Raw genomic sequence first — 100,881 nt, 5'->3', positions numbered from 1 at the left:
GTGGTGCGCACCGAGGGCATCGACGGCATCCTCTCCGGCACCCTCACCTACGACGACACCACCCGCACCACGACCTACACCGACTCCCAGGGCCACGTCTCGATCCACCGCTACAACGCCGAGGGCCAGGTGGTGGAGGAGACGAACCCGCTCGGCCACGTCACACGCACGGAATGGGACGAGTACGGCGACAAGCCCCTGACCGTCACCGACCCACTGGGCCACACCACCCGCTACACCTACGACGACACCGGCAACCTGGTCGAACTGACCCTTCCCGACGAGACAGTGACCCGGGCGGAGTACAACGCGCTCGGCCTGCCGACCGAGGTGACCGAGCCGGGCGGTGCCCTCTGGCGCTACTCCTACGACGCGCGGGGCAATCTGCTGAGCACTGTTGACCCGCTTGGCGCCGAGACCCGCTACGTCATTGATGACAAGGGCCGTCCGGTCGCGATGACCAACGGCCTGGGGCACACCCGCACCGTGGAATATGACGCTGCGGGCCTGCCCGTAGCTGTGACAGACGAACTGCGCCACACGACGACAATCAGTCGCGATCCCTTCGGCCGGGTCATCGAGGTGACCGACCCCCTCGGCAACGCCACCCGCCTGGGCTGGACCGCTGAGGGTAAGCCGTCCTGGCGCGAGCAGGCCGACGGCACCCGCGAGTCGTGGACGTGGGACGCCGAGGGTAACCTCGTCACTCATACCGATCCAGCGGGCAACATCACCTATCAGACTGCCGCGCCCTTCGACCTCCCGGCTACCCGCACCGACCCGGACGGCACCCGGTACGCGTTCACGTACGACACCGAACGGCGCCTGACCGGGGTCACCAACTCCGATGGGCGGACCTGGTCCTACCTCTACGACGAGGCCGGCCGGCTGATCGCGGAGACGGACTTCAACGGGCGTACGTTGACGTACGCACACAACGCTGCGGGAGAACTGATCGCCCGGACCAACGGCACCGGCGAGGTGATGCGCTTCTCGCTGGACGCTTGTGGTCGGGTCATGACTCGGCAAGACGACTCCGGTGAGATCACGACGTTCGAATACGGGCTGGACGGTGGGCTCCGACGTGCGGCCAACGCGGACGCCGAAGTGGTGTTCGAGCGGGACGCGCTGGGGCGAATCCTTTCGGAGACAGTCAACGGCCGACGATCGCTTTTCGAATACGACGCCATCGGTCGCCGTACTCGCCGCGTGACACCTTCCGGCCTGGTATCGGAATGGACGTACAACGCCTCCGGACACCCGATCCTGCTGCGCTCGGCAACGGGCTCGATCGCCTTCACCTACGACGAGGCGGGGCGCGAGACCGAGCGACGGTTGGGTGAGGCGGTGAGGCTGACCCAGAGCTGGAGTTCGACCGGGCGGCTGAGCGATCAGTCATTGGTGTCGGCTCCGGCCGGTGCGAGGTCGGACCGCCTCCTCCAGCACCGCACGTATGCCTACCGGGCCGACGGACACCTCACGGAGATCCGCGAACTGACCTCCGGCACGCGTCGGTACGATCTGGACTCCATGGGCCGGGTCACCGACGTGCGGGCGCACGGATGGACCGAAACCTATGCTTACGACGCGGCCGGCAATCTGCTCCGAGCATCGGCCCCCGGCCGCGACTCAGAAGGCGGTCGCAAGTTCCAGGGCACGCTCGTCCGTCAGATGGGACGCACGACGTTCCAGCACGACGCACAGGGTCGCCTGGTCCGCCGGACGCGCAGGCTCCTCAACGGGGAGAAGCGCTCCTGGACCTACGCATGGGATGCCGAGGACCAACTGAAAGAGGTGGTCACACCGGACGACGACCGCTGGCTCTACCACTACGATCCGATGGGTCGGCGTATCTCCAAACATCGTGTAGGCGAGGACGGTTCAGCAGTAGATCGCATCGACTTCTCGTGGGACGACACTCGCCTTGCGGAACAGACCGGTGCGGACGGCAGGATCACCACCTGGGACTATGAGCCAGGGACCCATCGCCCGGTCGCACAGAACGACCGGTGGGCGTCTTCGGCCGAAACTTCGTTCCTCGCCCGGCTGGCCGACGAGCCCAGCCTCGACAAGAGGCCACGGTTCCACGCCGTGATCACGGACGCCGTCGGCACGCCCATGGAACTGGTCTCCCCCTCCGCCGAACTTGCATGGCAGTTCCGCAGCACAGTCTGGGGCACCAAGTTCCCCTCTGCTGTGGACTCTGAGGCGGCTGTGGACTGCCGGCTGCGGTTCCCTGGACAGTACGCCGATGACGAGACGGGCCTCGACTACAACCTATTGCGTTACTACGATCCCGAAACGGGCGGATACCTCACGTCGGACCCGATGGGTCTCCTGCCTGGCCCCAACCCGCATGCTTATGTCGGCAATCCGGGGAGCGAGTCTGATCCGCTGGGCCTGTTCACCTGCAAGGTCGAGAATGCGCTCAAGAGCTGGCAGAGCCGGAAATATCAGTTCGCCAGCAATGAGTTCGTGCTTGACAAGAAGGGTATGGCGCATGTCCTGGAAAGGCATCACCCAGAATACTGGGACGGGTCTGTCAAGGCGAAACAGTCGTTCCTCGACGGAAAAATGTCCGTCCAGGATGTGCAAGATGCCATCACGGAGACGCTGAAGCAGAACCGGGACAAACTCGTCTCGCGGGGTCCGATCGGCATGTACCAGATCGAGGGTCGAGTGCACGGTGTGCACTACGTCCTCGGCATCAAAAACGGCCGTGTCGGCCAATTCTATCCCGGAACGCTCGACAAGTAGGCTGGCTGTATGATTGAGATCACGTCCTACCTGCGCACCAAGTCGGGATCTTTCATCGACGTGACGGAGGCAGGTTTCCCTCCTGCGGATCCTTCGTATGTCGAGGGAGCTATCGATATGACCATCAACGGAGTACGGGTCCTGGACCAGGAACTCTGGGACTATGTCGACGAACTGTGGTCCTACATCAGTGACATGGTCCTGAAACTCGCGAACGAGGACGAGGCATCGACCTACTTCCCGGATCAGCCGATCCGCTTGTTGTTCAAACGTCTGGGGGGCGGACTCGTCCTCGTGTCACTCACCTACGACGACGTCAAGCGGACAGTATCCGTTGAGGAACGGGAACTCGTGGACGCCCTCCAGCGGTCCGGCACAGAATTTTTCACCAAGATGAAAGAACTGCTTCCTCAGAACTCCTTGGGGTACGACGACGCCTTGACACGGCTCACGCGCTGAAACAGACGGGCCGAGGCAGCAGGCGGGGCATCGGTCCCTCCTCGATTCGGCCTCGGTCAGCGTCGGCTGACCGTGCCCGCCCGCCTTGGAGGGGACGGCCTGGGCGGAGAAGTACCTGATGGAACGTCCGACGACGTAACCCGCTCTCCGGTGCCGTCGCTCCACGTCGCGTCCAGTTCACCGTGCACCGCGCCCTCGCCGCGTATCAACTCCGGGCAGCGGCAGCAGTGCGGGTACGGCGGGCCGGTTCTGGTCGGTGCCCTGCTCGACGACGGTGACGTCGAGCCTGCCCGGCGGGCCGGAAGCGGAAGCGGTACCTGATGCGGCTCCTCGGCCGGCACCGCCGGTGACGCTCCCCAAAATCGTTGGCGCCGGAATGCGGGCGCCTCTAGGGTGGGTTTCGCTTCACGCAGTGGCTGTCGGCCGCTGTTGTCGGTCGAGTGAGAAACGCGAGGTGTGACCGATGGCTGTCTCTTTGGTGGGCGCTGCCCGCAACCCGAAGTTCACCCACTCCACCTCCGTGGCCTCCGGCTGATCCTGCCTGTCTTCTTCGCGCCTGCGAGTGCGCGCAGCGGGGCCGCCTTGTGAAGGGTTTCCCTTGAACCTCTCCTCTCCTTCTACTTCTTCCGCTTCGTCGCACCCTCTCGCCCTGTACGGCTGGGACGAGAGGTGGGAAACGGAGTTCGCTCCGTACACCGAAGAGGGCCTCCTGCCCGGCCGCGTCGTCCGGGTCGACCGCGGCCAGTGCGACGTCGTCACCGCCGACGGAGTCGTCCGCGCCGACACCGCCTTCGTCACCCCGGACGATCCGCTGCGGGTCGTGTGCACCGGCGACTGGGCCGCCGTCGACCCCGGCGGCAACCCCCGCTACGTCCGCGCGTATCTGCCGCGCCGCACCGCCTTCGTCCGCTCCACCTCCTCCAAGCGGTCCGAGGGGCAGATCCTCGCCGCCAACGTCGACCACGCCGTCGTCGCCGTGTCCCTCGCCGTGGAACTCGACCTCGGCCGCGTCGAACGCTTCCTCGCCCTGGCCTGGGAGTCCGGCGCGCAGCCCGTCGTCGTCCTCACCAAGGCCGACCTCGTGCCGGACCCGGTCACCCTGGCCCACCTCGTGCAGGACGTGGAGACCAGCGCGCCCGGCGTGCCCGTGATCCCCGTCAGCGCCCTGCACGGCGACGGCCTCGACGCCCTCGTCGCGCTGGTCGGCTCCGGTACGAGCGTGCTGCTCGGCCAGTCCGGCGCGGGCAAGTCCACGCTCGCCAACGGGCTCGCCGGCGCGGACATCATGCAGGTGCAGGCCGCCCGTGACGTCGACGGCAAGGGCCGGCACACCACGACCACCCGCAACCTGCTCACCCTGCCCTCCGGCGGCGCCCTCATCGACACCCCCGGGCTGCGGGGCGTCGGCATGTACGACGCCGGGACCGGGGTCGGGCAGGTGTTCGCCGAGATCGAGGAACTGGCCGCGGGGTGCCGGTTCCACGACTGCGCCCACGAGGCCGAGCCGGGCTGCGCGGTGCGGTCCGCCGTGGAGAACGGCGACCTTCCGGACCGGCGGCTGGAGAGCTACCGCAAGCTCGTGCGGGAGAACCAGTGGACGGTGGCCAAGTCCGACGCGCGGCTCCGGTCCGAGCTGAAGAAGGAGTGGCAGCGGAAGGGCCTCGCCGGCAAGGCCGCGGGAGAGGCCAAGCGCAGGTCCTGGCACTGACCGGCTCACGCCGGGGACGGGACCCGGAAGCCACCGCTCCCGGGTCCCTCGCTCGGCGTGCTGCCGGTCCTCGTCCGATTTCCGCCAGCCGGGTCCGTCGGCGCGGCGCACACTGGGACACGTGATGGACGCGGACACCAGGTACGAGGCGGTACGCAGCCGGGACGGACGGTTCGACGGGGCGTTCTTCTTCGCCGTCGAGACCACCGGGATCTACTGCCGGCCCAGCTGCCCGGCGGTGACGCCGAAGCGGCACAACGTGCGGTTCTTCGCGACCGTCGCCGCCGCCCAGGGCTCCGGGTTCCGCGCCTGCCGGCGGTGCCGGCCGGACGCCGTGCCCGGCTCGGCGGAGTGGAACGTCCGCGCGGACGTCGTCGGCCGGGCCATGCGCCTGATCGCCGACGGCGTCGTGGACCGCGAGGGCGTCGCCGGGCTCGCCGCGCGGCTCGGCTACAGCGCCCGGCAGGTCCAGCGGCAGCTCACCGCGGAACTGGGCGCCGGGCCCGTCGCGCTCGCCCGGGCCCAGCGGGCGCACACCGCGCGAGTGCTGCTGCGGACCACCGACCTGCCCGTCACCCAGATCGCGTTCGCGTCCGGGTTCGCCAGCGTGCGGCAGTTCAACGACACCATCCGCGAGGTGTACGACGCGACACCCACCGAGGTGCGTGCCGCCGCTCCCCGCGGCCGGGGCGTCCGCCGCGCCGCGCCCGGCGCGGGCATCCCGCTCCGGCTCGCCCACCGGGGCCCCTACCAGGCCGCCGCCGTCTTCGACCAGCTCGCACGGGAGGCCGTACCCGGCGTCGAGGAGGTGACCGGCGGTCCGGGCGGCCGTACCTACCGGCGCAGTCTGCGGCTGCCGTACGGCACCGCGCTCGTCGCCGTCCACGAACGCACCCGGGCCTCCCGGGCCGGCGCCGGCACCCACCCGGGCGGCTGGCTGGAGGCCCGGCTGAACCTCACCGACCCCCGGGACCTCACCACCGCCGTGCAACGGCTGCGCAGGCTGTTCGACCTGGACGCCGACCCGTACGCCGTCGACGAGCGCCTCGGCGTCGCCCCACGGCTCGCCCCGCTCGTCGCCGCCCGGCCCGGACTGCGCTCACCCGGTGCGGTGGACCCGCTGGAGCCCGCCGTGCGCGCCCTGGCCGGCACCCGGGGCGCCCAGGAGCTGGTCCGCAGGTACGGCAAGGCCCTGGACGCGCCCTGCGGCAGCCTCACGCATCTGTTCCCCGAGCCCGCCGTCCTCGCCGAGGCCGAGCCCGCGGGCCCGCTGGGCGCGCTGGCCGCCGCCCTCGCCGACGGCACCGTACGGCTGGACGCGGGCGCCGACCGGGACGACGCCGAGGAAGCCCTGCTCGCCCTGCCCGGCATGGACCCGGCGGTCGCCGCCGCCCTGCGCGTACGCGCCCTCGGCGACCCGGACGTGTCCCCGCCCGGCGCCGACATCCCCGACACCTGGCGCCCCTGGCGGTCGTACGCCGTGCAACACCTGCGCGTGGCCGGGCAGTTGCCCTGGTGACCCACAGGCACCCCTGAACCGGCGCACGGGTGAACCGGCGCACCGGCGCCCCGTGGTCCGGTGGCCCGGTCGACCGGCGGGCAGGTGAACGGGCCCCCCGGCGGACCGGCCAGGTGGCGGACCGGTGAGCCGTCCGGCCGACCGGCGAACTGGCTGACCGGCCGCCGATCGGCGCCCCCGCCCGGCCGTTCGCGTCGGCCGGGCCCGCCCGGCCGCTCGGCGGCCGTTGCCCCGCCTGGGGCGCCGCCTCCGCCCCCGCTCACGCGGTCCGCGGCCCACGGCGCGGCAAGCGCGGACCTCGTTACGCCGAGCGGGTGGACCGGTGTCGGCGTTCCCGTGGCGTGGGCCGGTCGTGTGGCACGGTCGCCTGCGGCGGGTCACGGGGAAGGGCGGACACAGATGCGCACGGTCGTACGGGTTCTCGCGGTCGTCCTGGCGGCGCTGGTGCCCGGCCTGACGGCACCGGCCGTCGCCGAGCCCGCCGCGCTGCCCTGGACCGGTGCCTGGGAGACCGCGCCCTCCGGCACGACCGCCCCGCTGCCCGGCGCCGCCGTCCGCAACGTCGTCCACCTCGGCATCGGGGGCACGGCCGTCCGCGTCCGGCTCAGCAACCGGCTCGGCACCGAGCCGCTGCGGCTGGGCGCGGTCACCGTCGCGCTGCGCCGTGCGGCCGGCCCGGCCGCGGTTCCCGGCACCCTGCGCGCCGCCACCTTCCACGGCGCGCCGCGGACCACCGTCCCGCCGGGCGCGGACACGGTCAGCGACCCGGTGCCGCTGCCGGTGCGGGCCGGCGCCGACCTGCTCGTCACCGTGTACACGCCGGACGACTCCGGGCCCGCCACCTATCACCGCACCGCCCTACAGACCAGCTACCTGGCCCGGGACGGCGCCGGCCGAGCGGCCGACGAGGGCGGGACCGCGTACGCCGCGACCACCAGCCACTGGTACTACGTCACCGGCGTCGACGTCCGCGGCACCGCCCTGGGCAGCGTCGTCGCGTTCGGTGACTCGCTCACCGACGGCACCGGCTCCACCCCCGGCACCAACCGCCGCTGGCCCGACCGGCTCGCCCGGCGGCTGGGCGGGCACCGGTTCGGCGTGCTCAACGCCGGCGTCGCCGGCAACCGGCTGCTGCGCGACGGCACCGGCCCCAGCGCCCTCGCCCGCCTGGACGCCGACGCGCTGAACCTGCCCCGGGTACGGGTCCTGGTCGTCCTGGAAGGCGTCAACGACATCAACGGCGCTCCGCAGGCGGACGATCCGGCCGCCTATGCCGCCGCCTACCGCACCCTCGTCGCCCGGGCTCACGCCCGGGGTGTCCGGGTCGTCGGCGTCACCCTCACCCCGTACCGCGGCCACCCCGCCTGGTCCGCCGCCCGCGAGACCGTACGACGGCGGGTGAACGCCTTCATCCGGGGCGGCGGCGTCTTCGACGCGGTCGCCGACGCCGACGCCGCCGTACGCGATCCGGCCGCCCCCGCCCGCCTGCTGCCCGCCTACGACTCCGGTGACCACCTGCACTTCGACGACGCCGGCATGAGCGTCGTCGCCGGCACGGTGCACCGCACCCTGACCCACTGACCGCCGGGCAGGCCCCGTGGGAGGAGGGGGCGGTGGCCATCGACCGCTCCTCGTACGGCTGTTCCCCCACTCACTCGCCAGGCCGTCGGTGCGACCGGGTACGCCGAATTTTCCCGTTGCCCCGTTTCCCCACCCCCCGCCCGGTGGACAATCAGGGGCATGAGCCAGCAGGGGGGAAGTCCCGCCCGTTCCGAGGACGACTGGTGGGGTCAGCTGTACGACGACTCCACCCAGGACACGGGCCCCACGGCCGCGCCCGATTCCCTGGACGACCGCTTCACCTCGGCGAGGAACACGGTGGCCCGGCGAGACCCGCCGTCCCGCCAGGCGGCGCCCCCGGCCGCGCCCTCGGTCCCACCCCAACGCACAGCCCCCGCCGACCCGTTGCCGCCCACCGGACCACCACAGCCCGCGCCGGCCGCGGCCCCCGAGGCCACCACCCCGCCGCCGCCCCCGGCCGCCGCCGTGTCCCGCGAGGCCGCCGCGTCCTCCGCACCGCAGCCCGCGCCCGCCCCCCTCGCACCCGCTGCCGGCCCACCGCCGGCCCCCTCCGGTTCTTCCGTCGGTGACGTCGGTGACGTCGGTGACGTCGATTACGTCGGCGCCGGGCCTCCCACCTACGACCCCGAACCCACCGCGCTCCCGCTCGCCGCCCCGGACGGGCTGGACGAGCTGGTCGCGGACACCGTGCTGGACGGTGCCCGGTACGGGGCGTGCACGCTGCGGGCCGTGTCGGCGCGCGGGGACTCGGCGCGCTACCGCGGCGAGCCGCGCCGGGACGCGCTGCTCACCGCGCGCTTCGGGGCCGGCGAGCAGGCGCTGGTCCTCGTCGCGATGGCCACCGGCGCCCGGTCCACGCCCGGCGCGCACCTGGCGGCGGCCGAGGCGTGCCGGTGGATCGGCCGGGCCGTGGGCCGCAGTCACCAGCGGCTCGTGGAGGACATCCGCACGGCGCGGCGCGGCGATCTGAAGGCCGGCCTGCACCGGCTGACCGACCGCGGTATGGGCAGGCTGCGCGAGAGCGCCGCCGAGCGGGGTGTCGGCCCCGAGGAGTACACGGCGAACTTACGCTGTCTGCTGCTGCCCGCCGACCCGGACTGCCGTACGCGCGTCTTCTTCGGTGTCGGTGACGGCGGCCTGTTCCGGCTGCGCGACGGCATGTGGCAGGACATCGAGCCGGTCATTCCGACCGACGACGTCACGGGGACCACGGGAAGCCCGGCCGCCGGCAGCGGTTCGCGGCCGGAGCGGACCCCGGAGGGTGACCGGCTGACGATGGACCTCGGCATCCCGGCCCCGCCGAGCCCGTTCGAGCCCGTCCCGGAATCCGTGCCCGAGCCGCCCCGCGAGCCGTTCCGTTTCCGTGCCTCGGTAGCCCGCCCGGGTGACGCGCTGGTGATGTGCACCGCGGGTCTGGCCGAGCCGCTGCGCGGCGAACCCGCCCTGTGCGCCTACCTGGCCCGCCGCTGGTCCGGACGCACCCCGCCCGGCCTCGCCGCGTTCCTCGCCGACACACAGGTGCGGGTGAAGGGCTACGCCGACGACCGTACGGCGGCGGTCGTGTGGGAGGCGTAACCGCGGCCCCTGTGGATTGATGGACCGGGAAGGCTATCCCGGGACAGCGAAGGGGCAGAGGCGCGCCATGGCCAAACAGAACGTCGCCGAGCAGTTCGTCGACATCCTCGTCCGCGCCGGCGTGCGCCGGCTCTACGGCGTCGTCGGGGACAGCCTCAACCCGGTGGTGGACGCCGTCCGCCGCAACGCGGCCATCGACTGGGTCCACGTACGGCACGAGGAGACCGCCGCCTTCGCGGCCGGCGCCGAGGCCCAGCTCACCGGCCGCCTGGCCGCCTGCGCCGGCTCCTGCGGGCCGGGCCATCTGCACCTCATCAACGGGCTGTACGACGCCCACCGCTCCATGGCCCCCGTCCTGGCCCTCGCCTCGCACATCCCGTCCAGCGAGATCGGCCTCGGCTACTTCCAGGAGACCCACCCGGACCGGCTGTTCCAGGAGTGCAGCCACTACTGCGAGCTGATCTCCAGCCCGAAGCAGATGCCCCGGCTGCTCCAGAGCGCCATCCAGCACGCGGTGGGACGCAGCGGCGTGAGCGTGGTGTCCCTGCCGGGCGACATCGCCGGTGAGCCGGCTCCGGACAAGGCACCGCAGAGCGCCCTCGTCACGTCCCGGCCGACCGTCCGGCCCGGTGACGCCGAGATCGACCGGCTCGTGGAGATGATCGACGCGGCCGGCAAGGTCACCCTGTTCTGCGGCAGCGGCACGGCCGGCGCCCACGCCGAGGTCATGCGGTTCGCGGAGAAGATCAAGTCGCCGGTCGGCCACGCCCTGCGCGGCAAGGAGTTCATCCAGTACGACAACAAGTTCGACGTGGGGATGAGCGGGCTCCTCGGTTACGGCGCCGCCTACGAGGCCACCCACGAGTGCGACCTGCTGATCCTGCTCGGCACCGACTTCCCGTACAACGCCTTCCTGCCCGACGACGTGCGGATCGCCCAGGTCGACGTGCGGCCCGAGGTGCTCGGCCGCCGCTCCCGGCTCGACCTCGCCGTGTGGGGCGACGTCCGCGAGACGCTGCGCTGCCTGATCCCGCGGGTGCGCGAGAAGACCGGCCGGCGCTTCCTCGACAAGATGCTGAAGAAGCACGCCGACGCGCTGGAGGGCGTGGTCAAGGCGTACACCCGGAAGGTCGACAAGCACGTCCCGATCCATCCCGAGTACGTGGCCGCCGTACTGGACGAGGTCGCCGCCGACGACGCGGTGTTCACCGTCGACACCGGCATGTGCAACGTCTGGGCGGCCCGCTACCTCACGCCCAACGGCCGCCGCCGGATCATCGGTTCGTTCTCGCACGGGTCGATGGCGAACGCGCTGCCCATGGCGATCGGCGCCCAGTTCACCGACCGCCGCCGGCAGGTGGTGGCCATGTCCGGTGACGGCGGATTCTCCATGCTGATGGGCGACTTCCTGACGCTCGTGCAGTACGACCTGCCGGTCAAGGTGGTGTTGTTCAACAACTCCTCGCTCAGCATGGTCGAGTTGGAGATGCTGGTCGCGGGTCTGCCCTCGTACGGCACCGCCAACACCAACCCCGACTTCGCCGCCGTCGCCCGGGCGTGCGGTGCCCACGGGATGCGGGTGGAGAAGCCCAAGCAGCTCGCCGGCGCCCTCAAGGAGGCCTTCCGGCACAAGGGGCCGGCGCTGGTGGACGTCGTCACCGACCCCAACGCCCTGTCCATCCCGCCGCGGATCAGCTCGGAGATGGTCACCGGGTTCGCCCTGTCCGCCTCGAAGATCGTGCTCGACGGGGGAGTGGGCCGGATGCTCCAGATGGCCCGTTCCAACCTGCGCAACGTGCCGCGTCCTTGACGGGGCCGGGGGCGGCTTTCGGCCAGTTTCACGCGGCGTGACGGCGCGCCGACAGCTGGTGCCGGGCGGAGCCGGACCGGTGTCGCGGGGCGTCCGTGGCGCCCAGCGACGTGCGAGAAGCCCGGGGCGTGGCCGCGACCGCGTCCGGCGGCCGGGCGCGCCCCGGTGCGGATGTGGCCGAACCACCGGTCATCGGGCACACCCCAGGACTGCCCGGGAGCCCGCTGGGCAAGCATCCCCCCGTGAACGTGTTCGACCAGGAAGGGCAGGGACCGGCGGCGTGCGGGCGGGGGTCATGAAGAGGCAGGCACGAGGAGGCGGTCCCGTGACCATCGGGGCCTCCTCGATGAAGACGGGGGAGACCGCGGGGGAAAGGGCCGCCACCATCACGGAACACGCGCAGCGACTGAGGCGCAGGCTGGACCGGGCGGACCTCAGGGCGGTGCCGGAGGCCCGCCGGGAGCTGCGCGAACTGCTGCGACACTGGGGCAAACCGGGCCGCTCGGAGATCGCCGAGCTGCTCACCAGCGAACTCGTCACCAACGCGCTCGTCCACACCGACGACGACGCCGTCCTCACGGCCGTCGTGGAACCGGGCGGACTACGGGTGGAGGTGCGGGACTTCGTGGCCCGCAGACCCGCGCCGCACGCCCCGCGACCGGACGACGACACGCACGGCCGGGGCCTGGTGCTGCTGGAGTGCCTCGCCGACGCCTGGGGGGTACGGCCGCACGGGGTGGGTAAGTCGGTGTGGTTCGAACTCGGCGCCGAGGCGGCGTGACGGCATGGGCGGCACGGACGGCGGGACGGCGCGGACGGCAACGGGGCGGGGGCGTGACCCGCGTGGTCACGCCCCCGCCCCGTAGCGCGGTCACCCGCGGACCGGCTGTCAGCCGAACTGCTGCTCCAGGTCCTTCAGCTTGCGCTCCAGGGAGTCCAGGCGCGGCAGGGCCATCGTGTCGTCCTCCGCGGTGAGGTCGACGGCCACCGGCTCAGCTCCGCTGCGGACCGGCTGAAGGGAGGGCCGGGCGCGGACGGGCAGCTGCTCCGCGGTCGATATGGCAGGCTCCGCGGTCGTCGGGGCCGGGCCGCGCTCCACCGCCTGCACCTCGACCTGACGGCCGCTCCGGCCGACGAACCCGCGGTGACCCCGGCTGATCGCCTTCAGCTGGGCACGCTCCACGCGCTGCTGGTCGCGCCGGCGCTGGCGGTTCGCCTCCTTCTGCCGCTTGTCCTCGCGGGCCTCCTCGACCGCCTCGTCGAGGCTGCGTACACCCTCGAGGAGCATCAGCGACCAGGCGCGGTAGGTCTCGCGGGGCGCGCGCATCCAGCGGACCATGCGGATCTGCGGCAGCGGACGCGGCACCAGGCCCTGCTCGCGCAGCGCGGCCCGGCGGGTCTGCTTCAGCGCCCGGTCGAACAGCACCGCCGCCGACAGCGACATGCCGGAGAAGAACTGCGGCGCGCCGTCGTGACCGGCACCCCGGGGCGCGTGCACCCAGTTGAACCAGGCCGCCGCCGCCGCGAACATCCATACGAGCAGCCGCGAACCGAGGGCCGCGTCACCGTGGCTGGCCTCGCGCACCGCGAGCACGGAGCAGAACATGGCCGCACCGTCCAGACCGAACGGCACCAGGTACTGCCAGCCGTCGGTCAGCCCCAGGTTCTGCTCGCCGAAGCCGACGAGCCCGTGGAAGGACAGGGCGGCCGCGACCGCCGCACAGCAGAAGAGGAGCACGTAGGAGGCCGTGCCGTAGACGGCCTCCTTGCGCCGCCGGCGCTCCTCGGTGCGCTCCCACGAGTCGTCCGCGCTCGCGTTCTCCCCGGAGGTGCGCTTGCCGCGCGCGAGCACCGCCACCGCCGCCAGCATGCCCAGGAGCAGCACGGCGCCCGGAAGCAGCCAGTTCAGCGATATGTCGGTCAATCTCATCAGGGGTCCCTTGCATTGGGATAGGGCGTAATGCCCGCCATAGTGGCCCACTCCCGACGGCCCTCAAGGGGTTTCGGGGCAAGAGGCCGCCAAGGAGGTGCAAGGGGATGCCCGCAGACGGCTTTCTGCTCGAACTGCCGCGTGAGGGGCGGGAGTTGAGTTCGAATAAGACTACCCGTACGGGTGGTCCCGCGGAAAGTTCCCGTGGAAGGTGGGGAAACGATGAAGCACCTGTGCGAGGGCCGCGCCGTGAGCCGCGTGTTCCCGTCGCGGTGATCCTAGTGGACGCCGGCCGCGGCGCGGACCTGACGGCCTCTCAAGCGGAAGCGGTACAGGCCGCCTTGCCGGTCCGCCCGCTGTCGCGGGTGCGCGGACAGGTGGCGCACATGTCCTCGGGGCGGACGGTGTAGAACATGCAGCAGCTCGCCCGGACCCGGGTCGCCAGGGGCGCCCCGTCCGGATCCGGCGTCCGGAAAGCCGCCGCACCCGCGTAGGGCCCGGTCGCGCCGGGCAGCAGCAGCCCCAGCTCCCGTACGGCCCGCCGCTCCTCGTCCTCACCGAGCAGCCGGGCGACGTACCACAGCCCCTCCACGACCTCGTCGGTCGCCATCCCCCACAGTGCCCGCCCGCGCCGCCGGGCGCGGGGCCCGAAGGCGTCCAGCACCGGCTCCAGGTGCTCGGCCACGGCCGCCCGCACCCGGGCCCGCAGGGCCTCCTCGTCCGGTACGACGACCGTGCCGGGCAGCACGGCGGCCGGATCGCCGGGCAGACAGGCGAGGGAGACGGGCGGGCGTACGGCCATCCGGCCGGCCGTACGGTGGTACGAGACGTGCGTCACGGGCAGCCGCGGCACCCGGCGGTGCAGGAACCACGGCACGGTGATCAGCAGACAGGCGGCCCAGGCGTAGCGGTGCAGGCCGAAGCTCGCGACGACGTCGGGGCGGGCCGGCCGGCCGTGGTCGCGCAGCACCTGGGCCGCGTCCCAGGCCAGGAACGCGTCCAGCTCCGGCCCGCCGGCGGCGAGCCCGGCGGCACTGGTCCAGCCCTCGCCGGCGGGCGCCGGGCCGTCCGGGCCCAGCTCGGTCACGGTCAGCGCCGGCAGGGCCGCGCCCAGGCGGTCGTACGCGGCGGTGAGCGGCGAGGCCGCAGCGGGCATGGCGGGACCACCGACCCTTCGACACGTCCTTGGCCAGGACCGGAGTGCACAGGTAAGCCTTACCTTACTCATTCTGGCGGAGTTTGCGCTGCCGCCCGGTGCGCCTAAGGTGCTTGACGGACCAGTGACAACCCGTCGTTAATGACCCAAGTACCGACAAGCCGCCAGGAGGACCCGTGAAGCAGGGCGTGCAGGGCTCCGCGGGCACGCGTGCCGCCCGGGTGCCGGCGCAGCAGCGTCCGGCCGCCGCGGAGGCCCCCGTCCGGGAACGGGACGCCGCGGTACCGGGCACGGTGCGGGGCGAGCACACCCACGGTGAGCACGCCCACGGCGAGCGGATCCACGATGAGCGGATCCACGATGAGCACACCCATGGCGAGCGGCCGGTCCCGGGACCGCGGGTCGCGGTGCGGCGCTCCTCCGTGCGCGGACAGATCCTGGACGCCCTGCGCACCGCCCTGGTCACCGGCGAGCTGCGGCCGGGCGAGGTCTACTCGGCGCCGGCCCTCGGCGAACGCTTCGGCGTCTCCGCCACACCCGTGCGGGAAGCCATGCAGCAGCTCACCCTGGAGGGCGCCGTCGAGGTCGTCCCCAACCGCGGCTTCCGGGTCGTCCGGCGGGGGGCGCGGGAACTGGCCGAACTGGCCGAGGTCCGCGCGCTGATCGAGGTGCCGGTGATACTGCGGCTCGCCCGCACAGTGCCGGCCGAACGGTGGGCCGCGCTGCGGCCCCTCGCCGAGGAGACGGTCCGGGCGGCCGCGTGCGGCTGTCCGGCGACGTACGGGGAGGCCGACCGGGCGTTCCACCGGGCCCTGCTCGCCCTGGCGGGCAACGAACAGCTCGTCCGGATCGCCGAGGATCTGCACCGGCGGTCGCAGTGGCCGCCGGTGCGGCCCGGGCGGCCCGGGCTGGTGGCGGACGCGGCGGAGCACCTGGCGCTGCTGGACGCGTTGGGTGCCGGGGACTGCGAGGTCGTGCGGGGGCTGGTGGGAGAGCATTTCGCCGGCGCGAGCTGAGCGGTTGGCGGGTCGTGGGACGGGCTGAGACCGTCTCCCGGGTGCGGGTCCGTCGTGGCCGGTCGCGCAGTTCCCCGCGCCCCTTGGGGGGTTGTGGTGGCCGGCGGGTGTCCCGCATCCGGGGACGGTGGGTCGGTCCTACGCCGTTGCCGCTCCCGGGGCCGGGGGGGTGAGGTGGTGAGCCAGCCAGGTGGGGACTCCGCCGAGGAGGCGGAACAGGCGGCGGGCCTCCTCGCGCAGGCGGGACGCCTCCGGTTCCTCCTCCGTGTCCGCCAGGGAGGCCAGTGCGGGGGCCGTGCCCACCAGGTAGCCCAACTCCTCGCGGATGCGCAGGGATTCGGCGAAGCCGTGCCGGGCCTCCGCCACCTCGCCCTCGCGCAGGGCGAGTCCGGCGAGGTGCCGCCAGGTGAAGGACAGCAGGAGCGGGTCCCCGTGGGCCGTGGCGCCCGTGTGCGCGCGCCGGTACGCGGCCCGGGCCGCCTGCGGGGAGCGGGTCAGGTTCTCGGCGAGCAGCCCCCGGCGGAAGTCCAGCAGGGGCCGCCCGGCCGCCCCCGGAGGGATCAGCGCCGCCGCCCGGCCGAGCGCGGCCCGCGCCTCGTCGGCCCGGTCGCGGACCCCGTGCAGCGTGGCGGCGTAGGCGAGCTGGCCCCGCTCGCAGGCGGCGGCCCCGCGCTCCTCGTCGTCGTGGGCCAGGGCCTCCGCCGTCCGCAGCGCGTCCTCCGCGTCCTGCCAGCCCCGCTCGGTGTACAGGCACCGTTCGACCAGGAGTCCGGCCCGCTGCAACGCCGTACCGGGACGGTCGGCCGGCAGCAGGGCCGCGGCGTCGGCCCAGCAGGCACGGCTGCGCAACCGCCATACCGCGGTCTGGAGCGGATCGTCACCGGTGGTTCCGTTACCAGACATGGCGGTATGCGCCACGTTGCCCTCCCCGAGCACGCCATCGAGCTGTTGAGTGGTGGCGGCATTCCAGCACCGATCGCGGGGCCGGGCCAAGAGGGTGGGTGAAAGATTTCACAAAGTCGTGGGGCGCGGACGCGGCCGTTCCCGGCCGTCGTGCGCCCCCGCCGGCCTCAGCTCATGCGCAGGGCCAGGAAGAAGTCGAGCTTGTCCTCGAGGCGGGAGAGGTCCCGTCCCGTCAACTGCTCGATCCGGCCCACCCGGTAGCGCAGCGTGTTGACGTGCAGGTGGAGGCGGCCGGCGCAGCGCGTCCAGGAGCCGTCGCAGTCGAGGAACGCCTCCAGCGTCGGGATCAGCTCGGCGCGGTGCCGACGGTCGTAGTCCGTCAGCGGGTCCAGCAGACGGGCCGTGAACGCGCGGCGGACGTCGTCCGGGACGAAGGGCAGCAGCAGGACGTGACTGGCCAGTTCCTGGTGGCCGGCGGCGCAGACCCGGCCGGGGCGGGCCGCCGCCACCCGGCGGGCGTGCCGGGCCTCCTCCAGGGCGCCGCGCAGGCCCTCCGCCGAGTGCACGGCCGCGCTGACGCCGAGGGTGAGCCGCCCGTCGCCGTCCAGACCGGCCGACAGCGGCTCCTGTACCGACCGGAGCAGGGCGTCGGCGAGCAGCCCGGTCTCGGAGCCGTCGTGCTCGGTGGAGACGGCGGGGAGGGGGACCAGGGCGATCGCCTCGTCGCCGGTGTGCGCGACGGCGATGCGGTCGGACGGCTCCGGGCCGGACGCCAGGGGGTCGACGAGCACCTCCTCCAGCAGGGACTGGGCGACCGCGCCGCCTCCGGCCTCCTCGCCCTCCCACTCCACGCGGGCCACGACGATCTGCCAGTGCGGTGCCGCCCCGAGCCCGGGCAGCAGCACCGGCGCGGCCACCCGCAGCCGGGCGGCGATCTCGGCGGGCGCGGCGCCCGTCTGGACCAGCTCCAGCACCTCCTGGGCGAGCCGGCGCCGCACCGTGCGGGCCGCGTCGCGGCGGTCCCGTTCGACGGCGATCAGCTGGGTGACGCCCTGGAGCAGGTCCAGCCGCTCCGCGGGCCAGTCGCCCGCGTCCGCCTCCACGGCCAGCAGCCAGTCCGCCAGTACCGTCTCGCGGACGTCGCGGGGGGCCTGCGGGGAGCGGGCGGCGGAGCGCACCGGGAACAGGGAGTAGGTGGAGCCGTTGAGCAGGACCCGGTGCGGGCCGCGGCGGCCGGTGCGGGTGGCGGCCAGGTGCTCCGCGGCGAGCCGGGCGCAGGTCTCGGCGGGCAGCGCCGGGCCGCCGACCTCGGAGCCGGCGATCAGCCGGCCGGTGGGGGAGAGCACCCAGGCGCGCAGGTCCAGGTCGGAGCCGAGCAGGTCCAGGACCACGTCCGGGCCACCGCCGGCCGGGCCCGACGTCATCATCCGCCGGTGCCGGTCCACCACCGCGGCCAGGTCACCGGCGCGCTCGCCGGAGACCTGCCGGACGACGTGCTCGGTGATCGTGGCGAACGCCACCGACTCGTGCACCGCGAACAGCGGCAGCCGGTGCCGGGCGCAGGCCGCCACCAGGTCCTGGGGCACATCGCCCAGCTCGGCCTCGCCGGCCGCGAGCGCCGCCACCCCGGCCTGGACCAGGATCCGTACGAAGGGCTCCGAGTCGTCGGCGTCCCGGCGCCAGGCCAGGCCGGTCAGCACCAGCTCACCGCCGGTGAGGTAGCGGCTGGGGTCGCGCAGGTCGGTGGTCATGACCCCGCGTACCGCGCGGTCCAGCTCGTCCTCGCCGCCGAGCAGCCGCAGGCCCAGCGCGTCGGTGTCCAGCAGTGCGCGCAGCCGCATCTCGTCGCCGCCGTTCTTTGTCTCGAAACCTACGATGGATCTTGAAGGGGGGCGCGGGGCGCGCCCAGGGCGGGCGCGCACGGCGCGTACGCCGTGGTCTCTCGCGCTGATTCCTGCGTTTCCCCAGGAAAACGGAGAGGTTACCGATGACCTCCGTTCATACGAATCTACAAGATGCCTGGCCTGGCCAGCCAACTCCTTCATGGTTTCGGTGACTGACCCCGCCGGAGTACGGAGCGGTGTACTGAGTCCACTCCGCGTAAACAGCACATGAACGAGCCGGGACCGCCGCACACGGATTGGCTCAATCTGTACGACTCACGTACGACTCACGAGACGAAGAAGAGAGCCGGTCATGGACTTCCTTCGCCCCGCCAGCTGGGAGGAGGCGCTCGCCGCGAAGGCCGAGCACCCCACCGCTGTGCCGATTGCGGGTGGCACCGATGTGATGGTCGAGATCAACTTCGACCACCGCCGGCCCGAGTACCTCCTCGACCTCAACCGCGTCGGCGACCTCTTCGAGTGGGAGGTGGGGGAGGACACCGTACGGCTGGGCGCCTCCGTCCCGTACACCAGGATCATGGAGGACCTCCGTGCCGAGCTGCCGGGCCTGGCGCTCGCCTCGCACACGGTCGCCTCCCCCCAGATCCGCAACCGCGGCGGTGTCGGCGGCAACCTCGGCACGGCCTCGCCCGCCGGTGACGCCCACCCCGCCCTCCTCGCGGCCGGCGCCGAGGTCGAGGTCGAGTCGGCGGCCCGCGGCACCCGCCTCATCCCGATCGACGCGTTCTACACGGGCGTCAAGCGCAACGCGCTCCAGCCCGACGAGCTGATCCGCGCCGTGCACGTCCGGAAGGCGGACGGACCGCAGCAGTACTCGAAGGTGGGTACCCGCAATGCCATGGTCATCGCCGTGTGCGCCTTCGGTGTCGCCCTGCACCCCCGGACCCGGACGGTGCGCACCGGCATCGGTTCCGCCGCCCCGACCCCCGTGCGGGCCAAGACCGCCGAGGAGTTCCTGAACGCGGCCCTGGAGGAGGGCGGCTTCTGGGACAACGGAAAGATCATCACTCCGTCGGTCGCCAAGCGGTTCGCGGAGCTGTGCTCCGGTGCCTGCAACCCGATCGACGACGTCCGGGGCACCGCGAGCTACCGCCGGCACGCGGTCGGCGTCATGGCCCGCCGGACGCTCACCTGGACCTGGGAGTCCTACCGCGGCGCCCGCCGCGCATCCGAGGGAGCTGCGTAATGCGCGTCAACTTCACCGTCAACGGACGCCCGCAGGAGGCCGACGACGTCTGGGAGGGCGAGTCCCTGCTGTACGTGCTGCGGGAACGCCTCGGCCTGCCGGGCTCGAAGAACGCCTGCGAGCAGGGCGAGTGCGGGTCGTGCACCGTCCGGCTGGACGGCGTGCCGGTCTGCTCCTGCCTGGTCGCCGCCGGCCAGGCCGAGGGCCGCGAGGTCGTGACCGTCGAGGGCCTGGCGGACTACGCCAGGCAGCGCACCGAGGGCGGCTGCGCCACCGGCGCCTGCGGCACGCCGACGACCTCGCTCGACGAGGCCCGGCAGTGGCAGGCCAAGGGCACCGGCCCACGCACCGGCGAGGGCGGCGGGCTGTCCCCGGTCCAGCAGGCGTTCATCGACGCCGGCGCCGTCCAGTGCGGCTTCTGCACCCCCGGTCTGCTCGTCGCCTCCGACGAACTCCTGGAGCGCAACCCGAACCCGTCCGACGCCGACATCCGTGAGGCGCTGTCGGGCAACCTGTGCCGCTGCACGGGCTACGAGAAGATCATGGACGCGGTCCGCCTCGCGGCCGCCCGCCAGTCCGAGGGGGTCTGAGCATGCCCGCCAACGGCGCACCCACGAAGATCACGCAGGGCACCCCGACCCGGGGCGGCATCGGCGAGTCCACGCTCCGCCCGGACGGCACCCTGAAGGTCACCGGCGAGTTCGCGTACTCGTCCGACATGTGGCACGAGGACATGCTGTGGGGCCAGATCCTGCGCTCCACCGTCGCACACGCCGAGATCGTGTCGATCGACACCTCCGAGGCACTCGCGCTGCCCGGCGTGTACGCCGTCCTGACGTACGACGACCTGCCCACCGAGGTGCGGAACTACGGCCTGGAGATCCAGGACACCCCGGTCCTCGCGCACGGCAAGGTGCGCCACCACGGCGAGCCGGTCGCGATCGTCGCCGCCGACCACCCGGAGACGGCCCGCCGCGCCGCCGCCAAGATCAAGGTGGACTACAAGGAGCTTCCCGTCATCACCGACGAGGCCTCCGCCACCGCGCCGGACGCGATCCTCGTCCACGAGAACCGCGACGACCACCACATCGGCCACGTCCCCCACCCCAACATCGTCCACCGCCAGCCGATCGTCCGCGGCGACGCGGCCGAGGCCGCCGCCCGGGCCGACGTCATCGTCCGGGGCGAGTACACGTTCGGCATGCAGGACCAGGCCTTCCTCGGCCCCGAGTCCGGCCTCGCCGTCCCCGAGGAGGACGGCGGCGTCCACCTCTACATCGCAACCCAGTGGCTCCACTCCGACCTGCGCCAGATCGCCCCCGTCCTCGGCCTGCCCGAGGACAAGGTGCGGATGACGCTGGCCGGCGTCGGCGGCGCGTTCGGCGGCCGGGAGGATCTGTCGATGCAGATCCACGCCTGCCTGCTCGCGCTGCGCACCGGCAAGCCGGTGAAGATCGTCTACAACCGGTTCGAGTCCTTCTTCGGGCACGTCCACCGTCACCCGGCCAAGCTGTACTACGAGCACGGCGCCACCAGGGACGGCAAGCTCACGCACCTGAAGTGCCGGATCGTGCTGGACGGCGGCGCGTACGCCTCCGCCTCCCCGGCGGTCGTCGGCAACGCCTCCTCGCTGAGCGTCGGGCCGTACGTCGTCGAGGACGTCGACATCGAGGCCGTCGCCCTCTACACCAACAACCCGCCCTGCGGCGCCATGCGCGGCTTCGGCGCGGTCCAGGCGTGCTTCGCGTACGAGGCGCAGATGGACAAGCTGGCGAAGGAACTGGGCATGGACCCGGTGGAGTTCCGGCAGCTGAACGCCATGGAACAGGGCACGCTCATGCCGACGGGCCAGCCCGTCGACTCGCCCGCCCCCGTCGCCGAACTACTGCGCCGCGTCAAGGCGATGCCGCTGCCGCCGGAGCGCCAGTGGGAGTCCAGCGAGGGCGCCGACGTACGGCAGCTGCCCGGTGGCCTGTCCAACACCACGCACGGCGAGGGCGTCGTCCGCGGCATCGGCTACGCGGTCGGCATCAAGAACGTCGGTTTCTCCGAGGGCTTCGACGACTACTCCACCGCCAAGGTGCGCATGGAGGTCGTGGGCGGCGAGCCCGTCGCCACCGTGCACACCGCGATGGCGGAGGTCGGCCAGGGCGGTGTCACCGTCCACGCGCAGATCGCCCGCACCGAACTCGGCGTCACCCAGGTGACGATCCAGCCGGCCGACACCCAGGTCGGCTCCGCGGGTTCCACCTCGGCCTCCCGGCAGACGTACGTCACCGGCGGCGCCGTGAAGAACGCCTGCGAGCTCGTCCGCGAGAAGGTCCTGGAGATGGGGCGCCGCAAGTTCGGCTCCTACCACCCGGCCTGGGCCACGGCCGAACTCCTCCTGGAGGGCGGCAAGGTCGTCACCGACGGCGGCGAGGTCCTCGGCGACCTGGCCGACGTCCTGGAGAGCGAGGCCGTCGAGGTCGAGGCGGAATGGCGGCACCGGCCGACCGAGGCCTTCGACCTGCGCACCGGGCAGGGCAACGGGCACGTCCAGTACTCCTTCGCCGCGCACCGCGCGGTCGTGGAGGTCGACACCGAGCTGGGCCTGGTCAAGGTGATCGAACTGGCCTGCGCCCAGGACGTCGGCAAGGCGCTCAACCCGCTCTCCGTCATCGGCCAGATCCAGGGCGGCACCACCCAGGGCCTGGGCGTCGCGGTGATGGAGGAGATCATCGTCGACCCCAGGACGGCGAAGGTCAGGAACCCCTCCTTCACGGACTACCTCATCCCCACGATCCTCGACACGCCGACCATCCCGGTCGACGTGCTCGAACTCGCCGACGACCACGCCCCCTACGGGCTGCGCGGCATCGGCGAAGCCCCGACCCTGTCGTCCACGCCGGCCGTCCTCGCGGCGATCCGGAACGCGACCGGGCTGGAGCTGAACCGCACTCCGGTACGGCCCGAGCACCTGACGGGAACGTGACCCTCCGGGGTCCCAACCGGTGATCTCCTGGGGGGACTTCCGTTCCCCCAGGCCCCACTGTTCGTCTCGGGCCGTCCCCCGGGCCGTCCAATCCCAAATCCCGTGTCCCGACAGGCGTCCGCACGGGTGCCCCTGTGAACCTTGGGAGTTGGCCCATGACCCAGCAGTCAGTGGAGCCGAGAACCGCAGCCGACGACGCGGGCGATGGCAGCCGCGTCCCGGCAGGGCGGTCCTGGCTCGACCGTTACTTCCACATATCCAGAAGAGGGTCCACGGTCTCGCGAGAGGTCCGCGGCGGCATCACCACCTTCATGGCGATGGCGTACATCCTCCTGCTCAACCCCCTGATCCTGTCCGGCAAGGACGCGGCGGGGGACACGCTCGGCCAGAAGGCGCTGATCACCGCCACCGCGTTCGCGGCGGCCTTCACCACACTCCTGATGGGCTGGGCCGGCAAGGTGCCGCTCGCCCTCGCCGCCGGCCTCTCCGTCTCCGGCGTGCTGTCCTCGCAGGTCGCTCCCCAGATGACCTGGCCGCAGGCCATGGGCATGTGCGTGATGTACGGCGTCGTCATCATGCTGCTGGTCGTCACCGGCCTGCGCGAGATGATCATGAACGCGATCCCCCTCGCGCTCAAGCACGGCATCACGATGGGCATCGGCCTGTTCATCGCCCTCATCGGCTTCTACAAGTCCGGCTTCGTGCACCAGGGCAAGGCCACCCCGCTCGCCCTCGGCCCCGCCGGCGAACTCGCCGGCTGGCCGGTCCTGCTCTTCGCCGGCACCCTGCTGCTGATCTTCATGCTCCAGGCCAGGAACGTCCCCGGTGCCATCCTCATCGGGCTCGTCACCGGCACGGTCGTCTCCGCGGTCCTCAACGGCCTCGGCGTCATCGCTCCCGGCCAGTGGGCCAACGGCGCCCCCGAGCTGCCCGGCAGCGCGGTCTCGATGCCCGACTTCTCGCTCTTCGGGCACGTCGAGTTCGGCGGCTGGGGCAAGGTCGGGGCGATGACGATCGGCATGATCGTCTTCACCCTGGTGCTCGCCGGCTTCTTCGACGCGATGGCCACCATCATCGGCGTCGGCACCGAGGCCGGTCTGGCCGACGACAAGGGCCGCATGCCGGGCCTGTCCAAGGCGCTCTTCATCGACGGCGCCGGCGGCGCGATCGGCGGTGTCGCGGGCGGCTCCGGCCAGACCGTGTTCATCGAGTCCGCGACCGGCGTCGGAGAGGGCGCCCGCACCGGTCTCGCCTCCGTCGTCACCGGTCTGTTCTTCGCGGCCTGCCTGTTCTTCACGCCGGTCACCGCGATCGTGCCGCAGGAGGTTGCCTCCGCCGCCCTCGTCGTCATCGGCGCCATGATGCTGATGAACGCCCGGCACGTGGACTGGGCCGACCGCGCCACCGCCGTCCCGGTCTTCCTGACCGTCGTCCTGATGCCGTTCACCTACACCATCACCACCGGCGTGGCCGCGGGCGTGATCTCGTACGTGGCCATCAAGACCGCCCAGGGCAAGGCCCGGGAGATCGGCGCCTTCATGTGGGGTTTGACCGTCGTCTTCCTGGTCTACTTCGCCCTTCACCCCCTGGAGGGCTGGCTGGGCGTCCGCTAGCCGCCCGCCGCCCCGCACCCACCCGCGAACCCCTTCGAGGAGACCGAGACATGCTGGACATCGCCGAGGAGCTGAACCGGTGGGTCGAGCAGGGCCGTGACTTCGCCGTCGCCACCGTCGTGGCCGTGGGCGGCAGCGCCCCGCGCCGGCCCGGCGCCGCCCTCGCGGTGGACGCCGACGGCACGGCCGTCGGATCGGTCTCCGGGGGGTGCGTGGAGGGCGCCGTGTACGAGCTGTGCCGACAGGCGCTCCAGGACGGGCGGACCGTCCTGGAACGCTTCGGGTACAGCGACGAGGACGCCTTCGCCGTCGGCCTGACCTGCGGCGGCGTCATCGACATCCTCGTCACGCCGGTCCGGTCGGACTCTCCCGCCCGGCCGGTGGCCGCCGCCGCGCTGGCCGCCGCCGCGCGCGGGGAGGCGGCGGCGGTCGCGCGGATCGCCGAGGGCCCGGCCGAGCTGCGGGGCCGGGCCCTGCTGGTCCGGCCCGACGGGTCGTACGACGGAGGGTTCGGTGCCCACCCCGAACTGGACCGCACGGTCGCCGCCGAGGCCCGCGCCCACCTGGACGCGGGCCGCACCGGCACCGTGGAGATCGGCGAGCAGGGCTCGCGCTGCGGCTCCCCGCTCACGGTCCTGGTGGAGTCCTCGGTGCCCGCACCGCGAATGATCGTCTTCGGCGCGATCGACTTCGCGTCGGCGCTGGTCCGCGTCGGCAAGTTCCTGGGCTACCACGTCACGGTGTGCGACGCCCGCCCGGTGTTCGCCACCCGGTCCCGCTTCCCGGACGCCGACGACATCGTCGTGGAGTGGCCCCACCGGTACCTCGCGCGCACCGAGGTCGACGGGCGTACCGTCCTGTGCGTCCTCACCCACGACGCCAAGTTCGACGTGCCCCTGCTGCGGCTGGCGCTGCGGCTGCCGGTCGCCTACGTCGGCGCGATGGGCTCCCGCCGCACCCACCTGGACCGCAACGAGCGGCTCCGCGAGGTCGGCATCACCGAGCGGGAGCTGGCCCGGCTGCACTCCCCGATCGGCCTCGACCTCGGCGCGCGGACCCCCGAGGAGACGGCCCTGTCCATCGCGGCGGAGATCGTCGCCGACCGGCGGGGCGGCAGCGGGGCCTCACTGACCGGGGCACACACCCCGATCCACCACGACAGGGAAACGCGGCGGTCCGGACACATAGGGTCCGTCGCCTGAACCCCCGCGTGGGTCCCGGCGTGCGGGAGTCACCGGGCGGCAGTCCGGATGCGTGGGATCCGGCGTGCGGGAGTTACCGGGCGGCAGTCCGGCCGCGTCGGTCCCGGCGCGCGAGTTACCGGGCGGCAGTCCGGGTGCGTCGGTTGCGGCGTGCGAGTCACCGGGCGGCAGACCGGATGCCTCGGTCCCGGCGTGCGAGCCACCGCGACGGCCGCGCGCCGTCCCTGTACCGGCTGCCGACGGGCCCCCGGCCGGCTGGGAGCCTCCGGTGCCGTCGCCGTAGCCCGCGGCAGCGCGTAGGGCCGGGCGCCTCGGCCGCCCGGTACGGGTCCGCCCGCTCGCCCAGCCGCGTCACCGCGGCCAGCGGGACGCCCCCGTCCTCACCCCTGTCGCCTCGGGCCTGGCGGCCGGCGCCTGTCGCCTCGCGGCCGTCGCCCGTCGCCTCACGCCTGTCGGAGCAGTCGGTTCGCCGCCCGGCCGAACATCCGGCGGGACACCTGCCCGAGGACGCCGTCGAAGGCGCGGGGCAGGAAGCGCACCCACAGCTCCTCGCGCCACACCACCCGGCTGCGGCCCCCGGGCCCCGGCCGTACCTCGATCTCCGCCCAGCCGAGGATCACCCGGCCGCGTTTCTCCAGCCGGCACAGGCCGGCCTCGTCGTCGGCGGGCGGGTGCCAGACCGTCACCTCCATCACGTCGTCGAAGGCGAGCGGGCCGACGCCCGAGCGGGCCACGAAGCGCGTGCCCTCCCGGGTCGGCGCGGGCGTGAGCACCTTGATCCGGGTCAGCGGGACCGCGTCGGCGTGGCGGGGCCATTCCGTGAGCCGGCGCCACGTCTCCTCGAGCGGGAGCGGCACGGTGCGTTCGAAAGAGAAGAAGGGCACGGCACGATCGTAGGCAACCGGCGCCGTTCACCTGCGCGTTCGCCCCCGGGTCACCTGTCCGGAGCAACGGTCGCCCGGCGCGGCCGTACGCGTGGCCCGGCCCGCGGGGTCAGGGACGGTAGACCTTGCCCGGCTCGGCCTTGCCGGGCGCCAGCAACTGGGGGACCGTCACGAAGACGTAGCCGCGCGCCTTCAGCGCGTCGATGATGCCGGGTACGGCCGGCACGGTCCCCTGGTAGATGTCGTGCAGGAGGATGATCCCGTCCCGGGAGGCCTGGTCGAGGACCCGCTGGGTGATGAGCGCCGAGTCGGTGGTCGTGTAGTCCTTGGCGGTCACGCTCCACAGCACCTCCGCCAGGCCCAGTTCCTTGCTGATGGCGTGCACGTTCGCGTCGGTGCGGCCCTGGGGCGGGCGCATCAGCGTCGGCTTGTGCCCGGTGAGCCGCTCGATGGCGTCGTTCGGCCGCTTCAGCTCCTCGCGTATCCGCGCGTCGGATATCCGGGTCAGGATCTTGTGGTCCCAGGTGTGGCTCGCCACCTCGTGGCCCTCGTCCGCCATCCGCCGGACCAGCTCCGGGTACTTCTCGATGTGCCGCTTGCCGAGCAGGAAGAAGGTGGCCGGGACCTTCTTCTCCTTGAGGATGTCCAGCAGGCGGGCGGAGTTCTCGCTGGGGCCCGCGTCGAAGGTGAGCGCGATGCACTTGGCCTCGCGGCAGTCGACGGTGCCGAGCCGGGCCGGTGCCCCGTGCACCGCCGCGGCGCGGGCGGTGCTGGGCGCGGTCGTGTCGACCTGGGCGCAGCCGGACAGCGTGAGCGTCAGACAGGCCGCGGCGGACGCGAGGGCGGGGAGAGGGAACCTCCGGCCCGCCACGCGCGTCTTCCTGGTCGCGTGGTCCGGCGTGGAGGTCGTGTCGGTCGAAAGAGGCATGGGCGGACTATACACTGCGTGTATAGTACAGATGTGCGAATGTCTGACCTGCGGCAACGCGGATCCGGCCGTCGCTCGCCCACCCCGGCGCCCGCTCCCGCGCCCGTGCACCCACCCCCCGGCGTCCGCTCCCGCACCGGTGCAACGACCCCGTGCACACCAGTGGTACCGGCCGGGTACGCGGAGTAACCTCAAGGGCATGACGCGCACGGGGGAGCGAGTCGTCACATCGCGCTTACGGACACCGTCCTGGATCGCGCGCATCGAGGCGCCGGACGGCCGGGTCCTCGGTGCGGGCGTGCTCCTCGCCCCCGACCGGGTCCTCACCGCCGGTCACGTCGTCGATCCCGGCCCCCGCTACACCGTCCGCCTCGTCGGCGTACCCGGCCTCGCCGCCGTCGCCGCCACGGTCCGCGCCGACGAACACGTACCCCAGCGCCGGGACGCCTTCGGCGACCGCAGCGGCGACCTCGCCCTGCTGCGGCTGGCCGCACCGCTGCCCGCCGAGCACACCACCCGGCTCTACCGGCTCGCCGCACCCCACGGGCCCGTCAGCATGTACGGCTTCCCCGACGGTGACGACGGCGGACGCTGGCACGGCGCCACCCTGGTCGCCGCCCGCGGCCGGGACAGCCAGGTGCAGCTGCGCCCGCTGACCCCCGGCGAACTCGCCGCCCCCGGCTTCAGCGGCGGCGGAGTCGTCGACCACGCCACCGACCAGGTCATCGGCATCGTCCTCAGCGTGGACGAGGGACCGGGCTACGCCTTCAGCTACATGAGCCCCACCGAGACCATTCTCAGCCACCTCCCGCAGGCCGCCGCCTGGACCGACGGCGCCGAGGCCGTCGACCCGCGGCTGCGCAGCGACACCGGCGGCCCCACCGGCCGGCTCGACCTCCCGTTCGCCACCGAACTCACCGCCTGGTTCCGCGGCGCGGGCTGGCCGGTGCTCGTCACCGTCGTCCCCGCCGCCGGCGACCGCGCCTGGACCCTGCAACGAGCCGTCACCCTCGCCGACCGGGAACTGCGCACCCACCGCAACACCAGCGCCGTCAGCCACGACCCGCCCGAGACCGTGCCCCCCGCCGGCGCGCAGGATCTCGCCCTGGACGTCACGCAACTTACCGCCGCCGAGGTCATGGACCGCATCGCCGAACGCCTCGGCATCCGCGACGACCCCCGGCCCGAACGGCTCGGCACCCTGCGCCTCCCGCTCGCCGCCGTCCTCGTCGCCGTCGACGAGGCCGCCGAACCCGACGCCGTGCTCGGTCTGCTGGACCGGCTCGCCCGGCAGGGGGCCAGGCTGCTGCTGGTGTTCCGCCGCCCCGGTGAGCGCGCCGCACACGCCACCGACCTGCTCGTCCACCGCCCGCTGCGCGAGCGCTGGACGCGCCTGAACAACGAACTCCGCCGGATCACCGACGAACTCGGGCCCGCGCTCGACGTACGCCGGGACCGCGTGCTGCCCGCGCCCGGCACCCGGCACCTGCTGGACCGGGCCGAAGCCGGCGTACGGCGCACCCGCATGCTGTGCGCCTGGGTCGCCCACACCCCGGACCACGAACGCGAACCCGGGCGCGCCGACCTGCTGTTCACCTTCGAGGACGCCGTCGGCCGCCGCAGGCGGCGCCTGGAACAGGCCGTCGGCATGCTCGACGCCCGGCTGCGCCGCCGTGAGGAACTCCTCGGCCGGGTCGGCGCCGAATGGCCGCTGTGCCGGCAGCGGGCCACCGCCCACGGCGACCGGGTCGTGGAGGCCTACCGGCTCTACGAACACGCCCTGTCGCTGCTGCGGCACACCCCCTGCGACATCGAACGGGCCGAGACGGCCGTCGAGGCGTTCGTCGGCTTCTGCTCCGCCCCCGCACCCGAAGAGGAGGGCGCGTCGTGACCTCGTGCCTGCGGCCCGGCTGCGCGGGCCGCATCATGGTCACCGGCTACTGCGGCACCTGCGGCCACCGGCACGCCGAGCCGCGCACCGCACCGCCGCAGCCGCCACCGGTCACCACCATCGAGGACACGGCCGGCCCGGCGGCCGTCCACGCCGTCGCCGGCATCGGCGGACTCGACCAGCACGGACTCGTCGTCCTGCCCGAGGTGCCCGTCCCCGACGACGTGCTCGTCAAGGACCCCCGCCCGCCCACCGGAGGCCGCCGCTGCGGCGCCGACGGCTGCACGATGATCATCGGCGTGGGCTACGGCGGCCAGCCCGCCCGCGACACCGGCCGCTGCCCCCGCTGCGGCACGCCGTACTCCTTCCTGCCCCAGCTCGCCCCGGGCGACGTCGTCGCCGGCCACTACAAGGTCCTCGGCTGCCTCGCCCACGGCGGCCTCGGCTGGATATACCTCGCCGAGGACACCGACGCCGACGGACACCGCGTCGTCCTCAAGGGCCAGATCAACGTGCGCGACGACCTCGCCCGCCACGCCGCCGTCGAGGAACGCCGTTCCCTCACCGACCTCCACCACCCCGACATCGTCCGCCTCATCACCTACACCCAGCACCGGGCCGCCGGCCACCCGCCCACCGGCTACCTGGTCATGGACTACATCGGCGGACGCTCCCTCCAGCAGCTCTTCGACGCCGACGACGCCGAACGGATCTTCCACGGCCGCCCCCGTCTCGACCACGTCCTCACCTACGGCTGCAAGATCCTCGGCGCCCTCCAGTACATGCACGAACGCGGCCTGCTCCACTGCGACATGAAGCCCGCCAACGTCATCCACTTCGGCCGGGCGGTCAAGGTCGTCGACCTCGGCGCCGTCCGCGCCATCGGCGACCGCACCTCCGCCTACGTCCACACCGCCGGCTTCGCCCCGCCCCAGGAGGAGATCGACCGCCGAGGCTGGCACGTCGACAGCGACCTCTACACCGTCGGCATGACCCTCCAGGCCCTGGCCCGCGACACCCAGCCCGCCCGCGGCCTCGCCCCCGACTCCTTCCGCCGCCTCGTCGACCGCGCCACCCACGCCGAACCCCGCGCCCGGTTCCGCTCGGCGGCCGAGATGTCCCGCCAGCTCTGGGAGGTCCTGCGCGAATACCGTTCCTTGCAGTTCGGCGAGCAACTGCCGGAGAGCTCCACCCGGTTCCGCGCCACCGGCGCCAGCCTCGACGCCGGACTCGGCGCCATCCCGGCCCTCGACCACTGGACCGCCCGCCCCGGTGAGCGGCCCGCCGGCCTGGACGTCTCCCCACCCCCCGCCGCGGAGGCCGCCGGCGCCCTGCCCGAACCGGTCCCCGACCCGGACGACGGCGCCGCCCTGCTGCTGGACACCTTCCCGCCCGACGCCCCCGACCGCGTCGCCCGGCAGTGGCCCCGCGAATCCCGCCTCGGCACCCCCGAGACCGCGCTGTGGCTGTGCCGCGCCTACCTCAGGAAAGGCGAACAGCAGGCGGCGGAGAGCTGGCTCGCCGAGGCCGAGACACAGCTCGGCGAACGCGCCGCCGCCCACGACTGGCGCATCGCCTGGCACCGGGGCGTCCTCCATCTCAGCAAGGGCGAAGTGGCCCTGGCCGGCGGCCGCTTCGACGCCGTCTACCGCGCCCTGCCCGGCGAGTACGTGCCCAAGCTCGCCCTCGGCTACTGCGCCGAGCGCACCGGCGGCGGACGCCCGGCCCGGGCCATGCGGTTCTACGAGGCCGTATGGAAACGGGACTCCGCGCACACCCCCGCCGCCTTCGGCCTGGCCCGCGGCCACCTCGCCGGCGGCGACCGGGACGCCGCCGTCCACGTCCTCGACGAGGTCCCCGCCACCTCCCGCCACCACGACGCCGCCCGCATCGCGGCCGTACGCGTCCGCGCCGGCGTCCTGCACGGCACCCCGCCCACCCCGGCCGGCCTGCGGGACGCCGCCCAGCGGCTGCCCCGGCTCAGCCTCGACGGCGGGGCCGCGGCCGGCGAGTCCCGGGCCCGGCTGGTCGCCGAGGTCCGGGAGAACACCCTGCACAGCCGCCCGGCTCCCGGCTGGGGCCCCGAGTTCCCCGCCGGTGACCTCCTGGGCCCCGGCGACGAGAACAGCCTGCGCACCCTGCTGGAACAGTCCTTCCGGCAGCTCGCCGCGCAGGCCCGCACCGCCGGCGAACACGGCCGGCTGCTCGACCTGGCCCACGCCGTCCGGCCGATGACCACCTTCTGACCCACTCACACTCCCGGGAAGAGGCAGCGATGACCGTGGCCGAGGAGACCGAGGTGACGCTCGCGGTCGGCCAGCACAAGGAACTGCCCGCCGTGCCGGACGTGTCCGGACGCCGGCCCGAACAGGAGATGCACGCCATCCTGGAGATCGGGGTCAGGAGCCGGCCCGGCCCGCAGCACACCGGCGCGCCCGCGCCGGGCACCGGGCCCGCGCTCGCCGAGGTGCTGATCGTCGACACCTCCCGCTCGATGCTCCACCCCGCCGCCAAGCTGCACGCCGCGAAGGACGCCACCGCGGCGGCGGTCCGGATGCTGCCCGACGGAACCGCCTTCGCCGTCCTCTCCGGGCGGTTCGACGCCACCCTCGTCCACCCCGGGCCCGACCGGCCCGTGCTCGCCGTCGCCGGGCCCGCCGAACGCGAGGCCGCCGAACGAGCCGTACGCATCCTGGACGCCGACGGCGGCACCGCCCTGGGCACCTGGCTCGACCTCGCCCGGCGGCTGCTCAAGGACCACCCCGCGCCCGTCAAACACGTCCTGCTCCTCACCGACGGGCGCAACGAACACGACCACCGGGCCGCCATGCCCCTGGACACCGCGCTCGGCGCCTGCGAGGGCCGCTTCGTCTGCGACGCCTGGGGCATCGGCGACGACTGGGACGCCGAACTGCTGCTGCGCATCACCCGGCGGCTGCACGGCCGCGCCCACGCCGTCCGCGCCGAATCCGAACTGACCTCCGCCTACGAGGAGTTGATGGCCGGCTTGCTCGGGACGGCGGTGCCCGAACTGCGCATCCGGCTCACCCCCACCCCCGGCACGGTGATCCGCCAGGTCAAGCAGGTGGTGCCCGCCGAGCAGGACCTGCCGGCCGTCCCGGCCGGGTCCGGCGGGCGCGCCGTGGAGTACGTCACCCGTGCCTGGGGCGACGAGGTACGGCACTTCCAGGTCGTGCTGACCGCCGACCCGACCGGCCGCGAGACCGACGAGGACCTCCAGCTCGCCGCCGTGGAGATCGTCCTGCCCGGCTTCGGCCGACCGGTACGGCTGCCCGCACCGCAGCCCGTCCTGGTGCGCTGGACCGACAACCCGCGCGACGCCTCCCGGCAGTATCCCGGCGTGCGCCGCCACGAGCGGTACCAGCAGGCCGGCGCCGCCGTCGCCCGTGCCTATCGCGCCTGGCTGCGCGGCCCGGACGGCAGCGCCACGGCCGACCACGCCCTCGGTCAGGCGCTCGCCCTGGCCGACGAACTGGGCGACGCCCCACTCCGCGACGCGCTCCGGCGCATCGAGGCGACACCGGGCACCGGCCGCGTCCGCCCCGGCCTCAAGGACGTCGACTGGCAACACCTGATCCTCTCCAGCGCCCTGACCACCCCACCGGCCCGGACGGCCGGGGGTGGGGGGTCCGGGCCGGTGGGTGGTGTGTCGGTACCGCCCGGGGACGGTGCGGCCGCACCGCCTGGGGATGCTGTGCCCGCATCACCCGGGGCGGACGCCCGCCTGTCGCCCGGGTCCGGGGCCGGCGTGCCGGCACCGCCCGGTGGCGGTGTCCCCGTACGCTCCGGCGACGGCGCCCCCGCATCGCACACGCCCGATGGTTCCCTGCCTCCCGAGGCCGACGACCCACCGCTCCCCGAGGCCGACGCCCCTGTACCGGCGGGAGCCGGTGTCGCTCCTGCCGTCCTACCCGGCGGCCCCGGCACCCCGGATGCTCCCCATGCCCCCGTCCCCGCCGTCCCCGCCGTTCCCGTGCGTGCCGACGGGCTTGTGGAGTGTCCGGGGTGTCGGTGGCTCGGGCCGGCCGAGTCCGTGTACTGCGGGGGTGCCTGTGGGCGGCGGCTGAGGGAGGCGTCGGAGTGAAGGGCGGCGAGGCGACGTCGGCCGGTGCCGGCGGGGGCACCGGCGGGTCCGGGAGGCCGTGGCCGCCGCGCGGGCGGGCGCGGACGGCCGACCGCCGCGCAGCCGCCCGGGCGGACCGCAACCCGCTCACCCGGCTCCTCGGTGCCGGCCGGCGCCCGCCGGACGGCGGCAGCACGACCGCGTACGACCTCGCGGTACGCCACCGCCTGCTGCTGGCCCTGTCGGTCCTGCTCACCCTCTCCCTGTTCCTGTCGTACCAGGGCGTGCACGGCGACGCCGATCCGCTGCGCACCGCCAGCGCCCCGGCGGTGCTGTCCCTCGACACCGCGCAGTACGCCCTGGGCCAGGCCCAGCGGGACGCCGGAGCGGCGGCACCGACCAGCGACTTCCAGAAGCAGATCTCGGTCGCCGCGCACAGCCTCGCGGCGGCCGCCGGTGACGACGTCGGCGGCCCGGCGGGCCGGCAGGCCCTGCTGACGGTCGCCGGGCTGATCACCGTGTACGCCGTGAAGGTGCAGCAGTCCCAGCTCCAGCCGGAAGAGGACGTGCTGCGCGAGGCGTACCGCCGCTACGCCACCAGCATCCTGAGCGATGAAGGCTCGGGGATACAGGCCCGGCTGACGGCCCTCCAGCGCCAGCAGCGCGCCGCCGTGCACCGGCAGACCTCGTTCGGCCCGCTGCTGTGGCTCGCCTGGACCGTGACGCTGCTGCTGGCCCTCGCTCTGGCCGCCGCGCTGGTGGAGACACAGCTCTTCCTCCGCCGCCGCTTCCGGCGCCGCTACAACCGGCACCTCATCGCGGCAGGCGTCCTGCTGCTCGGCGGGGTGGCCGTCACCGTGCTGTTCACCGTGTGGACCCAGCAGGGCATGGCGGACACCCGCGCCCTGCTCGGACGCCGGCTGGACGGACCGGACATCACCGACGCGGGGCGGCACACCGCCTCGTACCTCGCGCACACCGGCTTCCGTGCGGCAGCCGCCGGGTGGATCCTGATAGGAGGCGTCCTGCTCATGGCACTGGCCGAGACGGGGCTGCGACGGCACATGGACGACTACCGGTTCAGGCCCCGGTGAGCGCGCGGCACAGCGGTCCCGCGCCGGCCGCCCCCGGGCGCCGCCCCCGCCCCTCCCGCCGCCTCGTCCGCATCGTGACGCTGGTGGCGGCCTGTCTGGCCGTCCTGGTGGCGGCCGTCGTGGTGGGCGTGCGCACCCTCGGGCGGGAGCCCACCGTCACCTTGCTGGCCAACTGGACCGACGACGACGAAACGAGGTTCCGCAAGGCGGTGATCGAGCCGTTCGAGCGGGAGTACCACATCCGGGTCGAGTACCAGGGCAGCTCCGCCGAGAGCCAGGTGCTGGGCGCCGACGTGGAGGCCGGGACGCCGCCCGACGTGGTGGTGCTCACCGGCCCCGGTGAACTCGCCGAGTACGCCCGGCAGAAGAACCTCGTCGCCCTGGAGGGCCTCGTCCCGCGCGGCGCCTTCGGGGCGTCCTGGGCCACGCCGCTCGCGGACGGCCACGTGTACTGGTTCCCGCTCAAGGCCGACCTGAAGAGCATCGTCTGGTATCCGGCGGGTGTAGGCGCACAGCAGCGCGCCGACGCGGCGAAGCAGCCGGCCCAGTGGTGTGTCGGCATGGGCTCCGGTGCCACCAGCGGCTGGCCCGGTACGGACTGGATCGAGGACATCCTGCTCCAGCAGTCCGGTCCGCGCGTCTACACGCAGTGGGCGCGCGGCGACCTGTCCTGGCGCTCGAAGGCGGTCCGACGGGCGTGGACGACCTGGGGCGAGCTGGTCGGCGCCGGCGGCGAACGGGATCTCGTCCGGCGGGCCCTGCTGACCCCGTACGGCGGGGCGTCCCAGCCGATCACCACGGTTCCGCGCGGCTGCACCCTGGAACACCAGGCGTCGTTCATCCGCAAGAAGACCCGCTGGGAACGCGCCGACGGCCGGTACGAACCCTCCGCCCGCCGCATCCCCGGGGCCACCGGCAACGGCGCGTGGGAGGTGTCCGGGGACCTGGTCGCCCTGCTGCACGCCACCCCGGAGGCGGAGCGGCTGATCCGCTACCTCGCCTCCGCCGACGCCCAACGCGCCTGGAGCGTCGCGGAGTCCGGCTTCTCCGTCAACGCCGGTGCGCAGCCCGCCCCCGGCAGCGCCGGTCCCGCCTGGCACCGCTCCCTCGCGGGCATCCTCATCGACGACCACGCGGTGCACTGCTTCGACGCCTCCGACGCGATGCCGCCCTCGGTGCGCGACGCGTTCGCCGAGGCGACCATCGAGTTCCTCGCCCACCCCCGCCACCTGGACGCCCTGCTGCGCTCCCTGGACACCCTCAGCGGCACCCCGGGCCTGACCTGGGTGCCCTCGGTGTGCGACCGCGTGCCGTGAACCGGCCGGCGTGTCCCCGCCGGCCGCTGCGCTCCCCTACAGCCAGTCCCGCCGCTTGAACACCAGGTACAGGGCGGTGCACACCACCGCCATCAGGCCGATCGCGAAGGGATAGCCGAACAGCCAGTGCAGTTCCGGCATGTGGTCGAAGTTCATGCCGTAGATCGTGCCGACGAGAGTCGGCGCGAACAGGATCGCCGCCCAGGACGAGATCTTCTTGACCTCCTCGTTCTGTTCGAAGCCCGCCTCCGCGAGGGCCCGCATCTCCGCGTTCTGCTGCTGGGTGACCAGGGTCGCGTTGACGGTGAGGATCTCGGTGAGGGCCTGGCGGAAGCCGTCGACGCGTTCGCTGGTGTGCGTGACGTGGTCGGCGACGTCCCTGAGGTAGCGCTGGAGTTCCTCGTCGGTCTCGTACTTGGCGAACCCGGCCATCAGGCCGTGCAGCATGCCGACGAGGGGGCGGGTGGCGCGCTGGAACTCGACCATCTCGCGGGAGAGTTCGTAGATGCGTCGGGAGACCTCGGGGTCGCCGCGGAACACCTCGGTCTCGATCTCGTCGATGTCGTTCTGGACGCCGGCCACGACGGGCGCGTAGCCGTCGACCACCGCGTCCAGGATCGCGTACAGCACCGCCTCCGGGCCGAGTGCCAGCAGCTCGGGTGCGTCCTCCATGCGGCGGCGGACCGCCGACAGGTCGGGGGCGTCGCCGTGCCGGACCGTGATCACGAAGTCGGGGCCGACGAAGACGTGCAGTTCGCCGAAGTCGACCTCCTCGGGGGCGTCGAGGTAGCGGGCGGCGCGCAGCACGACGAACAGGGTGTCGCCGTACCGTTCCAGCTTGGGCCGCTGGTGGGCCTCCATGGCGTCCTCGATGGCCAGCGGGTGAAGATCGAACTCGGCTGCCAGGGAATGGAGTTCGCTGCCGGTGGGCCGGGCGAGACCGATCCAGGCCATGCCCCTCGGCTGCTCGCGCAGCTCGTGGTAGGTCTCGGCCAGGGTGGCGGGTGAGGAGACGCGGACGCCGTCGCGGTAGAGCACGGCCCGTACGACGTCCGCCGGGTCGGCGGCCCCGGCCGCTGCGGGGGAGGACGTGGGCGGCCCGGCGGCGGAGGGCTGGGCCGGTGCCAGGGCGCGGCGCCAGCCGGACCTGCGGCCGCCGTTCCTGCCGTTGGGTCGCTCGGGCATCGGCCGCCTCCCGGTGGTGCCCGCGCCGGGCGTGCTCACCCGGCGCGGCTACCAGCAGGATATCCGCGGCCCGCCGCGACCGGCGGAAGCCACGGTGCGGATCCCGGCGGAAGTAGCGGACCGAAGGTGTCCGCGATCGGTGTCACCATGCGGTCATGACGACGGACAGTGCGACGAAGAGCGGCGCGGCGGCCGTTCCGGTCCTCGACGCCCGGGCCCTGAACCGCGCCACCCTCGCCCGGCAGCTCCTGTTGCACCGTTCCGGGCGGTCCGTCCTGGACGCGGTCGGCCACCTGCTGGGGCTCCAGGCCCAGAACACCCGGCCCCCGTACTACGCGCTGGCCGCGCGCCTCGACGGCTTCGCGCCGGAACGGCTGTCCACCCTCATGGCCGGCCGTCGGGTCGCCCGTACCGTCACCCTGCGCTCCACGATCCACACCCACACCGCCGAGGACTGCCTCGCCCTGCGGCTCTTCGTCCAGCCGGCCCGCCGGCGCGAGCTGGGCGGCTTCCGCACCGGACTGGCCGGCGTCGACCTGGACCGCCTCGCCGTCGTCGCCCGCGAGCTGGTCGAGGCCGGGCCGCGGACCATGGCCCAGCTGCGCCAGGACCTCGGCGCCGTGTGGCCGGACGCCGATCCGCAGGCCCTCGGCGTCGCCGCCCGCTGCACGCTTCCGCTGGTCCAGGTCACCCCGCGCGGCCTGTGGGACGAGAGCGGCCAGGTCGCCCTCACCACCGCGGAGCACTGGCTGGGCCGACCCGCCGGTCCGGCCCCGACCGCGGAGTCCGTGGTCCTGCGCTATCTCGCCGCCTTCGGGCCCGCCTCCGTGCGGGACATGCAGGCCTGGGCCGGACTGACCCGCCTGCGGTCCGTGTTCGAAAGCCTGCGCTCCCGGTTGCTGACCTTCCGTGACCCGGCCGGCGTGGAACTCTTCGACCTTCCCGACGCCCCGCGCCCCGACCCGGCCTGCCCGGCCCCGCCCCGCTTCCTGCCCGAGTTCGACAACCTCCTGCTCTCCCACGCCGACCGCACTCGCGTCGTACCGCCGGCCCACCGGGGCCGGAACCGGACGGGCAACCAGGCGCACCGCACCCTCCTGGTCGACGGCTTCCTGGCCGGCCTGTGGCGGCTCGACACCGATGCCCTGGTCATCGAGCCGTTCGGCACGCTGCCGAAGGCCGCGCGCGAGGAGGTGGCCGAGGAGGGGGAGCGGCTGCTGCGCGTGCTGCACCCGGGCCGGTCGTACGACATCCGGTTCTCCGCGGCCGTGCGGCGGTGAGCCGGACACAGCGGGGAGAGGGATGTTGGAGAGGGGGCGTTGCGGGCCGCTCGTGGTGGCCCGCAACGCCCCCCGGCGGTTACCCGAGGTGTGCTCGGGAAGTCTTCCGGGTCACGAGTTGACCTGCGCGGTCACCAGGTCCGAGAAGGTGGCCAGCCGGGTGTAGACACCCGGGTAGCCCGCCTCCGCGCACCCCTCGCCCCAGGAAGTGATCCCTGCCAGGACGCCCCCGATGAGCAGGGGACCGCCGCTGTCGCCCTGGCAGGTGTCGACGCCGCCGGAGGTGTATCCGGCGCAGACCATGTCGGACTGGACGAAGTCCGAACCGTAGGAGGAACGGCAGCTGGAGTCGGCCACGACCGGGACGGTCGCGGTCCGCAGCTGGTTGGAGGAGCCGCCGCTCTCCGAGGTGGTGCCCCAGCCGAGGATCCGGGCCGTGGTGCCGGCCGCGTAGACGCCCGTCTGGGTGGAGGAGACGTACGACGCCGTGGTGTACGGCATCGACGTCGACAGGGTCAGCACGGCCACGTCGTCGCCGTTGGTGGCGTCGGAGTAGTCCGGGTTGATCCAGATCTTGCTGACCTTGCCGACCGTGCCGTTGGTGCCGTTGAGGTAGGTCCGGCCGCCGACGACGCGGACGCCTGCGGTGGTCTCGCCGACCATGCAGTGGGCGGCCGTCACGACCTTCCTGGGCGCCACCAGGGTGCCGCCGCAGAACTGGTTCTGGGACGCGTCCGTGATCTGCATCATGAACGGGTACGCGGTCGTCGTGGTCGTCGTCCCGCCGACGACGGGCTGGGGGGCGGCGCTCGCCGTCGGCGCGGCGAGCAGCGCGGTCGTGGCGGCGGCGGCGGTGGCCACCAGGGTCGCGGCGGTCTTTCTCACACGTAGGGTCCCGAACATGAGTCTCCTCAGTGGGGGTTGCACCGGTGGGGGTCGCGCGGGTGTGGGGAGTGCATGGGGCGGGGGTCCCCTGCTCGAGCACGGTCGGGAGCTCGAAGAGGGGACCGACCCCCATGTGCCCGGGCGAGCGGCACGCCCTTTACGCTAGGACCCGGAACCCTCGGCTCCCAATGAGGGAACCCCCTAGGGGGTTGGGTGAGGGAAAACCCTCGGTCCGGCTCAGTTAACAAGGGCGCTGCTCAGTTCGCGCGGTGACCTGCCGCCAATCGGACGATGTCGACGCGCGACCGGATCCCCAGTTTCCGGTAGACCCGGGTCAGGGTCGCCTCCACCGTCTTCACGCTGATGAACAGCCGGGCGGCGATCTCCCGGTTGGTGGCGCCCTCCATGACCAGCGCGGCCACCTGACGCTCCATCGCGGCGAGCCCGTCCAGGGCGTGCAGCGCCTCCGGCACGGCCGGGGGCACTTCCCGCTCGGGGGTGGCGAGTGCTTCGTCCACCTGGCGCAACCAGGGCAGCGCCCGGCAGCGCCGGAACATCCGGGCGGCCTCGTCGAAGACGTCGGCCGCACCGGTCCGGGGCGCCCCCTCGGCCGGGCGCCTGCCCCGCAGCCCGGCCAGCGCGAACGCGGCCCGCGCCTCCTCCAGGCCGTAGCCGAGCTTGCCGAGCCGGTCCTGAGCGGACGTCAGCTGGGCGAGCGCGGCCTCCAGGTCGCCACGCGCGGCACGCACCAGGGCCTCGGACCGGTCGAGGACGGCGAGGACGCTCTCCCGGCCGAGCCGCAGCGCGTGCTCGCGGCTGACGTCGAGGACGTCCTGCGCCTCGCCGGGCTCACCCGTCCGGACGAGTGCCTCGGCGAGGTCACCCTGCCAGCGGCCCCGGGCCGGGTCGGTGATGCCGAGCGCCAGCTCCAGCCCGCGCACCCGGCGCAGCGAACGGACGGTGCCCGCCGGGTCCCCGGCCACCAGTTGGGCGTACCCGAGGGCACCCAGGGCCCGCGACAGATACATCTGGTCGCCGTCCTCCTCGGCGTGCTCCACCGCCTCCCGGGCGAGCGCCAGCGCCCGGTCCACGTCGCCGCCGGAGGCCTCCGCGAGCGAGGTCAGCATCGCGGAGGCGGTCTCGCCGATGCCGGAGTCCCGGGCGAGCCGCAGGCTCTCGCGGGCCAGGTCGAGCGCGCGCCCGCAGTGCCCGGCTCGCAGTTCCGTCTCGGCGAGGCCGCGCAGGAAGTGCACCTCGCTCTCGACCGAGCCGCGCCGGCGGACCTCGCGCAGCAGTGCGGTGACCGTGGCCCGGGCCTCGGCCAGCTGGTCGCCCATGACCAGCCAGCGGAAGCGGGCGCTGCCCGCGCCGTTGTGATGCCAGGCGACCCGCGGGTCCTGGGGTTCCCGCAGAGCCCGCTTGATGGTGCGGGGCGCCTCCGGATGGCCCATCAGGGTCTCGGTCTGCGCCTGGAAGGCGAGGGAGAGCAGTTCGGTGCGCCGGTCGCCGCCGGACGCGGCCAGCCCGGCGGCGTGCGCGGCGGCCTCCCGGGCCTCGGTGAAGTCGCCCTCCACGATCAGCGCCCGCCAGGCCAGCTGGTAATGGACTAGGGCGAGCAGCCGGGGGTCCTCGCCGGCGTCGGAGAGGGCCTGCGGGAAGACGGCGTCGACCTCGGCCATGGTGTGGCCGGCGCTGTCGATGACGATCATCCAGGCCCGCACCCGGTCGGCGGCCACGGTCGCCCGGCTCAGTACCTCGCGGGCGATGTCCCGGGCCAGGTCGACCTCGCCGGCGGTGATCGCGTCCTCGGCGGCCTGGAGCCGGCGCTCCTCCTGCCGCGGTGTCCCGTCGGCGGGGGTGTGCCGGGCGGCGAGCAGTCCGAGCTGGGCGGCGACCGAGGGTGCGCCGCGGTCCCGGGCGAGGGCCGCGGCCTCGGCGAGCCGGGCGGCGACCCGCGGGTCGGTGCCGGTGGTGGCGAGGGCCAGGTGCCGGGCCCGTTCGATGGGGTCGGAGGCCGCGGTGGACAGCGCCGCGTGCGCGGCCCGTCGCTCCTGGGCGGGGGTCTCCGCGTACAGCGCGGCGGATATCAGCGGGTGCGCGAACCGTACGGCCGGCGCGTCGGGCTCGGTGGCCAGCAGCCCGAGTTCGGCGGCCTGGGCACACTCGGCCTCGGCGTTCTCCCGGCCGGCCGCGTGCAGCAGCGCCGGAGTGGGCCGGGCTCCGGCGCTGGCCACCAGCAGGGTGCGGCGGGCCTCCACCGACAGCATGTCCAGGCGGCTGAGGACCAGGGCGCGCAGCGAGGTCGGCACCGGCAGCGGCTCGCCGGGGCGGGGCGGGGTGGGGCTCTCGGCGAGGGCGCGGCCCAGCTCCAGCGCGAACAGCGGGTTGCCGCCGCTGGTGCGGTGGATCTCGCGGACCGTGGACCGGGACAGGCCACCGTGGCCGCGGTGGCCGAGCAACTGGGCGGTCTGGGTGCGGGAGAGCGCGCCGAGCCGGACGGCGAGGGTGTCCGGCGGGCAGGAGTGCAGGTGGCGGTCGTACTCCTGGCTGCTCTGCCCTTCGGTGCGTACGGCGCAGAGCAGCTGCACCGGGGTGCCCTCCAGGCGCCGGGCGGCGAAGCCGAGCAGTTCGGCGCTGGCCGGGTCGAGCCACTGGAGGTCGTCGGCGACGATCAGCACCGGGCCGTCGGCGGCGAGGGCGCGCAGCGCGGAGAGCACGGCCAGGCGCAGGGCGAGGCCGTCGCGCTGGAGGCTGGACTCGCCGCGGCCGGTGAGCGCCGACTCCAGGGCGGTGCGCTGGGCGGCCGGCAGGCGCGGGGCGATGTCGTCGAGGACCAGGCCGAGGAGGTCGGCGAGGGCCAGGAACGGAAGGTGGGATTCGGACTCCGTCGCCGAGCAGCGCAAGACCCTGCGGGCGGTGGCGCCGTAATCCTCGGCCAATGCCCGCAGGACGGTGGATTTCCCTATTCCGGCGGGGCCGTGGAGCAGCACACTGCCCCCGGAGGCGAGTTGCCCGCGGGCGCCGGTGAACAGCTCCTCGCGGCCGATGACCAGGTCGGGGCGGCACCTGGCAGGCTCCTGGAAGTCCCGTCGCACGGTCACCGCTCCCCTCGTGTGTCGTGTCCGGGCCAAATTCTAGGCAACGATCCTGGAAATTCGGACGGAAGCCGTGGTGAGGGAAATAACAAACGGTCGAGCAGAGGGAAATTCAAAGCACCGCCGCATGAATGGCAGGTTTCCTTCCGGTCTCCGCGCTACGGCAGCAGTCCCGCCCTGCGGGCCGCGGTCACCGCCTCTCCTCGTGTGTGGGCGCCCAGCTTCCGCATCGCCGAGCGCAGGTAACCCTTGACCGTCTCCGGCCGCAGACCCAGCCGCTCGGCCACCGCCGTGTTGGTGGCGCCCGCCGCCACCCAGGACAGCACGTCCAGCTCGCGTGGCGCCAGGGTCACGCCGCCGGCTCGTGGCGGCGTGGTCAGCAGCCCGCAGGCGGCGAGGAGTTCGGCCCGCAGACCCGGGTCGGTGATCCTGGGGACCAGGGCCCGCAGCGCGGCATGTGCCTCGCGCACCTGTTCCCACTCCGCGCCCCGGTCGACGCGGTCCGGCTCCGGCCGGCCCGCGGCCAGCAGCCCCCGCGTCTCGTCCCGCACCACCAGCGCCTGCTCCACGTCCCGCGCCGCCGCCACCGCCGCGCCCAGCGTGCGGTCGCCGAGCGGTTCGGCCGAGCGCAGCGCCCCGTACAGCACCCCGCGCACCCGGCGCCGGACCACGACCGGCACCGCGAGCACCGAGCGGATGCCCTCGGCGGCCACCGGCACGTCGTACTCGTGGCTGATCTGCCGGGAGCTGGAGTAGTCCGTCACCGCGCACGGCCGGGCCAGCGCCACGGCCCTGCCGCCGAGCCCGCTGCCGGAGGTGACCACGAGCGCGTGCAGCGAGGCCGTGGTCGTGCCGCTCAGCTCGCTGATGCGGATCCGCGGCCGGCCGGGTTCCACCAGCCCGCCGAAGGCGACCGGAAGGCCCGTCGCACGCCGCAGCCGGGCCAGCGCGCCACCGATCACCACCTCGCTCACCGGGTCCGCCGTCACCTTGTCCGCCCCTTCGGCAGTCCTCACCCCCGTTCGGGGGTAGTGAGACCTGCATCACGGATTAGACGATGCCGGAGAGCCGCCCGGCAATGGTCCGGGAACATGGGAGGACAGATGACGACGGCGACCGACGCCTTCAGGGGCGCCCGGGACTTCCTGCTGGAGCACCGCGAGGACTACGCCACCGCCTACGACGGGTTCGCCTGGCCGCGGCCCGAGCACTTCAACTGGGCGCTGGACTGGTTCGACGTGATCGCCGACGGCAACGACCGGACCGCGCTGCACATCGTGGAGGAGGACGGCACCGAGACCCGGCTCTCCTTCGCCGAACTGGCCGACCGCTCCAACCGGGTGGCCCGGTGGCTGCGCGAGCGCGGGGTCGCCGCCGAGGACCGCGTCCTCGTCATGCTCGGCAACCAGGCGGAGCTGTGGGAGACCGCGCTGGCCGCGATGAAACTGCGCGCGGTCGTCATCCCGGCCACCCCGCTGCTCGGCCCGGCCGACCTGCGCGACCGGGTGGAGCGGGGCCGCGTGAAGCACGTGATCGTCCGGGCGGAGGACACGGCCAAGTTCGCCGACGTGCCCGGCGCCTACACCCGGATCGCGGTCGGCGGCCTGCCGGAGGAGGGCTGGGAGCCGTACGAGGACGCCTACCCGGGCTCCGCCGAGTTCCTCCCCGACGGCCCCACCCTCGCCGACGACCCGCTGATGCTCTACTTCACCTCGGGTACGACCGCCCGCCCCAAACTGGTCGAGCACACCCACACCTCGTACCCGATCGGGCACCTGGCCACCATGTACTGGATCGGTCTGAAACCCGGTGACGTGCATCTGAACATCTCCTCGCCGGGCTGGGCCAAGCACGCCTGGTCCAACCTGTTCGCTCCGTGGAACGCCGAGGCGACCGTCTTCGTCGTCAACTACACCCGCTTCGACGCGGCCCGGCTGATGGCCGGCATGGACCGGGCCGGCGTCACCACGTTCTGCGCGCCGCCCACCGTGTGGCGCATGCTCATCCAGGCCGACCTGGGCCTGCTGCGCACCCCGCCCCGTGAGGCGCTGGCGGCCGGCGAGCCGCTCAACCCCGAGGTCATCGAGCAGGTCCGCCGGGCCTGGGGCGTGACCGTCCGGGACGGTTTCGGGCAGACCGAGACCGCGGTGCAGGTCTCCAACAGCCCCGGCCAGCCGGTGAAGACGGGCTCGATGGGCCGTCCCAGCCCCGGATTCCGGGTGGAACTCCTCGATCCGGTCTCCGGCGCGCCCGGCGTCACCGAGGGGGAGATCGCCCTCGACCTCACCGAGCGCCCGGTCGGCCTGATGACCGGCTACCACGGTGACCCCGACCGCACGGCGGAGGTCATGGCGGGCGGCTACTACCGCACGGGTGACATCGCCTCCCGCGACGAAGAGGGGTATCTCACCTATGTCGGGCGCAGTGACGACGTGTTCAAGGCCTCCGACTACAAGGTGAGCCCGTTCGAGCTGGAGAGCGCGCTGCTGGAGCACGAGGCGGTGGCCGAGGCGGCCGTCGTGCCCGCCCCGGACGAGCTGCGCCTCGCCGTGCCGAAGGCGTACGTCGTCCTGGCCGCGGGCTGGCAACCGGGCCCCGGCACCGCGAAGATCCTCTTCGAGCACTCCCGCAGCGTGCTCGCCCCCTACAAGCGCATCCGGCGGCTGGAGTTCGGCGCGCTGCCCAAGACCGTCTCCGGCAAGATCCGCCGCATCGAGCTGCGCGAGGCGACGGCCGCGGGCTCACGGAACGAGTACCGCGAGGAGGACTTCAGATGACGGTGACCCCTCGACTGTCGTACGCCCACGGGACGGGCACCACAGCCCTGCTCGGCGACACGATCGGCGCCGGTCTCGGCCGGGCCGTGGCCGCGTGGCCGGACCGCGAGGCGCTGGTCGACGTGCCGTCCGGGCGGCGCTGGACGTACGCGCGGTTCGCCGCCGACGTCGAGGAACTGGCGTGCGCGCTGCTGGCGAGCGGGGTGGCCCGGGGCGACCGGGTGGGCATCTGGGCGGTCAACTGCGCCGAGTGGGTGCTGGTGCAGTACGCCACCGCCCGGGTCGGTGCCGTCATGGTCAACATCAACCCGGCCTACCGCACGCACGAGCTGCGGTTCGTCCTCGACCAGGCCGGGATCTCCCTGCTGTTCGCCTCCCTGCGGCACCGGACGAGCGACTACCGGGCGATGGTCGAGGAGGTGCGGCACGCGTGTCCGCGGCTGCGGGAGACCGTGTACATCGGCGACCCGGGCTGGGAGGCGTTCACCGCGCGCGGGGCGCGTCCGTCGGACGCACTGCGGGACGAACTGCGGGCCAGGGAAGCCTCGTTGTCCTGCGACGACCCGATCAACATCCAGTACACCTCGGGCACGACCGGCTTCCCGAAGGGCGCCACCCTCTCCCACCACAACATCCTCAACAACGGTTACTTCGTGGGGGAGTCGGTCGCCTACACCGAGCAGGACCGGATCTGCATCCCGGTGCCGTTCTACCACTGCTTCGGCATGGTCATGGGCAACCTCGCGGCCACCTCGCACGGCGCCTGCATGGTCGTCCCGGCCCCCTCCTTCGACCCCGCGGCCACCCTGGACGCCGTACAGCGTGAGCGCTGCACGTCCCTCTACGGCGTCCCGACCATGTTCATCGCCGAGCTGAACCTGCCGGACTTCGCCTCCTACGACCTGTCCTCCCTGCGCACCGGCATCATGGCGGGTTCCCCCTGCCCGGTGGAGGTGATGAAGCGGGTGGTCGGCGAGATGCACATGGAGCAGGTCTCCATCTGCTACGGCATGACGGAGACGTCCCCGGTGTCGTTGCAGACGCGGATCGAGGACGACCTGGAGCACCGCACCGCCACCGTCGGCCGGGTGCTGCCCCATCTGGAGGTCAAGGTGGTCGACCCGGCCACCGGGGTGACCCAGCCCCGGGGGACGGCGGGCGAGCTGTGCACGCGCGGCTACAGCGTGATGCTCGGCTACTGGGACGAGCCGGAGAAGACCGCCGAGGCGATCGACGCGGGCCGCTGGATGCACACCGGGGACCTCGCGGTGATGCGTGAGGACGGATACGTGGAGATCGTCGGCCGGATCAAGGACATGATCATCCGGGGTGGCGAGAACATCTACCCGCGCGAGATCGAGGAGTTCCTCCACGCCCACCCCGGCATCCGGGACGTCCAGGTCGTCGGGGTGCCGCACGAGCGGTACGGCGAGGAGGTCCTCGCCTGTGTCATCCCGGCCGACCCCGCGGACCCGCTCACCCTGGAGGACCTCCGCTCCTTCTGCGCGGACCGGCTCGCGCACTACAAGATCCCCAGCAGGCTGCGGATCCTCGACTCCTTCCCCATGACGGTGTCGGGCAAGGTGCGCAAGGTGGAGCTCCGGGAGACGTACGGGGCGTGAGACGGCGGGGACCGATCACCCACTGAGGGCTCCACGGCGGGCCCCGGACGAGCGCGCTGTCGGCGGCGTGCTCGGCCGGGGCCCGTTCGGCGTGCCGGTGACCGGGACGGTGTGACCGGCGCCCGGTGGCCTCCCGTCCCGCCGCTCCTCTCCCCGCACTCCCGTCCGGCGCTCGCCGCTTCGCGGACCACCCTTGACGCCCCTGTCCGGTCCACCTACATTACTTCCAGATAGTAGAAGTAGTATTCCACAATGCGAAATATTGTGGAAGGTCGACCACTGGAGACCGTGCTCGCCGCGGGGCGCGACGGGAGTACGCATCCGACAGCCGAAGCAGGAGTACTCGATGGCCCGTATGACCGCTGCCCGCGCGGCAGTTGAGATCCTCAAGCGCGAGGGCGTCACCGACGCCTTCGGAGTGCCGGGCGCGGCGATCAACCCGTTCTACAAGGCCCTCCAGGAAGGTGGCGGCATCAGCCACACCCTCGCCCGCCACGTCGAGGGCGCCTCGCACATGGCCGAGGGCTACACCCGCACCCGACCGGGCAACATCGGCGTCTGCATCGGCACGTCGGGTCCCGCCGGCACCGACATGATCACCGGTCTGTACTCGGCCATCGGCGACTCCGTCCCGATCCTGTGCATCACCGGCCAGGCGCCGACGCACGTCATCCACAAGGAGGACTTCCAGGCCGTCGACATCGCCTCGATCGCCAAGCCGGTCACGAAGATGGCGGTGACCGTCCTGGAGGCCGCGCAGGTCCCCGGTGTCTTCCAGCAGGCCTTCCACCTGATGCGCTCGGGCCGGCCCGGCCCCGTCCTGATCGACCTGCCGATCGACGTGCAGCTCACCGAGATCGAGTTCGACGTGGAGACGTACGAGCCGCTCCCCGTCTACAAGCCGGCCGCGACCCGCGCCCAGATCGAGAAGGCGATCTCCTACCTGCTCGACTCCGAGCGCCCGGTCATCGTCGCCGGCGGCGGCGTCATCGGCGCCGACGCCGCCGACCTGCTGGCCGAGTTCGCCGAACTGACCCGGACCCCGGTCATCCCCACCCTCATGGGCTGGGGCACGCTGCCCGACGACCACGAGCTGAACGCCGGCATGGTCGGCGTCCAGACCTCCCACCGGTACGGCAACGCCACCTTCCTGGAGTCCGACTTCGTCCTCGGCATCGGCAACCGCTGGGCCAACCGCCACACCGGCTACAAGCTGGACGTCTACCGGCGGGGCCGCACGTTCGTCCACGTCGACATCGAGCCCACCCAGATCGGCAAGATCTTCCCGCCGGACTACGGGGTCGTCTCCGACGCCAAGGCCGCGCTGGAGCTGTTCGTCGAGGTGGCGAAGGAACTGAAGGCGGCGGGCCGGCTCCCGGACCGCTCCGACTGGGTTGCCTCCACCCAGGAGCGCAGGGCGACGCTGCTGCGCCGTACGCACTTCGACAACGTGCCCATGAAGCCGCAGCGCGTGTACGAGGAGATGAACAGGGCCTTCGGCCCGGACACCCGGTACGTCACCACGATCGGCCTCTCCCAGATCGCCGGCGCGCAGATGCTGCACGTCTACAAGCCGCGCCACTGGATCAACTGCGGCCAGGCCGGCCCGCTCGGCTGGACCGTCCCGGCCGCGATCGGCGTCGCCAAGGCCGACCCGGACGCGCCGGTCGTCGCGCTCTCCGGCGACTACGACTTCCAGTTCATGATCGAGGAGCTGGCGGTCGCCGCCCAGCACAAGATCCCGTACGTGCACGTCCTGGTGAACAACGCCTACCTCGGCCTGATCCGGCAGGCCCAGATCGGCCTGGACATCAACTTCCAGGTCAACCTGGAGTTCGAGAACATCAACGCGCCGGAGCTGGGCGTCTACGGCGTCGACCACGTCAAGGTCGCCGAGGGCCTGGGCTGCAAGGCCATCCGGGTCACCGAGCCGGACCAGCTGGGCGCCGCCTTCGAACAGGCGAAGAAGCTGGCCGCCGAGTACCGGGTGCCGGTCGTCGTCGAGGCGATCCTGGAGCGGATCACCAACATCTCGATGAGCCGCACCATGGACATCAGCGACATCTCCGAGTTCGAGGACCTGGCCACCGAGCCCGGCCACGCGCCGACGTCGGTCAGGCCCCTGAAGGTCTGACCCGCCCGGCACGGACAAGGGGCGGCCCGTCCACCAGGACGGCCGCCCCTTTGCCGTGCCCGCCCGCCCGGCCCGGCCGACCCCGCCGCCCCGGTGGGGCGGGAAGCGGCCCCCCGTCGCCCGCGTCCCGCCCCACCGGGGGCCGGCGGCGTACGGCCCGTACGGCCCGCGTGACGCCCCCGTGCGGGGTCCGCCGCCCCCGTGTCGGCGGGCCCCGCGTGCCGATAATGTGCCCGACGGCAGGCGCAGTTGAAGCCCCCGCGGCAGTGTTCAGAGGTTGATTTGAGGTTCTCCGGGCCGCGTACGGCCGCTGCCGCACGCGGCGCCGCTCCGGCTCGTGGTCCTACAGCTCCTGCTCCGACAGCCCGGGCCAGTCGTCCGGCCCCCCGCCCTGCCACTCGATGAGATCGCTCTCCTCCACCTCGACGCGGTCCAGGTCGGTGAGCCGCAGGATCTCCACGACGTCGTCCAGATGGGACGCGATCCCGAGGATGACGTCCCCCTCGGTGACGCGCCGGGAGCCGTCCAGGGCGGGCGGGTGGACCACGATGTGCGGATGCTGCGTCGGATTGCCCATGGCTTCAGCGTGCTGCGGAAGCGGCGCCCGCGCACCCCGGGCCGGCCGGGCCGCCGGGAACACGCGAAAGCGCCCCCTGGGCCAGGGGGCGCTGCGGGCAGCGTGTGATGACCGTCCGACGGCGCGAGGCTGGGCGCGACAGGACGTTCGCGCCGCCGGACGGGGTGGGCGGGCCCCATGGCACGGGGCCGGGTGGGACCGCGGTGGGAGCGATGGAGCCGGGCGCCCTTCCCTCTGGTCGAGAAGGGGGACCGGGTCCTTCACCACCGCACTGGCTCGCACGCCACCGCGGTCCTCGCCCTGCCCGCGCTCTGTGCCGGCGGCCACCCCTCATCGGGACCGTCCGGCGTCCTGCGCGGGCCGCGTACGCAACCATGACCTCCAGTCGGACTGCGTACGCTGCTTTGGGGATTCCCGGGATCAGTCCTCGCGCAGGGCGCGGACCGCCTCCTCCACGCGCTTGCCGTACTCGGGGTCGGCGGCGTGGAAGTGGGCCAGGTTCTTCTCGATCACGTCGTCGCGGGAGACCTGCGAGAGGCCGCCGGCGATGTTCGCGATCAGGCGGGACTTCTCGTCCTGCGACATCAGGCGGTACAGCTCGCCCGCCTGGAAGAAGTCGTCGTCCTTGGTGTGCAGGGGCGCCTCGTGGGTGCCCGAGTGGCCGTGGACCGCGAGGGGGGCCGACAGCGGGCGGCCCGTCTCCACCGGGCCGTCGTAGGAGTTCGGCTCGTAGTTCTTGGCGTGCCGGCCCTGGGGGTTGAGCGCCATGAGGCCGTCACGGCCGTGGTTCAGGGCGCCGCCCGGGACCGCCTTCGGGGCGTTCACGGGGAGCAGGGTGTGGTTGACGCCGAGGCGGTAGCGGTGGGCGTCGGCGTAGGCGAACAGACGGCCCTGGAGCATCTTGTCCGGGGAGGGGCCGATGCCGGGCACGAAGTTGTTCGGGGAGAACGCGGCCTGCTCGACCTCGGCGAAGACGTTGTCCGGGTTGCGGTCGAGGACCAGGCGGCCCACGCGCCGGAGCGGGTAGTCCCGGTGCGGCCAGACCTTGGTCAGGTCGAACGGGTTGAAGCGGTAGTCGGCCGCATCGGCCGCCGGCATGAGCTGCACGTGCAGGGTCCAGGACGGGTGCACGCCCCGCTCGATGGCCTGGAGCAGGTCCGTCTGGTGGGAGTTGGGGTCCTGGCCCGCGGTCTCCCGGGCCTGCTCGGCGGACAGGCAGCGGATGCCCTGGTTCGTCTTGAAGTGGTACTTGACGAAGAAGGCCTCGCCCGCGGAGTTCGTCCACTGGTAGGTGTGCGAGCCGAAGCCGTCCATGTGGCGGTACGACGCCGGGATGCCGCGGTCGCCCATCAGCCAGGTCACCTGGTGCGTGGCCTCGGGGGAGTGGGCCCAGAAGTCCCAGACGTTGTCGGGTTCCTGCCGGCCGGTGAACGGGTCCCGCTTCTGCGAGTGGATGAAGTCCGGAAACTTGATCGGGTCCTTGATGAAGAACACCGGGGTGTTGTTGCCGACGAGGTCGTAATTGCCCTCCTCGGTGTAGAACTTCACGGCGAAACCGCGCGGGTCACGGACGGCGTCCGCACCGCCGAGGGAGTCGGCGACCGTGGAGAAGCGCACGAACACCTCGGTGCGCTTGCCGATCCGGTCGAGGAAGTCGGCGTGGGTGAAGCCGGTGACGTCGTCCGTCACCTCGAAGTGGCCGTAGGCGCCTGAGCCACGGGCGTGCACCACACGCTCCGGGATGCGCTCGCGGTTGAAGCGCGCGAGCTTTTCCAGCAGGTGCTGGTCCTGGATCAGGAGCGGGCCGCCTACGCCGGCGGAGGCGGAGTTCTGGTTGTCGGCGACCGGGGCGCCGGACTCTGTCGTCAGCACGCGCTTGGACATCGGGGACCTTCCGTGCGGTGGCACTTCCGTGCGGGTGGCAGCGGAAACCTTCTTCCGCTTGGTGGAGCCTAGAAGTGGGACATCTGAGCGTCAACAGTTTGTTGAAGTTGATTCCGGGTCGCGGCGCCGCCTGGGCGCGACAGGACAGGTGTCAGCGGCACCGCGGCCCGGAAGTCTTGTGCGGCCCGTCAGACCTGGGCGCCGGACAGGCGCTCCACGGCGCGCAGCAGGGCCGAGTGGTCCAGGCCGCCGTCGCCCTGGGCGCGCAGCGACGCGACCAGCTGGGCGACCACGGCGCCGACCGGCAGGGCCGCGCCGACGGTACGGGCGGCGTCGGTGACGATGCCCATGTCCTTGTGGTGCAGGTCGATACGGAAGCCGGGCTTGAAGTCACGCGCGAGGAAGTTGTCCTTCTTGCGCGTCAGCACGGTGGAGCCCGCCAGGCCGCCGTTGAGGACGTCCAGCGCGGCCTTCAGATCCACGCCCGACTTCTCCAGGAAGACCACGGCCTCGGCGCACGCCTGGATGTTCACGGCGACGATGAGCTGGTTGGCGGCCTTCACGGTCTGGCCGCAGCCGTGCGGGCCGCACAGCACGATGGTCTTGCCGAGCGCCTCGAAGACCGGCCTGGCCTCGTCGAAGTCGGCCTGCCGGCCGCCGACCATGATGGACAGCACGGCCTCCACGGCGCCGGCCTCGCCGCCGGACACGGGGGCGTCCAGTACCCGGATGCCCTTGTCCTCGGCGGCCTTCGCCAGGTCGACGGAGGTCTGCGGGGTGATGGACGACATGTCGATCAGCAGGGCGCCCCGGCGGGCGTTCTCCAGGATGCCGTCCGGGCCGTAGGCGATGGCCTCGACCTGCGGGGACGCGGGCACCATCGTGATCACCACGTCGGCCTCGCGCACGGCCCCGGCGATCGAGGGGGCGGCCGTGCCGCCGGCGGCGGCCAGGCGGTCCAGCTTGTCCTGCTCCAGGGTGTAGCCGGTGACCTGGTAACCCGCCTTGATCAGGTTCTCGGCCATGGGGGAGCCCATGATGCCGAGGCCGATCCACGCGATCTTGGGGAGGTTGCTCATCTTCGGGGTGCCTCTCTCACTGCTCTGCAAGGGCGGGGGTTCGGCGTGCCGCGCGCGGGAGCCACTCGAAGGCCTCGGCGCTCGGGCGGTCGCCGGGCTTGTACTCCAGGCCGACCCAGCCGTCGTAACCGGCCTTGCCCAGCCGGTCCAGCAGCTCCGCCAGCGGGAGCGAACCCGTGCCGGGGGCGCCGCGGCCGGGGTTGTCGGCTATCTGCACGTGCCCGGTCTTCGCCGCGTACCGGTCGATCACCGCCGGCAGGTCCTCGCCGTTCATGGACAGGTGGTACAGGTCCATCAGGAACTTGGCGTTGCCGAGGCCCGTCGCCGCGTTGACCCTGTCGACGACACCGACCGCGGCCGGCGCCGACACCAGGGGGTAGAGCGGCGACTCGGGCCTGTTGAGGGCCTCGATCAGCAGGATCGCGCCGACGCGGTGGGCGGCCCGGGCCGCGAGGACCAGGTTCTCCAGGGCGAGTGCGTCCTGCTCGGCCGGGTCGACGCCCTCGACGCGGTTGCCGTAGAGCGCGTTGAGCGCCTTGCAGCCCAGGGAGGCCGCGAAGTCCGCCGCCACGTCGATGTTGGCGCGGAACCTCTCCGACTCCTCGCCGGGCACCGACAGGGCGCCGCGGTCCGGGCCGGGCAGCTGTCCGGCGTAGAAGTTCAGCCCCGTGAGCCGGACGCCCGCGTCCTCGATCGCCTGCTTCAGGGCGTCGAGGTCGGACCGGACGGGGGTGGGGGAGTCGATCCAGGGCCACCACAGCTCGACCGCGGAGAAGCCCGCCGCGGCGGCTGCCGCGGGGCGCTCCAGGAGCGGGAGTTCGGTGAAGAGGATCGACAGGTTGACGTTGAAGCGCTGGTCTGTGGTCGTGCTCCACTCAGAACCTGGCATTCGGGCCGCGCTCCCTTCCGTGGTCGCTATTCCGTATTACGGAAGTTCATTTCTGCTTAATGGAAGATTGCCGTCGGGTGTCGCCGCTTGTCAAGGGGGGCCGGGTGCGGGGTCCGGCAGGACTGCCCAGGAACCGCCCCGCGCGTTAGGTTGAGCCCGTGCGATTGAGAGTGGAGTTCACGACCGAGCCCTTCGACCTGGACGAAGCGCCCGCGCACGCCCTGGTGGCGCGCGAGGTCATCGAGACGGCCGGGCTGGACGCCGTCGACGTCGGCCCGTTCGGCAACACCGCCGAGGGCGGAGCCGACCGGGTGCTCACCGCGGTGGACGCGCTGCTGCGCAAGTCCCTCCAGGCAGGCGCGACCCGGGTCTCGCTCCAGGTCAACGTGATCGACGACGGGATCGGGGAGGAGGGGAGGTGACCGGGGGCGAGCCCTTCATCGCGGCCGTGAAACCGCTGGTCGACGCCATGGGCGGGGAGATGCTCCCCCCCGACGAGGCCGGCCCCGAGGACGTCGTCCTCGCCTGGCAGGGCGCCGACGTCGTCGCCGTACGCCTGCCCCAGCTCGCCGACTCCCTCGACCACATCCTCGCCGCCATGGAGCGCAGACAGGGCCGGCCGCTGGCCGACCTGGACCGCAAGGCCAAGCAGGAGGTCGTACGGATCCTGGAGGCGCGCGGCGCGTTCGCCGTGCGGCACGGCGTGGAGACGGTGGCGGGCGCGCTCGGCGTCAGCCGCTTCACCGTCTACAACTACCTCAACCGGGAGAAGGGCGCCTGACGGGCCCGGGAGCGGGGTCGACGCGCCGTCCGAGCCCGGTCCTCCCTTGTTACGCGGAATTTTCAACAAAGTGTTGACGTGATGTTTCCGAGGGCGTTAGCTATCGGCAGCCCGTTCAGCACGACGGCCCATCGTGGCCACGGAGGCTCCCGTGACGTCGACTTCCACGCCCCCGGGTCTGGCCCGGTTCAACGCCCTGGAGGAGCCGGCGGCCCTCGCCGCCCTCCACGAGGCGTGCGCCTCCACCGAGTGGGCCCGGCGCCTGACCGCCGCCCGTCCCTACGCCACCGTCGAGGACCTCTGCACCGCCAGCGACGCCGCCATGGCCGAGCTGACCACCGCGGACCTGGAAGAGGCGATGGCCGGGCACCCGCCGATCGGACGCCCCCGGCCCGGCGACCCGACCTCCGCCCGCGAACAGCGCGGCATGGCCGGCGCCTCCGCCGGACTCAAGGCGGAGATGCTCGAACTCAACCTGGCCTACCAGGAGAAGTTCGGCCACGTCTTCCTCGTCTGCGCCACCGGCCGGACCGCCGAGCAGATGCGCGACGCGGTCAAGGAGCGCATCGGCAACGCGCCGGAGCAGGAACGGGAGATCGTCCGCACCGAGCTGAGGAAGATCAACCGCATCCGACTGGTCCGACTCGTCGAAGAGGACGCCTGACACCATGAGCACCAGCAGCACCGCCTCCGTGTCCACCCACATTCTGGACACCTCCGCCGGCCGCCCCGCCGAGGGCGTCGCCGTCCGGCTCGCCGCCCGCGGCGGCGCGGCAGCCGACTGGCAGACGCTCGGCGGCTCCGCGACCGACGCCGACGGCCGGTGCAAGGACCTGCCGGCCCTGCCGGAAGGGACGACCCACGTACGGCTCGACTTCGCCGTGGAGCCGTACTTCGAAGAGCAATCTGCGAAGAAGCAAGCCGATGCGCAGCAGGACGCCCCCGCGAACCGGGACAGCGGACCCGGCGTGTTCTTCCCGGAGGTGGCGATCACGTTCGCCGTCGTACCGGGCGAGCACTACCACGTACCGCTGCTGCTCAACCCGTTCGGCTACTCCGTTTACCGAGGGAGCTAGCTACATGACCGACAATTCCCGCCCTGCCCGCCCTGTCATCCTGGGACAGAACCAGTACGGCAAGGCCGAGAACCGGGTCGTCAAGATCACGCGGGACGGCGCCACCCATCACATCAAGGACCTGAACGTGTCCGTGGCGCTGAGCGGCGACATGGAGGAGGTCCACTACTCCGGCTCCAACGCCAACGTCCTGCCGACCGACACCACCAAGAACACGGTGTTCGCGTTCGCCAAGGAGTACGGCATCGAGTCCGCCGAGCAGTTCGGCATCCACCTCGCCCGCCACTTCGTCACCTCGCAGGAGCCGATCAAGACCGCGCGGATCCGGATCGAGGAGTACGCCTGGGAGCGGATCGAGACCTCCGACGCCAACTCGAAGTTCATCGGCGCCGACGAGGTCAAGCACTCCTTCGTCCGCAAGAACCAGGAGACCCGCGTCACCCAGATCACCTACGACGGTGAGCGGTGGGAGGTCATCTCCGGCCTCAAGGACCTCGTCGTGATGAACTCGACCAACTCCGAGTTCTGGGGCTACGTCAAGGACAAGTACACCACCCTCCAGGAGGCGTACGACCGCATCCTGGCCACCCAGGTCTCCAGCCGCTGGCGGTTCAACTGGACCGACGACGAGCAGAAGGCGCCCCACTGGGAGAAGTCCTACGAGCAGGTCAGGAAGCACATGCTCCAGGCCTTCGCCGAGACCTACTCCCTCTCGTTGCAGCAGACGCTGTACCAGATGGGCTCGCGCATCATCAACAACCGCAGCGAGATCGACGAAGTGCGCTTCTCCCTGCCGAACAAGCACCACTTCCTCGTCGATCTGGAGCCGTTCGGGCTGAAGAACGACAACGAGGTCTACTTCGCCGCCGACCGGCCCTACGGCCTGATCGAGGCGACCATCCTCCGGGACGGCTGCGAGGCGAAGATCCCGGTCGACATGACCAACCTCTGACGCGGGACGCGCGCCCCCGGCCCCGCCAGCAGGGCCGGAGGCGCGCCACACCGGAGGGAACGAAATGGCACAGCCTGCGAAGGGGCCCGCCACAGCCCCGTGTTCCACCCCGCCGGTGCACACCGAGGACGCCGTCACGTCCGTGCACCCGGTGGACGAGAAGCTCCGTCCGACGCGGCTCGTCCCCGCCGCACTGCAGCACATCGCCGCGATGTACGCGGGCGTCGTCACTCCTCCGCTCATCATCGGCCAGGCCTGCGGACTCGACATCGCGGCCCGCACCCGGCTCATCGCCGCCGGCCTGCTCATCGCCGGCGTCGCGACGATCCTCCAGACCATCGGCGTCAAGGGTCTCGTCGGCAACCGGCTGCCCTTCGTCAACGCCGCATCCTCCGCCGGCATCGCCCCCATCCTCGCCATCGCCGAGACCAACGGCCATGGACACCAACTCCCCGCCATCTACGGCGCGGTGATGGTCGCCGGCGCCTTCTGCCTGGCCCTCGGCCCGTTCTTCGGCCGGCTGCTGCGCTTCTTCCCGCCCCTGGTCACCGGCGTCGTCATCACCCTGATCGGCGTCACCCTGATGCCCGTCCCGGTGAGCTGGGCGCAGGGCGGTGACGCGACCGCGGCCGACTTCGGCGCCATGCGCCACCTCGCGCTCGCCGGATTCACCCTCGCCGTCATCCTGCTGATCCAGCGCTTCGGCAGGGGCTTCGTCCGACAGGTCGCCCTGCTGTTCGGGCTGCTCGCCGGCACCCTCGCCGCGATCCCCTTCGGCATGGCCGACTTCACCGGCCTTCGCTCCGCGCCCGTCGCCGCCCTCCCCACCCCGTTCGCCTTCGGCACCCCCGAGTTCCAGCCCGCGGCCATCCTCTCCCTGTGCATCGTGATGCTGGTGCTGATGACCGAGAGCTCCGCCGGCATGCTCGCCCTCGGCGAGATCTGCGACCGCCGCGCCGACGCCAGGACCATCACCCGCGGCCTGCGCACCGACGGCCTCGCCACCCTGCTCGGCCCCGTCTTCGGCGGCTTCCCCACCTCCGCCTTCGCCCAGAACGTCGGCGTCGTCTCCCTCACCCGGGTACGCAGCCGCTACGTCGTCGCCGTCGCCGGCGGCACCCTGCTCGTGCTCGGCGCCTTCCCGGTCCTCGGCGCCGTCGTCTCCCTGGTGCCCATGCCGGTCCTCGGCGGCGCGGGCATCGTGCTCTTCGGCTCCATCGCCGTCAGCGGCATCCGTACGCTGTCCGAGGCGGGCCTGGACGACAGCTCCAACATCATCCTCGTGGCCGTGGCACTCGGCGCCGGCATCATCCCGCTGGCCGCACCCACCTTCTACGCCGGCTTCCCGCCCTGGGCACAGACCGTGCTCGGCTCCGGCATCAGCGCCGGCGCCCTCGTCGCGGTCCTGCTCAACCTGTTCTTCCACCATCTCGGCACCCGGAGCCGCGGGCCGGCCCCGGTACTCAAATCCTCCTAGGGTCCTGCCGTGCCCTCCCCGTGGACCCCTCCCCGGCCACGGGCCGCCACCGAAAGACAAGGAAGCACCATGGCAGCACCGGCAGCCCAGCGCACCGTCATCGAGAACTGTGCCATCGCGACCGTGGACGCGGGCGACACCGAGTACGCCTCCGGGCACCTCGTCCTCGCCGGCAACCGGATCGAGTCGGTCGGCGCGGGCCGGGCCCCCGAAGCCTTGGACAACGTGGTGCGCCGCATCGACGGCACCGGCCACCTGGCCACCCCCGGCCTGGTCAACACCCACCACCACTTCTACCAGTGGATCACCCGGGGCCTCGCCACCGACCACAACCTGTTCGACTGGCTGGTCGCGCTCTACCCCACCTGGGCGCGCATCGACGAGCAGATGACGTACACCGCCGCCCAAGGGTCCCTCGCCATGATGGCCCGCGGCGGTGTCACCACCGCCATGGACCACCACTACGTCCACCCGCACGGCTCCGGCGACCTGTCCGGCTCGATCATCCGGGCCGCCGCCGAGCTGGGCGTCCGCTTCACGCTGGCCCGCGGCTCCATGGACCGCAGCGAGAAGGACGGCGGCCTGCCGCCGGACTTCGCCGTCGAGACCCTGGAGGGCGCCCTCGCCGCCACCGAGGAGACCGTCCGCACGCACCACGACGCCTCCTTCGACGCCATGACCCAGGTGGCCGTCGCCCCCTGCTCCCCGTTCTCCGTCTCCACCGAACTCATGCGCGAGGGCGCCGAACTGGCCCGCCGGCTCGGCGTACGGCTGCACACCCACGGCTCCGAGACCGTGGAGGAGGAGAAGTTCTGCCACGAGCTGTTCGGCATGGGCCCGACCGACTACTTCGAGTCCACCGGCTGGCTCGGCGAGGACGTGTGGATGGCGCACTGCGTCCACATGAGCGACTCCGACATCGCCGCCTTCGCCCGCACGAGAACCGGCGTCGCCCACTGCCCCTCCTCCAACGCCCGCCTCGCCGCCGGCATCGCCCGCGTCCCCGACATGCTCAGGGCGGGCGTCCCGGTCGGCCTCGGCGTCGACGGCACCGCCTCCAACGAGTCCGGCGAACTCCACACCGAACTGCGCAACGCCCTGCTGATCAACCGCCTCGGCGCCCACCGCGAGGCCGCGCTGAACGCCCGTCAGGCCCTGCGGCTCGGCACTCACGGCGGTGCCCAGGTCCTCGGCCGGGCCGCGCAGATCGGCTCGCTGGAGGCCGGCAAGCTGGCCGACCTCGTGCTGTGGAAGATGGACACGCTCGCCCACGCCTCCATCGCCGACCCGGTGACCGCGCTGGTCCTCGGCGCCGCCGCCCCGGTCACCGCCTCCTTCGTCAACGGCCGGCAGATCGTCGAGAACGGCCGCCTGCTCACCGCCGACGAGGACGCCATCGCCACCTCCACCCGCGACGAGGCCCGGCGCCTCGCCCGCATCGCCGCGCGGGACTGACCACCGCGGCACCCGGACCGGCCGTCGTACGGCCGGCCCGCCACACAACTCCGGCCGGAGGGGACGGCCTCCGGCCGGAGCCGTGGATCCGAGCGGGATCCACGGCCGGCCGTCTCCGGGGCACGTGCGGACGCGCGCGCCCCGGAGCGGTCACCACCGCACCGCTCACGCCCCACCCCCGTCACGGTCCCGCACGACCACTCGCACCACCTCCATGAAACCCGCGTCTGTGACGACGTGTTACCCGCCCGGAGGAGCAGCCGTGGCCGCCCATCCTGTTGACGAGAAACTCCCCGCCCTCAAAATGGCGACCAGCGGCCTACAGCACGTGGCCGCCATGTACGCCGGAGTCGTCGCCCCACCCCTGATCGTCGGCGCGGCCATCGGCCTCTCCGCCACCGACCTGACCTTCCTCACCGGCGCCTGCCTGTTCACCGCGGGCCTCGCCACCATCCTCCAGACGCTGGGCATCGGAAAGATCGGCGCCCGGCTGCCCTTCGTCAACGGCGTCACCTTCGCCGGTGTCGCCCCCATGACCGCGGTCGTCGCCTCCACCAAGGACAAGACCGACGCCCTGCCGGTCATCTTCGGCGCGGTCATCGTCGCCGGCCTCCTCGGCTTCCTCGCCGCCCCCGTCTTCTGCAAGGCCGTCCGCTTCTTCCCGCCCGTCGTCACCGGATCCGTGATCACCCTGATCGGCGTGTCCCTGCTGCCGGTCGCGTTCGGCTGGGCCCAGGGGCCCGACCCCAAGGCGCACGACTACGGTTCGACGACCTACCTCACCCTCGCCGGCATCACCCTGGCCATCGTCCTGCTGCTGCGCCGCTTCACCCGCGGCTTCGTCAAGCAGATCGCCGTCCTGCTCGGCCTGGTCACCGGCACGCTCATCGCCATCCCCTTCGGCGTCACCGACTTCGGCCCCGTCGCCCACGCCGACGTGGTCGGCTTCCCGACCCCGTTCCACTTCGGCGCCCCGCAGTTCCAGCTCGCCGCCATCCTCTCGCTGTGCGTGGTGATGGTGGTCTCGATGACCGAGTCGACGGCCGACATGCTGGCCCTCGGCGAGATCGTCGAACGCCCCGCCGACGAGAAGACGATCGCGGCCGGCCTGCGCGCCGACACTCTCGGCTCCGCCCTCAGCCCGTTCTTCAACGGCTTCATGTGCAGCGCGTTCGCCCAGAACATCGGCCTGGTCGCGATGACGCGCATCCGCAGCCGGTACGTCGTCGCCACCGGCGGCGGCTTCCTGGTCCTCATGGGCCTGTGTCCCATGGCCGCCTCGCTCATCGCGGTCGTACCCCGGCCGGTCCTCGGCGGCGCCGGCGTCGTCCTGTTCGGCTCGGTCGCCGCGAGCGGGATCCAGACCCTGGTCCGGGCCGGCCTGGACCGGGACAACAACGTCCTGATCGTCGCCGTGTCCCTCGCGGTCGGCATCATCCCGATCACCGCCCCGGCGTTCTACCACGCGTTCCCCGAGACGGCGAGGATCGTCCTGGACTCGGGCATCTCCACCGGCTGCGTCACCGCCGTCGTCCTCAACCTCCTCTTCAACCACCTCGGCAAGGGGCACGAGGCCCAGGACGTCACCCACCCGATGGAAGCGGGGGAGGAGATAGCCGCCGCCCACTGAACCGGGCGGCCACCCGTGTGCCGGGCCGGGGGAGACGGGGCGACCCGTGTCCCCCGGCCCGGCCGTCACCCTTCGACGGTCACCACCCGAACAGGGCCGGTTCGGCCGCGAGGTGCTTGAACACCCCGCCCGGATCGGCGACCAGCCTTCTCTCCGCCAGGTCGAGCAGACCGGCGACCGCGGTGATCTCGGCGGCCACCGTGCCGTCCGTCCTGCGGATCTCCTGGAGGATCCGGAACGTCTTGCCGCCGTCCCACTCGAACACGCAGGTGATGTCTATCTCGTCACCGGCGAGCAGCTCACGCCGGTAGCGGATGGTCGTCTCCAGCGCCACCGGGCCGACACCGTGACCGAGCAGCCGGGCCTGGGTGATCCCGGCCGCGGTCAGCAGGGACCAGCGGGCGTGCTCCGCGTAGTTGACGTACACCGCCTGGTTGACGTGGCCCTGGGTATCGGTCTCGTAGCCGCGGACGGTCACCCGCACGGAAAACGGTTCGGACACTGCTCGCCCCTCTCGCGTTCGCACTCCGGACACACCGATCCTGGCACGCCGTTCAGACCCGGCGGGGCGAGGCCAGCAGATAGCGCACGCCCGTCCGCGGCTCGCTGTACTCGCCGGCCTGCCACCCGGCCCGCTCCAGCGTGGCCGCGCAGGCCGTCAGGGTCGACGGGTCCGGTGCGTACACCGCGACCGCCTCCGGCTGCGGGGTCGCCCGCACCCGGTATCCGTCCTCGTCCCCGCCCGCCGGACGGTGCCCGGCCGCCTCCAGGGCGAGCGCCGCCGCCCGCACCAGATGCGCCCGCTCCCAGCCGCACGGCCGGTCCACCGCGCCGTCCGCACTGGTCATCCGGCGCAGCTCCAGCAGCCCCTGCCAGGCGCTGTGCACCTCACGCAGCCGGGCCGGCCCGGACCCGGGTGGCTCCTCCTCGCCGCCGACCCGGGCCGCGAACACCCCGGTGTGCGCCACGGGTTCGGCCGGTACCTCGGGCACCGCCTCCCGTATCCGGTGGCCGGCCGGGGTCAGGAAGTGGTCGTGCGGCGGCCGGGGATGCCGGAAGGCCAGCCCCTGCCTCACCAGCGCCGCGAGCTGGGACTCCGTACCACGCAGCCGGCCGGTGACCGGATCGGCGGCCTCGATCACGCGGCGCTGCGCGGCGGTGGGCGGTCGGGTCACGGGACGCTCCTTCCGGGGCCGGCGGGGCACGGGGGCCGTCAGGGTGGACCGGCCTGCTCGCAGAGTACGGGCCGGGTCTGACAACGGCCCGGGCGGAGGGCGCCCGGCGCGGGAGTGTGCCCGCGCGCGGTCTCCCGCGGCCCGTACGTGCGGTCCGCCCGCTTTACTCCGGGGGCCGGATGTTCCACCCCGCCACCACCGGCCGTCCGTGTTCCGTGCCGAGCCGGCACAGCGCCCCCGTCGCCAGCTGGAACAGCGCGCCCTGCCGGGGCGCGAGGCCCAGCCGGCGGGCGGTGAGAACGCGGAGGAAGTGGCCGTGGGCGATCAGGACGACGGCCCCCTCGGTCCCGGCGACGGCGGCGTCGGCCCTGGCCAGGATCCGGTCGGCGCGCGCCCCGACCTGCTCCGGGGTCTCGCCCGGGTGGTCCGGCGGGCCGGGCGCGACGCCGTCCGCGAAGAGGAACCAGCCGGGCCGCTGCTGCTGGATCTCCGCGGTGGTCACGCCCTCGTAGCCGCCGTAGTCCCATTCGCGCAGGTCGCCGTCGACCAGGGCGTCCGGCATGCCGATGAGCCGGGCGGTCTCCCGGGCCCGGCACAGGGGACTGACGAAGGCCGCCGCGACCTTGTGCGAGCGGATCAGCGGTACCAGCCGGCGTGCCTCGTCCCGCCCGTGGCCCGTGAGGGGCACGTCGGTCGAGCCGGTGTGCCGGCCGGACCGCGACCACTCGGTCTCACCGTGCCGGACGAGGAGGAGGTCAGCCATGACGGCACGGTGCCACAGGGCCGCCACCGCCCGCAGGCCGGACTGCGCCAGACGGCCGCCCTCCGGCTCCGGCGGGTGTACGGCGCGGGCGCCGCGGCCGTCAACGCGCGTGTTTTCCGCACGCACGCGCGAAACGGGCCGGACGGCTACTGCCGGTACCCGCTGAGGAACCGTCCGATCCGGCCGATCGCCGCCTCCAGGTCGTCGGCGTACGGCAGGGTGAGGATGCGGAAGTGGTCGGGGGAGGGCCAGTTGAAGCCGGTGCCCTGGACGACCTGGATCTTCTCGCGCAGCAACAGGTCCAGGACGAACTTCTCGTCGTCATGGATGCGGTGCACCTTGGGGTCCAGGCGCGGGAACGCGTACAGCGCGCCCTTGGGTTTGACGCAGGACACGCCGGGGATCTCGTTGAGCTTCTCCCAGGCCACGGTCCGCTGTTCGTGCAGCCGGCCGCCGGGCACGGTCAGGTCGCGGATGGACTGGCGTCCGCCGAGCGCGGCCTGGATGGCGTACTGGGCGGGCGCGTTGGGGCACAGCCGCATGGAGGCCAGCATGGTCAGGCCCTCCAGGTAGTTCTTCGCGTGCTGCTTCGGGCCGGTGACCACCAGCCAGCCGGAGCGGAAGCCCGCCACGCGGTAGGTCTTGGACAGACCGCAGAAGGTGAGCACCACCAGGTCGGGGGCGAGGGCGGCGGCCGAGTGGTGGACGGCGTCGTCGTACAGGATCTGGTCGTAGATCTCGTCGGCGAACACCATCAGGCCGTGCCGGCGCGCGAGGTCGAGGATGCCCTCGACGACCTCCTTCGGATAGACCGCGCCCGTCGGGTTGTTGGGGTTGATGATGACCACGGCCTTGGTCCGGTCCGTGATCTTGGCGGCCATGTCGGCCAGGTCCGGGTTCCAGTCGGCCTGTTCGTCGCACAGGTAGTGGACGGCCTTGCCGCCGGCCAGCGTGGTGACGGCCGTCCACAGCGGGAAGTCCGGTGCCGGGATGAGGACTTCGTCGCCGTCCTCGACCAGGGCCTGGACGGCCATGGTGACCAGCTCCGAGACGCCGTTGCCCAGGTACACGTCGTCCACGCCGACGTCGAGGCCGAGGGTCTGGTAGCGCTGGGCCACCGCGCGGCGGGCGGAGAGGACACCGCGGGAGTCGGTGTAGCCGTGGGCCTGGGGCAGCATCCGGATCATGTCCTGGATGATCTCCTCAGGCGCCTCGAAGCCGAAGGCCGCGGGGTTGCCGGTGTTCAGGCGCAGCACGCTGTGCCCCGCCTCCTCCAGCGCGTTGGCGTGCTCGATCACCGGGCCGCGGATCTCGTAGCAGACCTCGCTGAGCTTGTTCGACTGCCGGAACTCCATGCGCCCCTCCGGGAACTCGTGTTACTTGGTTTTACCAAGTGAGAGCTTGGAAAGTCCAACAACATGTCTAGACTGCGTCGCATGCCACCTCGCCGAAGCTACGACCAGTACTGCTCCGCGGCCCGTGCCCTCGACCTCGTCGGCGACCGCTGGACCCTGCTGATCGTCCGGGAACTGCTCGCCGGCCCCCGCCGCTACACGGACCTGCACGCGGACCTGCCCGGCGTGAGCACGGACGTCCTCGCCTCCCGGCTGAAGGACATGGAACGGGACGGGCTCACCACCAGGCGGCGGCTGCCCCCGCCGGGCGCGGCGTACGTGTACGAGATCACGGACCGCGGGCGACGGATGCTGCCGGTGCTCCAGGCGCTGGGCAGCTGGGGCGAGGCCGAACTGGGGGAGCGGCGCCCGACCGACGCGGTCCGCGCGCACTGGTTCGCGCTGCCGTTGCTGCGCGCGCTGGAGGGCGAGGGCGAGGAGACCGTCGAAGTACACCTGGAGGAGGGCGAGTTCCACCTGCGGGTCGGCGCCGGGACCGGGCCGGTGTACGGCGACGGGCCCGCGCCCGGCGAGCCCGCGGCGCGCCTGACGATGGACGCGGCGACCTGCGAGGCCCTGGCCCGCGGCGAGATGGGCCTGCCGGCCGCCGTACGGGACGGACGGGTGACGGTGACCGGCGACGGCGCCCTCGCCAAGGCACTCCGGGACGCGTGACGCACTCCGCGGTCCCGGAGGTCACCCGCGGCCCCCGCCGGGGCCACCCCCGGCACCCGCGGAAAAGTGAAAGGCCCGCCGGTGGGCGGGCCTTAACACGGGGCGGGCTACACGTTCGGCGGTACCCGGGAAGGCCGCCCCGGTCCGCGCGTCAGCACGTACCCGCCGATGCCGGCGAGCGCGGCCAGCATGCCGCCGATCGCGGTCCACACCCAGCGGTCGGACCACCAGCCAGACGACCAGCCGTCGTCCGAACCGAAGCTGGACAGCACCGCCGCCTTCGAACCGCCCTTGTCCTCATCGGCCTTGACGGCGATCCCGGGGACGAGCGGCTTGCCCAGCGAACCGTCCACGGCGGCCGCGCCGCCGATGTCCTTGCTGTCGACGCGCACCTCGGCGCTCACCGGCTGCCCGAGGTCGGAGGCGCCGAGGTCCACCACGGTCAGCCGCACGTAGTACGTGCCCGGCAGCGGGTCGTCGGCCCACGGCTCCGACCAGCCGCGCACCGTGCGCAGCACACAGGCCAGTTCGACCGATCCGGTGCCCTGCGCGGCGGTACGGGTCTGGGCGCCGTACTGGCAGGCCTGGCGGCGCCGCAGCCCGTCGTACACGTCGAGCTGCCATGCCTCGGAGCCGTGCGTGCCGGGCAGTTTCACGGTCGCCCGGACGGTGGGGCGCTGCCCCGTGTCCGCCGGGAACGACCAGTAGAGGTAGTCACCGGTGGAGCCGGACGCGGTCGCCCGCTGTCCCTGCTCGATCTCCGTCGCCGTACGGAAGGACGTGCCCGCCCGGGTGGGTGCCTTGCCGTCGTCGGAGGCGGCCGGGGACGGCGAGGAGTCGGCGGCGGCCGGCCCGGCGGCCAGCCCCAGCGCCAGCAGCGCGGCGCCCAGCACACGTGTGATACGCATCAGTTCGTCCTCCAGACGGCGACCCGCCAGCGTGACAGCCAGCCCCACAGCAGACCGGCGAGGAAGCCGACGAGCACCAGCGCGCCCAGCAGCCACCAGCCGCGGCCCAGCCCGAAGGAGGCCACGTCGTGGTGGCCGGACGGCCCGTCCACGACATCGACGGTCAGCTCCAGCGGCAGGCCCGGCGTGGTCTTGACACCCGCGGCGGCCGAGAAGGAGTTGGTGACCTGGAGGCACACGGTCTCCGCCGGCGCCGCGTCGTCGTCGCTGTCCGGCCTGGGATACCGCAGGCCCGTGGAGACGGTGTCCGTCCGGCCGGTGCCGGCGGCCTCGCCGCGCACGATCTCGCGCCCGTGCACGGTCACCGCCCGCAGCAGCACCCCGTAGTCGGGGTGGACGGCCCGGTCGTCGGCCACGCTCACCGAGGCGCGCAGTTCCTGGCCGGGCCGCACGTCCACCCGGTACCAGCGCTGCTGCCCGAACTCCTCACGGTCGGTGTACAGCCCGGACTTCAGTGCCGGCGCCGCCGCGCACCGCGCCGCGCCCTCGGTCGCCACCGGCGTGACCACCGGATCGGCCGCCCGGTCCACCAGATCCCCGACCCGGTCGGTCAGTTCCTCCTTGTGCCGCACGGAGGTGTAGGTGCCGCCGGTCGCGTCCGCGATGCAGCTGAGCTGGTCGCGGGTCTTCGCGTCGGGCACCAGGCCGAGGGTGTCGATGGTCAGCCCGATGCCCTTGGCGGCTATCTCCCGGGCCACCTCGCACGGGTCGAGCGGCTGGCAGGTGTCCTCACCGTCACTGATCAGGACGATACGGCGGGTGCCGTCACCGCCGTTCAGGTCGGCCGCCGCCTTCAGCAGCGCGGGCCCGATCGGCGTCCAGCCGGTCGGTGCCAGCGTGGCCACGGCCGTCTTCGCGTCGGTCCGGTCCAGCGGGCCGACCGGATACAGCTGCTCGGTGTCCTTGCACCCCTCCTGGCGGTCGTTTCCGCGGTAGTTGGCGCCGAGGGTGCGGATGCCGAGCCGGACCTCCTCCGGGGTCGCGTCCAGCACCTCGTTGAACGCCTGCTTCGCCGCGGCCATCCGGGTGCCGCCGTCGATGTCGCGGGTGCGCATGGAACCGCTGACGTCCAGCACCAGTTCGACTTTGGGAGCGGCCTGCTCCGTCTCGTCGGCGACCGCTCCGGCGGGGAACGCGATCCCGGCCGTCAGGGCGGCGAGCAGAGCGCAGACGCCCGCCGCCAGCCGTTGTCTTCTGATCATCGCCGGATCCTATTGATCAGACCGGCCGGACTCCAAAACGCCGCCACCCGGCGGCATTCACCGTGTCCGATCATCTTCCTGGTGAGCTGTGCGGCGACCCAGTGCGTGGTCCGCGATCAGCTGAGTCCCGGGAACGTCGTGCGGCAGGGCGGGGGCAGGGTCGTCCAGCTGTCTCCGGTGCGGCCGGGGGACAGGCGCATCAGTGTCAGCGCCTTCGCGGGCAGCGGGTCGTCGCGCAGGGCCGCGAGGTCCGGGGTGTCGGGGAGGCCGGGCAGGGCGGAACGCAGGGCCGCGCCCAGCGCCGGGCCCGAACCCGCCGTGCCCGCCAGCGCCCCCGCGACCAGGGAACCGAACAGCTTGCGGCGCAGGGCGGTCGGGTCGTCGGTGATCAGCCGGCCGGTCAGGTCCGGCACCGGGACGCCGTGGCGGGCCAGCCGGGCGGGGCTGATCCGGATGTCGGCGAGGTCCCGGTAGACCAGCCGCCGAGGGCTGCCGTCGGCGGCCAGGATCACCAGGAGGTTCTGCCCGTGGGCCTCCAGGGCGACCCCGAGGTCGAGCAGCTCCAGCCCCACCGTGAGCGCCAGCCGGGTGAACGCGGTCAGCCACGCGGGGTCACCGGGCAGGGACGTGCCGGCGAGCGCGGCCACCGGCAGCACGCGTTCGCCCGGGCCCGTGTACACCTCGGGTGACTCCCGCAGCAGCGCCGCCAGAGCGGGCGAGCCGGCGGTGACCGCCCCGAGGGTCCGGGTCACGTGCAGCAGACCGTCGGTACGCGCCGCCAGTTCCCCGCCGAGGGACGACAGCGCCGCGGCGGCCTCCACCGAGTACGCGGAGATGTCCCGCACCGACGACGTCAGCCGGGCACTGAGCGCGGTCTTCACATGCGGACCGCCGGGAAGCGCCAGCGTGCGCAGGGACATCAGCGGACGGGCCGGGCGCCAGGGGTCGTACGGCCGCCGGAGCACATGCGCGGCCTGCCACGGGTGCACCGGCACCAGGAGCCGTCCGCCGTCGCGCAGTTCGGCCGGCCAGTCGCCGGACACCAGGCACCGGTCCGCCGGCACCGGCACCGTCCCCAGCTCCACCACCGGCCCGTGCTCCGGGCCGTACGCCAGCTGGTCCGCCACCGAGAAACCGGGCCGGGCCCGGCAGTTGGGGTGGAACGGATGCCCGTCGACGACCCGCTGCTCCCACTCCCAGTCCTGCGCGGGCCACTCCTTCGGGTGATCCGCGCCGGCCCGGGACAGCGCCAGCGAGGCCACACTGTGCGCCAGTTCGGCCGCGAAGGAGGACGCGTGCGGCACCCCGAGCGCGGTCATCACGAGCGCCGGGTCCGTGTACCGGTCCCGGCCGAGGCGGACCGCCGTGACGTACGCGCTCGTGGCGTACGGGTCCGCGTGCGGCCCGTGCAGGACGCGGCCGTCGGCGAGCCGCAGGGCGAGGCCGTGCGGCCCGGGCGTCCGGCCGGTGAGCCACGGCAGCGGCTCATGGACCAGCGCCCGCCACAGGCGGGTCAGCACGGCGGCGCGGGCACCCGGCAGCTCCACCGCGTACCGGGGCAGCAGGGCGGGCCGGACGGCGGCCAGCTCGTCGGCGACCTCGGTCTCGGCGGTCGGGGGACGGTCCACGGGCGGCTCCTCGGGTACACGGGGCACGGCACGATTGTCGGGGACGACAGCCATACTGATCGCGACCGGCCCCCGCAGGACGCACCGGCGTGCGCGGGGACGCCCCCGGTCCCCCCTGACGACCGACGACGGACACCGGACCATGGACACGGACGACGACGGACGACGACGGACGAAGAGAACGCGTGGACCTCACACCCTCCGCCGGTGAGACCGGCCGCCGCGCCGACGCGTACGCGGCGGCGCCCCTGCTCAACTGCCTCCTGCGGGAGGTCGCCCAACCGCTCGCGGACTCCGGGGACCGGCGCGTCCACCGGCTGCCGGGCGGACGGCTGCTGCGGGTCCGCGCCGGGCGCCGCCCCGCCGACCCCGAGGTGTGCACGGCCGGTGTCTGGCGCCGGATCGGCCACTCCGAACTGGTCAAACTGGTCGCCGAGGAACTGCGCCGGCACACCGGACTGCCCGGCGGCGACCTGCCCGCCGAGATGATCGACAGCCGGGACACGGTCGCCGCCCTGCTCACCGCCCGCGCACGGGCCACGCCCCCCGCCGACCCGTACCTGCGCTCGGAGCAGTCCCTGCTCACCGGCCACCCCCACCACCCGGCCCCCAAGGCACGCGGCGGCGGCCCGGTCGCGTCCTGGCTGCCGTACGCGCCCGAGGCGCACGCCCGCTTCCCGCTGGTGCTGCTCGGCGTCCGCGAGGACCAGGTGGCGGAGGAGGGTGACCCGAGCGCCCTGGACGCCCTCGGCACGGCCCCGCCCGGCTACCGGCTGCTGCCCGCCCACCCCTGGCAGCTCGACCTGGCCGCCCGCGACCTCGCCCCCGCCTTCGCCGACGGCCGCCTGCTGCGGCTCGGTCCGAGCGCGTGCGACGTGTGGCCCACGGCGGCGGTCCGCACGCTCTACGAGCCGGGCCGCGACCTGTTCCTGAAGTTCAGCCTCGACGTGCGCATCACCAACGACATCCGCCGGCTGTGGCGTCACGACCTGCTCGGACTCCGCCGTACCGACAGCGCCGCCGGGCACGCCTTCGCGGCGATGGGCCCGCCCGCGGCCTGGCTCAGCGACCGCGGCTACCGCACCGCCGCCTTCGCCTTCGAGGAGCTGGCCGTGCTGGTCAGGGACGGGCTGCGCGACCACCTTGTGCCGGGCGCGACCCCGCTGCTCGCCGCGGGCCTCGCCGAGGGCTTCGACGGCAGCCCGCTGGCCGCCACCACCGACCCGGCCGGCTGGTGGGAGGCGTACCTGGCGCAGGTGGTCCCGCCCGCCCTGACCGCGTTCGGCGACCACGGGGTGGTCCTGGAGGCCCACCTCCAGAACACCCTCGTCGCCGTCGACGCCTCCGGTACGCCCGTGCAGGCGCTGTTCCGGGACGCCGAGGGCGCGAAGCTGCTGCCGGACGTCACCCGCGCCGCCGGCTGGGAACGGCTGGTGTACTGCCTGGTCGTCAACCACCTCACCGAGATCGCCGGCGCCCTCGCCGACCATCACCCCGGCCTCGACCCGTGGCCCGCCGCCCGCCGCGCGCTCGCCCGGCACCAGCTGCCCGAGATCCCCGCCCTGTTGACCGCGCCCACCCTGCCGGGCAAGACCAACCTGCTGCTGCGCTGGACCGGCGCGGGCGGCGCGGACGCCCGCTACCTGCCCCTGCCGAACCCCCTGCGCACCGGCTGACCGGAACACCCGCCGGGAGGCGGGCGGCGCGTCGACGTCCGAATACCGCTCGTACGGCGGCCCGGAATGATGCACAGTGCCTCCGTGGACACACGACGGCTCGACGACACGGCCCCCGCGGCGGCTGGCGGGTACACGCTGACCGGTGCCGACGGGCGGCCGTACCGCAGCGAGGTGCCCGGCCGCTTCGGCGGCTACCGGCGCGGCCGGATCTACGGACGACTGGACTGCCCGTCCGCTCTGCGGCACCTCGCCCGCGGGAACTACGTTCGCCACCGGGTGTTCTTCGCGGACGAGGCCACCGCCGTCGCCGCGGGATACCGGCCGTGCGCGGTCTGCCTGCCCCTGCGCCACCGGGCTTGGCGGGACGGGCAGTCGTCATGACCGGGCCCTCGCCCCGGCTGGATCCGGCCGCACTCACCGACTACGGCCCCTGGCCCGCTCCCCGGCCGCACACCGCCCCGGAACTCGCCCGCCTGCTGGCCCTGGTGGAGGACCGCGGCGTCCGTGGCGGCAGCGTCGCCCTGGGGCACGGCCGGGACGCCGCGTCGAGGGCGGCCGCCGCGGCGTTCGCCGACGCCTGGCAGGAACGCGGCGGACAGCTCGTCGCGGTGGTCGACTGGCCCGAGGACGCGGCATCCTGGCTGCGTCAGGCCCGCCGGCTGACCGATCCGCAGCCGGACGCCTGGGTGGTGGCCGCCGCGCCGGTCGGCTGGGTCCAGCTGAGCCGCCGGCTCCGGCACAGCACCGACTGGGATCCGCGCCGCACGTTCGGCTTCGCGGCCACGGGGGACACCCGTCTGGTGACCGCCGCGGGGCCCGGGGTGCTGGACGGGATGCGCGGCGCGACACCGGAGGGCAGGGTGTGGACGGTCGTGCGGGGCTGGGTCGTGGAGTCCGCCGAGGCGTGACCGCCACCCGCCGCTCCTCCTCTGCCTCCCGGTGACGCTGTGCACCCCACAGCGGAGCCCGGTGGATGTACGGCAGACGTGCAGCCGCCCGCAGGCGGTGCCCGCAGGGGCTCCGCCGAACCTGGTGCCGTCCTCGGCGGTCCACATCGTCGGATCGGTCACGGCGGCATGCCTGGCCGGCGGAGACGGGGCTGACGCCCCGGGCAGCGCTCCGGCCGCGGCGAGGGGCCGCAACACAGGTCAAAGAGGCCGGTGATCCAGGTGAAGGTCGAAGTCCGGCGGAGCCGGCGTACACCCCGCCTCTCCGCTCAGTCCGGCCCGCATGGCGAACAGCCCGGCCTGCACCCGATTCTCGCATTGCAGCTTCTTGATGATCCGTGAGACGTGGGCCTTCACCGTGGGCACCCGCAAGCCCAGACGCCGGCCGATCAGGGCGTTGCTCAGCCCGTCCCCTATGGCCGCCAGCACCTCCCGCTCGCGTGGTGTGAGCGAGGGCAGTCGGGGCGGTACGGCCTGCGGCGGCCCGGCGGCCGCGCGGGTCACCAGGTGGGCGACCGCTTCGGGGGAAAGGGCGTGCACGCCGGCCGCGGTGTTCCGTACCGCGTCGAGGACCTCGCCCGGCTGAGCGTCCTTGAGCAGGAAACCATGGGCGTCGGCCTGTAGCGCCGGCAGGAGATAGGTCTCCGCGTCGAACGTGGTCAGCATCAGTATCCGGGGCGGTGTGGACAGGGCGGACAGCCTCCGTGCGGTGTCCACTCCGTCCAGGCCCGGCATCCGCACGTCCAGCAGCACCACATCCGGGGTCAGACGAGCACAGGCTTCGACCGCGGCTCGTCCGTCGTCGGCCTCGGCGATCACCGTGACGTCGGGGGCTGTCTCCAGCAGTAGGCGCAACCCGGTGCGGAACAGGGCCTCGTCGTCGGCGAGCAGGACCCGGATCACTGCATGCCCACGGCAGGCTCTGCCCCCGTGATCTTCTGCTTCAGCTCCGGTGCGTCCGGCGCGGCGGGCAGACGGAGCCGGACTCGGAAGACCTCGTCCCGGATCTCGGTGTGCAGGGTTCCGCCGAGAAGCGCTGCCCGCTCCCGCAGACCCTGGAGCCCCAGACCCGCACCGTGGCCGGCTGCCTCGCCGGCCAGGCCCGTCACCGGGTTGCTCACCTCGCACTCCAGGTGCTTCCCGTCCCACCGCAGCCCCAGCGTGGCGTGAGCGCCGCGGGCGTGTTTGCGGACATTGGTCAGCGCCTCCTGGACGGTCCGGTAGACCGTGTGCTCCACCACCGGCGGCAACGATTGCACGCGGGCCGCGACTTCGGTCACCGTCGCCGACCAGGGCGCCCGGTGAACGGGGACTCCGCCCGCCGTCGAGTCGGCCAGCAACCGGGGCAACTGCCGGAAGAGGGAACCGGGTCGGAAGGATGTTTCGACGGTCTCCGGGTCGCGCAGCACATCGAGGATCTGGCGCAGCTGAGCCAGCGCGCGCCTGCTGGTGTCGACGATCAGCTCGCCGGTCGCGCGGGCTCGCTCCGATTCCTTCCCGTCGACACTCAACGCGCCGGCGTGCACCGTGATCAGACTCATTTCATGACCCACCACATCGTGCATCTCACGCGCCAGCGCGGCCCGCTCCTCCGCCCGGACCCTGCGGGCGATGAGCAGCGCCTCCTGCTCGGCCCGCTCGGCCCGTTCGGCCAACTGCTCCGACCGGGCGTGCCGGTACCGGATCACGGTGCCACGCCAGGCGGGCGCACCGACCAGCAGGACTGTCGCCATGACGCCGGCCGCCGGGGCGCTCACAATGAACTGGCTCGCCACCGCGGTGGCGTAGACGCCGAAGCGCAAGGGGTCCGCCGCTCGCCGTTTGGCCAGCGAGTACATCGCGAACGGCAGTGCCGGCTGCACGGTCAGCAGACTCGCTGCGGCGACCACGCCCGCCACCAGAGTGGGCCGGTCCCGCCGCCAGGCCAGCAGGAGGCCGGTGGCGCACGCCAGGACGACGGGGACGGCGAGCGGCAGAGGAAGCAGGGACCGGGGTGCGGCGGCCGGCAGAACCCCTCCAGAAGCGATCAGCACCGCCAGCACCCAGGCGATCGGCTCGGTGGGCCACGAGATCCAAGCAGGGCGCGTCGCCACCGAAGTCGATCTTGAGGGAACGGACACGCGTACCACGGTAGATGACGTGTCGGCGGCTCGTAGCGCGTACCGCCGCCGACCGGTGACAGTGACCCCGGCCCGCCGGGTCGAGCCTGTCCGGGTGGGCCGGCGTGAGACCGGGTGACTCAAGGCTTGGCGCCTCCACTGTTCCTGCCGTCGTCCGGGGTGCCCTCCTGCTCGGCCGGCGGCAGAATCTGGGTGACGACGACCTTCCCCTCCCGGTAGCAGATACGGAAGGTGCGCTTCTTCTCCAGGGGCACCTTCCTCTCCAGGTAGTGATCACAAGTCGTACCGGCGGGCGGCTCGAGCCCCTCCGGCGGCGCAAGACTCTTCGGCTTGCCGAGATGGTCACGCACGGCTTCCCGCTTCTCACCGACGTGGATCGTCTCGAACTGCGCCTTGGTGATCATGTGCGCGGCGACGTCACTGACGATGTGATGGACGGCGAACCAGAGACCGACTCCGGCAAGAACGACAACTCCTAGAAGACCGATCAGGATCTTGCCGACAATGCGCATGACACAACCTTCACTACGGGGGTGCCGACGTCCCCTTGACGCCGCTCCCATAGTCTGTTCCGGCGCTCCACGCCGATCGTCACCCTGGACGGGGAACTCGACCACCTACTTTCGTATCTCCCCCGGGTCATCCGTACGGGGAGATGTGTCCGGGCACGGCGAAGCCGCACGCCGGGCTCCCGGCCCCGGCCACGGCGGGGATCGGACACCTGGTGCACCGCCACCGCCACGAAAGGCGCCGACCGCTCGGGTCGTCATGACCGCCGTGCACTGCGTCCGCCGCGGCTGTTCTGGTTTCGGTTTCACTTTCGAGTTCAGCTGACCGCCGTCGCGCCGGTTCGGCCGTCGTCCGGACTGGGGAGCACTACGGATGTCCGACAAGCCGAATTCCGGGGGGTGTTCGCGACGGCGCGGCATGGCGCCCGTCGCTCTCTGTCGCCTCGACCTCGAAAAGCCGTCTGCGAACGCCTCGTGGACGGTGGGTGATTCATGAACCCGGGCAGGTGGGCGCAGCGCGACCGCCGGGAGCGGGTGACGATCGTCGCCCTCGGCGATGTCGACACCCGTAACGGCCCTTCCGGACCGGCGGCGGCCCTTCCGGACGGCAGGAGTGACAGGCCGCCATCGATGCCGGACGAGGGGCCCGGAGTCGACCTGCCGGGCTCCTCGTCGATTCCCCCTCGGGCGCACCCCTGCTCACGCCTGGTTACTATGCTCACTTCATGCCGAGGCCGGAACCGGGGCCGTTCCCGCCGTCGACGCGCTGAGCGCGGGCGTTCTTCCGGATCGCCGCACCTTGGAGGTGGCCGTGGAATGCAAGGGCGATGAGTGGGAGGACCTTCGACCATGTTGAGAGAGGTCACCGCCACCCGCTACGTCCAGCCCCTGCGCTCCGGCGGTTCCGTCCCCGGTGTCGTCGAGGCCGACGACCTCGGCACGTACGTCGTGAAGTTCACCGGCGCGGCGCAGGGACACAAGGCGCTGGTCGCCGAGATCATCGTCGGGGAGCTCGCCCGCGCGCTCGGCCTGCGCTTCCCGGAGCTGGTCCTCGTCCGTTTCGACCCCGCCGTCGCCGCCGCCGAGCCGCACCAGGAGGTGCGCGAACTGCACAGTGCCAGCGCGGGCGTCAACCTCGGCATGGACTACCTGCCGGGCGCGCGGGACCTCACGCCGGAGATCGCGCGGGTCTTCCCCGTCGATCCGCTGGAGGCCGGCCGGATCGTGTGGCTGGACGCGCTGACCGTCAACGTCGACCGCACGGTGCACAGCTCCAACCTGATGGTCTGGCCGACGTTCGGCACCGCGCCCCCGCGGCTGTGGCTCATCGACCACGGCGCCGCCCTCGTCTTCCACCACCGCTGGGACACCACGGCCCCGGGCCGTGCCTACGACTTCCGGCACCACGCCCTCGGCCAGTACGGCCCCGACGTGCGCGCCGCCGACGCGGAACTGGCGCCCCGCGTCACCGAGGAGCTGCTGCGCGGGATCGTCGCCGAGGTGCCGGACGCGTGGCTGGCCGAGGACGCCGGGTTCGCCACTCCCGACGACGTCCGGGACGCCTACGTCGGCTACCTCCTGGCCCGCGTCCGGCTCTCCGCCGAGTGGCTGCCCACCGACTTCCCGAGCCGTGACGAACTGGCCGCCGAGGAGACCGCCCGCGCCGCGAGGACGCAGGCGGGCCGCCCGGACTGGCTGAAGTGGGTCCCCGACCTGCACGGCGGGCCGGGGACGGACGCCCGGTGAGCGGTGTGGCCGGGGCCGGCTACCGCAGCCGCTCGTACGCCGGCAGGGTGAGGAAGTCGGCGTAGTCCTCGTCCAGGGCCACCTGGAGCAGCAGGTCGTGCGCCTCCTGCCAGTGCCCGGCCGCGAACGCCTCCGCGCCCAGCTCCGCGCGGATCGCGTCGAGTTCCTCGGCGGCCACCTTGCGGGCCAGTTCCGGCGTGGCCTTGTCGCCGGTCTCGAACTCGACGCCCGCGTTGATCCACTGCCAGATCTGGGAGCGGGAGATCTCGGCGGTGGCCGCGTCCTCCATCAGGTTGAAGATGGCGACCGCGCCGAGACCGCGCAGCCAGGCCTCGATGTACCGGATGCCGACCTGGACGGCGTTGACCAGGCCCGCGTACGTCGGCCTGGCGTCGAGCGAGTCGACGGCGATGAGGTCGGCGGCCTCGACGTGCACGTCCTCGCGCAGCCGGTCCTTCTGGTTCGGCCGGTCGCCGAGGACCTTGTCGAAGGACTCCATGGCGATCGGCACCAGGTCGGGGTGGGCGACCCAGGAACCGTCGAAGCCGTCGTTCGCCTCACGGTCCTTGTCGGCGCGGACCTTCTCGAAGGCGACCCTGTTGACCTCCGCGTCCCTGCGGGACGGGATGAAGGCGGCCATGCCGCCGATGGCGTGGGCGCCGCGCTTGTGGCAGGTGCGGACCAGGAGTTCGGTGTACGCCCGCATGAACGGGGCGGTCATCGTGACCGCGTTGCGGTCCGGGAGGACGAACTTCGCGCCGCCGTCACGGAAGTTCTTCACGATGGAGAACAGGTAGTCCCAGCGGCCGGCGTTCAGCCCCGAGGCGTGGTCGCGCAGTTCGTAGAGGATCTCCTCCATCTCGTACGCGGCCGTGATCGTCTCGATCAGCACGGTGGCGCGGACGGTGCCCTGCGGGATGCCGGCGTAGTCCTGCGCGAAGACGAACACGTCGTTCCAGAGCCGGGCCTCCAGGTGCGACTCCGTCTTCGGCAGGTAGAAGTACGGGCCCTTGCCGAGGTCGAGCAGGCGCTGCGCGTTGTGGAAGAAGTACAGCCCGAAGTCGACGAGGGCGCCCGGCACCTGGCGGCCGTCGGTGTCGACGAGGTGCCGTTCGTTCAGGTGCCAGCCGCGCGGGCGCATCACGACGGTCGCCAGTTCGCCGGCCGGGCGCAGGGCGTACGACTTGCCGGTGCGCTCGTCGGTGAAGTCGATGTTCCCGGTGTAGGCGTCGCTCAGGTTGAGCTGGCCGAGGACCACGTTCTCCCAGGTCGGCGCGGAGGCGTCCTCGAAGTCGGCGAGCCAGACCTTCGCGCCCGAGTTGAGCGCGTTGATGGTCATCTTGCGGTCGGTGGGCCCGGTGATCTCGACGCGCCGGTCGTTCAGCGCGGCGGGGGCCGGGGCGACCTTCCAGGAGTCGTCCGCGCGGATCGCGGCCGTCCCGGGCAGGAAGTCGAGCGTGCAGGTGCGGGCGATCTCGGCGCGGCGTTCGGCCCGGCGGGCCAGGAGTTCGTCACGGCGCGGGGTGAACCGCCGGTGCAGCTCCGCCACGAAGGCGAGCGCGGCGTCCGTGAGGACCTCTTCCTGCCGGGGCAGGGGCTCGGCGTCGACGATGGCCAGCGGGGACGGCGCTGGTGCGGACATGAGCTGTCACTTCCTTCAGCGGTGGCACCTCGTGCCAAGCGGCACGAACAGGACAGTGAGCGCCCACTGTGCGGTCGGACGCTTCTGATCAGTGGATACTAGTTTCCTCATTGTGGAACTTCAATGGTTTGTTGATGTCGAGATTCTCCGGGTCGAGGCAAGGTGGCGCTCGGTGCCACCCCGTTCACTCCAGGTGGCCCAGGTCGGCCTCGGTGTCGATGTCGTACGGCTCGGCCACGTCCGCACACTCCACGAGCCGTATCCGGTCCTCCTGCGCCTTCAGATAGGCCCGCGCCCCGCGGTCCCCGGTGGCCGTCCGCGCGATGCCCGCCCAGTGGTCCGCGCCGAACAGCACCGGATGCCCGCGCACCCCGTCGTAGGAGGCCGCGGCCAGCGAGGTCCCGTCCTCGTAGGCGCCGAGCACCCGGGTCACCGCGGCGGACCCGATACCGGGCTGGTCCACCAGGCTCACCAGCGCCGCGCGCGCCCCCGTCCCGGCGAGCGAGGCCAGGCCCGCGCGCAGGGACGACCCCATCCCCTCGGCCCAGTCCGGGTTGTCCACGAGCACGCAGCCGTCCAGCCCGGCGCGCCGTCTCACCTCGTCCGCGCGGGCGCCCAGCACGACGTGGATCCGCCCGCATCCGGCCGCCCGCAGCACCCCCACCGCGTGCTCGACCAGCGGCCGCCCCCGGTGCGCCAGCAGCGCCTTGGGCCGTCCGCCCAGCCGTCTGCCCCCGCCGGCGGCGAGCAGCAGCCCCGCGACGTCCGTCCGCGGTTCGTGGTTGTCCGTCATGAGTCCTGCATACCCGACGGCGACGGAACCGGCCGGGTTTTCCGGCACGGATTCCGTAGGGCTGAATTTCGGTCCGCCCTGTGGCGCTCGCCGTACGGGGTGGCGTTTACTGACCCGCGCACGACGCCGTGGCAGGGGGAGGGCTGTGTTGCGGAGCTTGGGGCAGAGGCCGGTGGCCGGCAGCGACGAGGATCCGAGAGTGGCGGGACTGTGCGGCGCGGTCTCCCGGCTGCGCCGCGAACTCGCCGCGCACCCGGCGGAGTTCCCCGACCGGGTGATAGCCGAGGACGAACTGGCGGCACTGGCGGCGATGGCCTGCGGCGGCTCGCCCGAGATCCCGCGCCTGCGCAGCTCCCTGTTACTGGTCGCCGCGGCGATCGGCTCGGTCAGCGCCCTCGCCCGGGGGCTGAGGGAGGTCCGGGACGCGGTGGACCTGTTCGGCGGACCACCGGGACCGTGACAGCCCCGAGGACGGGCCGGGGGTCCGTGCCCCGGCCCTTCCTCTAGGCGCCCGAGCTCGCCAGCACCTGGGACAGTTCGACGGCGACCTGCTGGAGCACCGGCACGATCTTGTCCGTCGCCGCCTCGGTGACCCGTCCCGCCGGCCCGGAGATCGAGATCGCCGCGGCCGTCGGGGACTCCGGCACGGACACCGCCAGGCACCGCACCCCGATCTCCTGCTCGCTGTCGTCGACGGCGTATCCCGCCCGCCGTACGTCCTCCAGCGCCGCGAGGAAGCCCTCCGGCGTGGTGATGGTCTTGTCGGTGGCCGCGGGCATGCCCGTACGGGCCAGCAGGGCCCGCACCTCGTCGTCCGGCACCCCGGCCAGCAGTGCCTTGCCCACCCCGGTCGAGTGGGGGAGCACCCGCCGGCCCACCTCGGTGAACATCCGCATCGAGTGCTTCGAGGGCACCTGTGCGACGTACACGATCTCGTCGCCGTCGAGCAGCGCCATGTTCGCGGTCTCGCCGGTCTCCTCGACCAGCCGGGCCAGGTACGGCCGCGCCCAGGTGCCGAGCAGGCGGGACGCGGACTCGCCGAGGCGGATCAGCCGCGGGCCCAGCGCGTAGCGCCGGTTGGCCTGCTGGCGCACGTAGCCGCAGGCGACCAGCGTGCGCATCAGGCGGTGGATGGTCGGCAGCGGCAGTCCGCTGGCCGCGGACAGCTCGCTCAGGCCGACCTCGCCGCCCGCGTCCGCCATCCGCTCGAGCAGGTCGAAGGCACGCTCCAGGGACTGCACCCCGCCGGCGGCGGAGGGCTTGGCGGAGTCGGTGGTGCTGGCGCTGGACGTCGGCACGGCGCGTTCCTTTCGGGACTGGCGGGAGGGCAGAAGCCTACCCGGCGGCCGGTTGACTGCCCGCTTGTGCGTAGCTACGTTCTGCTTGCTGGAATGTTAATTCCGCTTTGTGGAAACGTCCAGAGCGGGTGCCGGCCACTCGCTGTCGAGAAGTGTGCCTCTTGACGGCGGAGAAGTGGGAGTGAAGACTCCTTCAACAGAACGTTGAAGTCCGTTGTGTAGGTGTACATCCCGTTTTCTGGATGTAGAACGGCGGGTACAGAGAGGGGTTCGGGTGTCCGACGCTGAACTGGTGCTGCGCTCGACGCGCGTCGTCACCCCGGAGGGGACACGGGCCGCCACGGTCACCGTGTCCGCCGGGACGATCACGGCCGTCCTGCCGTACGACACCGCGGTCCCGGCCACGGCCCGGCTGGAGGACCTGGGCGACCACGTCCTGCTGCCCGGACTGGTCGACACCCACGTGCACGTCAACGACCCGGGCCGCACCGAGTGGGAGGGCTTCTGGACGGCCACCCGCGCGGCGGCGGCCGGCGGCATCACCACCCTGATCGACATGCCGCTCAACTCGCTGCCCCCCACCACCACCGTCGACCACCTGCGCGTCAAGCAGGCCGTGGCCCGGGACAAGGCCCACATCGACGTCGGCTTCTGGGGCGGCGCCCTGCCCGGCAACGTCAAGGACCTGCGCCCGCTGCACGACGCCGGCGTCTTCGGCTTCAAGGCGTTCCTGTCCCCGTCCGGCGTTGAGGAGTTCCCCCACCTCGACCAGGACCAGCTCGCCCGGTCCCTGGCGGAGATCGCCGGCTTCGACGGGCTGCTGATCGTGCACGCCGAGGACCCGCACCACCTGGCCGCCGCCCCGCAGCACGGCGGTCCCCGCTACGCCGACTTCCTCGCCTCCCGCCCGCGCGACGCCGAGGACACGGCCATCGCCGCCCTGATAGGCCAGGCCCGGCGGCTCGACGCGCGTGTGCACGTCCTGCACCTGTCCTCCGGTGACGCGCTGCCGCTGATCCGCGCCGCCCGGGCCGAGGGCGTCCGCGTCACCGTGGAGACCTGCCCGCACTACCTCACCCTGACCGCCGAGGAAGTCCCCGACGGCGCCAGCGAGTTCAAGTGCTGCCCGCCCATCCGCGAGGCCGCCAACCAGGACCTGCTGTGGGCGGCGCTCGCCGACGGCACCATCGACTGCGTGGTCACCGACCACTCGCCGTCCACCGCCGACCTGAAGACCGCCGATTTCGCCACCGCCTGGGGCGGCATATCCGGCCTCCAGCTCAGTCTCTCCGCCGTGTGGACGGAGGCCCGCGGGCGCGGCCACACCCTGGAGGACGTCGTCCGCTGGATGTCCACCCGGACCGCCGCCCTGGCCGGTCTGGACGCGCGCAAGGGTGCCATCGCACCCGGCCGTGACGCCGACTTCGCCGTCCTCGCCCCCGACGAGACCTTCACCGTCGATCCGGCCGGCCTCCAGCACCGCAACCGTGTCACCGCCTACGCCGGCAGGACCCTGTACGGCGTCGTCAAGTCCACCTGGCTGCGCGGCGAGCGCATCGTCGCCGACGGCGCGTTCACCGAGCCGAAGGGCACGCTGCTCGCCCGCCCCCAGTGAGCCACCCCCGCTCCCGCACCTCGCCCACCCCCGAAAGGAACCCCTGATCACCGTGACGGCGCTGCACCACTCTTCCCCGGCCCGCTTCACCGGCGACGCGAACCCCTACGGAGGCGGCGACCCGTACGTGGACTACCGCACCGCCGACTTCCCCTTCACCCACCACGCCGACCTCGCGGACCGCCGGCTCGGCGCCGGTGTCATCGCCGCCAACGACGAGTTCTTCGCCGAGCGGGAGAACCTGCTGGTGCCCGAGCGCGCCGAGTTCGACCCCGAGCACTTCGGCCACAAGGGCAAGATCATGGACGGCTGGGAGACCCGCCGCCGGCGCGGTGCCTCCGCCGGGCACCCCTGGCCGGCCGCCGAGGACCACGACTGGGCGCTGGTCCGCCTCGGCGCGCCCGGGGTGATCCGCGGGATCGTCGTCGACACCGCCCACTTCCGCGGCAACTACCCGCAGGCCGTCTCCGTCGAGGGAACCTCCGTACCGGGCTCGCCGGCGCCGGAGGAGCTGCTGGGCGACGACGTGAAGTGGACGACCCTCGTCCCGCGCACCCCGGTCGGCGGCCACGCGGCGAACGGCTTCGAGGTCACCGCCGAGCAGCGCTTCACGCACCTGCGGATCAACCAGCACCCCGACGGCGGCATCGCCCGCCTGCGCGTCCACGGCGAGGTCGTCCCGGACCCGGAGTGGCTGGCGGCCCTCGGCACCTTCGACGTGGTCGCCCTGGAGAACGGCGGCCGGGTCGAGGACGCCTCCGACCGCTTCTACTCCCCGGCCACCAACACCATCCAGCCGGGCCGCTCCCGCAAGATGGACGACGGCTGGGAGACCCGCCGCCGCCGTGACCAGGGCAACGACTGGATCAGCTACCGGCTCGTCGCCCAGTCCCTGATCCGGGCGGTCGAGATCGACACCGCCTGTCTGAAGGGCAACAGCGCCGGCTGGGCGTCGGTGTCCGTGCGGGACGGCGAGGACGGCGACTGGACGGAGATCCTTCCGCGCACCCGCCTCCAGCCCGACACCAACCACCGCTTCGTCCTGCCCGGACCGGTGGCCGGCACGCACGCGCGGGTCGACATCTTCCCCGACGGCGGCATCTCCCGGCTGCGCCTGTTCGGCTCCCTCACCGAGCAGGGTGCGAGCGGCCTCGCCGCCCGCCACCAGGAGCTGGGCGGCTGACCGCCCCCGCGCGGGGCGCCCGGCCGGACAGCACCGGGGCGCCCCGCGCGCATGCGGCCCGCTCCCGCCGGAACTCTTCCGTCCCCCTCCCGCGTTCTGTCCGTGTGACCCTTCAGCAAGAGATCGTCGGCAACGCCATGCAGATGGCGGTCGTCAACCTGCACCCCGGCCAGACCGTGTACTGCGAGGCCGGGAAGTTCCTGTTCAAGACGACGAACGTGACCATGGAGACGCGGCTGTCCGGACCCTCCGGCGGCAACGGACAACAACAGAGCGGCCCGGGCGCCGGCATGGGCGGCATGCTGCGCCAGGCCATGGGCACCGCCATGCAGGTGGGCCAGCGCATGATGGCGGGCGAGTCGCTCGCGTTCCAGTACTTCACCGCCCAGGGCGGCGAGGGCACGGTCGGCTTCGCGGGCGTGCTCCCGGGCGAGATGCGCGCCCTGGAGCTGAACGGCACGCGCGCGTGGTTCGCCGAGAAGGACGCCTTCGTGGCCGCCGAGTCCACCGTCGAGTTCGGCATCGCCTTCGCCGGCGGGCGGACCGGCAGGAGCGGCGGCGAGGGCTTCGTCCTGGAGAAGTTCACCGGGCACGGCACGGTGATCATCGCCGGCGCGGGCAACTTCATCGATCTCGATCCGGCCGACTTCGGCGGCCGTATCGAGGTCGACACCGGCTGTGTGGTGGCCTTCGAGGAGGGCATCGAGTACGGCGTCCAGCGCGTCGGCGGCCTGAACCGGCAGGGCATCATGAACGCCGTGTTCGGCGGCGAGGGCCTGTCCCTGGCCACGCTGGAGGGCAGCGGCCGGGTGATCCTCCAGTCGCTCACCATCGAGAGCCTCGCCAACGCCCTGAAGAAGGCCCAGGGCGGCGACAAGCAGGGGCCGGCCGGCGGAATGTTCTCGACGCACACCGGCTGAGCCGCGGGCGGGGTCCGAGGGAACGGCGGACCCCGCACCCGCCGTGCGGGCGTACGGACTTACCGGAGCACCCCGGCCGGGTTAACTTCCCGGGAACGCGGGTGACGCCATGGGAAAATCTTCAACTTTGACGTTGACATGCCAATCTCTACGCGCGTCATCATGAGGCCATGAACTTCCCCCCACGCGCGACCCGCATCGGCGCCGCAGCCGCCCTCCTGTCCGCCCTCCTCGTGGGCGGCACCGTCACCGCCGGCACGGCGGACGCGGCGGCGGCGTCCGTCGGCAGCGTCTGCTACGGCGCCCTGCCGTCGCAGGCCCACACCACCCTGCACCTGATCGACCAGGGCGGCCCCTTCCCGTACGCGCAGGACGGGACCGTCTTCCAGAACCGGGAGGGCGTCCTGCCCCGGCAGACGAGCGGCTACTACCACGAGTACACGGTGCAGACTCCCGGCTCCTCCACCCGCGGTGCCCGGCGCGTCATCACCGGCAACGCCTACGAAGAGGACTACTACACCGCCGACCACTACGCCACGTTCGACCTGATCGACTACGGCTGCTGAGGCCGTCCGGCCGGCCGCGCGGTGCGGCCGGCCCGCGCTCAGCCGGAATCCCGGCTCTCCGCGACGGCGAACAGGGCGAACGCCAGCACCAGGAGCGCGGCGCTCGCCCAGACCCCGTAGCCGTCGAGGAAGCCGAGCCGTTGCACGAGACCCACGTCCCAGTCGGTGAACTCGTGCACCAGGCCCAACGCCCCCTGCACCAGGGCGACGAATCCGAGAACTTCCAGCAGAGCTTTCACGGCACGAGTCTCGCCCCGCGGCCTTCCCCGTACATCGGCCGCGGGGCGGATTCCGTCCCGCCGCACGGCTGAACCCCGGCCGCCGCCCGCCGACCGAAGTCCACGGCGCCGCGACTTCGGTCGGTGATCCTGGCACGGAGCGGCGGCGGCGCCCGGTCCGTGCGTAGATTGGCCGACCGTGAGCACTGACGAACCGGCGCGGACGGCGCGGGAGTTCGCCGGCCGCCGGTGGCTGTTCCCCTCCGCCCTGATCCACGAACTGGACCCGGAAGGCGAGGCGTCCGCCCGGCGGCCCCGGCGCACGGCGCGGGACTGGGTCGTCGACCTCTCCTGCTTCCTGCTGGCCGTCGGCATCGGCCTGGCGGCCGCCCGGTCCCTGGCCGACGAGCCGGGCCTGCCGCACTCCCTCGCCGTCCTCGACCAGGTCCTGGGCGCTCTCGCCTGCGCCGGCCTCTGGCTGCGCCGCCGCCTGCCGGTCGGGCTCGCCGTCGCGATGATCCCGGTCGGCCTGCTGTCCAACACCTCGGGCGGCGCGGCGACGGTCGCCCTGTTCACCCTCGCCGTGCACCGGCCCTTCCGGTACGTCGCCTGGATCGGCGGTGCCGGGCTCGCACTGGTCCCGCTCTTCTTCTGGCTGCGGCCCGATCCCGACCTGCCCTACGCCGGCATCGTCACGTTCACCTCCCTGCTCACCGTGTCCGTCACCGGCTGGGGGATGTTCGTCCGCTCCAAGCGGATGCTGATGCTGAGCCTGCGGGACCGGGCCCGGCGGGCGGAGACCGAGGCCCGGCTGCGCGCCGAACAGGCCCAGCGGCTGGCCCGGGAGGCCATCGCCCGGGAGATGCACGACGTCCTGGCCCACCGGCTCACCCTGCTCAGCGTCCACGCGGGCGCGCTGGAGTTCCGGCCGGACGCGTCCCGTGAGGAGATCGCGCGCGCCGCCGGCGTGATCCGGGAGAGCGCCCACGAGGCCCTCCAGGACCTGCGGGAGATCATCGGTGTGCTGCGCACCGGCGATGCCGAGGAGTCGTCCGGCGGGCGGCCCCAGCCGACGCCGGCCGCGCTGGACGCCCTCGTCGCCGAGTGCCGCGAGGCCGGCATGAAGGTCACCCTCGACCGCGGTGTCGCCGACCCGGCCGCCGTCCCCGCCGCCGTCGGCCGCACCGCCTACCGCATCGCCCAGGAGGCCCTCACCAACGCCCGCAAGCACGCGCCCGGCACCGAGGTCACGGTCCGCCTCACCGGCGCCCCCGGCGACGGCCTGACCGTCACCGTCACCAACGCCGCCCCGCCCGCCCGGGTCCCGCCCGTCCCCGGCTCCGGACAGGGCCTGATCGGTCTCAGGGAACGCGCCACGCTGGCGGGAGGACACCTGGACCACGGCCCGCGGCCCGACGGCGGGTTCGAGGTGCGGGGGTGGCTGCCGTGGGCCCGGGCATGACGGGCGAGGGCCGCACGCGCGCGCGTGCCCCCAGGTTCCGGTCCGCCCCCTCCGTTCCCGCCCCCGGCCGTGGTTACGTGACCCCATGACCGCGACCCCGATCAGGCTCCTCCTCGTGGACGACGACCCCCTCGTACGGGCCGGGCTGGCCCTGATGCTCGGCGGGGCCGAGGACATCGACATCGTCGGGGAGGCCGCCGACGGCGCGGAGGCCGAGGAACTCGCGCGCCGCACCGCGCCGGACGTCGTCCTCATGGACCTCCGTATGCCGTCGGTGGACGGGCTCACCGCCACCCGACGGTTATGCGCCCGGCCCGACCCGCCGCGGGTCGTGGTGCTCACCACCTTCCACGCCGACGAACAGGTGCTGCACGCCCTGCGCGCCGGCGCCGCCGGCTTCGTACTGAAGGACACCCCGCCCGCCGAGATCGTCGACGCCGTGCGCCGGGTCGCGGCCGGCGACCCCGTCCTGTCGCCCGCCGTCACCCGGCAGCTGATGCGGCACGCGGCCGGCAGCGCCGCCGACGTGCGGCGCGCACGCGCGCGGGAACGGCTCGCGGTCCTCAACGACCGTGAACGCGAGGTGGCCGTCGCCGTCGGCCGCGGACTCGCCAACGCCCGGATCGCCACCGAGCTGTTCATGAGCGTGGCCACCGTCAAGACCCACGTCTCCCGCATCCTCGCCCGGCTCGGCCTCGACAACCGGGTGCAGGTCGCCCTGCTGGTCCACGACGCGGGATGGCTGGAGAACGACGACGGGGACCAGGCACAGGTCAGGGGTTCCGGAAGGCGTCCGTGACCGCGCGTTCGAAGCGCCGCGCGGCCAGGTCCCCGCGCGGGATCCCCCCTCGGGAGCGACGCCGGCACGGGTGCGTTTCCCGGAGCGGGGATGCGCGGGAAGCGGTCCGATTCTCCGGCTCGCCGAGGAGTTCGGCGGACGGGGACGGGCCGGGCGTGGGCCGATCCGGCGGTCCGCTCCTGTTCCCGGCCGGCACCCCGCCCCCTGTGCACCCGTTCGTCGCCTCCCTCGACCTCGCGGCAGAGGCCGCCCGGACGCTCGTGTCCGGCGGCCCCTCCCGCGAGTGCGGCGCGCGCCGGTCAGCCGTAGGGAGTGGACGCCCGGTCCGGGACCTCCGTCAGGGGCACCGGCCGCCGCTCCCGGCGGGAGATCTCGCAGGCCTCCGCGATCCGCAGCGCCTGCAACGCCTCCCGGCCGTCGCAGGGGTTGGGCCGCTCGCCCCGCACGACCTCCACGAAGGCGTCGAGTTCGGCCTCGTAAGCGGGCCCGAACCGGTCCACGAACCCGGACCACGGCTTGTCGGCGGGCGGCGGGCCGGTCGGCTCGGTGGACGCGAGGGGCGTGCGGTCGTCCAGGCCCACCACCACCGTGTCCCGCTCCCCGGCCAGTTCCATCCGCACGTCGTACCCGGCGCCGTTCAGCCGCGCCGCCGTCGCCGTGGCCAGGGTGCCGTCGTCCAGGGTGAGCAGCGCCGCCCCGGTGCCGACGTCACCGGCGTCGCGGAACATCCCGGGACCGCCGTCGTACCCGGTGGCGTAGACGTCGAGCACCTCGCGGCCCGTGACCCAGCGCAGTACGTCGAAGTCGTGGATCAGCGTGTCGCGGAACAGCCCGCCGGACACGGGCAGCCAGTCGGCCGGCGGAGGGGACTGGTCGCAGGTCATGGCCCGCACGGTGTGCAGCCGGCCGAGCCGGCCCACGCGCACGGCCTCCCGGGCACCGGCGTAGCCCGCGTCGAAGCGCCGCTGGAAGCCCATGTGCAGCACCGTCCCGGCCGCCTCCACCTCGGCGAGGGCGGCCAGCGTGCCCGGCAGGTCCAGGGCGATCGGCTTCTCGCAGAAGACGGGCAGCCCGGAGCGGGCGGCCCGGCCGATCAGCTCGGCGTGGGCCGGTGTCGCCGTGGTGATCACCACCGCGTCCACGCCCCACCTGAAGATCTCGTCCACACCAGGCGCCGCCGTCTCGCCCAGCCGGTGGGCCAGTTCCTGGGCGCGCACCGGGTCCGCGTCCGTCAGGATCAGCGAGCCGACCTCGCGGTGACGGCTGAGCGTCCTCGCGTGAAGGGTGCCGATGCGGCCCGTACCGATGACCCCGATGCGCATGGAAACAAAGTGAACGGCGACCCCGCACCCTGTCAATGCGTATGTCCTGACAATCGGACTACACGACTTCCCGTCAACCAGGCGCCGGACTACGCTCGGGCCCGTGCCGAAACCAGATGTGGACCCGACCGTGCCGCTCGACCTCCGCGTGGACCGTAGCTCCCCGGTACCGCTGTACTTCCAGCTCGCCCAGCAGCTGGAGGCCGCCATCGAGCAGGGCCGACTCACCCCGGGCAGCCTGCTGGGCAACGAGATCGAGCTCGCCGCGCGGCTCGGCCTGTCCCGGCCGACCGTCCGCCAGGCCATCCAGTCCCTGGTCGACAAGGGTCTCCTCGTCCGGCGCCGGGGTGTGGGCACACAGGTCGTGCACAGTCAGGTCAAGCGCCCGCTGGAACTGAGCAGCCTCTACGACGACCTGGCGGCGGCCGGTCAGCGGCCCGCGACCACGGTGCTGGTCAACACGGTCGTCCCGGCCTCCGCCGCGGTCGCCGCCGCGCTCGGCGTCGCCGAGGGCGGCGACATCCACCGCGTCGAGCGGCTCCGGCTCGCGCACGGCGAGCCGATGGCGTACCTGATCAACCATCTGCCGCCCGGCCTGCTCGACCTGGACACCGGACGGCTGGAGGCCACCGGGCTGTACCGGCTGATGCGCTCCGCCGGGATCACCCTGCACAGCGCCCGCCAGTCCATCGGCGCCCGCGGAGCCACCGCCGCCGAGGCCGAGCGCCTCACCGAGAGCGAGGGCGCCCCCCTGCTCACCATGCAGCGCACCACCTTCGACGACACCGGCCGCGCGGTGGAGTTCGGCGATCACATCTACCGCCCGACCCGCTACTCCTTCGAGTTCCAGCTGCTCGTACGGTCCTGACCGGCCCCGTCCGGTACGCGCCCGGCGTCCCCATGTCCGGACAAGGCGGCCGACGGACGCTCCCCGCCCGTGCCACCGCTGGTGCCCGTGTTCGATACTGAAGTGTTTGGGGCTGGTGAGGTCACCGCCGGGACATGCCGACGGCAGAGGTCGCCCGCCCCTCACGCACGTCGGAGCAGAGCAAGAGCACAGCAAGAAGGGCACGGCCTCGTGGCACGGTTTCGGACCTGGGTAGGCATAGCGCTGGCGGGGGCACTCTCCGTGTCGCTCGCCGCGTGCAGCAGCACCGGAGGCAAGCGGGCGGAGGACGCCCGCAAGGCCGCCGCCGCCCAGGGCAGGGCGGCGGTGAACACCCCGCGCTGGACCTTCGCGATGATCACCCACTCGGGGGACGGCGACACCTTCTGGGACATCGTGCAGAGCGGCGCCCGACAGGCCGCCGTCAAGGACAACATCAAGTTCCTGTACTCGCACGACGACGAGGCCCAGCAGCAGGCACAGCTGGTGGACGCGGCCGTCGACAAGAAGGTCGACGGCATCATCGTCACCCTCGCCAAGCCGGACGCCATGAAGGCCGCCGTGGCCCGCGCCGAGAAGGCGGGCATCCCGGTGATCACGGTGAACTCCGGCTCCGAGGAGTCCAAGGCCTTCGGCGCCCTCACCCACATCGGCCAGGACGAGACGATCGCCGGCGAGGCCGTCGGCGACGAGCTGAACCGGCGCGGGAAGAAGAAGGCCCTGTGCGTGCTGCACGAGCAGGGCAACGTCGGCCACGAGCAGCGGTGCGACGGTGTCGCCGAGACCTTCCGCGGCAAGCTCCAGAAGCTCTACGTCAACGGCACCAACATGCCCGACGTCCAGTCCGCGATCGAGGCCAAGCTCCAGGCCGACAAGTCCGTCGACTCCGTCGTCACCCTCGGCGCGCCCTACGCCGACACCGCCGTCAAGGCCCGGTCGGACGCGGGCAGCAAGGCCGAGGTCGACACCTTCGACCTCAACGCCACGGTCGCGGCCTCGCTGAAGAACGGCACCCTCGGTTTCGCCGTGGACCAGCAGCCGTACCTCCAGGGCTACCAGGCCGTCGACCTGCTGTGGCTGTACAAGTACAACGGCGACGTCCTCGGCGGCGGCAAGCCGGTCCTGACCGGCCCGCAGATCATCACCAAGGACCAGGCGTCCGCGCTGGCGGGGTACACCGAGCGGGGCACGCGATGAGCGCGACCACGGAACCGGCCGCCGACGAGCGGATTCTCCCGGCCTCGTCGCTGCGGCGACTGCTCTCCCGCCCGGAACTGGGCTCGGTCGTCGGCGCCCTCGCCGTCCTCGTCTTCTTCGCCTGCGCCGCCGACGGTTTCCTGCGCGCCTCCAGCCTCAGCACGGTCCTCTACGCCTCCTCGACCATCGGCATCATGGCCGTACCCGTGGCCCTGCTGATGATCGGCGGCGAGTTCGACCTGTCGGCGGGCGTCCTGGTGACGTCCTCGGCGCTGGTCTCCTCGATGTTCAGCTACCAGACGACGGCGAACGCCTGGGTCGGCGTCGGCGTGTCCCTGCTGGTCACCCTGGCCGTCGGCGCCTTCAACGGCTTCCTGCTCACCCGCACGAAGCTGCCCAGCTTCATCGTCACCCTGGGCACGTTCCTCATGCTGACCGGCATGAACCTCGGCTTCACCAAGCTGATCGACGGCACCGTCTCCACCAAGACCATCGGTGACATGGAGGGCTTCCCGAGCGCCCATGCCGTCTTCGCCTCGACGCTCACCGTCGGCGGCGTCGGCGTCAAGGTCACCATCCTGTGGTGGCTCGGCCTGGTGGCCGTCGCCTCCTGGATCCTGCTGCGCACCCGCACCGGCAACTGGATCTTCGCCGTCGGCGGCAACGAGGACGCGGCCCGCGCGGTCGGTGTCCCGGTCGCCAGGACCAAGATCGGCCTCTACATGGGCGTCGCCCTCGGCGCCTGGATCTCCGGCCAGCACCTGCTCTTCTCCTTCGACGCCGTCCAGTCCGGCGAGGGCGTCGGCAACGAGCTGATCTACATCATCGCGGCCGTCATCGGCGGCTGCCTGATCACCGGCGGCCACGGGAGCGCGGTCGGCTCCGCCGTGGGCGCCCTCCTGTTCGGCATGACCAGCAAGGGCATCGTCTTCGCCGAGTGGAACCCCGACTGGTTCAAGTTCTTCCTCGGAGCGATGCTGCTCCTCGCGACCCTGCTCAACGCCTGGGTCCGCAAGCGCGCGGAGGCCTCCAAGTGACACTCGTCGAGCTGACCGGCGTCAGCAAGCGCTACGGCACCGTCCGCGCCCTCGAAGGGGTCTCCCTGGAGGTCCGCGCGGGCGAGATCACCTGCGTCCTCGGTGACAACGGCGCGGGCAAGTCGACGCTGATCAAGGTGATCGCGGGTCTCCACCGGCACGACACCGGCACCCTGCGCATCGAGGGCGAGGAGACCACCCTCTCCTCACCCCGGGACGCCCTGGACCGCGGCATCGCCACCGTCTACCAGGACCTCGCCGTCGTCCCCCTCATGCCGGTCTGGCGCAACTTCTTCCTCGGCTCCGAGCCCCGCACGGGCGCGGGCCCCTTCAAGCGCCTGGACACCGGCCTCATGCGCCGCACCACCCGCGAGGCCCTGCTCCGCATGGGCATCGACCTCCGCGACGTCGACCAGCCCATCGGCACCCTCTCCGGCGGCGAACGCCAGTGCGTGGCGATCGCCCGCGCCATCCACTTCGGCGCGAAGGTCCTGGTCCTGGACGAGCCGACGGCGGCCCTGGGCGTGAAGCAGTCCGGTGTGGTGCTGAAATATGTGGCTGCCGCACGTGACGAGGGCCTGGGCGTTGTCTTGATCACCCACAACCCGCATCACGCGTATCTGGTGGGGGACAGGTTCGTGCTGCTCCGGCGCGGCACCATGGTGGGCAACCACACACGGGACGAGATCACCCTGGACGAGCTGACGCGCCAGATGGCGGGCGGATCCGACCTGGAGACCCTGCGCCACGAACTGCGGCGCAGCTGAGCGGCGCGGCGCCCGGTCCGGCGCGCGGCTCCGCGCGGGGCCGCGGCCGGCGGGGACGCGGTCGCGCCCGGCACCGGACGGGCACTGCCTCGTCCCGCCCCGCGCAGCACTCAGCGTGAGCGTGCGGCAGAATCGACAAGCGATGAGCACCTACCGCGACCTCACCGCCCCCATCGGCTCCCGCCGGGCCCCCGTGCTCCGTACGGTCGGCACCCGGGAACGCCGGTCCCACCTGACCGCACCCCGGGTGCCGACGGTGGGCATCGACATCGGCGGTACCAAGGTCATGGCGGGCGTCGTGGACGCCGACGGCAACATCCTGGAGAAGCTCCGCACGGAGACCCCGGACAAGTCCAAGAGCCCCAAGGTCGTCGAGGACACCATCGCCGAACTCGTCCTGGACCTCTCCGACCGGCACGACGTGCACGCGGTCGGCATCGGCGCCGCCGGCTGGGTCGACGCCGACCGCAACCGCGTGCTGTTCGCGCCCCACCTCTCCTGGCGCAACGAGCCCCTCCGCGACCGCCTCGCCAGCCGGCTCTCCGTGCCCGTCCTCGTCGACAACGACGCCAACACCGCCGCCTGGGCGGAGTGGCGCTTCGGCGCCGGCCGCGGCGAGGACCACCTCGTCATGATCACCCTCGGCACCGGCATCGGCGGCGCCATCCTGGAGGACGGCCAGGTCAAGCGCGGCAAGTTCGGCGTCGCCGGCGAGTTCGGCCACATGCAGGTCGTCCCCCAGGGACACCGCTGCCCGTGCGGCAACCGCGGCTGCTGGGAGCAGTACAGCTCCGGCAACGCGCTCGTCCGCGAGGCCAGGGAGCTGGCCGCCGCCGACTCCCCGGTGGCCTACGGGATCATCGAGCACGTCAACGGCAACATCGGCGACATCACCGGCCCCCTGATCACCGAGCTGGCCCGCGAGGGCGACGCGATGTGCGTGGAGCTGCTCCAGGACATCGGGCAGTGGCTCGGCGTCGGCATCGCCAACCTCGCCGCCGCTCTCGACCCCTCCTGCTTCGTCATCGGCGGCGGTGTCTCGGCCGCCGACGACCTGCTCATCGGCCCCGCCCGGGAAGCCTTCAAACGCCACCTCACCGGCCGCGGCTACCGGCCCGAGGCCCGCATCACCCGCGCCCAGCTCGGCCCCGAGGCCGGCATGGTGGGCGCCGCCGACCTGGCCCGGCTGGTCGCCCGCCGGTTCCGCCGCGCCAAACGCCGCCGCGTGGAACGCCACGAGCGCTACGAGCGCTACACCCAGTCCCGCCGAGACGCGGACACGGCATGACCGCGGCGCTGCCCCGCCAGGCCCCCCCGCCGGACGAGCCCCGCCGGCCGGCCGAGGACCCGCGGCACAAGGCCAGACGCCGGGCGCTCACCCTGCTGATCATCGTCCTGCTCATCGGCGTACCGGCCGGCTACCTGGTGATCTCCGCCAACCAGAGCCGCAACAGCGGCAAGGACAAGGAGGAGAAGTACTCGGCGACCGGCCTCACCCCGGGCTGGCCGTCGAAGGTGCAGCGCCGCCTCTACCAGGTGACCGTCCCCCACCCCGCCGACGACATCGCCTACTACGAGACCAACAACTGGAAGACCAGCCGCCTCTACGTGCAGTTCCGCACCAACCCCGCCGGCCTGGACAGCTTCCTCCAGACCATGGGCGCGCGCCGCGACCAGCTGAGGAAGAACGAGATCGCCGTCGGCGAACGCGACCGGAAGGTCAGCGGCTGGACCTTCACCGGCCCCGGCCCCTGGCGGGGCCTGACCCACGCGCAGAAGAACCCGGCGCCCACCCAGGACGTGGTCGTCAACCTGTCCGACCCGGAACACCCGATGGTGTTCGTCGTCTCCCGCACGGTTCCCTGACCACCGGCCCCGCCCCGCCCCCGGAGCCGACTGTCAGACCCCGCCCGTAGAGTCGAAGACATCGCCGGCAGGCACACGGACGGGAGGCGGCAGGACGTATGAACGGCACGACGGCGCTCGCCGAGCGCGCGGGAGGCGGCCCGGAGACGGACACCGGGCACCCGGTCCCGGCGCGCCTCGCGTCCGTCTACCTGCCCGCGCCCCTGCCGCGCGAGGGCCGCCTCGCCTTCTGGGACCCCGACGGCGACCCCCTGCCCGCCACGGCCGGGACCGACGCCCAGGAACTGACGGTCGTACGACGCCACGGTGCCGGCGTGCGCCGCCGGCAGGTGCCCGCGCTGACCCTGCCGCTCGCCGAGGCCCTGCCGCTGCTCGTCCGCGCCCGCCGCGACCCGGCCGCCCACCCGGCCACCGCCTGCTGGGGCGCCGCCGCCCTGCACGCCCTGCGGCTCGTCGCCCGCGGCCGGCTGCTCCCCGGCCTGACCCCCGCCGGCCACGACGCCTGGCGGGCCGGCCCGCTGGAACCCGACGACATCGCCCACCTGCGCGCGATCGCCGCCGCCCTGCCCCCCGAGGGCCACGCCGTGCCCCTCCCGGGCCCGGGCGCGCTCCGGCTGCCCGAACCCGAGGCCCTGGTCCGCGCCTTCCTGGACGCCGTCGCCGACACCCTGCCCCGCACCCCCGCGGCCTTCGCCGCCGCCGGCCGCCCGTTCGCCGCCCGCGAGCCGCAGGCCCTGCCCGGAGCCCACGCCTGGGCCGCCGAGGTCGCCGCCGGCATGGACGCCGGCGTCCGGATCTCCCTCCGCCTGGACCTGTCCGCGTACGACGTGTTCGACGCCGGCGCGCACGAGGACACGCGCGCCGCGGGAGCCGCCATCGTGCAGGTCCACAGCCTCGCCGACCCCACCCTGGTGGCCGACGCGGCGGCCCTGTGGGCCGGAGAGGCCGACACGGCGTTCGGCCCCCGCGCACGCGTCGACGCCGCCCTGGCCGTACGGCGCGCCGCCCGCGTGTGGCCGCCCTTGGACCGCCTCGCCCAGCAGGACGTACCCGACGTCCTCGCCCTGTCCGAGGAAGAGCTGGGCGACCTGCTCGGCGTCGCCGCGAGCCGGCTGGCCGCCGCCGGAGTCGCCGTCCACTGGCCCCGCGATCTCGCCCACGACCTGACCGCCGCCGCGGTGGTCAGGCCGGCGCCCGGCTCGGCGACCGACGGCACCGGCTTCTTCGAGGCCGAGGACCTGCTCCGGTTCCGCTGGCAGCTGGCACTCGGCGGCGACCCGCTCAGCGAGGCCGAGATGGACACCCTCGCCGAGGCCCACCGCCCCGTCGTACGGCTCCGGGACCGCTGGGTGCTCGTCGACCCCGCCCTCGTCCGCAAGGCCCGCAAACGCGAACTGGGCCTGCTCGATCCCGTCGACGCGCTGTCCGTCGCCCTCACCGGCACCGCCGAGGTCGACGGCGAGACCGTCGAGGCCGTACCCGCCGGCGCGCTCGCCGCCCTCCGCGACCGCCTCACCGCGGGCCCGCACCCCGCCGACCCGCCCCCCGGCCTGCACGCCACCCTCCGCGACTACCAGCTGCGCGGGCTCGCCTGGCTCGACCTGATGACCTCCCTCGGCCTCGGCGGCTGCCTCGCCGACGACATGGGCCTCGGTAAGACCGTCACCCTCATCGCCCTGCACCTCAAGCGGGCCCGCACCGAACCGACCCTCGTCGTCTGCCCGGCCTCCCTCCTCGGCAACTGGCAGCGCGAGATCACCCGGTTCGCGCCCGGCGTCCCCGTCCGCCGCTTCCACGGCCCCGACCGCACTCTGGACGACCTCGCCGGCGGCTTCCTCCTCACCACGTACGGCACGATGCGCTCCACCGCCGCACGACTCGCCGAACAGTCCTGGGGCATGGTCGTCGCCGACGAGGCCCAGCACGTGAAAAACCCCTACTCGGCCACCGCGAAGGCACTGCGCACCATCCCCGCCCCCGCGCGCGTGGCACTCACCGGCACCCCCGTCGAGAACAACCTCTCCGAACTGTGGGCCCTGCTCGACTGGACCACCCCCGGCCTCCTCGGCCCGCTGAAGTCCTTCCGCGCCCGGCACGCCCGCGCGGTGGAGAACGGCGAGGACACCGAAGCCGTCGAGCGCCTCTCCCGCCTGGTCCGCCCCTTCCTGCTGCGCCGCAAGAAGTCCGACCCCGGCATCGTCCCCGAACTGCCGCCCAAGACCGAGACCGACCACCCGGTGCCGCTCACCCGGGAACAGGCCGCGCTGTACGAGGCGGTGGTGCGCGAGTCGATGCTGGCCATCGAGACCGCCGAGGGCATGCCCCGCCGAGGCCTGGTGCTGAAGCTGCTCGGCGCCCTCAAGCAGATCTGCGACCACCCGGCGCTGTACCTGAAGGAGCAGCCGCGCCCCGACGGCCTGGCCGCCCGCTCGGGCAAACTCGCCCTCCTGGACGAACTGCTGGATACCCTGCTCGCCGAGGACGGCTCCGCGCTCGTCTTCACCCAGTACGTCGGCATGGCCCGCCTCCTCACCGCCCACCTGTCCGCCCGCGCCATCCCCATGGACCTCCTGCACGGCGGCACCCCGGTGCCCGAGCGCGAGCGCATGGTCGACCGCTTCCAGAGCGGCGAGACCCCGGTCCTCGTCCTCTCCCTCAAGGCCGCCGGCACCGGCCTGAACCTCACCCGCGCGGGCCATGTCGTCCACTTCGACCGCTGGTGGAACCCGGCCGTCGAGGAACAGGCCACCGACCGCGCCTACCGCATCGGACAGACCCAGCCCGTCCAGGTGCACCGCCTGGTCACCGAGGGCACCGTCGAGGACCGCATCGCCGAGATGCTCGCCGCGAAGCGCGCCCTCGCGGACGCCGTCCTCGGCTCCGGCGAGGCCGCGCTCACCGAACTGACCGACCGCGAACTGTCCGACCTCGTCTCCCTGCGGAGGACCCGGTGACGGCCGCCGACCGCCCCGGCGACGCCGCCCGCCGGGCCCTGCGGGCGGCCAGGAACCGCCCCGAGGCCGACACCCGGCCCGCGACCCCTCAGGCCCGGCACCCGGCCACCGACCCGACGTACACCCCCGACCCCGTCGAGCCGGACCCGGACGAGGAGGCGCGTGCGCGGACTCCGGGCGGCGGTGAGCCGGAGACCGGTGGGGGAGAGCGGGCGGTGCTGCCGGGCGGTGGGAACCCCGGGGCGGGAGACGGGGCGCGTGCTGTGGCTCCGGGCGGTGGCGAGCCGGGGGCGAGCGAAGAGGACCGGGCGGTGCTGCCGGGCGGTGGCGAGCCGGAAGCGGCCGAGGTGGCGCGCGCCGCGCTCAGGGCTGCCGTTGCCACGCGCCGGGACAACGGCGTGACACCGTCGGCCGCCGGTTCGGCACCGGCGACCGTCTCCCGTGCCGACGCCACGGCACCGGAGGCGGGGTCGGCCGGTGCCGCGGGCAGGCGTCCCGGTGACGTCGCCCGCGAGGCGCTGCGCGCGGCCCGGCGGGAAGCCCTGAGCGCGCAGGCGGAGGAGCGCCGGCGTGGGCGCCGCGTCCCGCCGCGCCCCGGTCCCTCCGGCCAGGCTTCCGCGCCCGCACCGGAGGAGGGCGGCGGGGGCGCCAGGACCAGGGCCGTACAGGACATGCGGCACTACTTGACGAACGCCTTCCGGATGCCCACGTGGGCGGAAACAGCGGATGAGGGGGCTGAGCCGGAGGGGTCTGTGGAGCCCGGGGGGCCGGTGCGGACCGGTGGGTCCGTAGAGCCCGAGGGGTCCGAAGAGCCCCAGGGGTCCGTGGGGCCTGAGGCGTTCGTGGAGCCTGAGGGGTCTGTGGAGCCCTGGGGGTCGGTGCGGACCGGTGGGTCCGAAGAGCCCCAGGGGTCCGTGGGGCCTGAGGCGTTCGTGGAGCCTGAGGGGTTCGTGGAGCCACAGGAGTCCGTGGAGCCGCATGGGTCCCTGGAGTCCGCAAGGTCCGTGGAGTCTGAGAGGGCGGTGGAGTCCAAGGGGCTGGAGTCCGGGGGGCCGGTGGCGCCCCAGGAGTCCCCCCGGGGCACGACCACACCCACCGAGCCGCCCTCTTCGGCGTCTCCGGTCACACAGCCGCCCACCCCTCCGGCCTCCACGCCCCCGGCGCCCGCCTCCCCGACCGCGCCGTCGACGCCCACTTCCCGGCCCCCCATGCCGTCGGCGTCCCCGCCCGCGCCCTCGACCGCATCACCCGCGCCCTCGGCACCCCCTGCCACCTCCTCGGCCCCGGTCTCCCCGGCCCCCGCGCCTTCCTCGCCGGCCCCCGCCCTCTGGCCCGCTGGGCCCGTGTCCGCCGGGCCCGCGCCCGCTGGCTCGGTGTCCGCGTCGGTGACTCGCGGGTCGGCGGCCGCGCAGGTGCCCGCCAGCATGGCCACCCCGCACCGGGACACCGAACTGCGGCGTACGTTCGCGGCGTTCGGGCCGCGGGAGGGCGACGGGCGCGGTGAGCCGTTCGCGGGGACCTGGTGGGGGAACGCCTGGGTGGAGGCGCTGGAACAGGGGGCGCTGGATCCCGGACGGCTGGCGCGTGGCCGTGGTTACGCGGACCAGGGGCATGTGGACGCGATCACCGTCACCCCGGGTCTGGTGCTGGCGTACGTGCGCGGCAGCCGGCCCCGGCCCTACCGCGTACAGGTACGGCTACGGACGCTGGAGGACGAGGACTGGGAGCGTTTCCTGGACGCGGCGGCCGACCGGCCGGGACACATCGCGGCGCTGCTCGACAAGGAGCTGCCCCACTCCCTCGCCGACTGCGGCGTCGGCCTGCTGCCCGGCCCCGGTGACCTCGGCCCCCGGTGCAGCTGCCCCGACTCGGGCCACCCCTGCAAGCACGCCGCCGCCCTCTGCTACCAGACGGCCCGCCTCCTCGACGCCGACCCGTTCGTGCTGCTCCTGCTCCGCGGCCGGGGCGAGAAGGAGCTGCTCGACGCGCTGTCCCGGCGCAGTGCCGCCCGCGCGGCCCGCGCCGACCGGGACCGGCAGCCGGAGTCCCTGCCCGGCGTCCGGGCCGCGGACGCTCTCATCCCGCGCCGACTTCCGCCGCTGCCCCCGCCGTTGCCGGTGCCGCAGCATCCCGAGCAGCCTCCGGTGTATCCGTCGGCGCCCGGCGGCCCGGATCCCTTCGCGCTGGACCAGCTGGCGACCGACGCCGCCGCCCGCGCCCACGCGCTGCTCGGTACGGGACGCGATCCGGTCGGCGGGCTGACCCTGTGGCAGGACGCGGTGCGGCTCGCCGCGGCCCGCCCCGGTTCCGGGCTGACCGCCGGCACCCGCACGCTGTACGCCACGCTGGCCGGTGCGGCCGGCCGCACCCCGGCCGACCTGGCGCGGGCCGTCGCGGCCTGGCGGCAGGGCGGTGCGGAGGGGCTGGCCGTCCTGGAGGAGTCCTGGGATCCGCCGGCCGGCCGCTTCGACCGGGCCCGTCCGCTGCTGCTCGCCGCCGACCTCCCGGCGTTCCGCCCCTGGCGCAACCGCCTCACCCACCCGCGCGGCCACGTCCAGCTCCGCCTGGGCCGCGACGGCCTGTGGTACGCCTACGAGTCGGAGCCCGGCCAGGACGACTGGTGGCCCCGTGGCACCCCCGACCTGGACCCGGTGGGCGCCCTCACCGGACTGGGCGCACCGGACGGCCTGTGACCGACACCGGCACCGGAGCGGCCCGGCCGGGCGCCGCCGCTGATCCAGGACGGGTCAATGTCCCTGGGCCCGACCGCACCGGGTGCCGCGTCCGCGGCTCGCTCACCGAACTCGGCGGCGGGGCAGAGGTCTTGACAGTTGTCTCTCAGCGCAGGACCGACCGTACGGCGTCAGGTGAGCGGCCTACGACCGCTGTGCCGTCGTCCGCCGTGATGATCGGGCGCTGGATGAGGATCGGCCGGGTGGCCAGGGCCTTGATCCAGCGGTCGCGGTGTGCGGTGTCCCGTTCCCACGTCTCCATGCCCAGCTCGGCCGCGGCCGGTTCCGAGAGCCGGGTGATGTCCCAGGGCTCCAGTTGCAGCCGGTCCAGCACCCGCTCGAGCTCGTCCGCGGTGGGTGGCTCCTCCAGGTAACGGCGCACGGTGTACCGGGCGCCCTCCGCGTCCAGCAGGGTCAGGGCGGAGCTGCACTTGGAGCAGGCAGGGTTGATCCAGATTTCCATGTGTCGTGATGTTCCGATGTTCGGGCCGGACCACGGCGGTGCCGGTGGTCAGGAGGTGGTCGCGCCGGTCAGGGCGAGGAACTCGTTGCGGGAGCGGGCGTCGGAGCGCAGCAGGCCGAGCAGGGTGGAGGTCATGGTGCTCGATCCGGTGGCCTGGACACCGCGCAGGGTCATGCAGGAATGTTCGGCCTCGATGACCACGCCGACGCCCTTGGGCTCCAGGTGGGTCTGTAGCCAGTCGGCGACCTGCTTCGTCAGCCGTTCCTGGACCTGCGGCCGGCAGGCGAAGTGTTCGACGACGCGCGCCAGTTTGGACAGGCCGAGGATGCGGGTGCCGGGCAGGTAGCCGACGTGCGCGGTGCCGACGAACGGCAGCAGATGGTGTTCGCACACCGAGCGTACGGGGATGCGGCGGGCCAGGACGAGCTCGTCGTAACCCTCGTCGTTGGGGAAGGTGGTCAGGTCGAAGGGGCGCGGGCTGAACAGTTCGGCGTACGCGCGGGCCATGCGGCCCGGGGTGCCGCGCAGGCTGTCCGAGGCGGTGGAGATGCCGAGGGCGGCGAGGAACTGGCCGGCGGCGGCTTCCGCCGCGGCCAGGTCGACGGCGCCGGGCTCGTGCACGACCCGGAGGTGGGACCGCGCGGCTACGGTTCCTTCCTGGTCACGCAGGTCTTCGTGCGGGCTTATTCGGGCGGTGGCGGTGTGTGGGCGCTCGGTCATCTCAGCTGCCCCCGATGCCCAGGGCGGTGAGCAGGACCAGGACGAGGGTGACCACGGCGAACAGACCGTGTGCGAGGACGACCGGCAGCGGGAAGTGACGTTCGGCGGGTACGGACCCGTCGGCTCCCTGGGCCGTTGCGGCGGCCGGGGTCGCTGCCACCGCGGCCCGGTCGCGGTAGACGGGTATCCAGCGGGCCAGCATCACGAATCCCAGCAGGGCGACCGGCAGGAGCAGGCCGAAGGCGGTCCAGGCCAGGGCGCTCTTGTCGGCCACGACATAGATGATCCACACCACGAGCCCGATCGCGGCCAGGGCGAAGTGCGCGAAGACGACGGGCGCGGGCAGGCGGCTGGTGCCGGACTGCTGCTGCCGGATGCCGCCGCGTCGGATCCAGGTGCCGAGCATGTAGAAGCCGCCGAGGGCGGTGACCACCCAGGTGATCAGTGCGGCGATGTCCATGGGGAACTCCCGAGTGAGTGTCGATGTCGATAGCTCGACAGCGGTGTCGATGTCGATGTCGACGGCGGTGTCTGTGTCGGTGTCGGTGCCGAGAAGAGCCGGCCTGCCCCAGCCGTCCGGGCGGGGCCGCGCTGTGGCGGTCGCGGGCCGGGTCACACAGCTGAGCGGGGGTCTCCTGTGCCGTGCTGGGGCGTGTATCCCTCGGCCTGAGTGCTCTCGTCGGCGACCCGTACGCCGTAGCGGTAGGCGAGCTTGCCGCCCAGGAAACCCGAGACCCCCAGGGCGGCCAGGCTGATCGCGGACAGGGTGAGCTTGCCGGGGCCGACACTCCCGCCGTCGGCGTAGGTGCTGTGGCGCCACAGGAAGTTGACGGCGTAGGCGGCGGTGACCAGCAGGTTCAACGTCATGTGGACCAAGGCCGTGCGAAAGGCCGGGGTGCCGGCCGGGATCGCGAACAGGTCCAGGAATCCCACGGTGGCCGCCAGCAGGGCGCCGATCACGCCGACCGCGATCAGCCACTCCGAGCCCTGGGTCAGGAAACCCGGGCGGTTGACGACGTGGGAAGCGATGTCGAACACCAGGCTGGTCACCCAGGCGCCGATCGGCACGGTGACCAGAATCGGGTGGAAAGGGTGGCCGTACGGGCCGGCGAGCGACGCGCTGACCGGACGTTTCGCCTGGAGCTGTGACTCATGAGCCATGGCGACCTCCTCTGGTTTCACCAACAAATCTTGGTGTTATTACGAGAGGTCGTCAAGATGTGCAGCCCAGAGGGCTGGAAGAACCCTTGTGCCTACGCGTACGGGGGTTAGCGTGGTGTTGTGGCTTCCGAACCGACAGCAGCGGCCGATGCGGCCCCCAGCGCGATCGACTCCGTGAGTGTCCTGAGCGAGGGCTCGCGGCGGCG

General features: G+C 73.0%; 84 protein-coding genes. 51 read left to right on the top strand and 33 right to left on the bottom strand.

The window, feature by feature from the left end; genetic code table 11:
* From AB0F03_RS31515 to AB0F03_RS31480, 8 genes are all read left to right on the top strand, one after another.
* The coding region (locus AB0F03_RS31515) for an RHS repeat-associated core domain-containing protein (protein ID WP_361998134.1) at positions 1-2,757 on the top strand (2,757 nt) is incomplete at its 5' end.
* 117 nt (positions 2,758-2,874) lie between these two features.
* Complete coding sequence (locus AB0F03_RS31510) at positions 2,875-3,216, top strand: hypothetical protein (protein WP_361998132.1); 342 nt, start codon at positions 2,875-2,877, stop codon at positions 3,214-3,216.
* A gap of 598 nt (positions 3,217-3,814) precedes the next feature.
* Positions 3,815-4,924 carry a ribosome small subunit-dependent GTPase A gene (gene rsgA / locus AB0F03_RS31505; protein ID WP_361998129.1) on the top strand — a complete coding sequence of 370 codons (1,110 nt, stop codon included), beginning with the start codon at positions 3,815-3,817 and terminating at the stop codon, positions 4,922-4,924.
* A 124-nt stretch (positions 4,925-5,048) separates the two neighbouring features.
* Positions 5,049-6,443 (top strand): AlkA N-terminal domain-containing protein, encoded by a 1,395-nt coding sequence (locus AB0F03_RS31500; RefSeq protein ID WP_361998147.1) that lies wholly within the window; start codon positions 5,049-5,051, stop codon positions 6,441-6,443.
* Positions 6,444-6,842: 399 nt separating this feature from the next.
* Positions 6,843-8,024, top strand: a complete 1,182-nt coding sequence (locus tag AB0F03_RS31495) for a GDSL-type esterase/lipase family protein (RefSeq protein ID WP_361998126.1) — start codon at positions 6,843-6,845, stop codon at positions 8,022-8,024.
* Positions 8,025-8,183: 159 nt separating this feature from the next.
* Complete coding sequence (locus AB0F03_RS31490; protein WP_361998123.1) at positions 8,184-9,599, top strand: protein phosphatase 2C domain-containing protein; 1,416 nt, start codon at positions 8,184-8,186, stop codon at positions 9,597-9,599.
* A gap of 67 nt (positions 9,600-9,666) precedes the next feature.
* Positions 9,667-11,409 carry a pyruvate dehydrogenase gene (locus AB0F03_RS31485; RefSeq protein WP_361998121.1) on the top strand — a complete coding sequence of 581 codons (1,743 nt, stop codon included), beginning with the start codon at positions 9,667-9,669 and terminating at the stop codon, positions 11,407-11,409.
* A gap of 346 nt (positions 11,410-11,755) precedes the next feature.
* The gene (locus AB0F03_RS31480) at positions 11,756-12,190 is read left to right on the top strand and encodes an ATP-binding protein (RefSeq protein ID WP_361998145.1); all 435 of its coding nucleotides are present in this window, start codon (positions 11,756-11,758) and stop codon (positions 12,188-12,190) included.
* Positions 12,191-12,298: 108 nt separating this feature from the next.
* On the opposite strand, the gene AB0F03_RS31475 is transcribed toward AB0F03_RS31480, so the two are convergent.
* Both AB0F03_RS31475 and AB0F03_RS31470 read right to left on the bottom strand, forming a co-directional pair.
* A complete protein-coding gene (locus AB0F03_RS31475) occupies positions 12,299-13,339 on the bottom strand; it encodes a DUF2637 domain-containing protein (protein ID WP_361998118.1) in 1,041 nt (346 codons plus the stop codon).
* A gap of 316 nt (positions 13,340-13,655) precedes the next feature.
* Positions 13,656-14,495 carry a (2Fe-2S)-binding protein gene (locus tag AB0F03_RS31470; RefSeq protein ID WP_361998115.1) on the bottom strand — a complete coding sequence of 280 codons (840 nt, stop codon included), beginning with the start codon at positions 14,493-14,495 and terminating at the stop codon, positions 13,656-13,658.
* Positions 14,496-14,671: 176 nt separating this feature from the next.
* Here AB0F03_RS31470 and AB0F03_RS31465 point away from each other — a divergent pair, with 176 nt between their 5' ends.
* A complete protein-coding gene (locus AB0F03_RS31465) occupies positions 14,672-15,511 on the top strand; it encodes a GntR family transcriptional regulator (RefSeq protein WP_361998112.1) in 840 nt (279 codons plus the stop codon).
* Positions 15,512-15,649: 138 nt separating this feature from the next.
* Here AB0F03_RS31465 and AB0F03_RS31460 read toward each other — a convergent pair whose 3' ends face one another.
* Together AB0F03_RS31460 and AB0F03_RS31455 are read right to left on the bottom strand one after the other, a co-directional pair.
* Complete coding sequence (locus AB0F03_RS31460; RefSeq protein ID WP_361998110.1) at positions 15,650-16,414, bottom strand: hypothetical protein; 765 nt, start codon at positions 16,412-16,414, stop codon at positions 15,650-15,652.
* A 167-nt stretch (positions 16,415-16,581) separates the two neighbouring features.
* A complete protein-coding gene (locus AB0F03_RS31455; protein ID WP_361998107.1) occupies positions 16,582-18,255 on the bottom strand; it encodes a PucR family transcriptional regulator ligand-binding domain-containing protein in 1,674 nt (557 codons plus the stop codon).
* A gap of 355 nt (positions 18,256-18,610) precedes the next feature.
* On the opposite strand from AB0F03_RS31455, the gene AB0F03_RS31450 reads away from it, so the two are divergent.
* The 5 genes from AB0F03_RS31450 (at position 18,611) to AB0F03_RS31430 (ending at position 25,293) form a co-directional block, all read left to right on the top strand.
* Complete coding sequence (locus AB0F03_RS31450) at positions 18,611-19,504, top strand: xanthine dehydrogenase family protein subunit M (protein ID WP_361998105.1); 894 nt, start codon at positions 18,611-18,613, stop codon at positions 19,502-19,504.
* Positions 19,504-20,094, top strand: a complete 591-nt coding sequence (locus AB0F03_RS31445) for a (2Fe-2S)-binding protein (RefSeq protein ID WP_361998102.1) — start codon at positions 19,504-19,506, stop codon at positions 20,092-20,094. The genes AB0F03_RS31450 and AB0F03_RS31445 overlap by 1 nt, the downstream gene beginning before the upstream one ends.
* Before the next feature lie 2 nt (positions 20,095-20,096).
* The gene (locus AB0F03_RS31440; protein WP_361998099.1) at positions 20,097-22,478 is read left to right on the top strand and encodes a molybdopterin cofactor-binding domain-containing protein; all 2,382 of its coding nucleotides are present in this window, start codon (positions 20,097-20,099) and stop codon (positions 22,476-22,478) included.
* A 155-nt stretch (positions 22,479-22,633) separates the two neighbouring features.
* Positions 22,634-24,091, top strand: a complete 1,458-nt coding sequence (locus tag AB0F03_RS31435) for an NCS2 family permease (protein WP_361998097.1) — start codon at positions 22,634-22,636, stop codon at positions 24,089-24,091.
* 50 nt (positions 24,092-24,141) lie between these two features.
* Complete coding sequence (locus AB0F03_RS31430; RefSeq protein ID WP_361998094.1) at positions 24,142-25,293, top strand: XdhC/CoxI family protein; 1,152 nt, start codon at positions 24,142-24,144, stop codon at positions 25,291-25,293.
* A 443-nt stretch (positions 25,294-25,736) separates the two neighbouring features.
* Here AB0F03_RS31430 and AB0F03_RS31425 read toward each other — a convergent pair whose 3' ends face one another.
* Together AB0F03_RS31425 and AB0F03_RS31420 are read right to left on the bottom strand one after the other, a co-directional pair.
* A complete protein-coding gene (locus tag AB0F03_RS31425; RefSeq protein ID WP_361998091.1) occupies positions 25,737-26,177 on the bottom strand; it encodes an SRPBCC family protein in 441 nt (146 codons plus the stop codon).
* A gap of 109 nt (positions 26,178-26,286) precedes the next feature.
* Positions 26,287-27,105: a polysaccharide deacetylase family protein gene (locus tag AB0F03_RS31420; RefSeq protein ID WP_361998089.1), complete on the bottom strand. Its 819-nt coding sequence runs from the start codon at positions 27,103-27,105 to the stop codon at positions 26,287-26,289.
* Between the two features lie 199 nt (positions 27,106-27,304).
* Here AB0F03_RS31420 and AB0F03_RS31415 point away from each other — a divergent pair, with 199 nt between their 5' ends.
* From AB0F03_RS31415 to AB0F03_RS31395, 5 genes are read left to right on the top strand one after another with little or no spacing between them, the layout of a single operon-like run.
* A complete protein-coding gene (locus tag AB0F03_RS31415) occupies positions 27,305-28,996 on the top strand; it encodes a trypsin-like peptidase domain-containing protein (RefSeq protein ID WP_361998086.1) in 1,692 nt (563 codons plus the stop codon).
* Positions 28,993-31,242, top strand: a complete 2,250-nt coding sequence (locus AB0F03_RS31410; protein WP_361998083.1) for a tetratricopeptide repeat protein — start codon at positions 28,993-28,995, stop codon at positions 31,240-31,242. Before AB0F03_RS31415 ends, AB0F03_RS31410 begins: the two co-directional genes overlap by 4 nt.
* 29 nt (positions 31,243-31,271) lie before the next feature.
* Positions 31,272-33,101 (top strand): VWA domain-containing protein, encoded by a 1,830-nt coding sequence (locus tag AB0F03_RS31405; protein WP_361998080.1) that lies wholly within the window; start codon positions 31,272-31,274, stop codon positions 33,099-33,101.
* Positions 33,098-34,174 carry a hypothetical protein gene (locus AB0F03_RS31400; RefSeq protein ID WP_361998078.1) on the top strand — a complete coding sequence of 359 codons (1,077 nt, stop codon included), beginning with the start codon at positions 33,098-33,100 and terminating at the stop codon, positions 34,172-34,174. The genes AB0F03_RS31405 and AB0F03_RS31400 overlap by 4 nt, the downstream gene beginning before the upstream one ends.
* A complete protein-coding gene (locus AB0F03_RS31395) occupies positions 34,171-35,490 on the top strand; it encodes an extracellular solute-binding protein (protein ID WP_361998075.1) in 1,320 nt (439 codons plus the stop codon). The genes AB0F03_RS31400 and AB0F03_RS31395 overlap by 4 nt, the downstream gene beginning before the upstream one ends.
* 36 nt (positions 35,491-35,526) lie before the next feature.
* On the opposite strand, the gene AB0F03_RS31390 is transcribed toward AB0F03_RS31395, so the two are convergent.
* Entirely contained in the window at positions 35,527-36,675 is a 1,149-nt protein-coding gene (locus AB0F03_RS31390) for a magnesium and cobalt transport protein CorA (RefSeq protein ID WP_361998072.1), read from the bottom strand.
* Between the two features lie 155 nt (positions 36,676-36,830).
* Here AB0F03_RS31390 and AB0F03_RS31385 point away from each other — a divergent pair, with 155 nt between their 5' ends.
* Positions 36,831-37,955, top strand: a complete 1,125-nt coding sequence (locus AB0F03_RS31385; protein ID WP_361998069.1) for a winged helix DNA-binding domain-containing protein — start codon at positions 36,831-36,833, stop codon at positions 37,953-37,955.
* A 111-nt stretch (positions 37,956-38,066) separates the two neighbouring features.
* Here AB0F03_RS31385 and AB0F03_RS31380 read toward each other — a convergent pair whose 3' ends face one another.
* The 3 genes from AB0F03_RS31380 to AB0F03_RS31370 form a co-directional block, all read right to left on the bottom strand.
* Positions 38,067-38,858, bottom strand: coding sequence for a serine protease (locus AB0F03_RS31380; protein ID WP_361998066.1), 792 nt, complete (start codon positions 38,856-38,858; stop codon positions 38,067-38,069).
* 239 nt (positions 38,859-39,097) lie between these two features.
* Entirely contained in the window at positions 39,098-41,941 is a 2,844-nt protein-coding gene (locus AB0F03_RS31375; RefSeq protein ID WP_361998063.1) for an AAA family ATPase, read from the bottom strand.
* 152 nt (positions 41,942-42,093) lie between these two features.
* A complete protein-coding gene (locus tag AB0F03_RS31370) occupies positions 42,094-42,924 on the bottom strand; it encodes a helix-turn-helix transcriptional regulator (protein ID WP_361998142.1) in 831 nt (276 codons plus the stop codon).
* Positions 42,925-43,038: 114 nt separating this feature from the next.
* Here AB0F03_RS31370 and AB0F03_RS31365 point away from each other — a divergent pair, with 114 nt between their 5' ends.
* The 3 genes from AB0F03_RS31365 to gcl all read left to right on the top strand — a co-directional run bounded on the left by AB0F03_RS31365 (position 43,039) and on the right by gcl (position 48,468).
* The gene (locus tag AB0F03_RS31365; protein ID WP_361998060.1) at positions 43,039-44,712 is read left to right on the top strand and encodes an AMP-binding protein; all 1,674 of its coding nucleotides are present in this window, start codon (positions 43,039-43,041) and stop codon (positions 44,710-44,712) included.
* Positions 44,709-46,334 (top strand): AMP-binding protein, encoded by a 1,626-nt coding sequence (locus tag AB0F03_RS31360; RefSeq protein ID WP_361998057.1) that lies wholly within the window; start codon positions 44,709-44,711, stop codon positions 46,332-46,334. Before AB0F03_RS31365 ends, AB0F03_RS31360 begins: the two co-directional genes overlap by 4 nt.
* Positions 46,335-46,680: 346 nt before the next feature.
* Positions 46,681-48,468 (top strand): glyoxylate carboligase, encoded by a 1,788-nt coding sequence (gene gcl / locus AB0F03_RS31355; protein WP_361998055.1) that lies wholly within the window; start codon positions 46,681-46,683, stop codon positions 48,466-48,468.
* 343 nt (positions 48,469-48,811) lie between these two features.
* On the opposite strand, the gene AB0F03_RS31350 is transcribed toward gcl, so the two are convergent.
* The 4 genes from AB0F03_RS31350 to AB0F03_RS31335 all read right to left on the bottom strand — a co-directional run bounded on the left by AB0F03_RS31350 (position 48,812) and on the right by AB0F03_RS31335 (position 52,897).
* Complete coding sequence (locus tag AB0F03_RS31350) at positions 48,812-49,045, bottom strand: hypothetical protein (RefSeq protein ID WP_361998052.1); 234 nt, start codon at positions 49,043-49,045, stop codon at positions 48,812-48,814.
* Positions 49,046-49,465: 420 nt separating this feature from the next.
* Entirely contained in the window at positions 49,466-50,929 is a 1,464-nt protein-coding gene (locus tag AB0F03_RS31345) for a catalase (RefSeq protein ID WP_361998050.1), read from the bottom strand.
* A gap of 188 nt (positions 50,930-51,117) precedes the next feature.
* Complete coding sequence (locus tag AB0F03_RS31340; protein ID WP_361998048.1) at positions 51,118-52,008, bottom strand: 2-hydroxy-3-oxopropionate reductase; 891 nt, start codon at positions 52,006-52,008, stop codon at positions 51,118-51,120.
* A gap of 16 nt (positions 52,009-52,024) precedes the next feature.
* Positions 52,025-52,897 carry a TIM barrel protein gene (locus AB0F03_RS31335; protein ID WP_361998045.1) on the bottom strand — a complete coding sequence of 291 codons (873 nt, stop codon included), beginning with the start codon at positions 52,895-52,897 and terminating at the stop codon, positions 52,025-52,027.
* Positions 52,898-53,055: 158 nt separating this feature from the next.
* Here AB0F03_RS31335 and AB0F03_RS31330 point away from each other — a divergent pair, with 158 nt between their 5' ends.
* The 8 genes from AB0F03_RS31330 (at position 53,056) to AB0F03_RS31295 (ending at position 60,268) form a co-directional block, all read left to right on the top strand.
* Positions 53,056-53,319, top strand: a complete 264-nt coding sequence (locus AB0F03_RS31330) for a thiamine-binding protein (protein ID WP_356816785.1) — start codon at positions 53,056-53,058, stop codon at positions 53,317-53,319.
* The gene (locus tag AB0F03_RS31325) at positions 53,316-53,678 is read left to right on the top strand and encodes a helix-turn-helix domain-containing protein (RefSeq protein WP_361998042.1); all 363 of its coding nucleotides are present in this window, start codon (positions 53,316-53,318) and stop codon (positions 53,676-53,678) included. The genes AB0F03_RS31330 and AB0F03_RS31325 overlap by 4 nt, the downstream gene beginning before the upstream one ends.
* Positions 53,679-53,829: 151 nt before the next feature.
* On the top strand, positions 53,830-54,342 hold the full coding sequence (gene uraD, locus AB0F03_RS31320; protein ID WP_361998039.1) for a 2-oxo-4-hydroxy-4-carboxy-5-ureidoimidazoline decarboxylase: 513 nt from the start codon (positions 53,830-53,832) through the stop codon (positions 54,340-54,342).
* 4 nt (positions 54,343-54,346) lie between these two features.
* Complete coding sequence (uraH, locus tag AB0F03_RS31315) at positions 54,347-54,754, top strand: hydroxyisourate hydrolase (RefSeq protein WP_361998036.1); 408 nt, start codon at positions 54,347-54,349, stop codon at positions 54,752-54,754.
* A gap of 4 nt (positions 54,755-54,758) precedes the next feature.
* Complete coding sequence (gene pucL / locus AB0F03_RS31310) at positions 54,759-55,706, top strand: factor-independent urate hydroxylase (RefSeq protein ID WP_361998033.1); 948 nt, start codon at positions 54,759-54,761, stop codon at positions 55,704-55,706.
* A 64-nt stretch (positions 55,707-55,770) separates the two neighbouring features.
* Complete coding sequence (locus AB0F03_RS31305) at positions 55,771-57,183, top strand: nucleobase:cation symporter-2 family protein (protein WP_361998030.1); 1,413 nt, start codon at positions 55,771-55,773, stop codon at positions 57,181-57,183.
* A gap of 69 nt (positions 57,184-57,252) precedes the next feature.
* Positions 57,253-58,638 carry an 8-oxoguanine deaminase gene (locus tag AB0F03_RS31300; protein WP_361998028.1) on the top strand — a complete coding sequence of 462 codons (1,386 nt, stop codon included), beginning with the start codon at positions 57,253-57,255 and terminating at the stop codon, positions 58,636-58,638.
* 214 nt (positions 58,639-58,852) lie between these two features.
* Complete coding sequence (locus AB0F03_RS31295) at positions 58,853-60,268, top strand: nucleobase:cation symporter-2 family protein (protein ID WP_361998025.1); 1,416 nt, start codon at positions 58,853-58,855, stop codon at positions 60,266-60,268.
* Positions 60,269-60,347: 79 nt separating this feature from the next.
* On the opposite strand, the gene AB0F03_RS31290 is transcribed toward AB0F03_RS31295, so the two are convergent.
* The 4 genes from AB0F03_RS31290 to AB0F03_RS31275 all read right to left on the bottom strand — a co-directional run bounded on the left by AB0F03_RS31290 (position 60,348) and on the right by AB0F03_RS31275 (position 63,561).
* A complete protein-coding gene (locus tag AB0F03_RS31290) occupies positions 60,348-60,770 on the bottom strand; it encodes an acyl-CoA thioesterase (protein ID WP_361998022.1) in 423 nt (140 codons plus the stop codon).
* Positions 60,771-60,822: 52 nt separating this feature from the next.
* A complete protein-coding gene (locus AB0F03_RS31285) occupies positions 60,823-61,443 on the bottom strand; it encodes a hypothetical protein (RefSeq protein WP_361998019.1) in 621 nt (206 codons plus the stop codon).
* Positions 61,444-61,606: 163 nt separating this feature from the next.
* The gene (locus tag AB0F03_RS31280) at positions 61,607-62,206 is read right to left on the bottom strand and encodes a histidine phosphatase family protein (RefSeq protein WP_361998016.1); all 600 of its coding nucleotides are present in this window, start codon (positions 62,204-62,206) and stop codon (positions 61,607-61,609) included.
* A 146-nt stretch (positions 62,207-62,352) separates the two neighbouring features.
* Complete coding sequence (locus AB0F03_RS31275; protein ID WP_361998014.1) at positions 62,353-63,561, bottom strand: pyridoxal phosphate-dependent aminotransferase; 1,209 nt, start codon at positions 63,559-63,561, stop codon at positions 62,353-62,355.
* 81 nt (positions 63,562-63,642) lie between these two features.
* Between AB0F03_RS31275 and AB0F03_RS31270 the strand changes: the two genes are divergently transcribed.
* Positions 63,643-64,275: a winged helix-turn-helix transcriptional regulator gene (locus AB0F03_RS31270; RefSeq protein ID WP_361998011.1), complete on the top strand. Its 633-nt coding sequence runs from the start codon at positions 63,643-63,645 to the stop codon at positions 64,273-64,275.
* Between the two features lie 107 nt (positions 64,276-64,382).
* Here the strand turns inward: AB0F03_RS31270 and AB0F03_RS31265 are convergent, their stop codons facing one another.
* The 3 genes from AB0F03_RS31265 to AB0F03_RS31255 form a co-directional block, all read right to left on the bottom strand.
* On the bottom strand, positions 64,383-65,183 hold the full coding sequence (locus tag AB0F03_RS31265) for a hypothetical protein (protein ID WP_361998008.1): 801 nt from the start codon (positions 65,181-65,183) through the stop codon (positions 64,383-64,385).
* On the bottom strand, positions 65,183-66,445 hold the full coding sequence (locus AB0F03_RS31260) for a VWA domain-containing protein (protein WP_361998006.1): 1,263 nt from the start codon (positions 66,443-66,445) through the stop codon (positions 65,183-65,185). The genes AB0F03_RS31265 and AB0F03_RS31260 overlap by 1 nt, the downstream gene beginning before the upstream one ends.
* Positions 66,446-66,561: 116 nt before the next feature.
* Positions 66,562-68,073 (bottom strand): IucA/IucC family protein, encoded by a 1,512-nt coding sequence (locus AB0F03_RS31255; protein ID WP_361998003.1) that lies wholly within the window; start codon positions 68,071-68,073, stop codon positions 66,562-66,564.
* Between the two features lie 185 nt (positions 68,074-68,258).
* Between AB0F03_RS31255 and AB0F03_RS31250 the strand changes: the two genes are divergently transcribed.
* The 3 genes from AB0F03_RS31250 (at position 68,259) to AB0F03_RS31240 (ending at position 70,660) form a co-directional block, all read left to right on the top strand.
* Positions 68,259-69,749, top strand: a complete 1,491-nt coding sequence (locus AB0F03_RS31250; protein WP_361998000.1) for an IucA/IucC family protein — start codon at positions 68,259-68,261, stop codon at positions 69,747-69,749.
* An 84-nt stretch (positions 69,750-69,833) separates the two neighbouring features.
* Complete coding sequence (locus AB0F03_RS31245) at positions 69,834-70,133, top strand: Ada metal-binding domain-containing protein (protein ID WP_361997997.1); 300 nt, start codon at positions 69,834-69,836, stop codon at positions 70,131-70,133.
* The gene (locus AB0F03_RS31240; RefSeq protein ID WP_361997994.1) at positions 70,130-70,660 is read left to right on the top strand and encodes an ABC transporter substrate-binding protein; all 531 of its coding nucleotides are present in this window, start codon (positions 70,130-70,132) and stop codon (positions 70,658-70,660) included. Before AB0F03_RS31245 ends, AB0F03_RS31240 begins: the two co-directional genes overlap by 4 nt.
* A gap of 240 nt (positions 70,661-70,900) precedes the next feature.
* On the opposite strand, the gene AB0F03_RS31235 is transcribed toward AB0F03_RS31240, so the two are convergent.
* The 3 genes from AB0F03_RS31235 to AB0F03_RS31225 all read right to left on the bottom strand — a co-directional run bounded on the left by AB0F03_RS31235 (position 70,901) and on the right by AB0F03_RS31225 (position 73,331).
* Positions 70,901-71,602: a response regulator transcription factor gene (locus AB0F03_RS31235; protein WP_361997991.1), complete on the bottom strand. Its 702-nt coding sequence runs from the start codon at positions 71,600-71,602 to the stop codon at positions 70,901-70,903.
* Positions 71,599-72,792: a histidine kinase gene (locus AB0F03_RS31230; RefSeq protein ID WP_361997988.1), complete on the bottom strand. Its 1,194-nt coding sequence runs from the start codon at positions 72,790-72,792 to the stop codon at positions 71,599-71,601. Before AB0F03_RS31230 ends, AB0F03_RS31235 begins: the two co-directional genes overlap by 4 nt.
* A 146-nt stretch (positions 72,793-72,938) precedes the next feature.
* Positions 72,939-73,331 (bottom strand): hypothetical protein, encoded by a 393-nt coding sequence (locus AB0F03_RS31225; protein WP_361997985.1) that lies wholly within the window; start codon positions 73,329-73,331, stop codon positions 72,939-72,941.
* Between the two features lie 846 nt (positions 73,332-74,177).
* Between AB0F03_RS31225 and AB0F03_RS31220 the strand changes: the two genes are divergently transcribed.
* Positions 74,178-75,074: a HipA family kinase gene (locus tag AB0F03_RS31220; protein ID WP_361997983.1), complete on the top strand. Its 897-nt coding sequence runs from the start codon at positions 74,178-74,180 to the stop codon at positions 75,072-75,074.
* 19 nt (positions 75,075-75,093) lie between these two features.
* On the opposite strand, the gene aceB is transcribed toward AB0F03_RS31220, so the two are convergent.
* Positions 75,094-76,716, bottom strand: a complete 1,623-nt coding sequence (gene aceB / locus AB0F03_RS31215; RefSeq protein WP_361997980.1) for a malate synthase A — start codon at positions 76,714-76,716, stop codon at positions 75,094-75,096.
* 184 nt (positions 76,717-76,900) lie between these two features.
* Entirely contained in the window at positions 76,901-77,509 is a 609-nt protein-coding gene (locus AB0F03_RS31210) for a nucleotidyltransferase family protein (protein ID WP_361997977.1), read from the bottom strand.
* Between the two features lie 145 nt (positions 77,510-77,654).
* On the opposite strand from AB0F03_RS31210, the gene AB0F03_RS31205 reads away from it, so the two are divergent.
* A complete protein-coding gene (locus tag AB0F03_RS31205) occupies positions 77,655-77,969 on the top strand; it encodes a DUF5955 family protein (RefSeq protein ID WP_361997975.1) in 315 nt (104 codons plus the stop codon).
* Between the two features lie 43 nt (positions 77,970-78,012).
* Here AB0F03_RS31205 and AB0F03_RS31200 read toward each other — a convergent pair whose 3' ends face one another.
* The gene (locus tag AB0F03_RS31200; protein WP_361997972.1) at positions 78,013-78,807 is read right to left on the bottom strand and encodes an IclR family transcriptional regulator; all 795 of its coding nucleotides are present in this window, start codon (positions 78,805-78,807) and stop codon (positions 78,013-78,015) included.
* A 274-nt stretch (positions 78,808-79,081) separates the two neighbouring features.
* On the opposite strand from AB0F03_RS31200, the gene allB reads away from it, so the two are divergent.
* From allB to AB0F03_RS31180, 4 genes are all read left to right on the top strand, one after another.
* Entirely contained in the window at positions 79,082-80,422 is a 1,341-nt protein-coding gene (allB, locus tag AB0F03_RS31195) for an allantoinase AllB (protein WP_361997970.1), read from the top strand.
* Between the two features lie 52 nt (positions 80,423-80,474).
* The gene (alc, locus tag AB0F03_RS31190; protein ID WP_361997967.1) at positions 80,475-81,605 is read left to right on the top strand and encodes an allantoicase; all 1,131 of its coding nucleotides are present in this window, start codon (positions 80,475-80,477) and stop codon (positions 81,603-81,605) included.
* A 104-nt stretch (positions 81,606-81,709) separates the two neighbouring features.
* Positions 81,710-82,525 carry an AIM24 family protein gene (locus tag AB0F03_RS31185; protein ID WP_361997964.1) on the top strand — a complete coding sequence of 272 codons (816 nt, stop codon included), beginning with the start codon at positions 81,710-81,712 and terminating at the stop codon, positions 82,523-82,525.
* Positions 82,526-82,695: 170 nt separating this feature from the next.
* Positions 82,696-83,091 (top strand): ribonuclease domain-containing protein, encoded by a 396-nt coding sequence (locus tag AB0F03_RS31180; RefSeq protein WP_361997962.1) that lies wholly within the window; start codon positions 82,696-82,698, stop codon positions 83,089-83,091.
* 38 nt (positions 83,092-83,129) lie between these two features.
* Here the strand turns inward: AB0F03_RS31180 and AB0F03_RS31175 are convergent, their stop codons facing one another.
* Entirely contained in the window at positions 83,130-83,330 is a 201-nt protein-coding gene (locus tag AB0F03_RS31175) for a hypothetical protein (protein WP_361997959.1), read from the bottom strand.
* A gap of 178 nt (positions 83,331-83,508) precedes the next feature.
* Here AB0F03_RS31175 and AB0F03_RS31170 point away from each other — a divergent pair, with 178 nt between their 5' ends.
* Both AB0F03_RS31170 and AB0F03_RS31165 read left to right on the top strand, forming a co-directional pair.
* The gene (locus tag AB0F03_RS31170; RefSeq protein ID WP_361997957.1) at positions 83,509-84,771 is read left to right on the top strand and encodes a histidine kinase; all 1,263 of its coding nucleotides are present in this window, start codon (positions 83,509-83,511) and stop codon (positions 84,769-84,771) included.
* 85 nt (positions 84,772-84,856) lie between these two features.
* On the top strand, positions 84,857-85,570 hold the full coding sequence (locus AB0F03_RS31165) for a response regulator transcription factor (RefSeq protein ID WP_361997954.1): 714 nt from the start codon (positions 84,857-84,859) through the stop codon (positions 85,568-85,570).
* A 299-nt stretch (positions 85,571-85,869) separates the two neighbouring features.
* Here the strand turns inward: AB0F03_RS31165 and AB0F03_RS31160 are convergent, their stop codons facing one another.
* Entirely contained in the window at positions 85,870-86,892 is a 1,023-nt protein-coding gene (locus AB0F03_RS31160) for a Gfo/Idh/MocA family oxidoreductase (protein ID WP_361997952.1), read from the bottom strand.
* Positions 86,893-87,022: 130 nt separating this feature from the next.
* Between AB0F03_RS31160 and AB0F03_RS31155 the strand changes: the two genes are divergently transcribed.
* The 8 genes from AB0F03_RS31155 to AB0F03_RS31120 all read left to right on the top strand — a co-directional run bounded on the left by AB0F03_RS31155 (position 87,023) and on the right by AB0F03_RS31120 (position 98,292).
* Entirely contained in the window at positions 87,023-87,760 is a 738-nt protein-coding gene (locus tag AB0F03_RS31155; RefSeq protein WP_361998139.1) for a GntR family transcriptional regulator, read from the top strand.
* A gap of 210 nt (positions 87,761-87,970) precedes the next feature.
* Positions 87,971-88,975 carry a sugar ABC transporter substrate-binding protein gene (locus AB0F03_RS31150; protein WP_361997951.1) on the top strand — a complete coding sequence of 335 codons (1,005 nt, stop codon included), beginning with the start codon at positions 87,971-87,973 and terminating at the stop codon, positions 88,973-88,975.
* On the top strand, positions 88,972-90,012 hold the full coding sequence (locus tag AB0F03_RS31145; RefSeq protein WP_361997948.1) for an ABC transporter permease: 1,041 nt from the start codon (positions 88,972-88,974) through the stop codon (positions 90,010-90,012). Before AB0F03_RS31150 ends, AB0F03_RS31145 begins: the two co-directional genes overlap by 4 nt.
* The gene (locus AB0F03_RS31140; RefSeq protein WP_361997945.1) at positions 90,009-90,779 is read left to right on the top strand and encodes an ATP-binding cassette domain-containing protein; all 771 of its coding nucleotides are present in this window, start codon (positions 90,009-90,011) and stop codon (positions 90,777-90,779) included. The genes AB0F03_RS31145 and AB0F03_RS31140 overlap by 4 nt, the downstream gene beginning before the upstream one ends.
* Positions 90,780-90,921: 142 nt before the next feature.
* Positions 90,922-92,067, top strand: a complete 1,146-nt coding sequence (locus AB0F03_RS31135; protein WP_361997942.1) for an ROK family glucokinase — start codon at positions 90,922-90,924, stop codon at positions 92,065-92,067.
* The gene (locus AB0F03_RS31130) at positions 92,064-92,645 is read left to right on the top strand and encodes a sugar kinase (protein ID WP_361997939.1); all 582 of its coding nucleotides are present in this window, start codon (positions 92,064-92,066) and stop codon (positions 92,643-92,645) included. The genes AB0F03_RS31135 and AB0F03_RS31130 overlap by 4 nt, the downstream gene beginning before the upstream one ends.
* Positions 92,646-92,743: 98 nt before the next feature.
* Entirely contained in the window at positions 92,744-95,599 is a 2,856-nt protein-coding gene (locus AB0F03_RS31125; RefSeq protein ID WP_361997936.1) for an SNF2-related protein, read from the top strand.
* Positions 95,600-96,270: 671 nt separating this feature from the next.
* Positions 96,271-98,292 (top strand): SWIM zinc finger family protein, encoded by a 2,022-nt coding sequence (locus AB0F03_RS31120; RefSeq protein ID WP_361998136.1) that lies wholly within the window; start codon positions 96,271-96,273, stop codon positions 98,290-98,292.
* Positions 98,293-98,437: 145 nt separating this feature from the next.
* On the opposite strand, the gene AB0F03_RS31115 is transcribed toward AB0F03_RS31120, so the two are convergent.
* From AB0F03_RS31115 to AB0F03_RS31100, 4 genes are read right to left on the bottom strand one after another with little or no spacing between them, the layout of a single operon-like run.
* Entirely contained in the window at positions 98,438-98,794 is a 357-nt protein-coding gene (locus tag AB0F03_RS31115; RefSeq protein WP_361997933.1) for an ArsC/Spx/MgsR family protein, read from the bottom strand.
* A 48-nt stretch (positions 98,795-98,842) separates the two neighbouring features.
* Positions 98,843-99,514, bottom strand: a complete 672-nt coding sequence (folE, locus tag AB0F03_RS31110) for a GTP cyclohydrolase I FolE (RefSeq protein ID WP_361997930.1) — start codon at positions 99,512-99,514, stop codon at positions 98,843-98,845.
* Between the two features lies 1 nt (position 99,515).
* Positions 99,516-100,130: a hypothetical protein gene (locus AB0F03_RS31105; RefSeq protein ID WP_361997927.1), complete on the bottom strand. Its 615-nt coding sequence runs from the start codon at positions 100,128-100,130 to the stop codon at positions 99,516-99,518.
* Positions 100,127-100,675, bottom strand: coding sequence for a DUF2231 domain-containing protein (locus AB0F03_RS31100; protein ID WP_361997925.1), 549 nt, complete (start codon positions 100,673-100,675; stop codon positions 100,127-100,129). The genes AB0F03_RS31105 and AB0F03_RS31100 overlap by 4 nt, the downstream gene beginning before the upstream one ends.
* Positions 100,676-100,881: the final 206 nt, after the last annotated feature.

The sequence above is a fragment of the Streptomyces sp. NPDC028722 genome (assembly GCF_040637655.1).
GTDB lineage: Bacteria > Actinomycetota > Actinomycetes > Streptomycetales > Streptomycetaceae > Streptomyces.
The sequence above is the reverse complement of the archived record's forward strand: the minus strand, read 5'-3'. Positions and strand labels throughout refer to the sequence as shown.

Coding starts and splice junctions, on each gene's coding strand:
- AB0F03_RS31480 (WP_361998145.1), top strand. CDS start 11,756: ATGAAGACGGGGGAGACCGCGGGGGAAAGGGCCGCCACCATCACGGAA.
- AB0F03_RS31240 (WP_361997994.1), top strand. CDS start 70,130: ATGACCGGGCCCTCGCCCCGGCTGGATCCGGCCGCACTCACCGACTAC.
- AB0F03_RS31450 (WP_361998105.1), top strand. CDS start 18,611: ATGGACTTCCTTCGCCCCGCCAGCTGGGAGGAGGCGCTCGCCGCGAAG.
- AB0F03_RS31130 (WP_361997939.1), top strand. CDS start 92,064: ATGACCGCGGCGCTGCCCCGCCAGGCCCCCCCGCCGGACGAGCCCCGC.
- AB0F03_RS31475 (WP_361998118.1), bottom strand. CDS start 13,339: ATGAGATTGACCGACATATCGCTGAACTGGCTGCTTCCGGGCGCCGTG.
- AB0F03_RS31415 (WP_361998086.1), top strand. CDS start 27,305: ATGACGCGCACGGGGGAGCGAGTCGTCACATCGCGCTTACGGACACCG.
- AB0F03_RS31460 (WP_361998110.1), bottom strand. CDS start 16,414: ATGTCTGGTAACGGAACCACCGGTGACGATCCGCTCCAGACCGCGGTA.
- AB0F03_RS31420 (WP_361998089.1), bottom strand. CDS start 27,105: ATGCCTCTTTCGACCGACACGACCTCCACGCCGGACCACGCGACCAGG.
- AB0F03_RS31360 (WP_361998057.1), top strand. CDS start 44,709: ATGACGGTGACCCCTCGACTGTCGTACGCCCACGGGACGGGCACCACA.
- AB0F03_RS31335 (WP_361998045.1), bottom strand. CDS start 52,897: ATGCCAGGTTCTGAGTGGAGCACGACCACAGACCAGCGCTTCAACGTC.
- AB0F03_RS31280 (WP_361998016.1), bottom strand. CDS start 62,206: ATGGCTGACCTCCTCCTCGTCCGGCACGGTGAGACCGAGTGGTCGCGG.
- pucL (WP_361998033.1), top strand. CDS start 54,759: ATGACCGACAATTCCCGCCCTGCCCGCCCTGTCATCCTGGGACAGAAC.
- AB0F03_RS31265 (WP_361998008.1), bottom strand. CDS start 65,183: ATGCGTATCACACGTGTGCTGGGCGCCGCGCTGCTGGCGCTGGGGCTG.
- AB0F03_RS31385 (WP_361998069.1), top strand. CDS start 36,831: ATGACGACGGACAGTGCGACGAAGAGCGGCGCGGCGGCCGTTCCGGTC.
- AB0F03_RS31100 (WP_361997925.1), bottom strand. CDS start 100,675: ATGGCTCATGAGTCACAGCTCCAGGCGAAACGTCCGGTCAGCGCGTCG.
- gcl (WP_361998055.1), top strand. CDS start 46,681: ATGGCCCGTATGACCGCTGCCCGCGCGGCAGTTGAGATCCTCAAGCGC.
- AB0F03_RS31345 (WP_361998050.1), bottom strand. CDS start 50,929: ATGTCCAAGCGCGTGCTGACGACAGAGTCCGGCGCCCCGGTCGCCGAC.
- uraH (WP_361998036.1), top strand. CDS start 54,347: ATGAGCACCAGCAGCACCGCCTCCGTGTCCACCCACATTCTGGACACC.
- AB0F03_RS31225 (WP_361997985.1), bottom strand. CDS start 73,331: ATGCGCATTGTCGGCAAGATCCTGATCGGTCTTCTAGGAGTTGTCGTT.
- AB0F03_RS31210 (WP_361997977.1), bottom strand. CDS start 77,509: ATGACGGACAACCACGAACCGCGGACGGACGTCGCGGGGCTGCTGCTC.
- AB0F03_RS31270 (WP_361998011.1), top strand. CDS start 63,643: ATGCCACCTCGCCGAAGCTACGACCAGTACTGCTCCGCGGCCCGTGCC.
- AB0F03_RS31115 (WP_361997933.1), bottom strand. CDS start 98,794: ATGGAAATCTGGATCAACCCTGCCTGCTCCAAGTGCAGCTCCGCCCTG.
- AB0F03_RS31435 (WP_361998097.1), top strand. CDS start 22,634: ATGACCCAGCAGTCAGTGGAGCCGAGAACCGCAGCCGACGACGCGGGC.
- AB0F03_RS31120 (WP_361998136.1), top strand. CDS start 96,271: ATGCGGCACTACTTGACGAACGCCTTCCGGATGCCCACGTGGGCGGAA.
- AB0F03_RS31350 (WP_361998052.1), bottom strand. CDS start 49,045: ATGGGCAATCCGACGCAGCATCCGCACATCGTGGTCCACCCGCCCGCC.
- AB0F03_RS31430 (WP_361998094.1), top strand. CDS start 24,142: ATGCTGGACATCGCCGAGGAGCTGAACCGGTGGGTCGAGCAGGGCCGT.
- AB0F03_RS31485 (WP_361998121.1), top strand. CDS start 9,667: ATGGCCAAACAGAACGTCGCCGAGCAGTTCGTCGACATCCTCGTCCGC.
- AB0F03_RS31180 (WP_361997962.1), top strand. CDS start 82,696: ATGAACTTCCCCCCACGCGCGACCCGCATCGGCGCCGCAGCCGCCCTC.
- AB0F03_RS31405 (WP_361998080.1), top strand. CDS start 31,272: ATGACCGTGGCCGAGGAGACCGAGGTGACGCTCGCGGTCGGCCAGCAC.
- AB0F03_RS31295 (WP_361998025.1), top strand. CDS start 58,853: ATGAAACCCGCGTCTGTGACGACGTGTTACCCGCCCGGAGGAGCAGCC.
- AB0F03_RS31445 (WP_361998102.1), top strand. CDS start 19,504: ATGCGCGTCAACTTCACCGTCAACGGACGCCCGCAGGAGGCCGACGAC.
- AB0F03_RS31220 (WP_361997983.1), top strand. CDS start 74,178: ATGTTGAGAGAGGTCACCGCCACCCGCTACGTCCAGCCCCTGCGCTCC.
- AB0F03_RS31165 (WP_361997954.1), top strand. CDS start 84,857: ATGACCGCGACCCCGATCAGGCTCCTCCTCGTGGACGACGACCCCCTC.
- AB0F03_RS31500 (WP_361998147.1), top strand. CDS start 5,049: ATGGACGCGGACACCAGGTACGAGGCGGTACGCAGCCGGGACGGACGG.
- AB0F03_RS31365 (WP_361998060.1), top strand. CDS start 43,039: ATGACGACGGCGACCGACGCCTTCAGGGGCGCCCGGGACTTCCTGCTG.
- AB0F03_RS31470 (WP_361998115.1), bottom strand. CDS start 14,495: ATGCCCGCTGCGGCCTCGCCGCTCACCGCCGCGTACGACCGCCTGGGC.
- AB0F03_RS31455 (WP_361998107.1), bottom strand. CDS start 18,255: ATGCGGCTGCGCGCACTGCTGGACACCGACGCGCTGGGCCTGCGGCTG.
- AB0F03_RS31275 (WP_361998014.1), bottom strand. CDS start 63,561: ATGGAGTTCCGGCAGTCGAACAAGCTCAGCGAGGTCTGCTACGAGATC.
- AB0F03_RS31390 (WP_361998072.1), bottom strand. CDS start 36,675: ATGCCCGAGCGACCCAACGGCAGGAACGGCGGCCGCAGGTCCGGCTGG.
- AB0F03_RS31305 (WP_361998030.1), top strand. CDS start 55,771: ATGGCACAGCCTGCGAAGGGGCCCGCCACAGCCCCGTGTTCCACCCCG.
- AB0F03_RS31510 (WP_361998132.1), top strand. CDS start 2,875: ATGACCATCAACGGAGTACGGGTCCTGGACCAGGAACTCTGGGACTAT.
- AB0F03_RS31145 (WP_361997948.1), top strand. CDS start 88,972: ATGAGCGCGACCACGGAACCGGCCGCCGACGAGCGGATTCTCCCGGCC.
- AB0F03_RS31160 (WP_361997952.1), bottom strand. CDS start 86,892: ATGCGCATCGGGGTCATCGGTACGGGCCGCATCGGCACCCTTCACGCG.
- AB0F03_RS31260 (WP_361998006.1), bottom strand. CDS start 66,445: ATGATCAGAAGACAACGGCTGGCGGCGGGCGTCTGCGCTCTGCTCGCC.
- AB0F03_RS31125 (WP_361997936.1), top strand. CDS start 92,744: ATGAACGGCACGACGGCGCTCGCCGAGCGCGCGGGAGGCGGCCCGGAG.
- AB0F03_RS31135 (WP_361997942.1), top strand. CDS start 90,922: ATGAGCACCTACCGCGACCTCACCGCCCCCATCGGCTCCCGCCGGGCC.
- AB0F03_RS31490 (WP_361998123.1), top strand. CDS start 8,184: ATGAGCCAGCAGGGGGGAAGTCCCGCCCGTTCCGAGGACGACTGGTGG.
- AB0F03_RS31495 (WP_361998126.1), top strand. CDS start 6,843: ATGCGCACGGTCGTACGGGTTCTCGCGGTCGTCCTGGCGGCGCTGGTG.
- aceB (WP_361997980.1), bottom strand. CDS start 76,716: ATGTCCGCACCAGCGCCGTCCCCGCTGGCCATCGTCGACGCCGAGCCC.
- AB0F03_RS31340 (WP_361998048.1), bottom strand. CDS start 52,008: ATGAGCAACCTCCCCAAGATCGCGTGGATCGGCCTCGGCATCATGGGC.
- folE (WP_361997930.1), bottom strand. CDS start 99,514: ATGACCGAGCGCCCACACACCGCCACCGCCCGAATAAGCCCGCACGAA.
- AB0F03_RS31380 (WP_361998066.1), bottom strand. CDS start 38,858: ATGTTCGGGACCCTACGTGTGAGAAAGACCGCCGCGACCCTGGTGGCC.
- AB0F03_RS31440 (WP_361998099.1), top strand. CDS start 20,097: ATGCCCGCCAACGGCGCACCCACGAAGATCACGCAGGGCACCCCGACC.
- AB0F03_RS31300 (WP_361998028.1), top strand. CDS start 57,253: ATGGCAGCACCGGCAGCCCAGCGCACCGTCATCGAGAACTGTGCCATC.